Annotated in this window: 109 protein-coding genes, 1 tRNA gene, 2 pseudogenes and 1 riboswitch (1 of these 113 cut by a window edge); of the genes and pseudogenes, 67 read left to right on the top strand and 45 right to left on the bottom strand. The window is 48.4% G+C overall.

Translation table 11 applies throughout. The features are described from left to right. Together E2566_RS07965 and E2566_RS07970 are read left to right on the top strand one after the other, a co-directional pair. Positions 1-451, top strand: the 3' portion of a protein-coding gene (locus E2566_RS07965; RefSeq protein ID WP_107169398.1) for a hypothetical protein. Its footprint begins 8 nt before the window's first position; the window shows 451 of its 459 coding nt (coding positions 9-459); its start codon lies beyond the left edge, outside the window; its stop codon occupies positions 449-451. A gap of 189 nt (positions 452-640) precedes the next feature. Next, the gene (locus tag E2566_RS07970) at positions 641-925 is read left to right on the top strand and encodes a hypothetical protein (protein WP_107169399.1); all 285 of its coding nucleotides are present in this window, start codon (positions 641-643) and stop codon (positions 923-925) included. A 21-nt stretch (positions 926-946) separates the two neighbouring features. Here the strand turns inward: E2566_RS07970 and E2566_RS07975 are convergent, their stop codons facing one another. The 4 genes from E2566_RS07975 to E2566_RS07990 all read right to left on the bottom strand — a co-directional run bounded on the left by E2566_RS07975 (position 947) and on the right by E2566_RS07990 (position 4,531). Further along, positions 947-1,252: a hypothetical protein gene (locus E2566_RS07975; RefSeq protein WP_107169400.1), complete on the bottom strand. Its 306-nt coding sequence runs from the start codon at positions 1,250-1,252 to the stop codon at positions 947-949. Beyond that, the gene (locus tag E2566_RS07980; protein ID WP_107169401.1) at positions 1,240-1,503 is read right to left on the bottom strand and encodes a CopG family ribbon-helix-helix protein; all 264 of its coding nucleotides are present in this window, start codon (positions 1,501-1,503) and stop codon (positions 1,240-1,242) included. The genes E2566_RS07975 and E2566_RS07980 overlap by 13 nt, the downstream gene beginning before the upstream one ends. A gap of 130 nt (positions 1,504-1,633) precedes the next feature. After that, positions 1,634-2,911, bottom strand: a complete 1,278-nt coding sequence (locus E2566_RS07985) for a tyrosine-type recombinase/integrase (protein ID WP_107169402.1) — start codon at positions 2,909-2,911, stop codon at positions 1,634-1,636. Positions 2,912-3,571: 660 nt separating this feature from the next. Further along, positions 3,572-4,531, bottom strand: a complete 960-nt coding sequence (locus E2566_RS07990) for a type II toxin-antitoxin system PemK/MazF family toxin (RefSeq protein WP_107169403.1) — start codon at positions 4,529-4,531, stop codon at positions 3,572-3,574. A 468-nt stretch (positions 4,532-4,999) separates the two neighbouring features. Here E2566_RS07990 and E2566_RS07995 point away from each other — a divergent pair, with 468 nt between their 5' ends. The 8 genes from E2566_RS07995 to E2566_RS08030 all read left to right on the top strand — a co-directional run bounded on the left by E2566_RS07995 (position 5,000) and on the right by E2566_RS08030 (position 13,264). After that, positions 5,000-5,866, top strand: a complete 867-nt coding sequence (locus E2566_RS07995) for a DUF6387 family protein (RefSeq protein ID WP_107169404.1) — start codon at positions 5,000-5,002, stop codon at positions 5,864-5,866. Between the two features lie 78 nt (positions 5,867-5,944). Further along, on the top strand, positions 5,945-6,151 hold the full coding sequence (locus E2566_RS08000; RefSeq protein ID WP_015730146.1) for a helix-turn-helix transcriptional regulator: 207 nt from the start codon (positions 5,945-5,947) through the stop codon (positions 6,149-6,151). A 368-nt stretch (positions 6,152-6,519) separates the two neighbouring features. Beyond that, positions 6,520-7,725: a tyrosine-type recombinase/integrase gene (locus E2566_RS08005; protein WP_107169405.1), complete on the top strand. Its 1,206-nt coding sequence runs from the start codon at positions 6,520-6,522 to the stop codon at positions 7,723-7,725. 1 nt (position 7,726) lies between these two features. Then, a complete protein-coding gene (locus E2566_RS08010) occupies positions 7,727-9,037 on the top strand; it encodes a tyrosine-type recombinase/integrase (protein ID WP_107169406.1) in 1,311 nt (436 codons plus the stop codon). Then, positions 9,037-10,656, top strand: coding sequence for a DNA-binding protein (locus E2566_RS08015; protein WP_107169407.1), 1,620 nt, complete (start codon positions 9,037-9,039; stop codon positions 10,654-10,656). Before E2566_RS08010 ends, E2566_RS08015 begins: the two co-directional genes overlap by 1 nt. After that, positions 10,657-11,055, top strand: a complete 399-nt coding sequence (locus tag E2566_RS08020) for a hypothetical protein (RefSeq protein ID WP_107169408.1) — start codon at positions 10,657-10,659, stop codon at positions 11,053-11,055. It begins immediately after the preceding gene. Between the two features lie 97 nt (positions 11,056-11,152). Further along, positions 11,153-11,563 (top strand): hypothetical protein, encoded by a 411-nt coding sequence (locus E2566_RS08025; RefSeq protein WP_107169409.1) that lies wholly within the window; start codon positions 11,153-11,155, stop codon positions 11,561-11,563. Positions 11,564-11,740: 177 nt separating this feature from the next. After that, positions 11,741-13,264 (top strand): HNH endonuclease signature motif containing protein, encoded by a 1,524-nt coding sequence (locus tag E2566_RS08030; protein WP_107169410.1) that lies wholly within the window; start codon positions 11,741-11,743, stop codon positions 13,262-13,264. Positions 13,265-13,582: 318 nt separating this feature from the next. On the opposite strand, the gene E2566_RS08035 is transcribed toward E2566_RS08030, so the two are convergent. The 5 genes from E2566_RS08035 to E2566_RS08055 all read right to left on the bottom strand — a co-directional run bounded on the left by E2566_RS08035 (position 13,583) and on the right by E2566_RS08055 (position 17,156). Continuing rightward, positions 13,583-13,906: a hypothetical protein gene (locus E2566_RS08035; RefSeq protein WP_240618629.1), complete on the bottom strand. Its 324-nt coding sequence runs from the start codon at positions 13,904-13,906 to the stop codon at positions 13,583-13,585. A 26-nt stretch (positions 13,907-13,932) separates the two neighbouring features. Then, on the bottom strand, positions 13,933-14,307 hold the full coding sequence (locus E2566_RS08040; protein WP_107169412.1) for an META domain-containing protein: 375 nt from the start codon (positions 14,305-14,307) through the stop codon (positions 13,933-13,935). 35 nt (positions 14,308-14,342) lie between these two features. Then, positions 14,343-15,140 carry a hypothetical protein gene (locus tag E2566_RS08045; RefSeq protein ID WP_107169413.1) on the bottom strand — a complete coding sequence of 266 codons (798 nt, stop codon included), beginning with the start codon at positions 15,138-15,140 and terminating at the stop codon, positions 14,343-14,345. Between the two features lie 317 nt (positions 15,141-15,457). After that, positions 15,458-16,810, bottom strand: a complete 1,353-nt coding sequence (locus tag E2566_RS08050; protein ID WP_107169414.1) for a relaxase/mobilization nuclease domain-containing protein — start codon at positions 16,808-16,810, stop codon at positions 15,458-15,460. Beyond that, positions 16,779-17,156: a hypothetical protein gene (locus E2566_RS08055; protein ID WP_107169415.1), complete on the bottom strand. Its 378-nt coding sequence runs from the start codon at positions 17,154-17,156 to the stop codon at positions 16,779-16,781. Before E2566_RS08055 ends, E2566_RS08050 begins: the two co-directional genes overlap by 32 nt. 294 nt (positions 17,157-17,450) lie before the next feature. Here E2566_RS08055 and E2566_RS08060 point away from each other — a divergent pair, with 294 nt between their 5' ends. Then, complete coding sequence (locus E2566_RS08060) at positions 17,451-17,741, top strand: hypothetical protein (protein WP_168444497.1); 291 nt, start codon at positions 17,451-17,453, stop codon at positions 17,739-17,741. Positions 17,742-17,775: 34 nt separating this feature from the next. Here the strand turns inward: E2566_RS08060 and E2566_RS08065 are convergent, their stop codons facing one another. Further along, a complete protein-coding gene (locus tag E2566_RS08065) occupies positions 17,776-18,225 on the bottom strand; it encodes a hypothetical protein (protein WP_107169416.1) in 450 nt (149 codons plus the stop codon). A gap of 359 nt (positions 18,226-18,584) precedes the next feature. Here E2566_RS08065 and E2566_RS21700 point away from each other — a divergent pair. The 4 genes and pseudogenes from E2566_RS21700 (at position 18,585) to E2566_RS08085 (ending at position 23,383) form a co-directional block, all read left to right on the top strand. Further along, a pseudogene (locus E2566_RS21700) lies at positions 18,585-19,429 on the top strand (IS5 family transposase). 348 nt (positions 19,430-19,777) lie between these two features. Next, a complete protein-coding gene (locus E2566_RS08075; RefSeq protein WP_107169419.1) occupies positions 19,778-21,229 on the top strand; it encodes a ParB/Srx family N-terminal domain-containing protein in 1,452 nt (483 codons plus the stop codon). A 60-nt stretch (positions 21,230-21,289) separates the two neighbouring features. Next, positions 21,290-22,153 carry a DNA adenine methylase gene (locus tag E2566_RS08080; protein WP_107169420.1) on the top strand — a complete coding sequence of 288 codons (864 nt, stop codon included), beginning with the start codon at positions 21,290-21,292 and terminating at the stop codon, positions 22,151-22,153. 96 nt (positions 22,154-22,249) lie between these two features. Beyond that, positions 22,250-23,383, top strand: coding sequence for a hypothetical protein (locus E2566_RS08085; RefSeq protein WP_107169421.1), 1,134 nt, complete (start codon positions 22,250-22,252; stop codon positions 23,381-23,383). 51 nt (positions 23,384-23,434) lie between these two features. Here the strand turns inward: E2566_RS08085 and E2566_RS08090 are convergent, their stop codons facing one another. Continuing rightward, entirely contained in the window at positions 23,435-23,608 is a 174-nt protein-coding gene (locus tag E2566_RS08090; protein ID WP_165800651.1) for a hypothetical protein, read from the bottom strand. Between the two features lie 247 nt (positions 23,609-23,855). On the opposite strand from E2566_RS08090, the gene E2566_RS08095 reads away from it, so the two are divergent. Further along, complete coding sequence (locus E2566_RS08095) at positions 23,856-24,050, top strand: hypothetical protein (RefSeq protein WP_039554759.1); 195 nt, start codon at positions 23,856-23,858, stop codon at positions 24,048-24,050. Between the two features lie 62 nt (positions 24,051-24,112). Continuing rightward, entirely contained in the window at positions 24,113-24,511 is a 399-nt protein-coding gene (locus E2566_RS08100; RefSeq protein WP_168444498.1) for a DUF6998 domain-containing protein, read from the top strand. Between the two features lie 177 nt (positions 24,512-24,688). On the opposite strand, the gene E2566_RS08105 is transcribed toward E2566_RS08100, so the two are convergent. The 7 genes and pseudogenes from E2566_RS08105 to E2566_RS08130 form a co-directional block, all read right to left on the bottom strand. Next, positions 24,689-25,717, bottom strand: a complete 1,029-nt coding sequence (locus E2566_RS08105; protein ID WP_107171090.1) for a hypothetical protein — start codon at positions 25,715-25,717, stop codon at positions 24,689-24,691. Positions 25,718-26,196: 479 nt separating this feature from the next. Then, positions 26,197-27,477 carry a tyrosine-type recombinase/integrase gene (locus E2566_RS08110; RefSeq protein ID WP_107171091.1) on the bottom strand — a complete coding sequence of 427 codons (1,281 nt, stop codon included), beginning with the start codon at positions 27,475-27,477 and terminating at the stop codon, positions 26,197-26,199. Positions 27,478-27,656: 179 nt separating this feature from the next. Further along, positions 27,657-27,732 (bottom strand) — tRNA-Asn (locus E2566_RS08115). Between the two features lie 110 nt (positions 27,733-27,842). After that, complete coding sequence (gene mtfA, locus E2566_RS08120; protein WP_107171092.1) at positions 27,843-28,640, bottom strand: DgsA anti-repressor MtfA; 798 nt, start codon at positions 28,638-28,640, stop codon at positions 27,843-27,845. A gap of 253 nt (positions 28,641-28,893) precedes the next feature. Next, positions 28,894-29,280, bottom strand: coding sequence for a lysozyme inhibitor LprI family protein (locus E2566_RS08125; RefSeq protein ID WP_107171093.1), 387 nt, complete (start codon positions 29,278-29,280; stop codon positions 28,894-28,896). 68 nt (positions 29,281-29,348) lie between these two features. After that, positions 29,349-29,490: pseudogene (locus E2566_RS22035) on the bottom strand (IS5/IS1182 family transposase); the annotation flags it as partial. A gap of 174 nt (positions 29,491-29,664) precedes the next feature. Continuing rightward, complete coding sequence (locus E2566_RS08130; RefSeq protein WP_107171094.1) at positions 29,665-31,086, bottom strand: hypothetical protein; 1,422 nt, start codon at positions 31,084-31,086, stop codon at positions 29,665-29,667. 359 nt (positions 31,087-31,445) lie between these two features. On the opposite strand from E2566_RS08130, the gene E2566_RS08135 reads away from it, so the two are divergent. Together E2566_RS08135 and E2566_RS08140 are read left to right on the top strand one after the other, a co-directional pair. After that, positions 31,446-31,925 carry a hypothetical protein gene (locus E2566_RS08135; RefSeq protein ID WP_107171095.1) on the top strand — a complete coding sequence of 160 codons (480 nt, stop codon included), beginning with the start codon at positions 31,446-31,448 and terminating at the stop codon, positions 31,923-31,925. A 520-nt stretch (positions 31,926-32,445) separates the two neighbouring features. Beyond that, positions 32,446-32,613 (top strand): YqaE/Pmp3 family membrane protein, encoded by a 168-nt coding sequence (locus tag E2566_RS08140; RefSeq protein ID WP_010280855.1) that lies wholly within the window; start codon positions 32,446-32,448, stop codon positions 32,611-32,613. Positions 32,614-32,710: 97 nt separating this feature from the next. Here E2566_RS08140 and E2566_RS08145 read toward each other — a convergent pair whose 3' ends face one another. From E2566_RS08145 to moeA, 4 genes are all read right to left on the bottom strand, one after another. Further along, positions 32,711-34,183 carry a sensor domain-containing diguanylate cyclase gene (locus E2566_RS08145; protein WP_107167892.1) on the bottom strand — a complete coding sequence of 491 codons (1,473 nt, stop codon included), beginning with the start codon at positions 34,181-34,183 and terminating at the stop codon, positions 32,711-32,713. Between the two features lie 311 nt (positions 34,184-34,494). Further along, on the bottom strand, positions 34,495-35,094 hold the full coding sequence (locus tag E2566_RS08150) for a nitroreductase family protein (protein WP_107167893.1): 600 nt from the start codon (positions 35,092-35,094) through the stop codon (positions 34,495-34,497). 106 nt (positions 35,095-35,200) lie between these two features. Continuing rightward, the gene (gene moeB / locus E2566_RS08155; RefSeq protein ID WP_107167894.1) at positions 35,201-35,953 is read right to left on the bottom strand and encodes a molybdopterin-synthase adenylyltransferase MoeB; all 753 of its coding nucleotides are present in this window, start codon (positions 35,951-35,953) and stop codon (positions 35,201-35,203) included. 2 nt (positions 35,954-35,955) lie between these two features. Next, positions 35,956-37,191, bottom strand: a complete 1,236-nt coding sequence (gene moeA, locus E2566_RS08160) for a molybdopterin molybdotransferase MoeA (protein WP_107167895.1) — start codon at positions 37,189-37,191, stop codon at positions 35,956-35,958. A gap of 473 nt (positions 37,192-37,664) precedes the next feature. On the opposite strand from moeA, the gene E2566_RS08165 reads away from it, so the two are divergent. From E2566_RS08165 to gsiD, 4 genes are all read left to right on the top strand, one after another. Beyond that, entirely contained in the window at positions 37,665-39,566 is a 1,902-nt protein-coding gene (locus tag E2566_RS08165; protein ID WP_107167896.1) for a dipeptide ABC transporter ATP-binding protein, read from the top strand. Positions 39,567-39,591: 25 nt separating this feature from the next. Further along, positions 39,592-41,136 carry a glutathione ABC transporter substrate-binding protein GsiB gene (gsiB, locus tag E2566_RS08170; protein WP_205942448.1) on the top strand — a complete coding sequence of 515 codons (1,545 nt, stop codon included), beginning with the start codon at positions 39,592-39,594 and terminating at the stop codon, positions 41,134-41,136. Between the two features lie 109 nt (positions 41,137-41,245). Next, a complete protein-coding gene (gene gsiC / locus E2566_RS08175) occupies positions 41,246-42,166 on the top strand; it encodes a glutathione ABC transporter permease GsiC (protein WP_107167897.1) in 921 nt (306 codons plus the stop codon). A gap of 9 nt (positions 42,167-42,175) precedes the next feature. Next, positions 42,176-43,081: a glutathione ABC transporter permease GsiD gene (gene gsiD, locus E2566_RS08180; protein ID WP_107167898.1), complete on the top strand. Its 906-nt coding sequence runs from the start codon at positions 42,176-42,178 to the stop codon at positions 43,079-43,081. A 55-nt stretch (positions 43,082-43,136) separates the two neighbouring features. Here gsiD and E2566_RS08185 read toward each other — a convergent pair whose 3' ends face one another. From E2566_RS08185 to bioA, 6 genes are all read right to left on the bottom strand, one after another. Continuing rightward, on the bottom strand, positions 43,137-44,834 hold the full coding sequence (locus E2566_RS08185) for an NAD-dependent malic enzyme (RefSeq protein ID WP_107167899.1): 1,698 nt from the start codon (positions 44,832-44,834) through the stop codon (positions 43,137-43,139). A gap of 209 nt (positions 44,835-45,043) precedes the next feature. Beyond that, positions 45,044-45,934: a cytidine deaminase gene (gene cdd / locus E2566_RS08190; protein ID WP_107167900.1), complete on the bottom strand. Its 891-nt coding sequence runs from the start codon at positions 45,932-45,934 to the stop codon at positions 45,044-45,046. Between the two features lie 173 nt (positions 45,935-46,107). After that, a complete protein-coding gene (locus E2566_RS08195) occupies positions 46,108-46,803 on the bottom strand; it encodes a CidB/LrgB family autolysis modulator (RefSeq protein WP_107167901.1) in 696 nt (231 codons plus the stop codon). After that, entirely contained in the window at positions 46,803-47,210 is a 408-nt protein-coding gene (locus tag E2566_RS08200) for a CidA/LrgA family protein (protein ID WP_107167902.1), read from the bottom strand. The genes E2566_RS08195 and E2566_RS08200 overlap by 1 nt, the downstream gene beginning before the upstream one ends. Before the next feature lie 207 nt (positions 47,211-47,417). Then, complete coding sequence (locus tag E2566_RS08205) at positions 47,418-48,212, bottom strand: GH12 family glycosyl hydrolase domain-containing protein (protein ID WP_107167903.1); 795 nt, start codon at positions 48,210-48,212, stop codon at positions 47,418-47,420. Positions 48,213-48,487: 275 nt separating this feature from the next. Beyond that, positions 48,488-49,792: an adenosylmethionine--8-amino-7-oxononanoate transaminase gene (gene bioA / locus E2566_RS08210; protein WP_107167904.1), complete on the bottom strand. Its 1,305-nt coding sequence runs from the start codon at positions 49,790-49,792 to the stop codon at positions 48,488-48,490. 95 nt (positions 49,793-49,887) lie between these two features. Between bioA and bioB the strand changes: the two genes are divergently transcribed. From bioB to bioD, 4 genes are read left to right on the top strand one after another with little or no spacing between them, the layout of a single operon-like run. Next, a complete protein-coding gene (gene bioB / locus E2566_RS08215; protein ID WP_107167905.1) occupies positions 49,888-50,925 on the top strand; it encodes a biotin synthase BioB in 1,038 nt (345 codons plus the stop codon). Between the two features lie 39 nt (positions 50,926-50,964). Beyond that, positions 50,965-52,122, top strand: coding sequence for an 8-amino-7-oxononanoate synthase (gene bioF / locus E2566_RS08220; protein ID WP_107167906.1), 1,158 nt, complete (start codon positions 50,965-50,967; stop codon positions 52,120-52,122). Next, the gene (gene bioC / locus E2566_RS08225; RefSeq protein WP_107167907.1) at positions 52,103-52,864 is read left to right on the top strand and encodes a malonyl-ACP O-methyltransferase BioC; all 762 of its coding nucleotides are present in this window, start codon (positions 52,103-52,105) and stop codon (positions 52,862-52,864) included. The genes bioF and bioC overlap by 20 nt, the downstream gene beginning before the upstream one ends. After that, the gene (bioD, locus tag E2566_RS08230; RefSeq protein WP_107167908.1) at positions 52,857-53,555 is read left to right on the top strand and encodes a dethiobiotin synthase; all 699 of its coding nucleotides are present in this window, start codon (positions 52,857-52,859) and stop codon (positions 53,553-53,555) included. Before bioC ends, bioD begins: the two co-directional genes overlap by 8 nt. 66 nt (positions 53,556-53,621) lie before the next feature. Here the strand turns inward: bioD and E2566_RS08235 are convergent, their stop codons facing one another. Continuing rightward, a complete protein-coding gene (locus tag E2566_RS08235) occupies positions 53,622-54,389 on the bottom strand; it encodes a hypothetical protein (protein ID WP_133169843.1) in 768 nt (255 codons plus the stop codon). A 1,538-nt stretch (positions 54,390-55,927) separates the two neighbouring features. Here E2566_RS08235 and uvrB point away from each other — a divergent pair. From uvrB to E2566_RS08250, 3 genes are all read left to right on the top strand, one after another. Then, a complete protein-coding gene (uvrB, locus tag E2566_RS08240; RefSeq protein ID WP_107167910.1) occupies positions 55,928-57,940 on the top strand; it encodes an excinuclease ABC subunit UvrB in 2,013 nt (670 codons plus the stop codon). A gap of 62 nt (positions 57,941-58,002) precedes the next feature. Beyond that, positions 58,003-58,434: a VOC family protein gene (locus tag E2566_RS08245; protein ID WP_107167911.1), complete on the top strand. Its 432-nt coding sequence runs from the start codon at positions 58,003-58,005 to the stop codon at positions 58,432-58,434. 80 nt (positions 58,435-58,514) lie between these two features. Continuing rightward, the gene (locus tag E2566_RS08250) at positions 58,515-59,090 is read left to right on the top strand and encodes a hypothetical protein (protein ID WP_107167912.1); all 576 of its coding nucleotides are present in this window, start codon (positions 58,515-58,517) and stop codon (positions 59,088-59,090) included. A 5-nt stretch (positions 59,091-59,095) separates the two neighbouring features. Here the strand turns inward: E2566_RS08250 and yvcK are convergent, their stop codons facing one another. After that, complete coding sequence (yvcK, locus tag E2566_RS08255) at positions 59,096-60,004, bottom strand: uridine diphosphate-N-acetylglucosamine-binding protein YvcK (RefSeq protein ID WP_107167913.1); 909 nt, start codon at positions 60,002-60,004, stop codon at positions 59,096-59,098. Between the two features lie 285 nt (positions 60,005-60,289). Then, positions 60,290-60,438, top strand: a riboswitch (molybdenum cofactor riboswitch). Between yvcK and moaA the strand changes: the two genes are divergently transcribed. The 6 genes from moaA (at position 60,426) to E2566_RS08285 (ending at position 63,997) form a co-directional block, all read left to right on the top strand. Then, positions 60,426-61,415 (top strand): GTP 3',8-cyclase MoaA, encoded by a 990-nt coding sequence (moaA, locus tag E2566_RS08260; protein WP_107167914.1) that lies wholly within the window; start codon positions 60,426-60,428, stop codon positions 61,413-61,415. Its footprint overlaps the riboswitch before it by 13 nt. 34 nt (positions 61,416-61,449) lie before the next feature. Then, positions 61,450-61,968, top strand: a complete 519-nt coding sequence (gene moaB, locus E2566_RS08265) for a molybdenum cofactor biosynthesis protein B (RefSeq protein WP_107167915.1) — start codon at positions 61,450-61,452, stop codon at positions 61,966-61,968. Positions 61,969-61,986: 18 nt separating this feature from the next. Next, the gene (gene moaC, locus E2566_RS08270; protein WP_010280924.1) at positions 61,987-62,481 is read left to right on the top strand and encodes a cyclic pyranopterin monophosphate synthase MoaC; all 495 of its coding nucleotides are present in this window, start codon (positions 61,987-61,989) and stop codon (positions 62,479-62,481) included. Further along, positions 62,478-62,723, top strand: coding sequence for a molybdopterin synthase sulfur carrier subunit (gene moaD / locus E2566_RS08275; RefSeq protein ID WP_095699093.1), 246 nt, complete (start codon positions 62,478-62,480; stop codon positions 62,721-62,723). Before moaC ends, moaD begins: the two co-directional genes overlap by 4 nt. A gap of 2 nt (positions 62,724-62,725) precedes the next feature. After that, positions 62,726-63,178, top strand: a complete 453-nt coding sequence (gene moaE, locus E2566_RS08280; RefSeq protein WP_039287286.1) for a molybdopterin synthase catalytic subunit MoaE — start codon at positions 62,726-62,728, stop codon at positions 63,176-63,178. Positions 63,179-63,289: 111 nt separating this feature from the next. After that, on the top strand, positions 63,290-63,997 hold the full coding sequence (locus tag E2566_RS08285) for a Bax inhibitor-1/YccA family protein (RefSeq protein WP_107167916.1): 708 nt from the start codon (positions 63,290-63,292) through the stop codon (positions 63,995-63,997). 67 nt (positions 63,998-64,064) lie between these two features. Here the strand turns inward: E2566_RS08285 and E2566_RS08290 are convergent, their stop codons facing one another. From E2566_RS08290 to hlyD, 4 genes are read right to left on the bottom strand one after another with little or no spacing between them, the layout of a single operon-like run. After that, positions 64,065-65,201: an ABC transporter permease gene (locus E2566_RS08290; RefSeq protein WP_107167917.1), complete on the bottom strand. Its 1,137-nt coding sequence runs from the start codon at positions 65,199-65,201 to the stop codon at positions 64,065-64,067. 9 nt (positions 65,202-65,210) lie between these two features. Then, the gene (locus tag E2566_RS08295; RefSeq protein ID WP_107167918.1) at positions 65,211-66,389 is read right to left on the bottom strand and encodes an ABC transporter permease; all 1,179 of its coding nucleotides are present in this window, start codon (positions 66,387-66,389) and stop codon (positions 65,211-65,213) included. Further along, entirely contained in the window at positions 66,382-68,124 is a 1,743-nt protein-coding gene (locus E2566_RS08300; RefSeq protein ID WP_107167919.1) for an ATP-binding cassette domain-containing protein, read from the bottom strand. The genes E2566_RS08295 and E2566_RS08300 overlap by 8 nt, the downstream gene beginning before the upstream one ends. Beyond that, positions 68,117-69,145, bottom strand: coding sequence for a secretion protein HlyD (gene hlyD, locus E2566_RS08305; protein WP_107167920.1), 1,029 nt, complete (start codon positions 69,143-69,145; stop codon positions 68,117-68,119). The genes E2566_RS08300 and hlyD overlap by 8 nt, the downstream gene beginning before the upstream one ends. A 519-nt stretch (positions 69,146-69,664) precedes the next feature. On the opposite strand from hlyD, the gene E2566_RS08310 reads away from it, so the two are divergent. From E2566_RS08310 to rhlE, 7 genes are all read left to right on the top strand, one after another. Then, a complete protein-coding gene (locus E2566_RS08310; protein WP_107167984.1) occupies positions 69,665-71,773 on the top strand; it encodes a TonB-dependent receptor in 2,109 nt (702 codons plus the stop codon). Beyond that, positions 71,763-72,773: an ABC transporter substrate-binding protein gene (locus E2566_RS08315; RefSeq protein ID WP_107167921.1), complete on the top strand. Its 1,011-nt coding sequence runs from the start codon at positions 71,763-71,765 to the stop codon at positions 72,771-72,773. Before E2566_RS08310 ends, E2566_RS08315 begins: the two co-directional genes overlap by 11 nt. Before the next feature lie 10 nt (positions 72,774-72,783). After that, entirely contained in the window at positions 72,784-73,773 is a 990-nt protein-coding gene (locus E2566_RS08320) for a FecCD family ABC transporter permease (protein ID WP_107167922.1), read from the top strand. After that, complete coding sequence (locus tag E2566_RS08325; RefSeq protein WP_107167923.1) at positions 73,766-74,797, top strand: FecCD family ABC transporter permease; 1,032 nt, start codon at positions 73,766-73,768, stop codon at positions 74,795-74,797. Before E2566_RS08320 ends, E2566_RS08325 begins: the two co-directional genes overlap by 8 nt. Positions 74,798-74,809: 12 nt before the next feature. Continuing rightward, a complete protein-coding gene (locus tag E2566_RS08330) occupies positions 74,810-75,661 on the top strand; it encodes an ABC transporter ATP-binding protein (protein ID WP_107167985.1) in 852 nt (283 codons plus the stop codon). Beyond that, positions 75,651-76,463 (top strand): IucA/IucC family C-terminal-domain containing protein, encoded by an 813-nt coding sequence (locus E2566_RS08335; protein WP_107167924.1) that lies wholly within the window; start codon positions 75,651-75,653, stop codon positions 76,461-76,463. Before E2566_RS08330 ends, E2566_RS08335 begins: the two co-directional genes overlap by 11 nt. A 362-nt stretch (positions 76,464-76,825) precedes the next feature. Continuing rightward, positions 76,826-78,262: an ATP-dependent RNA helicase RhlE gene (gene rhlE / locus E2566_RS08340; RefSeq protein ID WP_107167925.1), complete on the top strand. Its 1,437-nt coding sequence runs from the start codon at positions 76,826-76,828 to the stop codon at positions 78,260-78,262. A gap of 30 nt (positions 78,263-78,292) precedes the next feature. On the opposite strand, the gene E2566_RS08345 is transcribed toward rhlE, so the two are convergent. Further along, positions 78,293-79,201 (bottom strand): DMT family transporter, encoded by a 909-nt coding sequence (locus tag E2566_RS08345; protein ID WP_107167926.1) that lies wholly within the window; start codon positions 79,199-79,201, stop codon positions 78,293-78,295. Positions 79,202-79,316: 115 nt separating this feature from the next. On the opposite strand from E2566_RS08345, the gene E2566_RS08350 reads away from it, so the two are divergent. Further along, on the top strand, positions 79,317-80,189 hold the full coding sequence (locus E2566_RS08350; RefSeq protein ID WP_107167927.1) for a helix-turn-helix domain-containing protein: 873 nt from the start codon (positions 79,317-79,319) through the stop codon (positions 80,187-80,189). Between the two features lie 86 nt (positions 80,190-80,275). Here the strand turns inward: E2566_RS08350 and pepT are convergent, their stop codons facing one another. Beyond that, positions 80,276-81,505 (bottom strand): peptidase T, encoded by a 1,230-nt coding sequence (pepT, locus tag E2566_RS08355; RefSeq protein ID WP_107167928.1) that lies wholly within the window; start codon positions 81,503-81,505, stop codon positions 80,276-80,278. A gap of 140 nt (positions 81,506-81,645) precedes the next feature. Between pepT and E2566_RS08360 the strand changes: the two genes are divergently transcribed. Beyond that, a complete protein-coding gene (locus E2566_RS08360; RefSeq protein WP_107167929.1) occupies positions 81,646-83,241 on the top strand; it encodes an ABC transporter substrate-binding protein in 1,596 nt (531 codons plus the stop codon). Between the two features lie 46 nt (positions 83,242-83,287). On the opposite strand, the gene E2566_RS08365 is transcribed toward E2566_RS08360, so the two are convergent. Then, positions 83,288-83,959: an epoxyqueuosine reductase QueH gene (locus E2566_RS08365; RefSeq protein WP_039287249.1), complete on the bottom strand. Its 672-nt coding sequence runs from the start codon at positions 83,957-83,959 to the stop codon at positions 83,288-83,290. A 209-nt stretch (positions 83,960-84,168) separates the two neighbouring features. On the opposite strand from E2566_RS08365, the gene dusC reads away from it, so the two are divergent. The 8 genes from dusC (at position 84,169) to pbpG (ending at position 91,151) form a co-directional block, all read left to right on the top strand. Continuing rightward, positions 84,169-85,101, top strand: a complete 933-nt coding sequence (dusC, locus tag E2566_RS08370; RefSeq protein WP_107167930.1) for a tRNA dihydrouridine(16) synthase DusC — start codon at positions 84,169-84,171, stop codon at positions 85,099-85,101. A gap of 142 nt (positions 85,102-85,243) precedes the next feature. After that, positions 85,244-86,656, top strand: a complete 1,413-nt coding sequence (gene mmuP / locus E2566_RS08375; RefSeq protein ID WP_107167931.1) for an S-methylmethionine permease — start codon at positions 85,244-85,246, stop codon at positions 86,654-86,656. Then, a complete protein-coding gene (gene mmuM / locus E2566_RS08380) occupies positions 86,649-87,584 on the top strand; it encodes a homocysteine S-methyltransferase (protein WP_107167932.1) in 936 nt (311 codons plus the stop codon). The genes mmuP and mmuM overlap by 8 nt, the downstream gene beginning before the upstream one ends. 16 nt (positions 87,585-87,600) lie before the next feature. After that, positions 87,601-88,149 carry a hypothetical protein gene (locus E2566_RS08385; protein ID WP_107167933.1) on the top strand — a complete coding sequence of 183 codons (549 nt, stop codon included), beginning with the start codon at positions 87,601-87,603 and terminating at the stop codon, positions 88,147-88,149. Between the two features lie 373 nt (positions 88,150-88,522). After that, a complete protein-coding gene (gene cyaB, locus E2566_RS08390; RefSeq protein ID WP_107167934.1) occupies positions 88,523-89,065 on the top strand; it encodes a class IV adenylate cyclase in 543 nt (180 codons plus the stop codon). A gap of 60 nt (positions 89,066-89,125) precedes the next feature. Continuing rightward, positions 89,126-89,482 (top strand): FMN-binding protein, encoded by a 357-nt coding sequence (locus E2566_RS08395; RefSeq protein WP_107167935.1) that lies wholly within the window; start codon positions 89,126-89,128, stop codon positions 89,480-89,482. Positions 89,483-89,543: 61 nt separating this feature from the next. After that, the gene (locus tag E2566_RS08400) at positions 89,544-90,053 is read left to right on the top strand and encodes a DUF6622 family protein (RefSeq protein ID WP_107167936.1); all 510 of its coding nucleotides are present in this window, start codon (positions 89,544-89,546) and stop codon (positions 90,051-90,053) included. 150 nt (positions 90,054-90,203) lie between these two features. Beyond that, complete coding sequence (gene pbpG, locus E2566_RS08405) at positions 90,204-91,151, top strand: D-alanyl-D-alanine endopeptidase (protein WP_107167937.1); 948 nt, start codon at positions 90,204-90,206, stop codon at positions 91,149-91,151. Between the two features lie 66 nt (positions 91,152-91,217). On the opposite strand, the gene E2566_RS08410 is transcribed toward pbpG, so the two are convergent. The 5 genes from E2566_RS08410 to E2566_RS08430 all read right to left on the bottom strand — a co-directional run bounded on the left by E2566_RS08410 (position 91,218) and on the right by E2566_RS08430 (position 96,610). Next, positions 91,218-91,904, bottom strand: a complete 687-nt coding sequence (locus tag E2566_RS08410; RefSeq protein WP_107167938.1) for a glutathione S-transferase family protein — start codon at positions 91,902-91,904, stop codon at positions 91,218-91,220. A 147-nt stretch (positions 91,905-92,051) separates the two neighbouring features. Further along, positions 92,052-92,822, bottom strand: a complete 771-nt coding sequence (locus E2566_RS08415; RefSeq protein WP_107167939.1) for a DeoR/GlpR family DNA-binding transcription regulator — start codon at positions 92,820-92,822, stop codon at positions 92,052-92,054. 31 nt (positions 92,823-92,853) lie between these two features. Continuing rightward, entirely contained in the window at positions 92,854-94,506 is a 1,653-nt protein-coding gene (locus E2566_RS08420) for an ABC transporter permease subunit (RefSeq protein ID WP_107167940.1), read from the bottom strand. After that, the gene (locus E2566_RS08425) at positions 94,503-95,513 is read right to left on the bottom strand and encodes an ABC transporter ATP-binding protein (protein ID WP_107167941.1); all 1,011 of its coding nucleotides are present in this window, start codon (positions 95,511-95,513) and stop codon (positions 94,503-94,505) included. The genes E2566_RS08420 and E2566_RS08425 overlap by 4 nt, the downstream gene beginning before the upstream one ends. A 77-nt stretch (positions 95,514-95,590) precedes the next feature. Next, on the bottom strand, positions 95,591-96,610 hold the full coding sequence (locus tag E2566_RS08430) for an ABC transporter substrate-binding protein (RefSeq protein ID WP_107167942.1): 1,020 nt from the start codon (positions 96,608-96,610) through the stop codon (positions 95,591-95,593). Between the two features lie 414 nt (positions 96,611-97,024). Between E2566_RS08430 and E2566_RS08435 the strand changes: the two genes are divergently transcribed. From E2566_RS08435 to idi, 3 genes are all read left to right on the top strand, one after another. Beyond that, positions 97,025-98,371, top strand: coding sequence for an aspartate aminotransferase family protein (locus E2566_RS08435; protein ID WP_107167943.1), 1,347 nt, complete (start codon positions 97,025-97,027; stop codon positions 98,369-98,371). Between the two features lie 362 nt (positions 98,372-98,733). Next, on the top strand, positions 98,734-101,040 hold the full coding sequence (gene bglX / locus E2566_RS08440; protein ID WP_107167944.1) for a beta-glucosidase BglX: 2,307 nt from the start codon (positions 98,734-98,736) through the stop codon (positions 101,038-101,040). Between the two features lie 121 nt (positions 101,041-101,161). Beyond that, positions 101,162-101,701, top strand: a complete 540-nt coding sequence (gene idi / locus E2566_RS08445) for an isopentenyl-diphosphate Delta-isomerase (RefSeq protein WP_107167945.1) — start codon at positions 101,162-101,164, stop codon at positions 101,699-101,701. Positions 101,702-101,784: 83 nt separating this feature from the next. Here idi and E2566_RS22080 read toward each other — a convergent pair whose 3' ends face one another. The 3 genes from E2566_RS22080 to E2566_RS08455 all read right to left on the bottom strand — a co-directional run bounded on the left by E2566_RS22080 (position 101,785) and on the right by E2566_RS08455 (position 103,517). Further along, entirely contained in the window at positions 101,785-101,892 is a 108-nt protein-coding gene (locus E2566_RS22080; RefSeq protein WP_005972753.1) for a hypothetical protein, read from the bottom strand. Positions 101,893-101,983: 91 nt separating this feature from the next. Then, complete coding sequence (locus E2566_RS08450; RefSeq protein ID WP_107167946.1) at positions 101,984-102,631, bottom strand: LysE family translocator; 648 nt, start codon at positions 102,629-102,631, stop codon at positions 101,984-101,986. 52 nt (positions 102,632-102,683) lie between these two features. Next, on the bottom strand, positions 102,684-103,517 hold the full coding sequence (locus E2566_RS08455) for a helix-turn-helix transcriptional regulator (protein WP_107167947.1): 834 nt from the start codon (positions 103,515-103,517) through the stop codon (positions 102,684-102,686). Between the two features lie 181 nt (positions 103,518-103,698). Between E2566_RS08455 and dinG the strand changes: the two genes are divergently transcribed. The 11 genes from dinG to E2566_RS08510 all read left to right on the top strand — a co-directional run bounded on the left by dinG (position 103,699) and on the right by E2566_RS08510 (position 115,192). Next, entirely contained in the window at positions 103,699-105,798 is a 2,100-nt protein-coding gene (gene dinG, locus E2566_RS08460; protein WP_107167948.1) for an ATP-dependent DNA helicase DinG, read from the top strand. Positions 105,799-106,426: 628 nt separating this feature from the next. Next, on the top strand, positions 106,427-107,857 hold the full coding sequence (locus E2566_RS08465) for a serralysin family metalloprotease (protein ID WP_107167949.1): 1,431 nt from the start codon (positions 106,427-106,429) through the stop codon (positions 107,855-107,857). 105 nt (positions 107,858-107,962) lie between these two features. Beyond that, the gene (locus E2566_RS08470) at positions 107,963-108,274 is read left to right on the top strand and encodes a protease inhibitor Inh/omp19 family protein (RefSeq protein WP_107167950.1); all 312 of its coding nucleotides are present in this window, start codon (positions 107,963-107,965) and stop codon (positions 108,272-108,274) included. A 17-nt stretch (positions 108,275-108,291) separates the two neighbouring features. Beyond that, positions 108,292-110,019, top strand: a complete 1,728-nt coding sequence (locus E2566_RS08475) for a type I secretion system permease/ATPase (RefSeq protein WP_107167951.1) — start codon at positions 108,292-108,294, stop codon at positions 110,017-110,019. Positions 110,020-110,047: 28 nt separating this feature from the next. Then, entirely contained in the window at positions 110,048-111,376 is a 1,329-nt protein-coding gene (locus E2566_RS08480; protein WP_107167952.1) for an HlyD family type I secretion periplasmic adaptor subunit, read from the top strand. 2 nt (positions 111,377-111,378) lie between these two features. Next, positions 111,379-112,746 (top strand): TolC family outer membrane protein, encoded by a 1,368-nt coding sequence (locus E2566_RS08485; RefSeq protein ID WP_107167953.1) that lies wholly within the window; start codon positions 111,379-111,381, stop codon positions 112,744-112,746. Between the two features lie 216 nt (positions 112,747-112,962). Further along, on the top strand, positions 112,963-113,292 hold the full coding sequence (locus tag E2566_RS08490) for a putative holin (RefSeq protein ID WP_010281025.1): 330 nt from the start codon (positions 112,963-112,965) through the stop codon (positions 113,290-113,292). Position 113,293: 1 nt separating this feature from the next. Further along, complete coding sequence (locus tag E2566_RS08495; protein WP_100017071.1) at positions 113,294-113,905, top strand: transglycosylase SLT domain-containing protein; 612 nt, start codon at positions 113,294-113,296, stop codon at positions 113,903-113,905. Further along, positions 113,895-114,569, top strand: coding sequence for a hypothetical protein (locus tag E2566_RS08500; RefSeq protein ID WP_107167954.1), 675 nt, complete (start codon positions 113,895-113,897; stop codon positions 114,567-114,569). Before E2566_RS08495 ends, E2566_RS08500 begins: the two co-directional genes overlap by 11 nt. Beyond that, positions 114,559-114,888 (top strand): hypothetical protein, encoded by a 330-nt coding sequence (locus tag E2566_RS08505; protein WP_010281034.1) that lies wholly within the window; start codon positions 114,559-114,561, stop codon positions 114,886-114,888. Before E2566_RS08500 ends, E2566_RS08505 begins: the two co-directional genes overlap by 11 nt. Next, positions 114,881-115,192, top strand: a complete 312-nt coding sequence (locus E2566_RS08510; RefSeq protein WP_107167955.1) for a hypothetical protein — start codon at positions 114,881-114,883, stop codon at positions 115,190-115,192. The genes E2566_RS08505 and E2566_RS08510 overlap by 8 nt, the downstream gene beginning before the upstream one ends. Positions 115,193-115,343 lie beyond the last annotated feature (151 nt).

A 115,343-nucleotide genomic window follows, 5' to 3' on the forward strand; every position in this document is an offset into this window, starting at 1 on the left:
TTCTAATATCGGGAATTGGGTTGCTATTGTTAGTGTCGTTGCTTCTGCATTTACTGCGATCTATTCAACTTGGGATAAAAGCAAAACAGAACTCGCGCTAGAAGAAATAAAATCAAAATATGAAATTCAAAAGAGTGATAAAGTTCGGGTTTGGTCTGAAAAAAAAGAGCGCTGTAATCTTATTGTTGATGCGGCTCGCAAACTTGCTCAGGCTCATGGAAAGGTGTATAGAGAACTGAAGTTAGAACATCAGGCAAATATGGAAGAAAATTTGTGGGCAGCAGCGACAGTCCTCACAATTAAGAATCAGGAAAGATTTCTATCTGAATATCAAAAAGGTCCTGCGAAAGAAGATGAGGGTGGTTTCACTTACAGGGGAAAACTTGTCTCAATAACGCTACAAGGTTTAGCTGATGACGGACAAAAATGCTTCCAAGAATTATCACAGTAATAATTTCCATAAGATATATATTGGTTTTTTCTCTATACAAAAACCGATGCCTATTGTTAACATGATATGTACAATAGGTATCGAAAATAAATATAATAAAAAATCAGTGCAGTTTTTACTGTAATAAATTTGATTTTTTACGAATTGATATGGTAATTATTTATTGTTGATTTTATAGGGGGAATGCCAATGTGTAAAAAAATAAGGAGGGTGAAAATATTTAGTTTTCTGTGTGCTTTTTTTGTTTTGGGTGGGGTTGTTAATTATTTTTATTTGAAGATGGCTATTAATGAACTTGAGTGTGGAGTTGTTTTCAATGTTATAATAAATAATGATGTTTCGACAAAGATTAACGATGCCCGCCAATTAATTAAATCTGATTATTATGGTTCAAGTCAAGCTGTTAATGATTATCTTAATTATGCTCAAAAACTGAAAATGGATGAACTGTATAAAAAAACGATGACTAACTGACTATGCTTTATCAGTTATAACTTAATAATAATCATTTTCCTTTTGGTGCTTAAAACCGACTACAATATAACGCCCCTGAGCGTCAATGAAATAACAATATTCGTAGCCAGAATCACCATAAGGGACAATTACTTCATATAAAAAATCATCATAGCCTTCTTCATCGGAGAAGAAACCAGTGCTCAGCCCTTTTTCAAGATTATCCAAACTGTCTGCGATGGTGCGTTTAACGTCGTTAATGACGTAGCCTGCGGAATTATTTTCGAGGAAGGCCAGACAGCGATTAATTCCTTTCCGAGCCTTTTCCGTCACGATCACTTGTGGCATTCAGGAAGATCCCCGTTTTTACCACTACGCAGAAAATCAACGACTTCTTTGCCCGTTAAATGATCACCGGTGTTGAGGTAGTTCGCGTATGAAGACTGTGCTTGCTGGCGTAAACGCTCTTTCTGTTCTTCCGCATCAACATAGGAAACGATAGCTTGCTTCATCAGGTAGTGCTTTGTTCTCTTGCGATTAGCCGCCAGACGGGCAAGCCTTTCCTCAAGTTGCATATCAAGCTTTACGGAAACTGCCATGTTAACCTCCCAGAGTTTAGGTAATAAAAGGTATTACCTTTTATTACTCTGCTTTGAATGAAAAGTCAAACAATCTCAGGCCATATGGCGACTAAAGGCTTATCTATTTATGCTCCCCGCATTTGATGTATCATTCCTTCTGCCCAAACTCAAACGGCCTAACCATCGCGTTGCTGTTAGCATCCAGAAAATCAGCCCACCATTGCAACATGAGGCGGCGTTGCTCAAGGTGTTTGGCCTTGTGAGTGTAGGCAGCGCGAACGTTGTTCTTTTCCATGTGGCTCATCTGAAGTTCAACCACGTCTTCAGGCCAAATACCCGATTCAATCAACGCACTACACGCCAGCGTGCGGAAACCATGACCACACAGATCGGTTGTGGTGTCATAGCCCATTTTGCGCAGTGCTTTGTTGATGGTGTTTTCACTCATAGGCTTCATCGCATCATAACAGCCAGTCAGGATAAAGCCGTCATCACCGTTAACGTCATAGGTGAGGTCTTTAAGCTCTTCTAAAATTGCCAGTGCTTGATCGCATAGAGGAACATAATGTTTCCTGCGCATTTTTGCACCACGGCCTGAATGCTTGATCCCTTTTATGGCTTCACGCTGTTCAGGGATAACCCACAAAGCGCTTTTGAAATCGATCTCTGACCAACGGGCAAAGCGGAGTTCGCTTGAACGGACAAAAATCAGTAGATTGAGTTTGATCGCAAGTTGCGTCAATCTGCTACGGCCTTTATAGCCTTCAATGCGTTCCAGTAGGGTAGGAATCTCTTCCAGTTCGATAGCGGGGCGGTGTTCCGTCTGTGGCTTCTGAACTGCCCCTTCCAAATCATAGGCAGGATTGAAACGGATCATCTTTTGCTGGACGGCATAACGCATGATGGCGGTAGCATACTGTTTTACTCGCATAGCGATTTCCAGATAACCCAGCTTCTCTATCTTTTTGATGGGAACCAGCAGATCGCCTGTATCCAGTTCAGCAATATCTTTGTTGCCAATATCAGGGAACAGGTAGGTTTCCAGTCGTGTCCATACCGAACGCTGATAATCTTCTGACCATGTGGTTTTGGTGGCAAACCAGCTTTTAGCGACGGTTTTGAAAGCGCGGGTGTTGTTACGTCGCTCTTGAACGATTTTGTTGTCAGCCTGTTTTTTGGCGCTGGGGTCTAATCCAGCCGCTAACAACTTTTTTGCTTCATCTCTGCGTTGTCTTGCATCAGCTAGAGAAACTGCAGGGTAGACGCCGATGGAGAACACCTTCTGTTTCCCTTCGAAGCGATAACCCAACTGCCAGTATTTGGAACCGTTGGGATGTACCAGCAAGTAGAGGCCAAACCCGTCAGTGAGCTTCACCACCTTTTCTGACGGCTTGGCATTTTTTACTTTAGTATCAGTCAGTGACATGACGGCTCCCTCCGATTGCTGGTAAAAACGAAATCGAACCAGCTTTACCAGTATTTTTACCAGCAAAAGGGTATGGCTTCGAGTGTTTTTGGGTGAACGAGGGCGAACCTGAAGAAGGGGATAACCAATTGATTAAAAGCAAAAAAGCAGACGTCAGTGAACGTCTGCTTTCTTTAATTTGGCTCCTCTGACTGGACTTTAACATGCACCTATCTGGTTGTTTTTTCATGTTAAAAATGATTTGCTGGGAAGCGTCTACCAACAAATCTACCAATAACACTATCTGTTTTTAGAAACCAATGTCAATAAGAACCTAAGCTAACTTTTGTGGTGGTAGGGTAGTAAGTGGTTTATCTGGTAATATAATCAGAATAGAAAAAATGGTGTATACCTATCCAAGATTGGTAGGTGGAGGTGAACTGTTTTACTTATAACTTATTGATTGTTATAAAAAAACCACCTTGCGGTGGTTTTTTGTTTTTTCTTTGTGTTCGTCGGTATCGCAATTTTTCAGCGTAGCGGGGAAGATTACCGTCTCTTTGCTCCCCACCTTTGATATCAATCATACGTAGATGAACTATGCTTGTCAAGTCTACTTGCATCTTTTTTACTGTGTATAGTCGAAAGTTGTTCATAGATAAATTTTATGACAAAAAATACTTATTTTTCTTGTCGCTCTTGGTATTTTTTTATTTCAATATCAACATCATCTATATTATTAGCGTTGGAATCATTCGTGTACATGTACATTTCTTTTAATAGTTGAAGTTTTTTTATTGTATCATTTAATTTGTCATTAAGTTTTATATTATCTTCCTTTGTTTTTTTTAGCTCACTATATATATTAGGTTTAGATATGGAAGACAATAATCCTTTATCCAAAAGTTTCATGTCTTTTTTGCTTAATTTCGCTCGGTATTCATCATGCCGGAAAAAAGTATTCCTATTTTTTACTCTAAATAGTGGTGGTAATATTCTTGTTACACATACAGTCTGTATCATATTACAAAGTGCATATGTTTCTTTTTTTATAAAATCGCCGATATCTTTTTTAGAGTCTTCTGATAATTCAAATGTTAAGTTGTTATCATCTAGATTAGATGGTTTTTTGGATGTTAATGGAATTACTTTTACGCCTCTTTCATCAACTTTGACAACAATTGCTGGACGCCTTTTGTGCATTTCACCATGTTGAATATTATCTGGGTAACGTTTGTTGGAACTTACTTCTGCACTTTTTTTTATACACTTATTTATATGGCCAAATTCAACGATTACTATTTTACCTTTATGCAGTAATGAAGCTGCACTTCTTAATCCCTTTCTTTTTAAAGTTTGTGATAAATAAATATCGTTGGAAACATCAATTGGAGAAAGCCACATATGTATTAATAAATCATCTTTTTCTGATGATTCAATTTCAGTATTCTTTATTTCCCATCGATGTTGAATTTTCTTATTAAAGAACTTAGTGATGAATAGTGGATATCTTTTTGTATCCCCTATTGGGAAGGTAAAAAATGGCGTCATTACTTGGTCAATGCCGTCAAATGATGTTCTGCCTAGTTCTACGTCTGACGTTTTATTTTCTTTTGATAAAAAATAAATGATTGTTATCATTTCTAACCTAGATTAATAATTGTGAATGATTATCATATACATGAACTAAATAGCTTCTCATAATAACGTAACTCTTGCGAGATAACATCTTTTCACATATGGGATCTCATGATAGTAGGTGAGGCATCAATGTGAGAAACTATTTAAGCTGCGTAACTTAATATCTTGAGCTAAGATAACTACCTCTTACACAATACATTGAATTATGGCTTGATACAATCTTCCTGATGAAGCATATTCCCAATCTTACTTTCTGTTGAATCCACGGCTGGAATCGAACGTATGAGTATTTATATGATTCAAAAGATAATTTTCTTTTTCTCTCATAAATGTCCCAACACTTATACCAACAGATGAATTTGAGTTTTAAATCATCATTTTAGGCGCATTAAATCCAGTAGAAAAAAAGCCTAAAAGCGGATAGCGACTATACTACCACAAAGGGCTTGTTCACTGCGGAGTGTGGTGATGAAAAACTTGTCGGACAAAGGCATTAAAGAAATCGAAAAATGGCTGAATATCGATACATATCGTCAGTTTGAAAACATACCTCTTGAGCGGCTTTATCATGAGTTAGTGATGAGATCGTTATTTTTTAAATCTGATAATGCGAATACTGAATTCATGTTGGCAGAAATTTATGCAGGCAGTCTCTTTAGCGGAAAACCCTTCCTCATTACGGACAGCCATATGGCTCGCCTTGCAGCAGACGATATGCTTTCCCCATCCCCTCACTTCTCTATAACAACGACCGGAAGGCTGGCAGATCTTTGCATTTATGGGATGGAGAAGTCGCTGTTTGGCCTGCATGACGATGAATATTGGGTAGATAAAAAAATCTATAACATCCCTATTGCAGAGACTATGCCGGTATTATTTCAACACAGTGTGATGATCGAGATAGATCTCACTGCTGGCACTGACGAAGAAATTGCTGAATCATTGAAAGCTCTGCTTCCTCAGTGGCGTAAAATCCGGGGGATTGAGCCAGAACCATCAGACTCTGTTCGCTTTGGCTATGGAACGATTAAGAAAATTATCAATTACAGGCTGCTCGCGATACTTGACATACTTATCTGGGCAAAGCGCAATGATATCCGGGTGTCAGATTATCGCCTTTCCACTCTGCTCCACAGCGATACTGATGAGGAAGATAAAACAAGATCGGGTAGTCGCATAAAGGATACCGACAAACCCCTTGCGATTAAAACAGTCAGTAAGTCATTCATTCTTCAGTTTCATCATTTCCTCAACAAGAATCCCCACTTGAGAGATATGAAAGTGTCTGGTGTCATGAAACTCGGAGATAAGGAGGCAGATAAGGAGAAAGATTAGGGAAGTCTGGAGGTGCTGAAGTTCGCTTGTTTCCCTGATTTTTTCATATAGTCTCTTCTAAAACCAATAGGAGAGACTATGAATACCCAGAATCGCCTTATTCGTTTCCCCGAAGTAATGAGAAAAACCGGCTTTGGAAAAGCCTGGCTCTATCGTCTTATTAGTGAAGAGCGTTTCCCCCAACCTGTAAAAATCGGTATCCGTGCTGTCGCATTTGTTGAACATGAAATTGATGAATGGATATTGTCCGCTATCGAAAAAAGAAAATGTAAAGAATTCCAGTGAGTGAAATTTATATTCTACAGGGAGTTTTACAGGTTATAAGAATAATTTTATTTAATGGTTTTTTAGAGGGTTATTAATTTTCAGGCGAGCTTAATGATAAAAGTGTAAAGTTTATCTATGATGATTGATGTATTTTTTACAAAATACTTTACATTTTATCAAAGAGTCCTTTATTTAAAGGCTTCGCTCAATATCGGTATGGATATTAATAACTAGCCGTACTTGTTTATTATTCGTCAAATAAATTTTTTAAAGTATTAATAAGTAAATGAATTAGCCCCTTTTATTTGTAAAAAATTTGATTTATTTAATTCATGAATATATTAGATAAGTTGGAGCGATATTAAAACGTAAAGTTTGAGGGAACAATGGGATACAAGATAAAAAAATTCATTACGAGTGGTGGAGAGCGAGGATATCTAATCCTTGATAAAAACACTGAACTGCCAGTTTACTATCAAAATCTTTTTCTTACTACAAATGTCAGGAATAAAAGTGCAACCGCTTCAACGATAGAGATAGTTGCAACTAATCTGCTGATTTTCAGTAGGTTCTTATATAGCAGAAAAATAAATATAGTAGAAAGAATTGAGAATAAAGAATATCTTAGTCTTGCTGAAATAGATGATCTTATAAGATATGCAAGGCAAAGGTTCGACAAACAGAAAATAATAAATATAAAATTGATGAATAACACGTTTATTGCTAAGAGAACTTTTAGTTATAGGATACATGTTTTTTCACGTTATCTTAATTGGTTATGCGGATTAGTTCATTCGGCAAAGGGGATTAATGCAAAGTATGAAGTAGATTCATTTATTGACAGTATCAGAGCATATATACCAAAACACAGTTCATTGAATATGAATGAAAGATCTGAAAAATCTTTAAATGAGGAAGAGATCAAAATACTTTTCCATCTATTGGAAATTGGCGGGATTGAAAATCCTTTTCATAAGGAAGTTCAGATAAGGAACAGACTGATATTCACCTTGCTCTTGAGTTTAGGTTTAAGGGCTGGAGAGTTACTCAATCTCAAAGTAGATGATTTTGATCTCAGAGACAACACGCTGAGCATTATTAGAAGGCATGACTCAAAGGAGGACAGAAGACCTTATCAGCCATTAGTTAAGACTGGTGAGAGAGTTATTCCATTATCTGATGAGTTAGCTAATGAAGTTCTTGATTATATAATCAATAGTAGGGAAAAGATGACTAAGAGAAAAAAACATAGTTTCTTATTAGTTACACACTGCACCGGAAAAACTGCTGGAGAACCTTTAAGTATTTCAGCTTATGAGAAAATCATATCAACCTTGAAGAGAGCAAGTCCAAAATTATCCAGTCTATCAGGTCATAGATTAAGGCACTCTTGGAATTATGTTTATTCAAAAGAAATTGAAGGGTCTCAATTGGAATATAGCAAAAGGAAAGACTTAAGAAATTATCTTATGGGTTGGTCGAAAGAATCAACAATGTCTGAGAATTATAATTTCAAATACATAGTGCAAAAAGAAAAAGATGCCGTCTTAAGAGTTTATGATTCAGTTAACAAAATAATTAATGAGGCATAGCATGGAAATAAAATATATTGAAAATGAGACTGTCTTTTTAGCCAGAATGTCTGGCTATAGTTTCAAACTTTCCGATAGGAAATGGCAATTAGGCAAAGAAACCTGTGTATACCCTTATAAAGTGGTAGAAAAAATGCCCGAACGAATGAAGCTTAGCTACCTAAAGACACTGGCCTACTATGCTTCTGAATATAGTCCAAGTTATATTGAAAGTATTAATTACCTGTTCAATGAGTGGTTTGGGATCATGACCATCAAGACGATTGATGATAAGGCAGTATATCAATTGAATGTTCACTTAGGCTCAACGAAAAACTACAAGCTAAACACCATTAAGGCTTTTATTGCCAAATGGAAAGCGTTCAATTATCCAGGGGTAGAGGCAAGTGCTCTCAGAATGATGGAGAGAATAAAAATCATTCCGAAAAAAACTGGAGAAGCAGTCAAAAGACGAGATCCGAATGCAGGTCCATTAACTGAAACAGAATTCAATACCATTCTTAAAATCGTGGGAAAAAATTATAGAGAAAATAAAATTGATTGTTATTTATATTGCTATATTGTTTTGTTGGCAAAAACAGGAAGAAGACCAGTGCAGTTAATATCTCTTAAAGCCAAAGATCTCATCAAAGACGAGAAAGGACACTTTCTTAATATACCAAGAGTAAAGCAACGAAAAAATTTCAGAACAGAATTCAGTTTGAAAATGATAGATAGTCAATTGTATGAAAATTTATTAATTCTGATTAATGAAAATCAGTCTTTTGTTGAAGCTCAATTAGGTGCTGAGGTTTCTTACCTGAGAGATGAGTTGCCAATTTTTCTGGATGTTAAAAAAATGGCTGAAATAAAAGGTGTGGACAATTTTTCATCTTATTTTAAAACGGATTTTCTTCACATGAGAAATTCATTTATCTCAAGGAAGTTAAAAGAGTTTTCTGTTGAATTTGATATTAGATCCGAAAGAACTGATAGTTATTTAAAACTCAATGCAAGAAGATTCAGGTATACATTAGGAAGTCGTTTGGCTAATGAAGGTGCATCAATTGAGGTCATTGCTAAAGCATTAGACCATAAATCAGTAAATTCATCTGGAGTATATGTAAAAAATAGTCCTGACAATGTTCATGATATCGATAACAGGCTAAGTCCTTTTTTTAATCCCTTAGCTAATATATTCATGGGGGAGAAAAGTGAAGAAAACAAGGATCTGTTTATTAAGCATGTTTTAGATTCCTTTTTACTCATTGATGATGGGAAAGAGAAAGTTAAATGTTTAACTTGTAAAAACTGCCAACTCTGGAGTGCATAATGAGCAATATTTTTATATTTGAGCCAATTAATACTAATGATCCACACAAGAATACTGCTAAATTTATCGAGTTTTGCAAGACTACTATTTTTAATAGCACTTTAGTAACTTCATGGGAGAGTAATATATGGAAAAAATTTTACAGATTTAATAAGTTTGACATGAAAAGCAATTCAAACAGCCGGGAGCCTTTAGATGACTGTTTTATTGATTTTGCCAAAGCATACATGTTGCATGTGCATTCATTCAATAAAGCTAAGTCGAAACCCACAACATTAGCAATGTTGAAGATTGTTGAATTTGTTTTATTAAAATTAACCATGAAAGCTAATATAACTAATTGTAATAATTTGGTTTTTGATGAATGCGTAAGATTAGCCTCTGAAAAGTATTCAAAAGCACATGCATGTTTTATTGGAAAGGAGCTTGAAAATTTAAGCATGTTTTTAAGTGAAAATAGAATGACTAATTCATCTTACTTATTTTGGGTAAATCCATTAAGGCATAAGGTCACTCAAACCTGGAGTGGTTATGAGCCTTCACTGGAAGGCCATTCTAGATTGCCTGATATCAAGTCTGTTATAGCAATTGCGGAGATTTTTTCAAAGGATGATAAACAATTATCTCCCAAGGATATATTTACTACTTCTGTGCTTGCGTTACTAATGTGCGCTCCAGGCAGAATTTCAGAAATTTTAGGTCTACCAGAGGATTGTGAAATCACCGAAAATGATAGTAAGGGGATTCAACGATACGGTTTGAGATTCTTTTCAGCAAAGGGATATGAGGGAGATATAAAGTGGATACCTACTGCGATGATACCAGTAGCTAAAAAAGCTATTAGTAGATTAAGAAAGTTATCCAGTCAGGCAAGACTTTTGGCAATAAAAATTGAAAGTAATCAATCTGAATCATTGGAAAACACACTCAGAGAAAATATACCAGAAGATTTTCCCTGGTATGATGCTGAGAAGAATATTAAATATTCAAATGCACTTTGTTTATTAAATGAAGGGCAGTTATGTAAAAGAAAATCCGTAAAATTAGAACGTTTGTTCAGGCCTACAACTCATTTTTTTATTGATTCAGCGAATGTCAAAGGAGAGCTTAATATATTTAAGAAATATCATTATTTGAATGAAGATGGTAGCCCATATTTATTGAGAACACATCAATTGAGACATCTACTCAATACATTTTCTCAAATAAATGGTATGGATGAATTTAGCATTGCTCGTTGGTCTGGAAGGAAACTTATTTCACAGAATGTGTCTTATGATCATCGGTCGCATCTTCAAATGTCTAAACTGATAAGAGATGAAAGATCGTCAGTGATCACGAATACTCACAGAGTGAAACAAATACCCGTTGTTGCTCTAAATGAGTTCGATTCATTGAGTAGCGGGGCAATCCTCATTACCAAGTATGGGTATTGTAAGCATTCATATGCATTTAAGCCTTGTGATGCTTACCCTTTTAAAGAGTCTGGTATGAATAATGAGAGCTTATCTAAAATACACAATAAAATTATAGAAAGAACACTTTATGATAAAAATGATGGAAATATCCATGCTGAGAAATGGTATGAGTTTCAAAATAAAATAATAAAAGGAGAGTAAATGGCTAAGCATATAAATGGTTGTCATGAAAAGAAGATAGTAGATTTAATTAATACATGGCCCATAGATAACAAACTAACCTGGGATATTTTATGTGACAAGTTAATTGGAGTCATTGGAAAAAGACCATCGAGACAATCTTTAAGTAGTCATGTAAAGATCGCCGAAAGCTTCAATGTAAAAAAAACCATTATCAAATCTGGTGAAGTCCACACTGTAAAACCCGCTAATTTAAAAGTAGCATCGCAAAGAATTAGAAGGCTTGAAGCAGAGAATGAAGCGTTGAAGGCACTGAATTCCCGATATTTAGAACGGTTTGAAATATGGATATACAATGCTCATCTTAAAAAAATAACGCTTGAAGAACTCAATAATCCCTTACCTGCAAAATATCTTTAGTTGATAGTTTTTAGCTATTGACATGGTTAAATATTATGGTATTTCTTTATTTGTCAGGATGACAATATTAATCATTTGAATGCAAGGATGCATAGTTATGAAAAAAATAAATATGAGTTTGATGGAAAGGTATCTGCTGTTGCTCGACAGGTTCGTTGATAAACTCGATGAATCTGGTTTCTCAGAGGCAGAAATCACCGAGCAGTCCTACCTTTTTTGTGCAGGGTTCTATATTAAATACCAGCAAGACATAGAAAATCTGACGTTTTCAAACAGAGAAGTGGTATTGAGCTTTTTGCTTCTCTCCTACTATAGCCATATCGAAAAAATCAGTGATGATTTGATAGATAAAGTCCGTCTGAACAAAGTCTTCCTCTCTATCATCAGTTTCATTATCGATAATGGTGGAAGAACAGAACGGATCTACGTGCATGAGAAAAAGAAGTATGATGCCAACAAGCTGATAAGGGCTTCAGCGAGCCCCAGGAAGAGTGGTTGTCGGTTGTGATGAAGTGTATTAGCTAAGACCTGATCTGGCAGTGTTGCGGCGCAGAGCAGAGCTAAACGTAATCTGACAGGCTGCTCTGTGCCAGGAGCGGAACTTGCTTACATCGTGCTATGTTAGTTTGCTGGGAGCAGGTCAATTGTGTCATCTCTCCAATGAATTAGATTAAAGGCTTGCAAAATGAACTACATCAGAAAAAAATCTTTGAGCAAGAAAACAGCCAAGAAAGCCAAACAGAAGTTGCTTACCCCAGAACAAAGAGCATTGCAAGCAGCCAAACAAGACCAACTAAGGGAAATCAAATTCGCTATCGCTGTTCATGCTATTAACCTTTTTCAGCAATATAAAGCACTCCGTAAAAATGGATTAGATAGTCCCACTGCTACTTTGCAAGCTCATGCTGGTTATAAAAAAGTACACGGGCATAAATTCTCTAGTTCCATGTGGACAAAAATCAAAACTAAAGCAGGAATTCAGATCCATAATCACGAAAGACAAAATAGCCGTAAATCGCTTAATCTTGCTAAGCTCCGTACCCGCTTAGAGGCTAAACGTAGTGTACTTACACAGAATCAAAAGAAAGTACATAACCAGAATGCAAGTACATTACGTTTAATCGGTGGCAAGAAGCTACCTGTAACATCTATGGGGCTTGTTGTATGTCCTGTCTGCCAGATTCATGTAAAAGATGATGCTATAGAGTGGCATTTACGACACAACCACGTAGGCCATGTCGCTAACCCACTTACTATGCCTGTAGTAACTCCTGTTGATGCTGTCGAAGATGCAGATAGTAGAGTGAATAGATCCACTGGTGAAAGATACATTTCTTTTTGGACTGATAAACCAGAAGGCACTAAACGTTATTTATTACAAGTTTATCCTAATGCAATCCGTGTAACTCTTCCCTTCATGGGGTTAGATCTAAACAGCAAATGTGTTACTAAATGGTTTGATAATTTAGAAGAAGCTGTAGAAATACGTGATCTATTAATTGGTGACAAAACACTTCCTATTGAAGCTCCTACTATTGATGTGGAAATTGATAAGGAAGATAAACGCTATTTCAATAAACAAGTTTATCAAACTGCATTACGAACAATGACACAATCAGAAGCCTGGAAACTCGCCACTGATGAAGATGCTAGTATGATATTTTTAAGCTATCAATACATAAGCCCATTAACACCACCGGAACCTAATATTGAAACATCTTTTGTCATAGGTACAGGGGCTATAGCTATTAATGAAGAGCTAACTAAGCCTATAGAAGCTGCACATGATGCCTGTGCTACAGGGCGTACAGTTGAAGTTACGCACAAAGCCCGTCATGCAGGAGATCAAGCTGATTTCAAACGCCGTGTTTGGGATAACTTCAATGGTAGATGTGCTATCACTGGCTATAAACTGCCAGAAGGGATATTAGAAGCTGCACACATTGAAGCAATAACAGAAGCTGCGAACAACAACACCTCTAACGGTCTATTACTTGAAGTAAGTCTACACCGTATGTTTGATAAAGGATTGATGGGGATTAATCCAGATGATTTAACGGTTCATTTTGCTATTGATTGTATCCACAAAACTATCTTTGAGGGTAAAACCATACAACCGCATCATGTAGACCTTGATGCTGATAAGTTGACGGGAAAATGGAAAAAGTTCAATGATAAGAGTGAACATGACTTGTCTGAGTACGCTTGAAATAAAGCGTGTAGTGGAGAGCTAAATTCGGTCACTTAAACTGTATTACTCGATCTGACACACGGTCTTAAAAGGTTCATAGTTACCGGTTTTGATATGGATGCCGAAGCCTTTTACAAAATGTAAGTATCCCAGCAAAATGAACCATTCACTTTAACAGATATGTCAATTTCCGCATTTCGCTCAATGCCGCCTGTCAGATTTGTTTGTTGTCCGCGAAAACTGTCAGCTCAAGTCTAAGGTAAAGCCGATGAAAAAAGCCCATAGTGGTGAAACTACGGGCTAATGCTTTCCCTAATGCTGTTTATGGCGTATCAATTATTTGGAGGGTGAAACCTTCCACTTGCCTTCAAATTTAAAGAACTTAAACTCCATAGTGGAGGTTTTTTCACCCAGAAACGGGAGTTTTGCACTGTATTCGACCGTGCATTTGTAACCCCCGTCGCTGTCTTTTTCTTTGCAAGCAATTTTCTTGGCGGAGTTAAAGACCACTCTCGCTGATTCAGACGGTGCGCCCTTATTCATATCTTCAGTAAAAGACTGCATCGCTTTTGTAATGTCGGCATCAGCCGGTTCGCTATCGCAGCCGGTAAGAAAAAATGACAGCACCAGTAAACCTAAGGATAATTTTTTATTCATCATAGCTCTCGTTAGCTGATTACTGCTTGTTAAAAGGCTCCGCGTTTAATCTCACTTGCACCAGCACTGAACTCATAAGAACTGACTTTTTCACCTTTAAACGTAATGAGGATAGATTTTTCTTCAATATCCGTTCCTCCAATCAGCACCCCGACAAGAGGAATGTATGATGTAGGTTTACTGCGGTAGTTATGCATCGAATAAGACCACTTTTCCTCATTATCTGAGGCGATGCGTTTATCCGGCTCACCAAATGCGGTTAATACTTCTGACTTAGTGGTTTTTCCTTTTACGATTTTCGCTTTTACATCTTCCTGCGTTACATTTTTCAGTGTCTGATTACCGAAGGAATAACATCCAGAGAGAGCGAATGATACCAATACTGCGGTGATGATTTTTTTCATTACTATATGCCTTGGGATTTATTATTAATTAATTTTTAACGTGTTAATGATTTAACAAGATGTCTGAATTCGATATCAAACTTGTCAACCCTGATGTTTAATAACCGGATCAGAGCATGGCAGACTAATGTTGATAGCAAATAGGTATGCCAGAGTTCGACGTTGTCGAAATTGAAAAGAAAAATGCAAAGTGAAGCGTTAGCAATAATATTAAGGATGATGAAAGTAGCAGCAAAAAAAGGTGGGACAGGCATAGCAGAACTATAGCTTGCAGCAGTAAATTGAAATCTGGGCCCCAGAAACAGCGTAATCGCACTTGGCCCAGATACAACAAAACATCTTCTGGGGAGGTTAATTTGTCGCTCTTTGGTGGTTTTATTAACAATCACTGCATCTTCAAATGATGTATAAGCGTTATGATCGCTGTAGCAGTGAAATGCGTATTTTTTAATACGATGCGATTCTCTGAACGCTAACCCGTGCGCAGAGATTTGTGTTTCTGCTCCGTCATCTTTTTTTACCCACAGGGTATCGTTGTTCGGGTCATAGCTGATGACCGTGCCTGAGAACGTTTCCTGAAATGTATATGCCCGACCGCAAAATTCAAATTTCTCAGTAGTGATTTGTTCTTTCCATTGTTGACGCACCCAGTCTCTGGAATCAGCGTCTTCTTTCCGGTTTTTCCTGTAGGTAAAAAAAGTCCAGATCAACAGGGGAGCAGTGACGGGCAGCCAGAGCCACCAAACCCCGATAGCATTTCCTCTGGAAAACCAGTCAATAAATAAAGGCAGCAATAATGCAATCCAAAAACGTCTCATGAGTAAAATGCTCATACAAATTCCTTAATAGCTGAAGGTGAAAGTCATATTCGATGTATGAAGAAGTCAGGAACTATGCATGAGACGAGTTGTGTCATTTCATAACCTTTCGTTAGTTGAATAAGTAAATAGAACAGTTAAATCAGTGTTTTATAAGATATCGTAAAGCTACATTTTGAACAGTTGTGATTAAACAAAGCAAATCGCTTGTAACGATCGATGGTTCACTTATGATAGTTTAAATCTATCATAATCGTAATATAGATCGTTTATACCGATCGTTTGTTTTGTGTTTTTTGTATGAAGAAGAACTTGCAGAAGCCTTATCAGCCTTACATTGAGAATGATGATGGGGATGATTTTGGGGTAGTTTGAATGGTGTTTTTTGGTGTTAACGCCGTAATTTCTATTATTTTCCCGCCAGTAATAGTGTTGTGTTTTCCTGGGCGTTTGAGTGTTGGGATTTTGAGTTTTTTCAACATGCCAATGATGATGTTGAGGTAGGGGATGGTTTCCAACCATCTGAAACTCGTAAGCATATGAGATACCGGTTTTCTGCGGGGAGCTTCTTTTACCGCTTCGGTTACATACACTTCTTTGTTACTTACAACAGCTTCGTTGCGAAGCGCTGTGGGATAAGTGATAGCGTATTCGTCCTGACCAGCGTCTTTATTAAGGGTAAGCGTTTCGGTAGGGCTGTTAACGTCTTCTGTTGTGATTTCAGGGGTATCTATAGCAATGGTCATATCAAGAGCTTCGCTAACAGATGCTTCACTAACAGGTGTTTCACTGACAGAGGCTTTCAGAGAGAACAGAAAGTCATTATCGCGTTCCGGTTGGTAATCGATCTTGTTTTGTAATTCAGCCCAGGAATAGTTTTTGCCAAGCTGCGAAGCTTTGAAAGCAATCCCTTGGTATTCGAATGAAAAACCATTCATCTTTCCGGTAGAAGCGATGTTCGGAACTACCCTGATGTTTCGTGCCACAAGCTGCGTCACAAACTCAGTCGTTGATGGTTTACCGGCAAGCAATGCTTCAAGAGCTTCCTGGATGACTGTTTTTGGGGATGGCTCTTCCTTATACTTCTCCATCATCGCTTCGTTACGCGACAGCTTTTTAGGTTTTGGTATTGCGCCCATAGGCTTTTGTGTCGGGGATTCTCTAGATAGCGAAGGAGGGTAGGGCGAAGCTGGGGATTGGGATGCTCCCGATTCTGGTCCTTTGGTTCTTGTCAGGTGGTGATCTATTTCTAACTGCTGAATGATACGGGTGCTGATGAGGTTTTCATTTTTGCCAAGGTAAAGTTTCCCAGCATTCAGGTCGATACGACTGGCAATAACGTGGATGTGCTGGCCGTCAATATCGTCATGCAGCACATAGCATCTGAGATGCGTTTCAGAGAACCCCATACGCTTCATATAGTCATCAGCAATCTCTAACCATTGAGCCTCTGTCAGCGCTTCGTTTTTCGGCAGGCGAAGCGAATTGTGCCAGACAGGTTTAGCGACATCCGGGCGAAGCGTTTTTGTGGTATTAAATTCAGCGATCAGATCTCCGGCTGCATCCCCCATCATGTTCCCACCAATCACTACTGGATCTTTTTTATGGTGAGAACCTGGCCTTAATGCATAGAGAACTACACCAGCGAAACCCTTACCTCGGCGGATTTTTTGCATTCCCTTCACAGGGGCTGCTCCATATATTGGTCTGTATCAGGTTCTGGCGAAGCTCTGATATCTGACGTTTCACAGCGAAGAGTTCTGTCTGTGTTAGAGAGCTTCCAACACTTTTATCATCGAGATGGACAACCAGCTTATTCAGATTCTGCGAAATCTCACCAAGGGTTTTCCAGGCTTTGAGATTAACAGGGGGAATAACGGAGGGAAGGTTATGCTGAAATGCCATACGCAGCCATTCAGCTTTGCGGTGATGGCCACGCCTTTCATTCAGAAGCGACAACTCTTCATTATTTAATCTGACACTGACGCAATGGCAGCGAAGGATATTATTAAAATTATTACCAGTGCTCATATGAACTCCTTTTCATATAATAAAATAAAAGCATATTCCGTATGCTTAGAATTACTTATATTGCAGAAGCCAACAATGTCAATGCATGATGTTGATTTTGCTTTTAATTTTTTTTCAACCGAAGGGCGAAAAAACAAGGGAAAACTCGGAGAAGCCAGCGTAGCGCTTCGGAGAGTTAGCCCTTGCTTAATTATTTTGATTTCAATATTGACATTTTATTTTTCTTTGTTATTTATTTGTTATGGTTGTTAGTTTTCAGAGAATATGCGTGATAATTTAAAGTTAGGGGGAGGTATGGTAAATAATTTTATTGGTGTATTTAAAAACTCAAAAGAATCAAGATATAGCGTATGTTTATTATTGTTGATGTTAATGATCGATATACCAATATATTACTATTTTGTTGGTGTATCATCTTTGATGAACACACATGGGCTGGATTTATTTATAACAAATGATTTTTTTCGGTTTATGTTTCCTGCATCAAGTTATTTTCTGATGATTCAGTTTGTTTTGACAACATTATTAATTGCTGGAATTTTTTATGATTTAAAATCAGGGAGGTATATAAATAAAAAGCCCTAATGTTTTTTAAATGTAACACTAGAGCTATTTTATATTAAACAATTGTTTCTTTATAATATTTAATTAATGAACGGACTGAAAGTAGTGTTTTTATAGTTGCAAAGGCTGCAATGGCTGATAATAAATACAGAGAGAAAATAATTATATATTTTTTTGAGTTTTCAATATCCCCATAAGATATGAATTCGATTACATCTTGGAAAGATATTTTTATATTTGATATAGACAGTATTGTTAATAATAAACTTATTAGACCAAATAAATATAGAATAGCATCTGATAATTTTTCTAAGATATTGATGTTTCTCTCTGTACTATTCATAAAAATGAAAAAAAACACTGTTCCAGTGGCTGTTGGAATTGTTACCAATAGAGCAATATGAAATTTAAAGTAGTATAACATTGGGATTATAAGATACGGAAGAATTAAAAAAGTAAAACCTTGAAACCAAATTATTTTCTTTGGTTTTTCTATGTTGGACATTGATTTTTCCTTTGTCAAAGTGAATGAGTAATATGTGTTTCTATATCTAATCAATATGGTCATATGATAGACGTTTTATTGAAAAAATTAGCTATAAATAATTTCATGAAATAATTAGGCTGATATGTGATTTTCTGATCAATAAAAACATTTTTACACAGATAAGTGTAAATAAAAATAGATAATAATAATATTAATCACTGAAATGATTTTTTTTGATGGTTTTTCGGATTTTTAAATAAATTGAACTTTCAGGAGATTGGCGGATCTGATCGCTATAGTCGTTTCAGCATAGGGTCCCCATGGCAAAGCAAATGTTTAAGGCCACCAGCTGGTCAGCCTAAAATAAATCGCTCGGGCTGCGCGGTTCGCTGACAGTCTGGCCTGATGAGTCTGCCATTGCTGCATGGACTGAGTGTGCACAGCCTGAAGGTCGTGGCCTACCGCTTCACTACACCGATATGATTATTACCACGGTCTTAATGATGAAGCGCGTGTTCAACCTGCCGCTCCGGGTTTTACAGAATTTCGTTGACTCAATTTTTAATGATGGAGCTGCCGCTGTGCTGCCCGAATTACTTTCTGGTCAGCAAACGAGCAAAGAGTGTCAACATCAGCATAAAAACGCCAACCCATAGTGAAATCCCACATCTGGTCATCGACGCTACTGATCTGAAGGTCTTTGGTGAAGGCTAATGGAAAGTCAGACAGTATGGGTCTGACAGACTCAGAGGGGCGCAAGCTTCATCTGGTTGCAGACAGTGCGGAACACGAGATTATCTGTCTCGATTTATCGCTCAGCAGTACGACAGATGGCAGGCACTGCCAAGGCTGATTAACCAGACTAACAGAAGAATCAGGGAAGCCATCTGCAGATGGCACTTATGACGCAAGCTACTGCCATCATGCATTACGGAGGAAAAAGATCAGGTTGCTTATCCTTCCACGAAGCGGAGTACAATACTGGCCTGACAAGTAACATGCTCGTAACCACGCTGTGGCGAATCAGCATCGTAGCAGCAGTAATGGCGTCTGGAAAAAGAAAGTGGCTATCATCGTCGCTCAGTGCCGGAAACAGAGATGTTCCGAATCAAAACGTTGCTGGGTGACGCCTGAGCATGCGGGATTATGATGCTCAGTGGGTGAAGCGATGGCGATAGTCAAAGCGCTAAACCGGATGCCGCACTGCATCTGGATCGCATAACAGGTGTTCCTGCGGGATCGATCCTGCTGGCTAACTCTGATTTATTCAACAAAACCGATTTTTCTATCGATTATCGGTAAATTTTTCACAATGGTTTTTACCATGTTAAAAATCTTTACGGACTACGTTTTTTATAATTCATCTCCGCCATTAGTATTCAAACTGTCCATATAAAAAACTCCTATTAAAGTAACTTGAAATTATTTAATTTATTGATTTTTAATATTTTTATTTCGTTGTGCATGAGGTGGAAAACGTGGGCGATATACTCTAAAATATAGAGCCATTTCAATTTTCAGGTTAAGATGTAAGCTAATAATTAAAATTTTATTCTTCTGGGAGATATAAATGAGTAGGAGCGATTTTACTTTTCAACCTAACGTATCTATTGATGATATTCTGTTAGATCCACAGAACCCAAGAATTCGAGCAGGAGAGGATCAAAATGATTGTATTTCTCGTGTATTGCGTAAGGAAGAGCAAATATTACGATTAATGAATTCTATTGCACTTGATGGGCTATCCACTATGCCAATACTTCTTATGCCAAATGGAAATGGTAAATGGGTCGTCAAGGATGGAAATAGGCGTATAACTTCTTTAAAACTTCTTAACAATCCAGATCTATGTCCATTGGAAACATTGAGAAGTAAAATTAGATTAATATCAAAATCAAATAAAGAAAATATACCTAAACATATAGATTGTTTATCTAGTAGTGATAGCGATGCTATTGCAAAGGAAGTTATCAGTAGGCATTCAGGAGCATTAGGTGGCGCTGGACAATTAGACTGGTCTGCATACTTAAGAACCGTATATCTTTTGAATACCGGTCATCCATCTGAATATAAAAGGGCTGGTCAGTATTTGTTTTGGGCTGAAAATAATAAAATACCTGTAGAGGATGATTTCCCTATAACTAATATTAGTCGTTTTTTCAATGAGGATAATTTGAAATTATTAGGTTTTGACATTTCAGATGATCAATTGGAACCTATTCTTCCTGAAGATAAATTAATAAGAATGGCCTATAAAGTTATCAATGATTTTTATTCAAAGAGAAAAACCGTAAATGACGTTTATACTCCAGAGCAGGCAAAGAGTTATTTAAATGAAGTTCGTTCTAGTGCTGGTGTTGTAAGCGATGAAACAGAAATGGAAGAGGAAAGTAACGCGAATCGACCATTTAGCACAAACTCTTCTGATAACAGTGGTAATGAGTCTTCTTCTACTACCGGAAGTGAAGATAATTCTGATGAGACAGATAATTCATCCTCAAATAACTCTAATTCAAATAAAGGAGAGGATTCTAATGGTTCAGAGAAAAAATCGAAAAGAGTAAGTCCACCAAGAAAACCTAATTGGGATAGAAAAAAATTATTCTGGAAAGGAGCTAGTTGTCCTGTTATACCAAGTTCAGAACTTAAGGCAAGAAATATTGTTAGAGAAATAGGAAAAATAAATTCTGAAGATGCAACTTTAGCGGTAACAATGCTCTTACGTGGACTTGTTGAACTAAGTGTTGGATATCATAGAAAGAATAATAATATGAAAGATTTAACTAAATTAGCAGACAACATGCAATCATCTGCTGATTCTATGTATCAGGCTAATAAAATTGATCGATCACAACTCGATTTGATTAAAGCCTACACAAATACATCAAGAACTGATGTCGGCATATTAAATATAGATACATTGCAGAAATATCTACATAGAGAGACTCATATGCCTAATAAACAAACAATTCATACGTTCTGGGATGAGATTTGCTTCTTTGTTAAGCTATGTTGGCAATAAATTTTGTTAAATTTATACTGAGATGTTAATCTCATATTATAAAAACTAGGAGAAAGTCTAATGAGATTTGGCACACCGTTGAGATATCCTGGCGGAAAAGGAAAACTTACAGAATATCTGAAGCTTGTACTGATTCAGAATGAATTAGTTTCTGGACATTATGTAGAACCATATGCTGGTGGCTCAGGTATTGCAATAAACTTGTTATTACAAGGCTATGTTAGTCACATTCATCTTAATGATATCAATTATTCAGTTTATGCTTTCTGGCATAGTGTACTGAATGACACTGATAAATTATGTGAAATGATTATTAGCACTAAAGTAACAATAGATGAGTGGCACAATCAAAAAATGATACAAAAAAACGTATCTAATTTTAGCTTGCTTGAGGTCGGTTTTTCAACTTTCTTCTTGAACAGAACCAACAGATCAGGGATCTTGACTGCTGGTGTTATTGGTGGGAAAAACCAAGAAGGGAACTGGAAGCTTGATGCTCGATATAATAAAGAAGATCTTGTTTCTAGAATTGAACGAATTTATTTAAATAAAGAAAAGATTAGTTTGTATAATATTGATGCAAAATTTTTTATAAAAGATATTTTGCCAAACTTTCCCGATGAAACTCTTATTTATCTTGATCCACCTTATTATGTTAAAGGTCAAGGGCTTTATGAAAATCATTATACTCATGATGATCATCTTGAAATAGCTAAAATCGTTCAAAATGATATAAATCACCCTTGGGTTGTTTCATATGACAATGTTTCAGAAATAGCGGATATGTATAATTCTTCTGAAAGCATCATTTATGGTATAAATTATAGTGCTCAGAATAGGTATGAAGGCTCAGAAATTATGTTTTTCAGTGATAAAATACAAATTCCAGATGTCAAAAACCCATCGAATCTAAGGGCCTCTTAATCGCTTTTAGTAGATATTTAACTATTTTTCTTGTATGAAATCGTTCTATCAAACTTATATGGTTTATAATGATCTTTTTAGATTAATGGATTAACGATGGAAAATAATATTGTTTTATCTGGTTTTTTTATATTTCTTATTGTGTCTATTTATTTTGGCAGTTGGTCCGTTTTTTTTTATAATAAAAAATTTAGATTGGATGAACGAAGTCTTGATCAACAGCCTATTTTTTGGTACGCAGTTGCTTCTCCTTTAATAGTTTTTTTTATACTTGGAATTTTTGTTTGGAAAGATTCTATACCCGATTTTAGTCGTCATGGTTTTGATGAATTTTACAGCATAAGCAAATTCCCATTATCTATTTTAGCACTATCTCCGATATTAGGGGCCTTTGTCGCTAGTGTGCATAGAACAATTCAGACTGAGCGACAAATAGAAAAAACTAACGAACAATTAAAATTAGTAAAAGTTAAAAATAATGCGGATTTGTTTTATAGCCACTATAAATATACTTTAGATGAAATGAAAAATGTTGAAGTTATTAATTTTTTTGAAAATCCGCTTTCATTTAGAGATAAATTGAAAAAAAACATTTCGACTGATGACGGAAATAAAATTGAGATTAAATTAAATATTAAATATCCGGGTAAACTTTATAAAAAAATATTTAACTCAATGGATAAGAATTTAAAGGATGGGTTTGAAGTCAATGTTAATGGCGGTTTTTTTATTAAAGTAATTGAAGAGCTTGATTTATTAACTGAGGTTTTAAATAGATATGATTTTGAGATTAGCCTAGATAATGATTGCTATCATATTGATTCAAAGGTAACTTTTGATTTTTTTAAGTGTGAATTTCTCAGTGAGATGAAGTCTATAGTAGATAGGCTAATAGATGAATTTTGTCTTGAAAAAAAACATTTCGAATGGAAGGTTATTGATGATTTAATTGATGTTAATAAATTTGATGTGCTGTTTAATAATCCTGAGTCATATTTGGAAAGTAGTGATTCTAAAATAGTTAACCATTACATTGGCTTTGTTAAAATCTTACAGGAGTATATATTACTATTTTGTGATTGTATTCAGGAAGTTATAAGTATAATAGAAAGCGATCCTTTCTATGATTATTATCTTGATTTTAGGAATAAAGAAATAGACTTTGACATCAATTCTTATTGTGTGGAGTTGATAACAACAAAGTTTTTTAGAAATAATATACAATTTTAAAATTAAAACCTGAAAGGATAATTTTAAATCGAATCAGGTTTTATAAAATTTTTAATTAATATTATTGTCTGAATGTAAATCCTGATACAACCAGTCGAGCCTTTCCCATAAGATGAACGTCAAAATCTCTTTGGCTTGAGGGTTCTTGGTTTCGATCACGGCGTAGATCAACGCTCGGCACTGATCGATGATTTCTTCCTGCTCTAGAGGTGTGTTATCGAACATGACTCACCTCTGCTGTCTGTTGCCGGAACTGATTAAAATAGCGCTTAGTGAATTGCTTAAAGTGCTGATCTTCCAATAGGGAATTGCTAGACTTGCTGATAGCCATATCGTTACTTTCCTTAACGTTGTGGTTAGTCTCTGTCTGATATGTCCGTATCAGGCAGGGACGAAACTGGTGATGAGTGTAATGTGCTTTTGTGATAGTGTACGTACCTATGGAATTTATCATATTGAAAAAGGTACGTACATGTCAACGATAAAACGAGATACGAAAAAATCTTCATCAGTGGGGAAATCACCTACCTTCCAGATACGGATCTCTCCTGAGCTACGTGAGCAGTTAGATGAAGTTGTAGCAACAGAAGGTGTCAGCTTAGGTAATTGGTTCAAGGAACTTGCACGTAAAGAGCTTCGCAAGAAGGGGATTGAGCCGAAGGGATGAATGGACCTTCCTTTCCTGGCCTTGCCCAAAAACTAGCAAGACCTATCTCACAGGATATGTAAGTGAACGACGAAGTCGAAGAGCTACTGGTAGCTGCAATAGACTTGGCGGCGAAATACAAAAAACTTACAGGTAAGCCGCTCGGAATAACCGGTGAAGTGGCAGAGTTCTATGCCGCTAAGCTATTAGGTTTGAAACTAATGGAAGCCCGTAGTGCTGGATATGATGCTACTGGTTCTGATGCTCGTAAAATTCAAATTAAAGGTCGTTCTCTTGCTAATAGTTCAAAGCCGGGGCAAAGGGTAGGGTCAATCAGGTTAGAGCATGAATGGGATTCTGTGATTTTGGTATTAATGGATGACGTATTCACTGTCAAAGAGATGTGCGAAGCTTACCATTGTGTAGGATTTAACTTTGCTGTTTATGAAGATGCTCTCAGCAGTATGGGAGCATCTTCATAAACAGCAAGCGTCGTTACAGAGCTGCGTTTAGAGTCGCGCCATATAAAATGTGGGTAAGTGTATGAATGATAATTTCTTTCACAAAAAACGAATTTATTAAATGTCAAGTATATATTTAACTGAAAGAATTGAAATTTTAATCTATGTGGATGTGGTAAGTATCTTGCCTCGACATTTTCATTTATCTAATTGATAAAGTGGAAATTCAGATAAAGAATAAATAATTGATGGTTTGAAAATGGAATTTTCACTGGATTGATTATATGTAACGTCAGAACTAAAACTGTAACCTATGAATGACTCTAGTTTTATAATTGTTTCATTAAGAGGCTTTGACCATCCATCTGAAATGAATTTAAATATTTTAGCATGAGATTCATCGCTGTGTGATATATTTGAGAAATGACCGTTTAGGCATAATTCTATATTACTTAACGCCAATTTGAAATCTTTTACAAATTGGTTTGCATTAGAAAAATGCAAAATCTCTCTCCCCTCAAAATCCTCACTAATTAATATGTTGTTTTTAACCTCTATATCCTCTATTTTTTTCTTACGCTCGGATGCACCAATTGCAAATGATGAGTATTTGGCTTTAGTACCCGCCCAATACTTGGGAGTGAATAAATTTTCCCCGTGTAATCCTTCAACTTCACCAACAAAACCGTAAGTATGTTTTTTTCCGTCAGAAATTAACATTAGTAAATCTGAGTGAATGAAAGTTTTTCCAATATTGCCAATATTGTATGTAAACCCAGCTTCATTTTTTTTTGTAAAGGCTTTATAATTGTTGTGCGGGACAAATATTTTTACTGAAATGTCGTCATATTTTTCAATTATATCCTGAAGTTTAGAGTCGGAACCAACTTTATAGATGTTCATAAATAAATATTCGAAGTTAGTTATTCCTCTTTTATTAAGGAGCCTATCCAGTAGTTTTTTAGTAATATCAATCCCATCGATTGATCTTAAGTAATCAATCATTAAATATTCAAAGCCATGGTTGCTAACTGCGCTTTTCATTTGATTGAAGAAATTAGATGGGTGCTTAAGTTTTCCTCTGTAGCTTTCTAATGAACCGTTATCAAAATTAAATTTAAGATTTTTTTGGTTATAAATTGTCTTTAAAACTGCACAATAAAACATCGCCCAGTATGATATTGCTTCATTTATAACTCGGGGTTTAACTATAATTGTATCTTTCATTGAAATCACTTTTGATTAAATATTAAAAATCATTAGTATTTAAAACCATCTGTAATAAATATTAATTTAAGACAAATTAGTGTGTATGTAAATAAAAAAATCACTTTACGTAAATTAAGATAAATCACAGTCGATGAATTTCTTCATGACATATAGAGGACTTCTAACTGTTTAAGGTAAATTACCAATTCATTTCTGAAAATGTTTGCACTAGGCTGCGTCTCGTAACTATTTTTTGTACAGATTTAGTCTTTACGGAACGAAAGGGAAATTACCTAAAGAGATAATTTTCGACTAAAAAATAAACAAAATGGGTGTGTTTTGACAGATTAACAACCTCCTATCTGCATCTTTTTAGCAGTGCAATGAGGTTAAGGGACACACCCTAGATGGGATGGACTACCCTACCTTAAAAAGGTAGCCCTCTTATGTTGAAGCGTGTTGCTCGAAAAGCCCCAGCGACTATGAAAGGACAGTGATTATTGCTTTCTGTTGGCAAACTCAAACGGGCTAACTACTCCATTGCGGTTCGCATCCAGAAAATCAGCCCACCATTGCAGCATCAACTTACGCTGGTCAAGATGGCTAACTTTATGGGTATAAGCAGATCTAACGGTATTTTTTTCTTTATGGCTCATTTGAAGCTCGACCGTGTCTTCCGACCATAATCCAGATTCCGTTAATGCACTACAGGCTAACGTGCGAAAGCCATGCCCACATAGATCGGTTTTGGTGTCATATCCCATGCGCTGAAGGGCTTTATTGATAGTGCCTGAACTCATCGCAGAATCACTGTCGTAAAACCCGGTGAAAATAAAGCCGTCGCCAGCTTTTTCACCATAAGTGATCTGTTTAACCTCTTTTAAGATCTCCACGGCTTGCCTGGAGAGTGGAACAAAATGCTTTCTCTTCATTTTTGCCCCACGGCCAGAGTATTTTACCCCTTTAACTTCCTTTCGCTGTTCAGGAATAACCCAGAGGGATTTTTTGAAGTCGATCTCATGCCATCGGGCAAAACGCAACTCACTCGACCTGACAAAAACCAATAATGTGAGTCTGATAGCCAATTCGGTTAAAAGACCCCGACCATGGTAGTCGTCGATCTTTTGTAAGAGGTCTGGAATTTCATAAATCTCGATAGAAGGGCGGTGCGCTGTCTCACCTTTTTCGACGGTGCCTGCCAAATCATAAGCGGGGTTGTAACTGATGATCTTCTGCTGGACGGCGTATCGCATGATCGACGTTGTATACTGCTTCAGGCGCATGGCGATGTCGAGATAGCCTAATTTCTCAACTTTTCTGAGTGGGGTTAGCAGATCACTGGTATCAAGCTCTGATACATCACGTTTTCCCAGATCAGGCAGAAGATAATTTTCAATGCGTCTCCAGACCTTAACTTTGTAGTCTTCTGACCACTTGGTTTTGGTCTCTGCCCATGCACGAGCCATCACAGCAAAGGAACGGGATTCATCCTGTGCTCCTGGTTGATCCCTGATACTTGCCTTTTTCTTAGCGCCGGGATCAATCCCATTAGCAATCAGCTTACGCGCTTCATCACGACGCTCCCTTGCGTCAGTCAAAGAAATGGCAGGGTAAACGCCCAACGCTAAAAGTTTTTGCTTCTGCGCAAAGCGGTAGGAAAGTCGCCAGTATTTAGAGCCGTTCGGGTGGACAAGCAGGTGCATACCAAAACCGTCAGTAAGCTTGTATTCTTTCTCAAGAGGTTTAGCTTTTTTTACTTTGGTGTCAGTAAGTGACATAGATTCTCTTTCCTTTTTGTTGGTATAAGGAAAATCAAACCAGGACTACCAAGAAATCTACCAACAAAATTGTTGGATTCAGGTATTTTTCAGTGGATGTTAGTAGACAAGAGAAGAGGGGCAAGTAATTGATTAAATGCAAAAATGTAGACGCCCGTAGGCATCTACATTCTTTAAATTGGCTCCTCTGACTGGACTCGAACCAGTGACATACGGATTAACAGTCCGCCGTTCTACCGACTGAACTACAGAGGAATCGTGTGAACGGGGCGCATGATATCCGCCACCTGCGGTGCTGTCAACGGCAAAATCAGCTTTATCGTTTGACTGTTTAGGCTATGTACAATTCGCCGTTTTTTTATGAGTTAGTAAATCGATGGGGCATGATAATTGGTGCTGTTTTGCCAGTTTTTTAGCCGAACGAGTGGATCTTGGCGATAGAATTTTTGGAAGCAGCGGTACAGATCTGGGAAGCGTTCTTCAAGAAGTTCGGGAGCGCTGAAGAAATATTCTGATAGTACGGCAAAACACTCTGCCGGATCGTGGACGGCGTAGGGGTCCATACTGGCGGCGTCTTCCCCAACCAGATCGATTTCTTCCTGTAAGGCATCCATTGCGCCGTGCAGATGTTGTTCCCAGGCAGCAATATCGCGCAGTGGAATCAGGGGAACGCCCGTTGCTTCACCGCTACTGCGAATATCCAGCTTGTGGGCGACTTCATGAATGATGAGGTTGAAACCGGAAAGATCGAAAGAGTCTTGTACTTCCTGCCAGTTGAGGACAATCGGTCCCTGATCCCAGCTTTGCCCAGACTGTACCATTTTCCCCGTATGCACGAGTCCGATGTCGTCCTGCCACTCTTCTTCAACAATAAACGGGCCGGGGTAAACCAGAATTTCGTGGAAGCCATCCAGCGCATCCATTCCCAGTGACAACACCGGTAGGGAAAATAACAGGGCGATACGCTGCTGCATGATTTCCGTTAACGCCAGTTCCTGCAACGGAATCAAGCGCTTTTGCTTCAGAAACTGCTCGGCAAGAGTAACCAGTTGCCGAAGTTCTTCATCGCTTAAGGGCGCGAGAAGTGGGATGGAAATCGCAGCTTGCCAGTGTTCAAGCGTCTGCACCTGAGGTTGAGTGTTTTTCCACGGCCATTTAATCATTGTTATTGCTCGTTAAGTCGTCACTTGAATTTAAAGGCGAGGGCGTGTGTTGTTAAAATAACATCGCTGTAAAATGCCGTAAAAGCGGGCATCATGGCAACTATTTAAACGGAGAGATGCTGGAGCGGCTGAACGAACCCGTCTCGAAAACTGGAGTAGGGCAACGCTACCGGGGAGAATCCCCCTCTCTCCACCACTATTCAAACACTTAGCACGCGTTTAGTCTGTGACGCTTTCCACACTTGGTAGCGGCTTAAAGCGGGCAGCTCAAATCCCCTTCTTTACAACGTAGCATGCTTTTGAATTCTTTTACGCGTGCGGCGGTTTTCTGCGTCAGGCACTGGGAATACAGCATGCCATGCACCGATCCCCCTGTTGTCGGGAAGGTCTGAAACTCACAGTCAGCATCGCGATAGGTAATCCATTTTCTCTGGGCTGACTTGAGCAGTGTCTTGTGTTCTTCAATAATTGTCCGTTTTACGACATCTTGATAAAGCTTATTAAGCTCATCATCCACTTTTTTATACGCCCGATCCGCGCATTGATTCATATCGAGCTGCGTGTTGGCGCTATTACAGTCCAAAGCCGCAGCTTGTACCGTGGGCAGTAAAAAAAAACATACAATGGCTAATTTTTTCATTATTTATCCTCTGTAAGCAGATGCTACGTGGTTTTTTTAGACAAACGCGCTTATCGAAAGAGCGCCTCTCAGCTCATGTGTATACTTTCCGGCATACCGCGTCGTCATTTTTTTTCTGGGAGCGTACCCTCGTCAGGGCCTTGCAACCTGATCATCGTAGTCCCGTAGCGTCACTGAACCACCGAATAACTGTTTCATCCTGTACATCGCTGCGTATTATACGATCCATCTGCTGCCGTAGAGTATAAGCACAAATATCATGGCGATTTTGAAGGAGAACGGTGGCTTAAATTGAGTTTTTTGGATTTGTTAAAGTCAGATTCACATTGTTAAATCTGACTTTAGTCATCCTTATCAGGAGGTAAATACTCTCACTTTTGAGCGTTATTTCACAATAACATTGCGGAAAGTAAAGCGCTGTTTCTTACCTGATTCTTGGTAACCGATACGCACGAATATGCCTAAATCTTCGATATAGGCATAATCACTGCTCATTGGTACGCCATCTCCACGGTTATCTGTACAAATGATTTCAAGATAGCGTCCTGTGAACGCTGAACTAATATCTTTAGCATCGGACCATTTTTTATCAGCTCGACACTGCTGACTAGTGGTTTTTTTGTCGCTACCCATGCTTTCCCATTGATATTCAGCCCCTTCTTTTGGGGGAATGGAAAATGTATTTTTGAGCGTTTTACTGATAGTCGGTGATGTAGAAATGGAGTCCCATTTTTTAAATTCTACTATATTAAATAAACGCTGATGCTGTGAATAAAATTGAACATCACCAAGCGTTAATTTATCCAGAGTCAATGTTGTCCCATCAGGTTGACGATCGATCACCGTTACTGAATGCATGCTGACACTCATTTCTTTTTCATTGGGTGATTCCTGACTATAAACCAACTGCTGGAAAGTAGGGAGCTGGTGTGTGTTGACTAACGCTTCCTCAACCACATTCGCTACTTCTTTGGTAAGGGGGGAGCTTTGCAGGTATGAAGGGTCATTCTGTTCAAAATTGGGTAAAATTAGCTGATCATCGGCAGGTTTTTTTTCGCGAAGTAGTAAGGCTTCAGAGCTTTTAAATTGATTAATATCGCGAATGGCACAAAGTTTTTTTGCTATTTCAACCTTTTCTGGAACGAGGTCGGTGAAATTAGCATCTGTCGTAGCCATGTGATCTGTAATATTTCCTTGGTTATCTATGGAATAACTACTTATCTCTTTACCTTGATTGTTTTTACAGTTCAGAATCATATCCTGAATCTTTATAGAATATGGCGCGGCATATTCTTTGTCTTTATAGGTTAAGGCATAATCGGTTGCCAAACGTATTTTAAGTATTTCACCTTCGCGCTTACTCTTATTAACGTCAAAAAAATATTGATCTTTTTGGTCATTTTTAAGGGGAAGCGCGGCCCATTTCGGGGCTGAAATAGCTTGCTGGCAGGCATCCAATTCGGGCTTTGTCTTGAGCAAACTGTCTTCATCGGGTTCAAAAGGTACGCCTGGAATGTAACGGAGGATTGAGTTTGCGCCATAGACTCGAATATCAGATCTGGTAGACGCTTTAATTGTAGAGAATAACAGCGTCTTTTTATCCGTCGCGCAGTCCACATTTAACCATAATTCGTTCACTTCCCCCGTGTACATTGCCATGCGGTAAAGCACATTAATGCTCTTTCCGACCTGAACAGTGCTATCGGGAATCCAGTCTATGCTTTTGAACATCTCTTGTGGTGAGGGGAGGGAGAAAGCTGAGGAAGATAGCATCAGCCCTACTGAAAATAGGGTTAACTTATTCATTTTCAATTCCTTTTCAATAGTACATAAACGCAAAGATGTTACCTGAAGAGTAAATTTAAAAGCCAGTTATTCATCTACTTCACAGTAATATGTCCAATTTCAGGGGGACATACGTTGAGTAAGGAAGGCACTTTTGCGAAGGCTCGTTTCATTTGCCCAAACAAGTACAATAAAAGGTACGAGCAGGGTCCATTTCCTTTTTTTTATCGCTTAAAACTTGAGCAAATTGAGGTTTGCCGCACTATTCCACCAATCGGATAGGGATATCTTTATCGAAAGTCTTATACTGGGCGTGTTGATATACCGTTTGCTCGGATGAATTGAATATTTACAACGACTGAAAGGGAATAAGGAAAAAGATGAAAATTGGAACGGGAGAACACGGCCTTTTGGCTCATCGTGCTTCGAGCGCTAACTCGGCAGTTCAGACTGGTAATCAAACCTCGTTTGCAGCCATTTTAGCGGGAAAAACGCAGGAAGCGAGTATAAACCGCACTTCTGGCTCTATTTCTGAGGTTAAGAAATACGATTTTACGAATATGACGCCACAAGAGTTGAATGAAACTGTAAACAGCCTGATTCGAAACGGGCAAATGGACCTCGATGAATCGTCATCACTGTTGGGTTTCATGGCTCCTACCGCGTTGTCTAAAGTCGTTTATGACGGCACCGCACCCGCTTCACCACGTCAGCCTATGAACGTGTTCTCCAAAATTCAGGAAGGTATTGATGGGGCATTATCGCGTAATGAAAAGGCGAGTGCAGAAGGTTTGCAACGAGCTGCCGATGCCTTGCTTCGTTTTCAGGATAAAGTTGTAAAGGTGACTAGCTTCGCGTAATGAAAAGGCCAAGCGTATCCTGTTGATTCTGTTTGTTATACCCGTCATACTTCAAGTTGCATGTGCGTTAGCCGCATTACTCGGCACACTTGCGTGTACCTCGCCCCGTTGGGGCCGCTGCAAGCAGCGTTCAAACCTGCCTCTGGCAGGTTTGTCAGTCACCCGAATCACATACCTGAGTAAGCTCATCGGGATGAAATGAGAGACATCCTGTCTCTCACCTGAGGCCAGCCGTTGGCTGGTCAAATTCGTTCCCGACGAATTTGTCCTTCTCTTGCCGCGTTACGATGCTCATGGCTGAGCATCGCCCTAACGGGCTAACGCTTCGCGTTGTTCAAAACGTTAACGTTTTGTCCTGAAACTAGAATTATTTAGGGTATATACAGAATGCCGTGTTGCTGCGTGAAATACGCCCTTTCCTTTTCTCTGCGAAGATTAGTCTCAATTATTTCGACAAGTGCTGACAAATCCCGAATGCTGAACTATTTTCATAAGTAATTATCACGTTACGGAGGTTGATATGGGATTTTGGCGCATTGTTCTGACTATTCTTCTACCACCGTTGGGCGTGTTATTGGGGAAAGGGATTGGTGGGGCGTTCATTCTGAATATTATTCTGACGTTGCTGGGCTATTTTCCTGGCTTGGTGCATGCGTTTTGGGTGCAGACAAAAGACGATGGAATTTAATGGCTAAAAAAGCCTAACGACGATCGTAATGAAATAATGGGGAGGCAAGGTGCCTCCCCATTATTTTTTAAAACAGTAAATCGATAATCGAGTCATGTTACTCTGCGCGCACTACCTGATTACGCCCTTGCTGTTTGGCTTGATAAAGCGCGATATCGGCGCGGTTTATCAGCATACTGAGCGTCTCGCCTGCCCGATATTCCGCGACACCGCAGCTGACCGTCACCTGAATGGCTCCTTCACGGTAGGGAAGGTGCGTTATTTCTATATTCTGGCGTAGTGCCTCGGCGCGTTGTTGTGCGGCGTTGATATCGCAATCGTCGAGTAGAATGACGAACTCTTCACCTCCCCAACGGCAGGGCTGATCGCTGGAGCGGGTATTCGCTGACAAGAGTGCAGAAATTTCTTGTAAAACCAAATCCCCAACGTTGTGGCCGTACTTGTCATTGATTTTCTTGAAGTGGTCAATATCAATGAGAAGAATGGAAAGTGATTTGTGTTGTAAGGCATTTTTCGTTCCGAGACGACGGAATAAATAATCAAATGCCTGACGGTTCATGAGGCCCGTTAATTTATCCGTGGTCGCCATTTGTTCCAGACGACGTTGATAGCCACCAATGGTCAGCCACAGCAGAAATAAGAAAAGGACGCTGACGAACGTACTGATACCCAGGTTTTTTAGCAGCGTGGCGAATAGTCGCTTTTCACTGGGGTGGCTAGTTTGTTCTACCATCAAATACCAACCGAATTCAGGGATGAGCCGGGTATTAAGGAAAATATGCTTCCCGTCTGATTGATACTCATAAGCGCCACCGGGAGCCGTTAGGATCGTGGTAGCAATATTGCCTAGCCCCGGCTGCTGCTGAATCTTTAGCGGTCGACTATAGCTTTCTCCATGTAAGGTAATGTTGCCTTCCTTATCAATGAAATAGATTGTGCGGTTATAGCGTTGCTCATATTTTTCAAGGAGGTGTTTAACGCGTTCAACGGGAATACCTACGCCGGTAATACCGATGAAATTGCCTTCATAGTCCACGACTTTGTGATTAATAAGAATATCCAGGCGTGTGTGATTCTCAGGATCGAATGAGATATCGATGGCATAAGGCATCTCGTCCGATAGCGTTCGGTGCTGGAAATACCATTGATCGTCTGGCGAATTCTCTGAAACGGTTTTCAGGATGCGCTGCTGATCGTAGTAACGTTTGGTTTTATCCGAAATGAAGAACGAAAATACGGTATCGAAGCGACGATCGATTTCTCGCAGGTAGCGAAACATGGCCTGCGGATCGCTTTCATCCTTCAGCACCCAGTCGCGTAAAAAGGTATCGTGTGCCATCAGCGACGAAATAAAGATAGGTTTTAGCAAATCTTGTTGGATTTCCGAATAGACGTTATCACTGGTTAGCGGCAGGGTATTTTCTTCGATTTCTTCTTCCAGCGATTCCTTAGCCACTTCATAACTGGTCCAACTGATAACGAGAAAGGCGGCGAGCAGCATGGAGCCGAGTATTATGATTGCGCGTGTTTTGTCCAGCCAGCGTGCATTATTAATGAATCCAGTCTGCAAAATAATCTCCCCAGAGAATCATTTATGAGGTAGGTTAATAAACCTCTATTTTCACCTAAAAATTGTGGTGCAACATTTTACTGGAATGACGGTGTAGCACAATTGGACGAGTGAATCGCTGACGCATAGCGTTCAGTATAGTGGTTACATTATGGAAGTATTAGAGCAGATTGCTGGAACGCAATGTTTTGTATTAAGAACGTGTGAACGTCTTCCTGTCGGCTTACTTATTCCTTTCGCGTTTTCAAAACGCGTAAACAAACAGGACACCATGCGGTGCCCTGTTTGTTTATAAGCGGTGATTCAGCGGATTACTTAAATACGCGAAAACGCTCTTCAAAGGCGATATAGGTTTTCTCACCAGCGGGTTGCTCAACGGAACCGAATGGCATTTGGGCACGCAGCTTCCAGCTGGCGGGCAGGCTCCACTGCGCCTTGACGTCATTGTCGATCAACGGGTTGTAGTGTTGGAGTGAGGCACCGATTTTTTCCTGCGCCAGCGTGGACCACACGGCGAACTGAGCGATACCGGTTGAATGTTCAGACCAGACCGGGAAGTTGTCGGCATAAAGCGCAAATTTTTCCTGTAGCGCTTCAATCACTGCGGTGTCTTCAAAGAACAGGACGGTTCCCGCACCGGCAGCAAAGGAGGCCAGTTTGCTTTCTGTTGGGGCAAACGCATCCGCAGGCACAATTTTTTTCAGTTGCTGTTTAACAATATCCCACAGCTTGTGGTGTTGCTCACCAAACAGAATGACAACGCGAGAGCTTTGTGAATTAAAAGAGGAGGGGCTTTCATTAACGGCTTCGGTAATGAGCGCGGTAACCTGATCTTCTGATATCGGTAGTTTATTGCCGATGGCATAGATTGAACGACGGGCCTTGATTGACTGCAAAAAAGCATTACTCATGGTGTGTTCCTCAGTTTACGTGATGACTAACCTTTACACTGTGTCACTGATCTTTCCTGTGTTCAATGGCTTATCGTGCCGGATAAGCATCTTTTCCGGCTTCGCGTTAGCCACCGCAGACTTCACAGTGTGGGTTTTTCGGCAGCGTTATTTCACGAAATTGCAGCGTCATTGCATCGAACATCAGCAAACGCCCGGTAGTCAGCTTGCCATAGCCTGTGAGCAACTTAATGGCCTCCAGCGCCTGCAAACTTCCGATAGTGCCCACCAGCGGCGACATCACACCGGCTTCGACACACGTTAGCGCATTGGCACCGAACAGACGACTGAGGCAATGGTAGCAAGGTTCATCGGGCTGGTAGGTAAAGACGCTGATTTGGCCTTCCATCCGAATCGCGGCACCGGAGATCAGCGGTTTTTTGAGCTGAAAGCCAATGCGGTTTAGGCGATCGCGGATGGTGACATTGTCGGTACAGTCCAACACGGCATCATGCTTGTTGATCAGTTCTTTCAAGGCCTCGTCATTGAGATCGCCATCAACGGCATCAAGTGAAAGATGCGGATTCATGTCGGATAACGTCAGACGCGCTGATTCGACTTTTGCCATCCCGATACGGGTATCGCGGTGCAGAACCTGACGTTGCAGGTTAGACAGTGAGACGGTATCAAAATCCAGCAGCGTCAAATGACCGACGCCCGCCGCAGCCAGGTACTGCGTGGCGGCACAGCCCAATCCACCCAAACCGACAATCAACAGGCGTGAAGCCTTGAGCTTTTCCTGTCCGTCAAAATCAAAGCCGCGCAGTACAATCTGTCGATTGTAGCGCAGCATTTCTTCATCGCTCAGTTCCGGCAACATACTCAATGTCCCAGCAGGGCGTTGAAGGGCTCGATTTCTACCCATTCGCCAGCAGCGACGTGACCACGATCCTGCTCAAGCACGATGAAACAGTTACCGAGGCTGAACGAGCTGAAAACGTGTGAACCCTGATGCCCGGTGGTTCTCACTTCCAGTTCACCCTGCGCGTTGCGGCTAAAAATGCCTCGCTGGAAATCGGTGCGCCCCGGCGTCTTTTTCAACGCGCTGGTGGTTTTGACGCGCACTCGCGGCGGCTGGTGCCACTGTGTATAGCCAGACAGGCGAGCTAGCAGCGGTTGCACCAACTGATAGAATGTCAGCGCGGCGGATACTGGATTCCCCGGCAGGCCGCAGAACCAGGCGTGTTGTAACTTGCCGAAGGCGAAGGGTTTACCGGGTTTGATCGCCAGCTTCCAGAAATGGATATCGCCCAGTTCATCCAGCATTTGCTTGGTATAATCCGCTTCGCCAACGGAAACGCCGCCGCTACTAATCACCAGATCGGCAAACTGGTCTGCCTCATGGAATGCGGCACGCAGCGCGTCTGGATCATCGCGGATGATGCCCAGGTCTTGCACGTCGCAGCCTAGCTGTTCAAGCATCAAACGGACGGCAAAACGGTTGGTGTCATAAATCTGGCCGTCTTCCAGTGGTTTACCGACGGGTTGCAGTTCATCACCGGTTGAAAACACCGCGACTTTCAGGCGACGTACTACGTCAATCTGCGCAATCCCCAACGAAGCCAGCAGCGGCAATTCCGCCACGCCCAGTTTGCAGCCCGCAGGTAGCACGCTGGCACCCGCCTGAATATCTTCTCCTGCCAGACGAATATTTTGACCGGGTTTGACTTCATGTGGGAAACGGATGCCGTCTTCACTCACGTCAGCCTGTTCCTGCATGATCACGGCGTCTGCTCCTGCGGGAATTGGCGCACCGGTCATGATACGAATGCAGGTTCCGGCAGGCCATTCACCGGTGAAAGGCGCGCCAGCGAAGGCTTTTCCTGCCAGCGGCAGCAGTGTGGCAATCGACAAATCGGCGCAGCGCACTGCATAGCCATCCATCGCGGAATTAGCAAAAGGCGGGACGTTAATCGGGGAAGCAATGGCACGGGCGGTGATCCGTCCAGCGGCGTCGAACAGGGATACGCGCTCTGTTTCGGTAAGTGAAGGAACCTGAGAAAACATGTTTTCCAGAGCTTGTTCAAGAGTCAGTAAACCTGCGTTAACGCTTTCCATCTTTACTCCACCGTTTTTCATCAATACAGTCTGTTTCATTCATATGGCTTTTTTCAGTAGCACGGAATGTTCCGCCAGCATGCCGTTCATGAGCGAAAACCCGTTTCTTATGCCACTATTAATTATGTCAGAGTTCGTAACGTGGGTGAATGTATGCAGGTCAAGGAATCCGGCTTTTGGCGTGTGAATCCTCGTTAGAGGTTAGGCAACATAGGCAGGATTCAGCGCAGATGTTTTTTCTTCAATTCGCACTATTTCGGGAAAAAATGAGTGCATCTGCCGGAGATATCGTGCTTTATTACGTCGCTTTATGATAATTAACTTAATGTTATAAAAAGAAATTTCTCACTGTCCTGATTTCAGTTTCCGCTTTACATCATACCTTGCGCTAAATATAGTCGAAAACCGCTGATAATTTGTTCCTGACCGCGTTGCGCTGATTCCAGCCGCATTTATAGGGAGATTCGCCGTTCATGTCGCTCACACAGGATCATTATGCCTCGCTGTCTTCCCCTGTTCCAGGGCTGGTTTTGCCTGAAAAACGGGTGGTGGACGTGCGCAATCTGAGTGTCTATTTCGAACAACAGGGACAGCGGACGGATGCGGTACGCAATTTGACGTTCTCTGTCGATCGCGGCGAAACGCTGGCTATCGTCGGGGAGTCGGGCTCGGGTAAATCGGTGACGTCTCTGGCGCTGATGCGTTTGGTCGAACACGCAGGTGGGGTGATTCACCAGGGGGATATGCTCTTTCGTCGTCGCGATGGTGATGTGCTGGATCTCCGTGGTGCTCGTCAGCGGGTGATGCGGACGTTACGCGGAGCGGATTTAGCGATGATTTTCCAGGAACCGATGACGTCGCTCAATCCCGTCTTCCCGGTCGGCGAACAGATAGCCGAGTCGATTCGTTTGCATCAGGGCATGAACCGGCAGGCTGCGCGTGCAGAAACCTTGCGCATGCTGGATCTGGTCAGAATACCGGAAGCGCGTAATGTGCTGGATCGCTACCCTCACCAACTCTCTGGCGGAATGCGTCAGCGGGTCATGATTGCGATGGCGCTCTCCTGTAAGCCGTCGCTGCTCATTGCCGATGAACCGACGACCGCGCTGGATGTCACCATTCAGGCGCAAATCCTGCAACTTATCCGTGTGCTACAGCGTGAAATGGACATGGCCGTGATTTTTATCACCCACGACATGGGGGTGGTGGCGGAAGTCGCGGAGCGCGTATTGGTGATGCACCGTGGGGAAAGCGTTGAAGCGGGAAGCGTAGGGCAGATTTTTACCGCGCCGCAGCACCCGTATACGCAGGGATTGTTGGCGGCAGTACCCGCATTAGGGTCAATGCGCGGGCAACCCTTCCCAGCAAAATTTCCGCTACTGGATCGACGCGCGATGCCAATCACAGACAACGCGCCGCAGGATACGGTTCCTGCGCATGCGGAGCCGATCTTACAGGTGAGCCATCTGGTGACGCGTTTTCCAATTCGCAGCGGGTTATTAAACCGTGTGACGCGTCAGGTGCATGCGGTGGAAAACGTCAGCTTCGATCTCTGGCCGGGGGAAACGCTTTCGCTGGTTGGCGAATCGGGGTGCGGCAAGTCCACAACCGGCCGGGCGTTGCTCCAACTGGTTGAAAGTCAGAAGGGTGAGATTACCTTTAATGGCCAGCGCATCCATCAGTTAAAAGGTGCCGCATTACAGCGTTTGCGGCGTGATATTCAATTGATTTTTCAGGACCCCTATGCGTCTCTGGACCCTCGTCTAACCGTCGGGTTCTCGATTATGGAACCGCTGCTGGTACACAACATTTGCCGTCGGCAGGAGGCGGAGAAACGCGTTGAATGGCTATTGTCGCGTGTAGGATTGGAGCCGGAACACGCCCGACGCTATCCGCATGAATTTTCCGGTGGTCAGCGTCAGCGCGTTTGTATCGCCAGAGCGTTGGCGCTGAACCCTAAAGTGGTGATTGCGGATGAGGCCGTATCTGCGCTGGACGTGTCGATTCAGGCGCAAATCATCAATCTGATGCTGGAGTTGCAACGTGAGTTTGGCATCGCATTTTTGTTTATTTCACATGATATGGCGGTGGTTGAACGCATTAGCCATCGTGTAGCGGTGATGTACATGGGGCAAATTGTCGAGATCGGTCCACGGCAAGACGTGTTTGAACGTCCTCGGCATCCTTATACCCGCAAACTGATGTCGGCAGTGCCGATTGCCGATCCCTCACGCCGTAAGCGTGAGCAGGTGTTGCTGGTTGATGAAATACCCAGTCCGATCCGAGGGATGGGTGATGAACCGATCACGGCGCCTTTGGTTCAGGTTGGTGAGCGACACTTTGTTGCGCACCATCCGATTGCCGGTGCTTATTAACAGGGATTCACAAGGAGAACGTAGCATGAGCGTAATGACGATAAAACGGCGCTGGTTAGTCGCCGCAGGGGTAACCGCAGCGATGGCAGCCTCACCCGTCTGGGCAGCTAAAGATGCGGTTATCGCCGTGGGTTCCACGTTTACCAGCCTGGACCCCTATGATGCCAACGATTCGCTATCGCAGACGGTGGCGAAGTCATTCTATCAGGGGCTTTTTGGCTTCGATAAAGAGATGAAGCTGGTAAACGTCCTGGCGGACAGCTACGACGTCAGCCCGGATGGCCTGGCGTATACCGTCAAGCTGCACCCTGGCGTCAAATTTCACGATGGGTCAGCGTTTAATGCCGCGGCTGTCAAAGTGAATCTGGATCGTGCCAGTAACCCAGAGAGTCGTCTGAAGCGGTATAACCTGTTCAAAATGATCGACAAAACCGAGGTGGTGGACGATCTGACAGTGAAAATTATGCTGAAGACGCCGTTCTCGGCGTTTGTTAACAATCTGGCGCACCCGGCGGCAGTCATGATCTCTCCAGCGGCATTAAAGCAGTACGGCAAGGAGATCGGTTTTCACCCGGTTGGCACCGGCCCATATCGCTTTGTGGCCTGGAATCAGACCGATTTTGTCAAAGTGGAGAAATTCAGCGGCTACTGGAAAGCTGGGTTGCCTAAGCTGGACAGCATTACCTGGCGTCCGGTAGTGGATAACAACACGCGTGCTGCACTGCTGCAAACGGGCGAAGCGCAGTTTGCTTATCCAATACCGTTCGAGCAGGCCAAGGTGTTGGAGAAAAATGACAAGCTGGCGCTGGTGGCGTCACCGTCGATCCTGCATCGCTACATCAGCATGAATGTCACGCAGAAACCGTTTGATAACCCGAAAGTACGACAGGCGCTGAACTACGCAATTAACAAAGAGGCACTGATTAAAGTGGCGTTCTCCGGCTACGCGACGCCAGCCGAAGGGCCACTGCCGGGCAGCATTGATTATTCAGTAAACTATCAGCCGTGGCCTTACGATCCAGCGAAGGCACGCGAGCTACTAAAAGAAGCAGGCTACCCGGACGGTTTTACCACCACGCTATGGTCGTCGCATAACCACAGTACGGCGCAGAAAGTCTTGCAGTTCACGCAACAACAGCTTGCACAGGTTGGCGTGAAAGTGCAGGTGACCGCGATGGATGCGGGGCAACGCGCCGCGGAAGTCGAAGGCAAGGGCGTGAAAGAAACGGGCGTTCGCCTGTTCTATACCGGCTGGTCGGCATCGACGGGAGAAGCGGACTGGGCGCTGTCGCCACTGTTTGCGACCGCTTCCTGGCCACCCGCGCAGTTCAACACGGCTTTTTACAGCAACCCGCAGGTTGACGTAGATCTGGCCAATGCGCTGAAAACGACGGATCGAGCGGAAAAACAGAAACTGTATAAGGATGCGCAGGACAAAATCTGGGCCGATGCACCGTGGATTTTTCTGGCGACAGAGCGCTTAGTGTCGGCTAATAGCAAGAAGCTGACCGGGTTCTATGTGATGCCGGATACCTTGTTTAGCTTTGATGATGCCGATCTGACGGAGTAATCCAGCACGAAAATATGACCAGGGAGTCGGGTGGCCATGGAGCTACCCGCAGTGGTCAACACTCGTCCACTCATAGGAGAGTCTGACGCATGTCTGTGGAAAACTGTTCATGCTGAATTATTTTATTAAACGGCTACTAGGGCTGATCCCCACGCTCCTGATTGTGATGGTGCTGGTGTTCCTGTTCGTTCATCTGTTACCCGGCGATCCGGCGCGTTTAGCCGCCGGGCGGGAAGCGGATGCTGTCGTTATCGAGATGGTGCGGCAGGATTTGGGCTTGGATAAACCGCTGCCGCACCAGTTCTGGCACTTCTTCACTAATATCCTGCAAGGGGATCTGGGTACGTCGATCGTGTCGAAGCGGCCTGTCACGGAAGAGATCGCTATGCGCTTTATGCCGACCTTTTGGTTGACGGTGTCTAGCATGGCGTGGGCGGTGATTTTTGGCATGGCGATTGGCATCGTCTCTGCCGTATGGCGCAATGGCTGGCCAGATAGGATTGGCATGACGTTGGCGGTATCTGGTCTCTCTTTCCCGGCGTTTGCACTTGGCATGCTGTTAATGCAGATTTTTTCCGTCGAATTAGGCTGGCTACCAACGGTGGGGGCGGATACCTGGCTGCACTACATCTTGCCTTCCCTGACGTTAGGTGCGGCAGTCGCGGCGGTGATGGCGCGTTTTACCCGAGCGTCATTTGTTGATGTGTTGCAGGAAGATTACATGCGCACGGCGCGGGCAAAAGGCGTGCGAGAATCGCTGGTGGTCGTGAAGCACGGGCTGCGTAATGCGCTGATTCCGGTGGTCACCATGATGGGGTTGCAATTTGGCTTTTTGCTCGGTGGCTCCATCGTCGTGGAAAAAGTGTTCAACTGGCCGGGTTTGGGACGGCTGTTGGTGGATGCGGTGGAGATGCGCGACTATCCGGTGATTCAGGCTGAAGTGTTGCTGTTTTCACTGGAGTTTATTCTGATCAATCTGCTGGTTGACATGCTGTATGCCGCGATTAATCCAGCCATTCGTTATAAATAAGGAAAGGGAATGAGACACTGGCGACGTAAAGCTATGCTGGCGACGCTCCCTGTCATTAGGGATAAACCGGTTCGTACGCCATGGCGTGAATTCTGGCGGCGCTTTCTTCGGCAACGCGTAGCGGTTGCCGCTGGTCTGTTTGTGCTGCTGCTGGTTGTGGCTGCGTTTCTGGCTCCGTATCTGGTGCCCTATGATGCCGAGAACTATTTTGATTATGAACGCCTGAACGAAGGCCCCTCTGCGGCACATTGGTTGGGGGTCGATTCATTAGGGCGTGATATTTTCAGCCGAATCCTGATGGGGACGCGTATTTCGCTGGCGGCGGGTATTCTCTCGGTGCTGGTGGGGATGATTATCGGCACGACACTGGGGCTGTTGGCGGGCTACTACGAAGGATGGACGGACAGAATCATCATGCGCATAGGCGATGTGCTGTTTGCCTTCCCTGGAATATTGCTGGCGATTGCCGTAGTGGCGATGATGGGCAGTGGGATGGCGAATGTGATTGTCGCTGTGGCGATTTTCAGCATTCCAGCCTTCGCCCGTCTGGTGCGAGGCAACACGCTGGTGCTGAAACAGCTCACCTATATCGAATCGGCTCGCAGTATTGGTGCCAGCGACGGGACGCTCATCTTCCGGCATATCTTGCCCGGTTCGGTGTCTTCCATCGTGGTGTTTTTCTCGATGCGAATTGGGATGTCGATCATCACTGCGGCTAGCCTGTCATTTCTGGGGCTTGGTGCCCAGCCGCCGATGCCTGAGTGGGGGGCGATGCTGAATGAAGCGCGGTCGGATATGGTGATTGCACCACATGTCGCCATCTTCCCGAGTCTGGCGATATTTCTGACGGTCTTGGCGTTTAATTTATTAGGCGACGGTCTGCGCGACGCGCTCGACCCGAAATTGAAAAGCTGAATAAAAAAAGCGCGACAATGAGTGCCGCGCTTTTCAGCAGTAAAACCGTCAGCGCTTAGAACGACGTGCGTTTATAGCTGCGGTACTGTGGTTGCCAGAAGTTATGGTCAATCGCTTTCTGTAAGGCATCAGCAGAGGTGACGACGGCCACGCCTTGCAGCTGTGCGGCTTTACCCACTTCCAGTGCGATGCGCTTGGACACCTGCTGGATATCGGACAGATCCGGCAGCAGAGCGCCTTCGCCGTTATTCGCCAGTGGCGAGCAGTCAGCTAACGCGCGGCTGGCAGCCATCAACATACCGTCAGTGATACGCTTGGCGCCCGATGCCAGTACACCTAATCCGATACCTGGGAAAATATAGGAGTTGTTGCACTGCGCGATAGGGAAGACTTTATCCTGATAGTTAACCGGAGAGAACGGGCTACCGGTTGCGACCAGCGCTGAGCCTTCTGTCCAGCGAATAATATCTTCTGGACGCGCTTCCACGCGAGATGTTGGGTTAGACAGCGGCATCACGATAGGGCGAGCGCAGTGCTTGTACATCTCACGAATGATTTCTTCCGTGAACAGGCCAGGCTGACCGGAGACACCGATCAGGATGGTTGGTTTGGCATTGCGTACCACTTCCAGTAGTGAAATCGCGTCGCTGTTGCAATCCCAGTCAGCCAGCAGTTCACTTTTCTGCACCAGCTTGCTCTGGAAATCGAGCAGGTTTGGCAGTTTGTCCGTCAGCAGACCAAAGCGGTCAACCATAAAGACGCGTGCACGTGCTTCTTCTTCGCTCAGCCCTTCGGATTTCATCTGTGCGACGATTTGCTCAGCGATACCACAGCCCGCGGAGCCCGCACCCAAGAAGGTGACCGTTTGATCGCGCAACTGCGTACCTGCCGCGCGGCTAGCGGCAATCAGGCTGCCGATAGCGACGGCGGCGGTGCCTTGAATGTCATCGTTAAAGCTACAGATCTCATCACGATAGCGGTTCAGCAACGGTGTGGCATTTTTCTGTGCGAAGTCTTCAAACTGCAACAGCACGTTCGGCCAGCGGCGTTTCACGGCCTGAATGAACTCGTCAACGAAGGCATAGTATTCGTCGTCGGTAATGCGCGGATGGCGCCAGCCCATATACAGCGGATCGTTCAAGCGCTGTGGGTTGTTGGTGCCGACATCCAGAACGACTGGCAGGGTGTAGGCTGGGCTGATACCACCACAGGCGGTGTACAGCGACAGCTTACCGATTGGAATCCCCATCCCGCCGATACCCTGATCGCCCAGACCAAGAATACGCTCACCGTCGGTGACAACGATGACTTTTACGTTCTGCTTGGTGGCGTTTTGCAGCATATCGTCGATATGTGCGCGGTTAGGGTAGGAGATAAACAGGCCGCGGGCGCGACGATAGATATCAGAGAAGTGCTCACAGGCTTCACCAACGGTCGGGGTGTAGATGATAGGCATCATCTCACTGAGGTGACCGTCCAACAGACGGTAGAACAGCGTTTCGTTGGTGTCCTGAATGTTGCGCAGGTAAACGTGTTTTTCAATATCGTGTTTAAATTCCTGATACTGGCGCCAGGCGCGTTCTGCCTGTTCTTCGATAGTTTCAACGGCTTCTGGCAATAGACCTGCAAGGTTAAAATCAGCACGCTCTTCTTCGGTAAACGCGCTGCCTTTATTCAGCAAGGGGAATTCAAGCAAGATTGGACCAGCGTAGGGGATATAGAGAGGGCGTTTGCTTTCGTATTCTAATTCCATGGCTTTTTACTCTTCGGATAGCAAAAAAGAAACTCAGGTGGTGTCGATGCGAAACTGCTGCGAATCTTAAATTACCCAGAAAATATGTACAGAAAATGTTAATTAAAATAGTTACAGATGGCTTGCATATTAGTCAAAATACAGGCTTTATCGATTCACCTCTCTTTTTTCACCTTTGCGTCGCTGATTTTTTGCGCTTCTCGCAACCCTTATTCCTCAATAAAGTGGTGCTCAACGTCGGTGCAACCCAGTTCGGCTAGCATGATTTGTGAGATCGCCCAGTGGCTGACAGCAGCATTACGGCGTTCAACGACGGCGGCATGTGCAATGGTGCAAGGCGCTTCGCCTGCCAGGTTCATCAGATTTAACGCGGCCTGTAAGGGCGGCAGGCTGGGGTTGAACGCCGCATTTTCTGCATAGCGACCGGTATAGAGGTTGCCATTCGTCGTTTCTAGCGCAATGCCGCTGATCGCTTTGCTGTAAGGTGCGTGGCTACGGTTAGCGGCATCCAGTGCATGACGCGCCAGCGCATTCACATTCTGCAATGTCGCGCCGTGGTTGATGTCATCCATCAGTAGGGTATCGATGTTCAGATCGACGGGGCCAAAGGCATCGGGCAGATAGTGGCTAAGCACCGCAGGCTGGCGACCCGGCAGTTGAATACGCAGCGACGCCGCATTGCGCAATTCATTCATAAACTGGCGGCAGTGGCCACATGGCGTGTAGTTCACCGTCACGGCTCGCAATCCACGCTCATTGCGTAGCCAGGCGTGGCTGATGGCACTTTGTTCGGCGTGAACCGTTTGTTGAAGCTGAACGGCGGTGAACTCCATGTTCGCGCCAAAGTAGAAATTCCCGCTGAGTCCTTGTGCAATCGCACCAACCTGAAAATGCGAGATGGAGGCTTGTGCGCAGGCGGCTGCCAGAGGTAATAGCGCAAAGGCTAACGCATCGGTGTCTAACTGACTGGCCTTGCAGACCGCCTCTACGTCATCAGCGGTTAGCATCGCGGCGAAATCCGGTTTATCGATCAATGGGCGGATCGCAGCTTGCAGGTTGGCAGGTAATTGCTGGAAGGCGTTTTCGAATCGTGGATGCATATCGGCTTACTCTTTTTACCCGTCAATGACGTCATGTTAGAAAGCAGAGTAGCAATAAATTGTGATCAAAATCTCTTTATTGAATGAAATGACTGCAACTTAATCCTTAAATGCGAGATGTATCTCAATTTTATAGTGAGGACGCTGCGTGATAGGCACCGTCCCCGCTAAATTCAGCCAATGAGGTTCAAGAGTACGGGGAACACCAGCGGTGCAATCAGCGAGGTAATGATCCCACATATAACCAGTGCCAGTGAACTGAATGCCCCTTCCTGATAATCCACTTCGGCGCAGCGCGCCGTACCGAGTGCGTGCGAGGCGGTGCCCATCGACAACCCGCGTGCCGCTTTGGTTTTGATACCCACACGCTCGAACAGGCTGTGGCCTAAGACCGCACCAAGGATGCCGACAAAAATTACGCAGACGGCGCTGATAGCGGGAATGCCACCGATGGAGCTGGCTACCGCCATCGCAATAGGTGTAGTGACGGATTTTGGCAGTATTGAGGCGGCTATTTCCGGCGATGCGCCCATCCACAGCGCCACCAGCGTACCAGAGATAATTGCTGTCAGGCTACCGATGAAGCATACGCTGATGATCGACTTCCAGCGGGCGCGAATTTGGTGCAACTGTTCATAAAGTGGAAACGCCAGCGCGACTACGGCAGGTTGCAGCAAATCGTTAAGCACTTTGCTGCCTTGAAAGTAATGCTCGTAGGGGATCTTCAACACCAGCAGTAGCGGAATAATAATCGCCATTGACACTAACAGCGGATTTAACAGGGAAAGCTTGGTCAGCACGGCCAGCTTACGTGCGGCGAAAAAAACCAGCAGAGTAAGCGGCAATGACCACCATAAGTAGCTGAACATTATTCGTTATCCTTCGGGGGCGTGCGATCGCTGGCTAGGGCTCGTTCACGCTGCATAATCTGGGTACTAAAACCGACAACCAACATCACTATAAAGGTACTGATCAGACAGGAAACGACGATGGGGCCAAACTGTTGGCTGACCAGATCGTAATAATTCATAACGCCGACCCCAATGGGGACGAATAACAATGCCATATGGCGAATAAGAAGATGGCAGCCCGGTTTCACCCACTGTGCGGGTAGGATCTGCGAACAGAGCAGGGTGAACAAAACCAGCATACCGATGATACTGCCGGGGATAGTGAACGGAAGTAACGCGGATACCGCATTGCCTGCCAACAGGCAGAGATAAATCAATGCGAAAGCGCGTAAATACTGCCAGCAAATGATGAACGTATTACGCATGGGAAATTCCTGATTAGCCGAGGGGATTATCATAACGCTAATGAAATTTACGTGCCACAGCTCACGAATTATGTCAGGCAAGGCGAGCAGGCCTGAAAAATGAGTGGCGCGAGTTCAGGCTGAACATGAAACGAGAAGCGGATAAGATAAATTTGGTTCAACCCCCGCGTGTATGGATTGGGGGGGAACCAGAAGGATATAGACGCGTTATTTTACGTCTACGCCCCACTTGGTGATGTCAATCTGTCCATCACCGCCAAAGATCTCTGTACCGAACTGAACGCTGCTGATATATTTTGTATTACTCATCCATTTCTTGGTTCCCACTAGATAGTTGGTGAAATGGCGAATATTGAGTGATGCGCTGTTGGTATTAGAGGTACGGACAAAGGAAAATACGTTCCACCCTTTGCCATTACCCGCATTGATCCAACCTTTGAATACATTCCAGCTACTGCCTCCAAGGAAAACTGTTTCAATATAATCACCGGCTGGGCCTGCATTGGTATTATTTAGCCAGATCATTAATTCATCGGTAGGCGTAGAATCCCAATTGGCTTTATCGGTGGTGTGGAACCATATGTCATAAGCGGCATTATACGTGCCGGTAGATTTGATGGAATAAGTGACGTTGCTGGTAATGCTTTTATTACTGGATAATTTTATCGGCAATCCACTATTTTCCGTATAACCCGCTGTCCAGTGCCAGCCGCTCACCAGTGATGGATAGGCTTTAACGCTGTGGCTACTGCTTGGCCAGTGCCAGTTCCACCCCATGCTGGTTGGGCTATTATAGAAAACAGTTTGCCGCCATCCTTTTACTTCATCTTTTCCCCAGACGTTATTGAATACATAATATTTATTATTTTCAAAATAGAGTTTGTCAGCATCCTTTGAAGAGCTGGCAGCAGAAACTGTTAATGGTGAGAGTAATAAGGCAGATAAGAGTACGGGTAGCAATGTGCGGAAATTTCGCTGTGATTGGGTATTCGTAATAAGCATAATAAATCTCCTTTTACTATATGCTTGGGATATTTCACTCTGAAATCTAGCATGTGCTCAGTCAGTGTACATATCTAATTAAATATAAATCGTGGTGTGCTTAACAGTTATTGTTTTTTATGTGCTATCAGCATAATTCAATTCATCACTCATGGATAAAATGAAAATCTTATTCATGGAATAATTATAAGAACGGTAATGAATAGTGATAATACGAAGTAAAATCAAGAGCCGTGGTTTTGAGGCACACAGGATCGTGCGCCTTAGGTTGCCGATTATTTAAATAGCTGTTCGTCACGAATAGCGGCGCAGACAGCGTCGGTCAGTTTACGCAGTTCATCAGGCTGAATGATAAACGGCGGCATCAGATAAATGAGTCGACCAAACGGTCGAATCCAGACACCTCGCTCGACGAAGAAGCGCTGTAATCGCGCCATATTGACCGGGCGCTGTGTTTCCACCACGCCGATAGCACCCAGTACGCGAACGTTCGCTACCTGCGGAGATTCCGCACAGGGATGCAGTGCTTCTCGCAGTTGCCGCTCAATATATTGTACCTGACTTTGCCAATGATTTTCCGCCAGCAGCGATAAACTGGCGCTGGCTGCTGCGCAGGCTAGCGGATTGCCCATAAATGTAGGGCCGTGCATAAAACAGCCTGCCGCACCATTGCTGATCGTTTCGGCCACGCTCCGGGTAGTCAGCGTGGCTGAGAGGGTCATGTAGCCGCCAGTCAGCGCTTTTCCCAGACACATAATGTCGGGTGAAATTCCCGCGTGTTCGCAGGCAAACAGTTTGCCGGTGCGGCCAAATCCGGTAGCGATTTCATCGGCAATCAGCAGCACGCCGAAGCGATCGCATAGCTCCCGAACCCGACGCAGATAGGCCGGGTGGTAAAAACGCATTCCACCTGCGCCCTGCACGATGGGCTCCAGAATGACGGCTGCGATCTCAAGAGCGTGCGTCGACAGCATCGCCTGTAATGGTGCGATATCGGCTTCCTGCCAGTCATCGGCAAAACCGCTTTCGTTGATAGAGGCACAGGGTGGCGCATCAACAAACAGGTGAGCAGGCAAATAGCCCTGATACAGGCTGTGCATCGAATTCTGTGGATCGCATACGGACATCGCCCCGAAAGTGTCACCGTGGTAGCCATGACGCAGAGTGAGGAAGCGTTGGCGGGTTTCACCGCGTGCTTGCCAATACTGTAGCGCCATTTTCATCGCCACTTCGACGGCTACCGAACCGGAGTCCGCCAGAAACACGCATTCCAACGCATCCGGTGTGATGTCCACCAGTTGGCGGCACAACGCCACCGCCGCCGGATGGGTGATCCCGCCAAACATCACGTGCGACATCTGTCTGAGCTGAGCCTCCACTGCCTGATTGATCGCTGGATGGTTGTAACCGTGAATGGCTGCCCACCACGATGACATGCCATCAATCAGGCGACGTCCGTCATCCAGTTGCAGCTCGACGCCGCTGGCCGATACCACCGGATAGCACGGCAGAGGCGTAGTCATCGACGTGTAGGGATGCCAAATGTGGCGCTGGTCAAAAGCAATGTCGTCCGGGCTCATGATGATCTTTCGTAAACTAAAATGGATTCTATTTGGTTGACAGTATATCGGGTTAATTTACACTGGCGAAACGTTTTTAGTTTGGAGATGCCGAAGTGGCTGACCGCATGTACTGGACGCTTGAGCAAGCGCAAGACTTATTTAATAAACCTTTTCTGGAACTGATGTTTGAAGCGCAGCAGATCCACCGTCAGCATTTTGATCCCCGCCAGGTGCAGGTTAGTACGCTGCTGTCGATCAAAACCGGTTCCTGTCCTGAGGACTGTAAGTATTGTCCGCAAAGTTCCCGCTACCGTACCGGGATTGATACTGAACGCCTGATGCAGGTTGAACAGGTGCTGGAGTCGGCTCGTCAGGCGAAAGCCGCAGGATCGACGCGCTTTTGTATGGGAGCCGCGTGGAAAAATCCGCACGAGCGTGACATGCCGTATCTGGAACAGATGGTGCAAGGCGTGAAAGCGATGGGGATGGAAACCTGCATGACGCTGGGGACACTGCACAACGATCAGGCCGAGCGTTTGGCTTCTGCCGGGCTGGATTTCTATAACCATAACCTTGATACCTCGCCGGAGTTTTACGGCAGCATCATCACGACCCGCACGTATCAGGAACGTCTGGACACACTGGATAAAGTGCGCGGTGCGGGCATTAAAGTCTGCTCGGGCGGCATTGTTGGGTTGGGGGAAACCGTGCGCGACCGCGCCGGGCTGCTGGTGCAACTGGCTAACCTGCCGACGCCGCCGGAAAGCGTGCCGATCAACATGCTGGTGAAGGTCAAAGGCACGCCGCTGGCGGATAACGATGATGTCGATCCGTTTGATTTTATTCGGACTATTGCCGTCGCGCGCATCATGATGCCGGCCTCCTATGTGCGCCTGTCTGCCGGACGCGAGCAGATGAGTGAGCAAACGCAGGCAATGTGCTTTATGGCGGGGGCGAACTCCATTTTCTACGGCTGCAAACTGCTTACCACGCCAAACCCGAAAGAAGACAAAGATCTGGCGCTGTTCCTCAAATTAGGTCTGAATCCGCAGCAGACGGGTACCGAGTACGGGGATAACCAACAGCAGCAGCGCTTGACGGAGCAGCTGATTAACGCGGATAGCGAGCAGTTTTATAATGCTGCGGTATAACGCGTGGGACGCAAACCGCAGAATAAGGCGTGCTGAATCATGAGCTGGCAGCAACGTATTGAAACCGCGTTGGTACAGCGTCAGAAGGATGATGCTTACCGCGTGCGGCTGGCTAATCAAGGCGGTAGTGGACGCTGGCTGATGCAGGGCGATCGCTGCTATCTGAATTTTTCCAGCAACGATTATCTGGGGTTGAGCCATCATCCCGAGATTGTGCGTGCCTGGCAGCAGGGCGCAGAGCAATACGGTATTGGCAGCGGCGGCTCCGGGCATGTGACGGGGTATACCGATGCGCATGCCGCGCTGGAAAATCAGCTTGCCGACTGGTTGGGTTACCCGCGTGCGCTGCTGTTTATTTCAGGTTATGCCGCGAATCAGGCCGTGGTGGCCGCGCTGGCACAGGCGGAAGATAGGATTTTTGCCGATAAACTTAGCCATGCTTCATTGCTGGAGGCTGCCGCACAGTCACCGGCGACGCTGCGGCGCTTTAAACATAATCAGGCCGATAGCCTGCAAGCGCTGCTGGAAAAGCCTACGGATGGCCAGACGCTGGTGGTGACCGAAGGCGTGTTCAGTATGGATGGCGACACTGCACCGCTGTCGGCATTGCAAACCCAATGCCGGGCGCATCATGCCTGGCTAATGGTGGACGATGCACATGGGATTGGCGTGCTGGGCGATGAAGGTCGCGGGAGCTGCTGGCAGCAAGGCGTTAAACCAGAGCTGCTCATCGTCACGTTCGGTAAGGCATTTGGCGTCAGCGGTGCGGCGGTGCTGTGTGCAGAACCATTGGCTGAGTACTTCCTGCAATTTGCCCGTCATTTGATTTACAGCACGTCGATGCCAGCGGCACAGGCCTGTGCGCTGAGCGCGGCAGTCAATTGCGTCCGGCAGGGCGATGCGCGGCGTGATGCGCTACAGCGTAATATCGCGCAGTTTCGCGCGGGTTTTTCCAACTCGTCATACCAACTGATGGATTCACAGAGTGCGATTCAACCGCTGATTGTTGGTGAGAATGCGCGGGCGCTGGCACTGATGAGCCATCTGCGTGAACAGGGCGTGTGGGTTAGCGCGATGCGGCCGCCGACGGTGCCGCCTGGCAGTGCGCGTCTGCGGATTACGCTGACGGCGGAACACCAGCCGGAAGATATCAGCCGCTTGCTTACGGTATTGCACCATGCTGACAGAAAACTATAACAAACAGGCCATTGCGCTGGCGTTTGGGCGTGCAGCGGGGGGCTATGACCAGTTTGCCGAACTGCAACGCACCAGCGGAGAACGCCTGCTGGCGCTGATGCCGCCGCACAGCGGTTTACAGGTATTGGATGCAGGGTGTGGAACAGGACACTTCAGCCGTTACTGGCGTCAGGCTGGTAAAAATGTGACTGCGCTGGATTTGTCGGCGGCGATGCTCGCACAGGCGCGCGAGCGGCACGCTGCGGATCGTTACCAGGAAGGGGATATCGAAAACTTGCCGCTGGCTGATCGCTGTGTGGATATCAGTTACAGCAATCTGGCTGTGCAGTGGTGCAACTCGTTACCGCGTGCGTTGGCAGAACTGTACCGAGTGACGCGGCCGGGAGGCATTATTGCGTTTGCCACGCTGGTAGACGGTTCCTTAAGCGAGCTGTCGCAGGCGTGGCAGCGGCTGGACGGTACGCGGCGGACGAATCGCTTTCTGCCGCTCTCCACGATTGACGCGGCCTGTCAGCCTTATCGACATTATTTGGTGCAGGAGCGTGAGGTATGCCTTTTTCCCGATGTGCTAGCGCTGATGAAATCGCTCAAGGGAATTGGTGCAACCTGGCTGCATGAAGGGCGCACGCCGGGGCTATTGAGCCGGGCACGTTTGGCTTCGCTGGCGGCTTGCTATCCGCAAGAACAGGGCGGTTATCCGCTCAGCTATCAACTGGTTTATGGAGTGATTTATCGTGATTGAACGCTGGTTTGTGACGGGCACAGATACTGAAGTGGGGAAAACCGTTGCAAGTACGGCGCTGCTTCAGGCGGCGGGGCGCGCCGGATACCGCACCGCTGGCTATAAGCCTGTGGCGTCCGGCTGTGAGATGACGGCGGATGGTATTCGCAACAGCGACGCGCTGGTGCTTCAGGCCAATAGCCGTATCCATCTTGATTACCCGATGGTGAACCCGCTGGCGTTTATGGAACCGACGTCACCGCATATTATCAGTGCGGCGGAGCAGCGGCCGATTCATCTTTCGGCGTTGTCGGCAGGGTTACGTGCATTAGAAGCTCAGGCTGATTGGGTGCTGGTCGAGGGCGCTGGTGGGTGGTTTACGCCGCTGTCGGAACAGGATACGTTTGCCGACTGGGTGGGGCAGGAACAGCTTCCTGTGATTTTGGTCGTTGGTATCAAATTGGGCTGCATTAACCATGCGATGCTCACCGCCCATGCTATTCAACATGCAGGTTTGCACCTTGGTGGCTGGATCGCTAACGACATCATGCCGCCTGGGAAATGGCACCAGCCGTATCTACAAACGTTGCAACAGCGCTTGCCTGCACCGATGCTGGGTGAAATTCCTTATTTATCGACTCTCCATCAACATGATCTGGGGCAGTATATTGATATTGGATTATTAAAAAATAGACCGGACTTTGGAGAGTGAAAAAACTCGTCATGCTTCGAGCCACCCGAGTTATGTAAATATATACGGTAAATCATTCGGGTGGTGTTATTTATTAGCGATGGGTTTGACAAAAAGATTAAAGGCATTCACTTTAGCGAGCCTGTTATTACAATGTATAGCCTTGATACTTGATAGGTAATGTATTCTTGACATAATCACCAGATCTCCGACGCCTTCATATCCATCATTCAGTAATCGGCTAATAACATTTGCTGTGAGTGACAATATCGACTCATGGTTTTTATGTAGTGAGAGTAATACGTAATTGTCGATAATGTTGATAGGTGTTGATATGAGTTTGTTTTCATGGTGGATGACAATGTTTCCATTGCTATACAGACTGTTTATTGATGGAGTTATTTCGATGAGGTGCTCGTTAGAAATATTTTCCCTTCTTAATACCTCCAGATTGAGGTATGCCTCTCTATAATGTAAATATGTGCGTTGATAGGTTGGTTTGTGCGTTAAATCATTTATATTAATGATTGGTAAGGTTTTTTTTAAGTCATTTTTTTTATAAAAAAGGCATATTTCATATGCCAACAATTTTTGTTGAGATGAGTTTGAGTTGAAAACAACAGCAAGGTTTTCATCTATATCATGAATATTCGATATTTTATGTAAGGTATCAGCCAATTTTTTCCTTTCGGCTGACAAACTTATGTAGGGAATGATATTCAATCCGCTGAATTGACTGTCGGGAGTCGCATAGGTGAAACAATAACTAATGTGATATATTTTTTTTTCTTTTACATATTTAGACAGTGAAATGTATAAATGATAGTCCAATACAATGTACTTTGCTGTTGGCATGTGATAAAGACCCATTAAAACTCACTGGACATATATTACACTAAAATGAGTTGGCGTATTTAAATACATGCCGGAGGCCAATAGCCATAAGTATTACAATAGCCTAAACAATCTGCACATTGACTTGTTCCATATACACGCCCCGGAACTTGTCCTTGACCCTGAATACATTCGACGTATTTGCCTGTGCAATATGGGTTGGCTGCGATATTTTTTATATTCTTATCTGGCCATTTCTTATCCATTAAAAGATTCTGGATGTAATTCTTTTTCGTGGTAGGAGATTTTATCTCATCGATGACAGTGTAATGAGTGCTGTTGTTAGCATAAGAATTTGATAGCACTAATAGATTTAAAAAAAATAATCCGATTATGATATGAAGACAACGTCGCATATGTAAGTTCTCCTTTGCTTATTTTACGCTTTAATCCTATCCATTTATTTATAGATAAAATAATTAGGTGGTTAAGTAAAGTGCGATATTTTCATATGGTTATTGAGTTTCAGCATAAAAGAATAATCAATCGCTCTAAACGTTTTTAGAAATCCTACTGCCGAAGATTGCTAAAAACAGCGCTCATTCAGAAATAAAGCGGGTGTTTTTGCGTGGACCGTACTAGGGTGAAACAGGTTTTCCTCTTCATAGTTAATGGTGCTGTGGAAGAGCGGGAAAGCGGAAGTTAAGCAAAAAAGGTTGATGGATTTTCTTGGTTTTAGGAATAACAACGAATTTGGCTGTTTTTTACCTTAACTTATCCTATGAATGTAAATTCTGGGTTTTTATTAAAATCAATAGGTAAAACCTTCATTTTTTGCCTCTCCTTCCCCGCTATGTCTGAATGGTGACATGTGAATCCTCGACTATTTTTAGTCTTTTTCCGTCTAATACTTATGCGATAAATCACAGAAAGAGTGTGAAGAAAATCCATATCAGGAGGGATCGCGAATGAAGCGGGTGTTTCTCTAACTCAGGGCTGATGCGGGGTTGTGGGAGTTATCCACCATTTCTGTGGATAACTATGTGTATTATGGATAGACAACGCGTCCTAAGCGAGAGCTGGCGCGGGTTCTCGCTGGGTTGACGCTATTCTCCACGGTTTTGTTAATCTATTTATTATCATATGGTTAAGTAAAATCAAGCGTCTTGGACATCAACGACGTGTAGTTGCATAAATTAACGTCACTGGTCATCCCAGTATGTTACATCTTTACCTAATCTGGGGATAAATCATGATGATTTTATCTGGTAGATTAAAGATGAATGTGCTAGCAAATTAATTTGTCGATTAATCATCCAATCCAGCGATAATTTCCTTGATGCTGTTTTTATATCCAGTATCATGGCAGTGGCAAATTTCATCATTGGCATTCAGAATAAAGCATCGTGCGTCACAGGTAGTGAGCGTGTCGCTGCATTTCTGACGACATCATTGCCGTGCGTGAAAGCGTCAGTCCGTGTCTTTTACCTGCCTTTGTGCGTCCATCCACGAACATCGTATTTAGCGATGAGCAATAACGATAAGTAGCGTGCTTAACGATGAGTAAAGTATTTACACTGAATTCCGACTTTAAACCGGCAGGCGATCAGCCCGAAGCCATTCGTCGTTTAAAGGAGGGCCTGGAAGACGGCCTGGCGCACCAAACGCTGCTCGGGGTAACGGGTTCAGGTAAGACGTTCACAATAGCGAATGTGATTGCCGACCTTAATCGACCAACGATGATGCTGGCGCCGAATAAAACGCTGGCAGCGCAGCTGTACGGCGAAATGAAAGAATTCTTCCCTGATAATGCCGTCGAGTATTTCGTTTCTTACTATGACTACTATCAGCCCGAAGCCTACGTCCCAAGCTCAGACACCTTTATTGAGAAAGATGCGTCGGTTAACGAACATATCGAACAGATGCGCCTTTCCGCGACAAAAGCGCTGCTGGAACGGCGTGATGTGATCGTCGTAGCCTCGGTCTCCGCGATCTATGGTCTGGGCGATCCTGACTTATATCTGAAAATGATGCTGCATTTGACGCAGGGGATGCTGATTGACCAGCGCGCTATTTTGCGGCGTCTGGCTGAGTTGCAGTATTCCCGCAACGATCAGGCGTTTCAGCGCGGTACGTTTCGCGTACGTGGCGAAGTGATCGATATCTTCCCTGCGGAGTCTGATGAAATCGCGCTGCGCGTTGAATTATTCGATGAAGAGGTGGAACGACTGTCGCTGTTTGATCCGCTGACAGGGCATGTCCTTCAAACGGTGCCGCGCTATACCATCTACCCCAAAACGCACTATGTCACGCCGCGTGAGCGTATTTTGCAGGCGATGGAAGACATCAAAGTTGAACTTGCCGATCGCAGAAAGGTGCTACTGGCGAACGATAAGCTGGTGGAAGAACAGCGACTGAGCCAGCGCACGCAGTTTGATCTGGAGATGATGAACGAACTGGGATACTGCTCCGGTATCGAAAACTACTCACGTTATCTTTCAGGTCGTGGCCCCGGTGAGCCGCCACCGACGCTGTTTGACTACCTTCCTGCGGATGGGCTGCTGGTTATTGATGAATCCCACGTTACCGTACCCCAGATCGGCGGTATGTATCGCGGTGACCGTGCGCGTAAAGAGACGTTGGTCGAATATGGTTTCCGGCTGCCTTCGGCGCTGGATAACCGACCGATGAAGTTTGAAGAATTTGAAGCGCTGGCACCGCAGACGATCTATGTGTCTGCGACGCCGGGTAACTATGAGCTGGAAAAATCGGGCGGTGAAGTGATCGATCAGGTCGTTCGCCCCACAGGATTACTCGATCCGCTCATCGAGGTACGGCCTGTTGCAACACAGGTGGACGACCTGCTTTCCGAGATTCGCCTGCGCGCGGCGATTAACGAACGCGTGCTGGTAACGACGCTGACCAAGCGGATGGCGGAAGACCTGACGGAATATCTGGAAGAGCACGGCGAGCGGGTGCGTTATCTGCACTCGGATATTGATACCGTCGAACGTGTGGAAATCATCCGTGATTTGCGCCTTGGCGAGTTTGACGTACTGGTCGGTATCAACCTGTTGCGTGAAGGGTTAGACATGCCAGAAGTGTCGCTGGTGGCGATTCTGGATGCTGATAAAGAGGGTTTCTTGCGCTCTGAACGCTCTCTGATCCAGACGATTGGCCGCGCGGCGCGTAATCTGCGTGGCAAGGCGATTCTTTACGGCGACAGAATTACAGCGTCAATGGCGAAAGCGATTGGCGAAACGGAGCGGCGTCGTGAGAAGCAGGAAGCGTACAACACAGAACACGGTATTGTACCGCAGGGAATTAATAAGAAAATTTCCGATATTCTGCAACTGGGCCAGTCGGCGAGCAAAGGCAAAGGACGAGGCAATCGTAAAGCCGCGGAACCCGCAGCGCGTTATGAACTCATGACGCCGAAGGCGCTGGAGCTGAAAATCCGCGAGTTGGAAAGTAAGATGTTAACGCACGCGCAGAACCTTGAATTTGAAGAGGCTGCCGCCCTGCGCGATGAAGTGCAGGCATTACGTGCACAATTTATTGCCGTCTCTTAGTGCCCGCTGCCTCCTCGCGATCGCAGCATGATAACGACGTAGCACACTGCTAAGGAATCATGATGACCCCTATTATACCGGGCGTAGAGGTATTGTTTGTGGCAGGTTTCGGGCCGATTGTGAAATCACTATCGGCCAGCCACGCACTCTATGTCGATACGCTGAAGTTACCGCTGAAACCCGTCGCGGAAGGAAGCGACTATCTGGTGAGCGATGTGCTGGATGGCGTGAAGCATTTTGCCCTGTGGCCGCTGTCACAGGCCAGTGAATCCTGTTTCGGGCAGGAGAGTTGGCCTGCAAATCTTCCTGAGCCGCAAAGCTGGCTGGAGTTTGAAGTCGCGGATATGGCGGAGGCGACAGCGGCATTGAAAGTGCAGGGTTATGCGCTGCTGGTAGATAACCGTCTTGAACCTTGGGGACAGCAGGTTACTCGCTTTCTGAGCCCCGAGGGAATGCTGATTGGCGTGACTTATACGCCGTGGTTGCGGGATTGAAGGGGGGCACGAGAAAATACGGCGGTCGCTAACGATATCTGGGAACGGCTGACTCCTGAAACAAGGCGAGGTTTTAAGGGATGATTGATAGGGAATTAATCAAAAATAACGCCAAAACATTTCTGATTGTTGTTGCGGCGCTGTCTGGTTGGACGATATACAACTATCAGCAAAAAATGCTGTTTGAGGATTATCGCAATGAGCAACTTAATCAAATTCGCGAAAGGGAACTCGCGTTGGTGAAGCAAACCTCGGTTGTGGATTTTCGTGAACAGCAGTTAGCAATGCGCGAAGAGGCGCTTAATGGCCAGATTCGACAACTTGCTGAGCGTGAAGGGCAGCTTGACTTGCGTGAGCAGAACGTCGCACTTTCGGTTAAGTCTCTGGAGCCTGAATTAAGAATCAACAAGGTACGCGATGAGCTTTCTACTTTGATGAGCAAGTTCTCCGATTTAGGCGTAAACCTTGCCCATCTTCCACCGTGCAATGACGCTGATATGTTGAAACGCTATTTTCAGGCTGAGGCAATCCTGCATGAGATTGGCAGCCGTGCTCAGGCTGCGAAAATATACGAGGAATACCGCCCGTTCATCAGTATGAATACTCCAACGTGGGTGAACATGGAACGCTGTGAAAGCCCAAAAATCCTGAAGTAGTCAGCCTATCCCAGTCTTTGCAGTACGACATCTATGGCTTGACGCAGCAGTTCGCGGTCGTGATGGTGTGGCACATCATCTGCGGCCAGTGCCTGCTGTATAACCAGACGGTCATGAATCTGGCTGACATCGACTTTCGGACCGACGATGACGGCATCCACCACCGGTTTTCCCACTTTGTGTTCGATCCAGGACAACTTCTCCGCCAGCGTCAAGCGGGCTGCTGGGTTGCTTTGTTCACTACCTAGGTTGCCAATGTACACCATGGGCGCAGGTGTGCGGCGGAGCGCTTGTGTCAGATCCTCCAACAACAGTAGCGGCATGAGGCTAGTCAGGAAACTGCCGGGGCCGATCAAAATGAGGTCGGCTTGTGCGATAGCATCAATGGCTTCACGCGTTGCCGGTACGGTCGGGTAGAGTTGCAAATCTTGCGGTAAGGCTGACAGCTGATCGATCTCAACTTCGCCATAAACAGGGTTGCCCTGTTCATCAATCGCCATTAAATCGACAGGATGCTCGGACATCGGAATTAAAAAAGCATCCACCTTGAGCAGATTGCGAATCAGGTTGATGGCTTCCAACGGACGTACGCTCAGGTGATCGAGCGCTTTTAGCATCAGGTTACCCAGATTATGCCCGGCCAGTTCGCCGTTGCCATTAAACCGATACTCGAACATCGCAGAGGCTACGCTGGGTGTAGTGATCAGTTGGTTGAGACAATTGCGGGTATCGCCCCAGGCAATGCCGCCTTCAGAGCGGCGGATGCGGCCAGTCGAACCACCGTTATCCGTGGTCGTGACAATACCAGTCAGCCGTGAACCCAGAGGAGAGAGCGAAGACATAACACGACCTAAACCGTGTCCGCCTCCTAGTGCAACAACCCTATCAAGGTCGGCCAACGTGCGATTGCGCATAGAAACCTTATGAATAAGCCAGAGGAATATGAATAACGTGTGAGAATTGTCGCTAAGGTAGCTGATTTCACCTTAAAACGCGAAGAATCCTCACTCAGGCATGACCTAAGACAATTTCTGTCGTGTATTTTTCCGTATGCTGTGCAACATAAGATATTGAAAATACGCTATATATTTATTTATATACCGATTTTGAGAGTGGTTAGCTGTGCTTTTTCGCAGTAGACTGCTCAATGAAATCACGGTTCTTTGTCGATTATTTCGCTGCGGTTTAACGGATAAACGATGAGAATCAAACTCCTAGCCTTGGTGCCTAAGTGATGCGCGTAGTGCGCGTGATACGGTGCTTTGGCCGTGGCCTTCGCGGTCACCAGGGTGCGAGGTAGAAATGCCTGCATCTCCCGTATTTGGAAAGGTGTTTATGGTGAGTCAACTGACTGATGCGTTTGCGCGCAAGTTTTACTATTTGCGTCTGTCTATCACAGACGTCTGCAATTTTCGCTGTACCTACTGTCTGCCGGATGGTTATCAGGCCAATGGCACTAATCCACATCGCTTTTTATCACTCGATGAGATTCGTCGCGTCAGTCGTGCTTTTGCCGAATTAGGGACGGAAAAAGTCCGTCTTACTGGCGGTGAACCGTCTCTGCGTCGCGATTTCGTCGATATCATTGCTGCGATCCGTGAAAATCCTGCAATTCGTACGCTGGCGGTGACGACTAACGGTTACCGTTTGGCTCGTGACGTTGCTCAATGGCGTGATGCCGGGCTAACGGCGCTGAACGTGAGCGTCGACAGCCTTGATGCACGCCAGTTTCATGCGATTACCGGGCAGGATAAATTCCGGCAGGTGATGGACGGCATCGACGCGGCATTTGATTGCGGTTTTGCCAAGGTAAAGGTCAATACTGTGTTGATGCGCGATGTGAACGCGGGCAGCCTGCAAACTTTTCTCGACTGGATTAAACACCGTCCGATTCAACTCCGCTTTATTGAGCTGATGGAAACCGGAGAAGGAGGCGATCTGTTTCGCCGCCACCATGTTTCCGGCGAGGTAATTCGCCAGCAGCTATTGCAGCAGGGGTGGCAACAGCAACAACGCGCCCGCAGCGACGGACCTGCTCAGGTATTCTGTCATCCTGATTATCAGGGTGAAATCGGGCTGATTATGCCGTATGAGAAAGATTTCTGCCTGAGCTGCAACCGCCTGCGCGTATCCGCTGTGGGCAATCTGCATCTATGCCTCTTTGGCGAACAGGGTATCCCACTACGCGATTTGCTGGCTGACGATCGTCATCTTGATGATTTGAAAATGCGCATTTCGGGCGGGTTGTCGACGAAGAAGCAGACCCACTTCCTGCATGAAGGCAATAGTGGCATGACGCAAAATCTGTCATTTATCGGCGGTTAGTCCGCGACATCACTGATTCTTAAAGGAACCTGACATGAGCAAAGTCAGCAGCGAATTCGTTTCTCTCAATCTTGCGGTACTGACCGTCTCCGAACGTCGTACGGCAGAAGACGATACCTCCGGCGACTATCTGCGCGAAGCGGCACAGTCTACAGGGCACCGCATTGTCGCCAGCGCCATCGTGAAAGAGAACCTGTACCAGATTCGAGCACAGATCTCGGCGTGGATTGCCAGCGATGAGGTGCAGGGCATTCTGATTAATGGCGGGACTGGTTTTACGGCGGGGGATGTGGTGCCGGAAGCCATTAGCGTCTTGTTCGATCGGGAAATTGAAGGTTTCGGCGAACTGTTTCGCATGGTGTCGTATGAAGATATTGGTACGGCAACACTGCAATCCCGTGCGCTTGCCGGTCTGGCTAACCAGACGGTGATTTTTGCGATGCCGGGTTCGACACGCGCCTGTCGCACAGCATGGGAACGCATCATTCAGGAACAGCTGGATGCGCGCCAGAAGCCGTGTAATTTCTACCCACACGTGAAAAAATTCTCTTAACGGTAAGCCTTATTCACTATGTCATCATCTAAGCCACAATTGACCCACATTAACGCCGCTGGCGAAGCCGCAATGGTGGATGTTTCCGCCAAAGTTGAAACCGTGCGCGAAGCGCGTGCGGAAGCCTTCGTTGAAATGGCGCCGCAGACGCTGGCAATGATTATTGCCGGCAGCCACCATAAAGGGGATGTGTTCGCTACCGCACGCATCGCCGGGATTCAGGCCGCAAAACGCACATGGGAACTGATTCCACTCTGCCACCCGCTGCTGTTGAGCAAAGTTGCTGTCGAGTTGGAAGCGCAGCCGGAGCACAACCGGGTTCGCATTGAATCTGTGTGTCGCCTGACGGGGAAAACCGGCGTGGAGATGGAAGCGCTGACGGCGGCCTCTGTGGCCGCATTGACCATCTATGACATGTGCAAGGCCGTACAGAAGGATATGGTGATTGGTCCGGTGCGCCTGTTGGCGAAAAGTGGCGGCAAATCCGGCGACTTTACGGCGGAGGGAGCATGATTACGATTCTGTTTTTTGCACAAGTCCGTGAACTGATAGAGACAGACAGCCTGTCGCTGCCTGCTGAGTATGCCACTGTAGAAGATGTGCGACAGGCGTTATGCCAACGCGGCGCGCGCTGGGCGCTGGCGCTGGAATCCGGCAAGCTACTGGCTGCGGTGAATCAATCACTGGTTGAACTGTCGCATCCGCTACAGGACGGCGATGAAGTGGCGTTTTTCCCACCGGTGACGGGAGGTTGATCGTGGCAGAAACGCGTATTTTGGTCGGTGAAGAGAACTTCAACGTAGGTGATGAATATCAGTGGCTGGCGCAGTGTGATGAAGACGGCGCGGTGGTGACGTTCACCGGTAAGGTGCGTAACCACAATCTGGCGAAAGATGTCAGTGCGTTGACGCTGGAACATTACCCCGGTATGACGGAAAAGGCGCTGGCGGAAATTGTCGAGCTGGCACGCGAACGTTGGGAACTGCCGCGTGTGAGCGTGATTCATCGGGTAGGCGCACTCTATCCGGGTGATGAAATTGTATTTGTTGGCGTCAGCGCCGCCCACCGCAGCGCGGCGTTCGATGCAGCCCAGTTCATTATGGATTATCTGAAAACCCGGGCGCCGTTCTGGAAGCGGGAAGCGACGCCGGAAGGTGAACGCTGGGTTGAATCACGCGACAGTGATAAACAGGCTGCTCAGCGCTGGTAGTCGGTTTCTGTGTTAGGATAAAAGGATGGCGGGGAGAGTATTTTCATCCTCAATCCCCCAACAGGCGGTTCGCGCCGCGTTAATCAGATAACTTTATGCAAAGGTAACATCATGGACAGATATCCACGCTCGGGTTCAATCGTTGAACGCTCGCAGTCTGGTCTCCAGGCCTATATGGCACAGGTTTATGGCTGGATGGGTTGCGGCCTGCTGCTGACGGCGTTCGTATCCTGGTATGCGGCGAATACGCCCGCCGTGTTTAATTTTATTTTCTCCAGCCAGATCACGTTCTTCGGGCTGATCATTGTTCAACTGGGGCTGGTTTTCGTCATTTCCGGCATGGTACAGCGTCTGAGCGGTGGGGTTGCCACGTCACTGTTTATGCTCTATTCCGCGCTGACGGGGCTAACGCTCTCCAGCATTTTCGCCGTTTATTCGACTGAATCTATTGCCAGCACCTTTGTGATTACGGCGGGGATGTTCGGCGCGATGAGTCTGTACGGCTACACCACGAAGCGTGATTTAAGTGGCTTTGGCAGCATGCTGTTCATGGCGCTGATCGGGATTATCCTGGCCTCGCTGGTGAATCTGTGGCTGAAAAGTGAAGCGCTGATGTGGGCAGTGACCTATATCGGTGTGGTGGTGTTTGTCGGTCTGACCGCGTATGACACCCAGAAGCTGAAAAACATCGGCGAGCAGTTGTCCGTTGATGATAAAGATAGCTTCCGCAAATACGCCATCGTCGGCGCGTTGACCTTGTATCTCGATTTCATCAACCTGTTCCTGATGCTGTTGCGTATTTTTGGTAATCGTCGTTAATTCTTGCCTACCTCTGGCGCGGTTCCTCGCGCCAGATATTTCCCACACCTAGTATGCGCGTTACCTTCTACGCGATATTCCGTCGAAAAATCGCGTAGGCTGCCGAGCCTGTGGTCAGCGTGATGATAAACAGCGGCCATAGACTGCCCCAGATAATGCTGAAGTCCGCATCCTTCAGGTAAATTTGCTTCGTTATATCGGTGAAGTGACGGATGGGGTTAATCCAGGTGATGTGCTGCAACCAGATTGGCATGTTCTCAACCGGTGAGACATAGCCGGAAAGCAGGATCGCGGGCATCAGGAAGACGAACACGCCGATAAATGCCTGCTGCTGTGTGGCACAGAGTGAGGATATCAGCAGGCCAAAGCCCACCAGCGATAGGCCGTAGATCAGCATCGTGGTGTAAAACAGCAGTAGCGATCCGGCGAAGGGAATATGGAAAATCAGGATGCCCGCCAGCAGCACGATCGTGGCCTGAAATGTGGCGACGATCAGCGCAGGCACAGCTTTGCCAATGAATATCTGGCTAGTAGAGAGCGGTGAAACCAGTAGTTGCTCTAATGTGCCTTGTTCCCGCTCGCGTGCTACAGAAAGCGCCGTAACAATCAACACGCCGATAGTGGCGATCATGGCAATCAGCGACGGCACCACAAACCATTTGTAGTCCAGATTTGGGTTATACCAGTGGCGTACCACCAGTTCACTGTTGTTATGAAATGCATTGTTCTGCTTGGTAGCGCTTTGAGCTGGTCTGGCTGCCAGCAATGCCAACTGATAATCACGCACGATGTGCTGCACGTCATTGGCGGCGATCTGGGCGCTGTTGGAACGTCTGCCGTCGAGAATCAGTTGAAGCGGTGCGCTGTTCCCGTTGGTGATGTCACGCGAGAACTGCGGCGGGAAACGTAGAATCAGTAGCGCTCGCTGATTATCCAGCGTCGGCGCAACGTCCTGTGGGCTATGCAACATCAGCACGTGAGAAAAGGATTTTGCCTTGGCAAAGCGTTGCGTCAACTCTACTGCGTGAGGGCCGCTATCTTCGCTGTAAATTGCAATGGTTGCATTGGTTACGTCGAGCGTCGCGGCGAACGGAAACAGGGAAACCTGAAGGATAACGGGCAGCACCAGAATGGAGCGCGTTTGTGGATCGCGCAGCAGTGATTGCAGTTCCTTGATAATCAACGTCCACAGACGATGCAGCATAGTCGCGCCCTAATCCAGCCTGCGCCGGGTTTGCCAGGCCGTCAGACCAATAAAGACGATTGCGGAGAGGATGAGAAACAGCAGGTTAGTCATCAGTACCGTACCGATATTCCCCGCGAGAAACAGCGTTTGCAGCGTGCTGACAAAATAGCGCGCTGGGATGAGGTACGACACGCCGCGGACAAACTCTGGCATGCTGTCGATTTCAAAAATAAAGCCGGACAGCATGATGGCAGGCAGAAATGCTGCATTCAGTGCGACCATGGCGGCATTGAACTGATTGCGGGTAAGGGTAGAAATCAGCAACCCCATGCCCAGCGTGCTGGCAAGAAACAGGCTGCTAATAACAAACAGCAAAATCAGCGAGCCACGATAAGGCACCTGCATGACGAAGGTGGAAACCAGAATGCACAGCGTCATGGCGATCATCCCAAGAAAGTAATACGGGATGAGTTTGGACAGCAGCAGCTCGGCACGGGTGACCTGCGTAGAGAGTAGCGCTTCCATCGTCCCGCGCTCCCATTCGCGGGCGATCACCAGCGAGGTGAGAATGGCGCCAATCACCGTCATGATGATGGTAATCGCACCGGGAATAATGAAATGCTGGCTGATGGCGGCTGGATTAAACCAATAGCGTGATTGCACCTCAATGAGCTGCTCGAACGTGTAGCCGCGATCTTCCGCCCGCTGCTGTTGCCACAGTAGCCAGATCCCTTCCGCGTATCCCTGAACGAAGTTTGCCGTGTTGGGTTCGCTGCCGTCGGTAATGACCTGAATTGGCGCACGATCGCCCGGCCGTGCCAGCCGTTCGGCAAAATCGGTGGGGATCACGATCAGACCGCGAATACGGCCAGCCTGCATGTGTTGAATCAACTGCTGGCGGTTATTACTGATGGTCGGTGTGATAAACGGTGAGGCTGCAAAGGTATTCGCCAGATCGCGCGCGTCTTCGCTCTGTTGTTCCAGTAGAATACCAACGTGCAGGCGGCTGGAATCGAGATTGATGCCGTAGCCAAAAATAAAGAGCAACAGCAATGGGATCACGAACGCAATCAATCCGCTGCTGGGGTCGCGCAAGATTTGGCGTGTCTCTTTCAGACACAGCGCCCGCAGGCGACGTCCAGAAAAATGCGTGCTGCCGTGCTGGCTTGCGTTGTCCTGTTCAACGCTATTCTTCTGTTCAACCATATGCGGCCTCCCCGTCGTACGCCTGAATCAGCGCAATAAACGCCTCTTCCATCGTCGGCGATGGCGTTTGTTGACTGGCGGCCTGATGCTTCAGCTCGTCCGGCGTACCGCTGGCGATCAGCTTGCCACGATACACCAGCCCGATGCGGTCACAGTATTCGGCTTCGTCCATGAAATGGGTGGTGACCATGACGGTGACGCCGCGATTGACCATGCCGTTGATGTGTATCCAGAATTCGCGTCGGGTTAGCGGATCGACGCCGGAGGTTGGTTCGTCGAGAAACAGAATATCGGGTTCATGCATCAGCGCACAGGCCAGTGCCAGCCGCTGTTTGAACCCTAACGGCAGGGCATCCGGCGTTTGACGGTAAATGGGGTGGAAATTGAAGGCCTCGGTCATTCCGGCCATTTTATCGCGCTGCGCTTTGCCCTTGAGTCCATAGACGCCGGAGAAAAACCGTAGATTCTGTTCGACGGTCAGATTGCCGTAGAGTGAGAATTTTTGCGCCATGTAACCCAAATGCTGGCGCGCTTTGCCGGAGCTGGTTTTCAAATCCATATCGAGCACCAGCGCTTTGCCGTCAGTTGGCACCAGCAGGCCGCACATCATCTTAAAGGTGGTTGATTTACCTGCGCCGTTCGGGCCGAGCAGACCGAAAATCTCACCTCGTTTTACTTGAAAGCTGACGTGATCGGTTGCGGCGAAATCGCCAAATTTCTTCGTCAGCGCCTGGGCTTCGATCACGGTTTCACCGCCGCTGATGTCAATTTGCGGCATGATACTTGCCAGCGATGAATCGCTGGCTGGGCCACCGCCCAGCAAATCAATAAACGCATCTTCAAAGCGCGGATCGGTATCGTGCAGGCTGTTGGTTTCCAGATGTAAGGCGGAGAGCAACGCTGCCCGATCGGCGTCGGGTTTTAGCATCAGCCTGACGTATTGCCCCTGGATCACGCCGTCGCTGACTTGCGGAAGACGCAGTGCCTCTTGTAACACATCCCGATGTCGGCGAGTTCCGGTATCAACCAGAATACAGCGTCCTACCATGCGAGCGGTCAGATCGCGCGGCGCACCGCGATACAGCAGTTCGCCTTCGTTCAGCAGTAGTACATCCCGACACTGTTCCGCCTCATCAAGGTAAGACGTACTCCACAAGATCAACATGCCATCGTCAGCCAACTCATGCACCATGTGCCACAGCTCACGGCGAGAGATGGGGTCGACGCCGACACCAGGTTCATCCAGCAGAAGTACCTTGGGTTGTCCCAACAACGTACAGGCCAGCCCCAACTTTTGTTTCATACCGCCGGACAGTTTGCCTGCCAGTCTGTCGGTAAAGCGGGTTAAGTCGGTAAATGACAGCAGGCGGTCAAAAGTGCCTTTGCGCACATCACCGGTGATGCCGCGCAAATCGGCATATAGCGTCAGGTTTTCCATCACCGTCAGATCTTCATATAGACCGAATTTCTGCGGCATGTAGCCCAAAATGGCATGGAGCTGACGATCCTCGTTGATGGGATCAAGGTTGGTGACGCGTAACGTGCCGTGACTGGGGGTCAATAATCCCGCCAGCATACGCAGCAGGGTGGTTTTCCCCGCGCCGTCGGGGCCAACCAGCCCGGTCACGGCACCGCTGTATATTTCAGCGGTGAGGCTGGCAAGGGCGGGCTTTTCCTGTCCGGCAAAGCGTTTTTCCAGTCCGTTCAGCGAGATATGTGCGGGAGCGTCAGTCATGGCGAACGGACTCGGTAGCGCGATTGGCCTCTTCATCGCGTACGCTTTCAAAACGCAGCGTGACTGGCATACCTTGTCGTAAACCGTCATCGGGATCGTTAACCACAATGCGCAGGCGATAAACCAGATCGGTGCGAAGATCTTCGGTTTCGACGCTCTTTGGTGTGAATTCGGCGCTTGGTGAGACAAAACCGATTTTGCCACGGTAAGGCTGGTTTGGACGGCTATCGGTGTAAATCAGCATTTGGCTACCGGGCACAACGTGACCAAGATCCTTCTCGCTCACATAGGCGCGCACCCAAACGGGACGAGTCAGGGAAAGGGTGAAAACGGTGCTGCCCGTCGCCAGCATACTGCCTTTTTCGGCGGCACGGGTGAGGATCACACCGGGAGAAGGGGCAAGCAGTTCAGTATCCTGCCTATCCAATTCCGCTTGTGCCAGCCCGGCTTCGGCCTGCGCTACCGTCGCCTGTGCCGCGGCGATTTCCTGTGGCCGATTACCGCGCTCAAACTGGGTTAATTTGTCTTTCGCTGCTTGTAGTGTTGCAAGCGCCTGACTACGTGCTGTTTTGGCGTCGTCCAGCATGTTGGCGGAAATGGCACGTTTGTCCCACAGTCCCTGCTGGCGCTGGTAGAAACTATTAGCATAGTCATAGGCAGCCTGACTTTGGACGACCTGAGATCGCACCTGCGCGATCTCTTCCTGACGGTAGCCTTCCTGTGCCAGTTGAAGCTGCGCCTGCGCACTGGCGAGATTCGCCTGTGCCTGATGTTGTGCATTCACGTAAGGCGCGGCGTCGAGCGTTGCCAGCGGCTGGCCTGCTTGTACGGTATCGCCCTCGTCAACGTTCAATTCAGCGATTCTGCCGCCGACGCGGAAGGCCAGATTGACGGTACGGATATCTACATTGCCGTAGAGCGTGAGCGGTTTTTCCTGCTGCTGGTGGTGGTGATAAAAACCGTAACCTGCACCGAGCAGGACAAGAACCAGGGCTGCGAACGCCAGTTTTCTCTTGTTCATCACGCATAATTCCTTGTTTATCAGCGGTGGGCTTGTCAACGGTAGCGATCCCGCAGGCCGTTCAGAGAACGAGTCGTCTCTTATTTCTGTAAGTTCTTAATCATATGACGGGTTACAGAGGTTTATGGCGATTTATAGCGATCTGTCTCACAAAAATACATGTCCCCCAATCGATGGTGCCCACGTATTACCGTTCATATCCGATATAACACCGTGTTTTTGTTAATGAATTGAAAATTAACTGTAGCTATTGTAATTAATCTGATTGAATGATAATAATTGTTATTAGCAATTACATTTTTATTGGTCCTGACATAAGGGTTTGGCTGTCTTGAGGTTATGCCACAGGGGATACCTCCGGCGTTCACTGTCAGAACCGATAGCAATCCGCCAAAGTGTTTCGCGTAAGGCGAAGCATTTTGGCATTTTTTTGTCTGTGCTGCGGTGAGTGGTCTGCCACAGGCGATGGCTTTTATTGACGGTTGGATACTTAACCAAAGGGGAAGGACAGTGAACCAGATGCGCACTTTACTCGCATTGATGCCATGCGTGCTGATTGCTCCGACGTATGCACAGGATGACACGACGAAAAAGGGTGAGGCGAATGGCGATGAGATGGTGATAACCGCCTCGCGCTCGAATATCCAGCAGCAGAAAGCGCCGCAGGTAGTCACCGTCATTACTAAGGAGCAAATCGAGCAGCAGATGCAGGTCACCTCTGACTCGTCGCAAATTCTGAGCAATCTGTTGCCTTCGTTTTCCCCCAGCCGTCAGAAGATGAGTGGCAGCGGTGAAACTTTCCGCGGTCGTGCCGCTTTGGTGATGATTGACGGTATTCCTCAATCCAATCCTTTGCGTCCCACCGGACGTGAGATGCATACCGTCGACTACTCGATGGTTGAACGTATTGAAGTGATTCATGGTGCCAATGCGACTAACGGGATGGGGGCAACGGGTGGGGTGATCAATATCATCACCCGTCGACCGGAAAATGGTTCGTTTAATCAGCACGTCAACGTACAGACTACGATCCCGACAGAGAAGATTCGCGGTGAAACCGCCAGCTATAAAACCACCTATCGGGTTGATGGGCGTGAAGACTATCTCGATTACCTGTTCTCGATTGGCTATGAGAATCAGGGGCTGTATCTGGACGGCAACAATCGTCCCGTCGGCGTCGATAATACGCAGGGCGATACCATGGACTCCCGCGCTTACGATCTGCTAGCGAAAGTTGGCTACTGGCTGGATGACTATCAGCGTATTCAACTAAGCGTGAACCGCTATAACATCAAAGGTGAAAATAACTATCTGAGCGTGGATGGCGTGCGCAGGCTCGGTATTCCTACCACGTCGGTACGCGGTACGCCACCGGGTGAAGCACCGAATAACAGCATTTGGACAACGGGCTTAACGTATGAACACCACGATCTGGCAGGGATGAAGCTGTCAGCATTGGTGTTTAATCAGCGCTATGAGGCGCTGTTTGGTGCAACCCTGTCGGATACTTTCCAGGATACCTCTATTGCTCCTTTCCGTACGCTTTACGATCAGTCCCGCTCGGTTGCTAATAAGTACGGTACCAAGCTGGCGCTGACGAAAGACGACTTGCTGGATGACACGCTGAAAGTGACGGTGGGTTTCGATACGCTATACGATAAGGGTAAACAGGATCTCTACCTGACCAAACGTACCTATGTGCCGGAGATGGAATACACCAACTATTCGCCGTTTATTCAGGCCGAATATCAACTGCTGGATAACGTCACGCTGCACGCGGGTGTACGCCATGAAATTGCCAAGCTTCAGGTTAATGATTACCAAACACTGGCGTCTAATAATAGCGTGACGGTACAAGGCGGCAGCCCGAAATTTAATGAGACGCTGTATAACGCCGGTATCGTTTATGCCGCGACGGATTCGCTGAGTCTGTTTGCCAACTACTCGGAAGGATTCGGTATGCCGGATGTAGGGCGTGCGCTGCGTTCCATTGATCAGTCAGGCATTAGCCTGAATAATTTTGACGGCTTTAAACCGATTGTCACGGATAACGTAGAAACGGGATTCCGGTTTAAGAAAGATCGTTTCGATCTTGAAGCCAGCTACTATCAATCCAACGCAAAACTGGGTGAACGTGTGGTGCAAAGTGGGGATGTCTTTACTTCCCAGCGCCAGCGTACACGTATTCAAGGCGTTGAGGTCACCGCGGGCTATCAGATCAACGAACAGCATAAAGTCAACGCATCTTACGCTCATATGGAAGGAAAATTTGACAGCAATAGTGACGGTAAGCTGGATAAAAAACTTAACGGTTTGAATAATGTTGCGCCGGATCGGGTTATCGCCAGTTGGTCTGCAAACTGGAACGATAAGTGGAGCTCGTTCGTACAGGCGAATTATGCCTTCAGCCGCAGTTTTGATGATGCGGGATTGGCGTTTGACGGCTATCTGCTGATGGATGCTGCGGTAGGGTACAAGCTGCCGTATGGTCGTCTCAACGTTGCGGTGGCGAACCTGTTGGATAAGCAGTACATCACCTACTATTCCCAGGCGGCACAGGCAAATGATACACGCTATTTCTCCGGGCGTGGTCGCACGGTAACGCTGGGTTATTCGATTGATTTCTAAGCTTAACCGATTTAACCGCGTCCTTAATTCAGTAGCACGGCAGCGTTTTACGCTGGCCGTGTTGTTGTCTTTTCTGCTGGTGACGCTGGTACAGGCGGCAGAACCGCCGCGTCAGATTCGGCATGCGCTGGGTGTGGCCACTGTGAAGGGGACGCCACTACGTGTCGTGACGCTGTTTCAGGGCGCGACTGACTCTGCCGTGGCGCTGGGAATCAAACCGGTTGGCGTGGTGGAATCGTGGACGGAGAAGCCGATTTATCGCTACCTCCGCCCCGCATTACAAGGTGTGACGCTGGTTGGACTGGAAACACAGCCCAGCCTGGAAACCATCGCGCTACTCAAGCCCGATCTCATCGTGGCATCGACTTTTCGGCATGAAAAAATCTACGGTCTGCTGTCGCAGATCGCACCAACGATTGCGCTGGATAGGGTGTCGGAATTTAAGGATACGATCCAGATGATGGGCATCGCGCTAAACAGGGAAGATAAGGCGAACGAAATTTTATCCCACTGGGATCGGCGTGTGGATTCGCTGCGCGATCGGTTGAAAGCCCGATTCGGCGCGCGCTGGCCGCTCAGCGTGTCCATTCTCGAATTCCGTGAAGATCACATGCGCACTTATCTGCCCGCCAGCTTTGCCGGATCGGTGCTGGAGGAAATCGGCTTTGTCTGGTCGCGTCCGGAAAGCTACACCGCAGGCGTGATGCAAAAACTCACCAGCAAGGAGAGCATTCCGGTGGTGGATGCCGATCTGTTCTTTGTTTTGCTCCGTTCAGACAAGCCAGCAGTGGCGCAGAACTATCGCGATTGGCAGACTCATCCGCTCTGGCAGCGGCTTCGTGCGCCTCAGAACCAGCAGGTCTATCCGGTGGATAATGTAGCCTGGAGCCTGTCCGGCGGTATTGTGGGGGCGAATCATATGCTGGACGATATTGAACGACAGTTTGCCGATCCTGCGGGTAAAAAAAGCAATATTGCAAGGGAGAGCACTACACGATGAGTACTACACGATGAGACAGAGCATCGTGACGGCAGTGGGCATCACATTGCTGCTGTTCAGTATCGTCGCCAGCCTGATGTTGGGGCAGACCACGATTTCGTTTGGTGCGGTGTTCAACGCGCTATTCCATTACGATCCGCAGCAGATCGATCAGATTCTGGTGTTGACGACACGTCTGTCGCGGACGGTAATTGCTCTCGTTGTCGGTGCCAGTCTTGCCGTCGCCGGAGCCTTAATGCAGGCGCTGACGCGTAACCCGCTGGCTTCGCCGGGGATATTCGGCATTAACGCGGGGGCTATGTTTGCCATCGTACTGCTGTCTTCGCTGTTGACCTTTTCCTCACAGACCGCACTGGCCTGGACGGCCTATCTGGGTGCCGCTGTTGCGGGCGTCATGGTGTATGTGCTGGGAACGCTGGGTAATGCTCGCTCAAGCCATTTACGTATTGTGCTGGCTGGTGCCGCGATTAGCGCGCTGTTTATCTCGTTTACGCAGGCGTTGCTGGTGATCAATCAGGACGGGTTGGACAGCATGCTGTTCTGGCTGGCCGGTTCGGTGTCTGGCCGCAGTCTGTCGATGCTGTTGCCGCTGCTGCCGTATTTTGTCATGGCGCTATTCCTTACGCTGCTGTTAGCGCGTCACCTGAATATTCTGGTGGCGGGCGACGAGATCGCCAAAGGGTTGGGACAGCGAACCACTCTGGTCCGTGCGTTATCCGGGCTGTGTGTGATCGGGTTGGCGGGCGGCGCCGTGGCGATAGCTGGAAATATCGGTTTTATTGGGCTGATTGTGCCGCATATGGTGCGCCGTCTACTGTCTGCCGATCATCGCTGGCTGTTGCCCGGCTGCGCGATTTTTGGTGCCACGTTGTTACTGCTGGCGGATGTCGTTGCACGCTTGCTGATTGTGCCGCAGGAGGTACCGGTTGGGGCAATGACCGCGCTGCTAGGTGCGCCTTTCTTCATTTATCTGGCGAGAAAAGGGATGCGGCATGGGTAAGGTGTTTACCGTGCGGATGGGGAGCGTTTCACGTCAGATTGATCTACGTACCTCTGTGGTGGCGCTCTTGCTCCTGCTGGTGCTGTTAGCCGTCGTGTTTCTCTCTCTGTCGCTGGGGGAAGTGGTGCTGTCGCCTGTGCAGGTGATGTCGGCGCTGCTGGGAAAGGCAGGCAGCGGTGTGTATTTTATCGTCAACGACCTGCGTTTACCGCGAGCGCTGTTGGCGCTATTGGTCGGCGGTGCGCTGGCGATATCCGGCTTGATTCTGCAAAGCATTGTGCGTAATCCATTAGCCTCGCCGGATATTCTGGGGATTACCAGCGGTGCATCGGCGGCAGCGGTCTTCTTCCTCTCGTTTCTGGCGACGGCGATAAGCCAGCGCTGGCTCCCGCTGGCGGCGATGGGCGGGGCGTGGATAACGGCGCTCGCGATTTATCTGCTGGCCTGGAAGCAGGGCGCATCGCCGCTGCGGTTGGTGCTGGTTGGCGTTGGGCTGTCTGCCATCATGGGCGCGGCAGTCACGATGATGCTGGTATTTAGCCCGATAGGCACCACGCTGACAGCCTATGTGTGGCTGACGGGCAGTATTTACGGCGCACAGTGGCAGCATGTGTCAGAGCTGACGGGCTGGTTGTTGCTTGGTGCACCGTTTTTAGTGGGGCTGGCGAGACACGTTAACGTGCATGAGTTGGATGATGCGTTGGCCTGCGGTGTTGGCCAGTCTGTTGGGCGTATCCGGCTTGCGCTGTTAACGCTGAGCGTCGCGCTGGCAGGGGCTGCCATTGCCTATGCAGGCGCGATGGCGTTTGTTGGCCTGCTGGCACCGCATATCGCGAAAAAGCTGGCGAGCCGTTCATTTCCCGGTCTGGCGCTGGTGTCAGCGCTGACGGGCGGTTTATTGGTGATGGTGGCCGATTTGATTGGCCGCACTGCGTTCCTGCCGTTGGATCTGCCTGCTGGTATTTTTATCTCTGTGCTCGGAACGCCTTTCTTTATCTATTTATTGCTTCGGCAACGTTACTGAGATTGTAAGATGATGCGAGAGAATGTGCTGCCAACACACGTATATCCAACTCACGGCGAAGCGATTGCCAGCCAGTCGCTGACGCTGAGTTATGAAAAACAGGTTGTGATTGATGCGTTGGATATCGCGCTGCCAGCCCAGAAAATTTCGGTGCTGGTGGGGAGTAACGGCTGCGGTAAGAGCACGTTGTTGAAGTCGTTCGCCCGTCTGCTGAAACCGACAAGTGGGACGATTATTGTCAACGGGGCGGATATCCATCGGCAATCTACCGTTGAGGTGGCGAAGTCACTGGCGATTCTTCCACAAACGCCAACTGCGCCGGAAGGGCTGACGGTGTATCAATTGGTGAAGATGGGGCGTTATCCGCACCAGTCGTGGCTCAAGCAGTGGTCGACAACGGACGAAGAAAAAGTGATTCAGGCGTTGCACAGCACTGGCGTATTGGCATTAAAGGATCGCGCAGTAGATTCGCTATCCGGCGGGCAGCGCCAGCGTGTATGGATCGCTATGACGCTGGCGCAGGATACCGATATTGTTCTGTTGGATGAGCCGACGACGTATCTCGATCTGGCGCATCAGATGGAGGTGCTGGATTTGCTGCGGGAACTGAACCTTCAGCAGCAGAAAACTATTGTCATGGTGTTACATGATTTGAATCTGGCGTGTCGCTACGCACACCACATGGTAGCCGTGCATAACCGGACGGTGTTTGCACAGGGGAATCCGCGCGACATTCTTACCGAAGCTACGGTAAAAACGGTGTTTAACCTGAACTGTCGCATCATTGACGATCCGTTCTTCGGCACGCCGTTGTGCATTCCATTTGGGCGCGACGCGGTGGAGACGGCGACTGATGTCGGCTAACCGTCTGACGGCACCGCAGTGGGCGATGCTCTCCGGTACGCTGCAACTCACGGATGCCTCGCTGCGGGTCGGTTCTGACCGTTGCCCAAGCCGTAAGATGCTGGAACCAGACTATTGCCATTGGCTGCTGAACACCCTGACACCACCGTTGCTGTCGCCATCGATCAAGATTACGGCGTCACTGCTGGCGAAGCGGATAGGATTTTTAACCACGGCTGCCAGCCTGTATGCGATGTCGGTGTATAACAAAGGGCTGAACATGACGCTGGATAACAGCGTGTTGGAATTCGGACACAGCCGTCTATGGACATCGACCATGCCACTTTACGATCTCACGGTGTCTCAACCAGAAGCAGGGCGGCGAGAGGCGTGGCGCGATAGCCTGTTCGATACGCTGTTTGCTCAACACCTATCGCCGGTGTTACATACGCTGTCTGCGGTGTCGGGCACGCCGTTGCGCATCCTGTGGGAAAACGTCGCGGTGCGGGTGTTTTCGTTATACGAACAGCGTATTGAGTGGGACGATCCGGCAGCGGAGTGTTCACCAGGAATGACGTTGGCACAGCAGGTACAACAGGATTTTGACGCTTTGCTGGCTGCGCCCGGCGAACGTTTTGGCTGTGATGATAACCCGCTAAGACCGTTCTTTCGGGCGAAAACGCGAGTGCCTGCGGTGGGGAGTTCGGTGAACTTTCGCAGCGTACGCTTCCGCCGCACCTGCTGTTTTTATTACAAGGCATCGCAGCCGCAGGAATACTGCCAAAATTGCCCATTACTGCGCCCCACCAGAAAAACGGGCTGACACAGGTAAAAATCCTCTCGTAGTTATGCCCTAAATAATTCGAGTTGCATGACAAAACGTTAGCGTTTTGAACAACGCAGAGCGTTGGCCCTTTAGGGCGAGGCCCGCGACGGGCCGAGTATTTAAGGGCAGCCAACGCACATGCAGCTTGAAGTATGACGGGGATAGAATCTCTGCTACAATCGTCGGCAGTCATGCACCGTAGTTGTGCTCGTTCACCGTGGTTGTTGCGTATGTCGTTGTTACGTGAAGTGTTACGTGAGTTGTTACGTAAATAGTGGCCCAGCAAACCCGTCTTATTGACCCTCTGAAAACTACACCGGCTACTGTCCGGTCAGAGCGGATCTGGAGTTGTTCTTTTTATGTCATTTGATTCTCTCGGCCTGAGTGCCGATATTCTGCGCGCGATTGAAGAGCAGGGTTATCGCGATCCTACCCCCGTTCAGCGTCAGGCGATTCCTGTCGTGTTGGAAGGACGCGATTTAATGGCCAGCGCGCAAACGGGTACGGGTAAAACGGCGGGTTTTACGCTGCCACTCTTGCAACTGCTCACCAGCCGCGAAGCGCAGAATAAAGGGAAAGGACGCCGTCCAGTACGGGCGCTGATCCTCACGCCAACTCGCGAGCTGGCGGCACAGATTGATGAGAACGTGAAGGCGTATAGCAAGTATTTGCGCCTGCGCTCACTGGTCGTATTTGGCGGTGTGAGCATTAACCCGCAGATGATGAAGTTGCGCGGCGGCGTGGATATTCTGGTGGCGACGCCGGGGCGTCTGCTCGATCTGGAACACCAGAACGCCGTTGACCTGTCACAGATTGAAATTCTGGTTCTGGATGAAGCGGATCGGATGCTGGATATGGGCTTCATTCACGATATTCGTCGTGTACTGGCGAAGCTGCCGACCAAACGCCAAAACCTGCTGTTCTCCGCGACTTTCTCGGATGAGATCAAAGCGTTGGCGAACAAACTGCTGACTAATCCCGCCTCGGTTGAAGTCGTGCGTCGTAATACGCCGTCTGAACTGGTTACGCAGCACGTACATTTTGTCGATAAGCGCCGCAAACGTGAACTGTTGTCTCAGTTGATTGGTGAAAATAACTGGCAGCAGGTGCTGGTCTTTACCCGCACCAAACACGGCGCTAACCATCTGGCTGAACTGCTGGAGAAAGACGGTATTACCGCCGCCGCTATCCACGGTAATAAAAGCCAGGGCGCGCGTACGCGTGCGCTGGCAAACTTCAAAGATGGCAGCATCCGCGTGCTGGTCGCGACGGATATCGCCGCACGTGGTTTGGATATCGACCAACTGCCGCACGTGGTGAACTATGAGTTGCCAAACGTGCCGGAAGATTACGTTCACCGTATCGGCCGTACCGGTCGTGCAGAAGCAACGGGAGAAGCGCTGTCGCTGGTGTGCGTAGATGAACACAAACTGCTGCGTGATATCGAGCGTTTGTTGAAGCGTGAGATTCCGCGTATTGCTATCGAAGGCTATGAGCCAGATCCGTCCATCAAGGCAGAACCGATTGTGAATGGCCGCCAGGGTAACCGTGGCGGCGGCGGTGCGCGTAGTTCAGCACCTCGTGCGCAGTCTGGCGCACCGCGCGGTCAGTCCGAGCGCAGCGAACGTAGTCAAGGTCAGGGCGAACGCCGTTCAGCCGAGGGTAATCGCCAACCGCGCAAATCGGGCGGTAATAGCGATAGTCCATGGGGCACTGGCGGAAAAGGCAAGGGTGGTGGTGAAGGCCAGCGCCGCGCACCGCGCCCGCAAAACCGCAGTAAGCCAGCGGACAAGTAACAGCGAAAGGGAGCCATCTGGCTCCCTTTTTTATCGCGTTATTTTTGCCGTAACAGGCTGTGCAGTTGGATTGCGTGGGCGGTAGAACATCACCGCGTTGCCCGCCAGAATCAGCAACAGGCCGATAAGCGCGTTGGGTCGCCACTGGTAGCCTTCAAATAGCGTCGAAATCGACAGCGCCACCAGCGGAAAGAGCAGCGTGGTGTAAGCCGCCTGGCTGGCACCGATGCGGCCGATCAGGCTGAAGTAAGCACCGAAGCCGATGACTGAACCAAAGATAGCCAGATAGAACAGTGACCCCAGATAGCTGGTGCTGTATTCCGGTGCGAAGCTATATCCCTGAATCAGGCTGAACAATCCCATCCAGAGCGCCCCATATCCCATGCCCCAGCCGTTGGTTGTCAGTACATCGCGACCCTGTCGCTGGTGCTGGGCGCTAATCATATTACCGAGTGAGAAGCAGTAGGTACCCAGAACGCTCAATCCCACGCCCCATAGCAAATAGGGCTGCGCATCGATTTGTGTCAGATCGTGCCAGAATAGCGCGATGATGCCGGTAAGCCCGAGCGGTGTGGCGATCGCCACGTTGCGTGTTAACGGCTGCCCGAAGAAAAGACGGCTGTTAAAGGCGTTAAACAGCACCGCCATCGAGAAAATGATGGATTCCAATCCGCTCGAAATCCAGGCGATGGCGTGGTAAAAACAGAGAAAGTTGACGCCGAATACGCATAGCCCTTGTACCATACACAGCAGGTGGGCACGCGGGGAAAGCGGGCGCAGGCGACGCGTCAGGGTCAGAAATGCCAGTAAGATGGCCGATGCCAGCGCAAAGCGCCAGAAAACGGAGACTTCAGCAGCGACGTTGCCCTGTTGCAGGCTAATGGCGATCCACGTCGTGCCCCAAATCAGGACGACAGAAAAGTAAAGTAGGGTATTCATTGAGTGATTCCGCATGAGTTAATGTTGGCAGTATGGCGAATGCGTTTGTCGCAGGCTTTCAGCCCCTTGCGGTGAATAACAGAATCTTGCGGTTAAATGAAAAACGGAGGCAGCAATGCATCGTTATAAAGCGTTCGATACCATGCTGCATCATAAAACCGAGCTGCGCGGCACCGTCGAACTGACGTCCGGCGTGCGTCTGGCCGCATGGTTTAACCGCCATGACCGCGTTACGATGGAAAACACCGAGCACCATACGCTTAGCCTTTATATCGCCGGTGGCTATGAGAGCTATCACCAAACGGCGGACGGCTGGCATAACGGCGGCGGGCCGGATCGTTTCTGCCTGATGCCGCAACAGAGCGCATCGACCTGGGATATCCGTGGCGACCTCGATTTTGTGCATCTGTATTTTGACGATGCACACCTGCGACAGCTGGCTGAGCAAATCTGGGATCGCAGCCCGGCATCGATCTGCACGGAAGAGCGGATATTTGGTGACGATCCGCTGATTACGTCGCTGTATCGGCAATTTTTGCTCAGCAACCGCTGGGACGATCCGGCAAATCAGCTTGTCCTTAGCAGTGCTGCGACGCTGTTGATGATTCAGGTACTGCGTGGTTACACCCAATTGCAATGGGAACTGCCGATGGTGCGCGGCGGGCTGGCGCCAGCAGTACTGCGGCGCAGCAAGATGCAAATTGAGGCACATCTCGATCAGCCGCTGACGCTACAGGCGCTGGCGGCGGAAGCGGGGCTCAGCGAGTTTCACTTTGCGCGCATGTTTCGCCAGAGTGTGGGAATGGCACCGCATCAGTATGTCCTGAAGCAGCGACTGGTTCGCGCTGAAGCGCTCGTGCGACAGGGTACGCTGCCGATCACGGATATTGCGCTGGCCTGCGGGTTCAGCTCCGCCAGCCACCTCAGTCATCAATTCAAAAAGGAATATGGCCTGACGCCATCGGCGCTGCGTCTGGCGCAGAAATAGACCGGAAAAAAGCAGACGGGCAAAAAATCAGCGAAACGTTGTCGAGGCGGATGTTCATCATCCGCCTCACGCTTTTCTGATCGTTATTATTTCGCCGCCAGCAGGCATAAATTCAATGCCACTTCATACGATTTTACAAACGACGGCACAGGAAGAAACTCAAAACGCGAGTGGAAATTGTGTGCACCAGTGAAGAAATTTGGCGTCAGCAATCCTTTGGCGGACAGTGCCGCGCCGTCTGTGCCGCCACGCATTGGTGTCACTTTGGGTTCAATGCCCAGCGTGTCCAGTGCGGCAAACAGCAGATCGATGGCTCGGCGATCGTTGGTAATCGCATTGCTGATATTGCTGTAGATATCAGTGAGGTTGAATGCCACGCTGCCAGTCGGGTACTGTGCGGCAATCTTCTCGGCGATGGCGGCGATCTGCTGCTTCCGTTGTTCAAACGTCGCTAAATCGAAATCGCGGATAGACGCTTTGAGCTTCGCTTCATTGGCGTTCGCCGTCAGATCGTTAAACCAGACATAGCCCTCGCGTCCTTCCGTATGCTCCGGTGTCTGTTGGCGATCGAACTGGCTGATAAAGTCATGCGCCATCAGCAGCGGGTTGACCAGCACGCCTTTTGCCGACATCGGGTGCGCGGGCACGCCAGTAAAGCGAATTTCCGCTGAGGCCGCATTGAAGTTTTCATACACTACTTCACCCAGTTCGCAGCAGTCGATAGTGTAGGCGAAATCAACATCGAAGCGTTTGAGATCGAGCGCTTTTGCGCCGCGCAGCCCAATTTCCTCATCTGGCACGAAGGCCACCACGATATCGCCGTGTGGGGTAGCGTGGGTCAGGTTCTCCATGAGCGTCATCACTACGGTAACGGCGGCTTTGTTGTCCGCACCGAGTACGCTGGTGCCGTCGCTGAAAATAATGTCCTGCCCGACATACGGTAGAATTTCCGGGTGTTCCGCCGTGCGCAGCCAAATGTCCTGTTCGGCGTTCAGACAGAGGTCTTCACCGGTAAAACGCAGCGTTTGTGGGTGAATATGCGGCGACAGGCCGACGTCAACCGTATCGATATGAGTAATAAAACCGATGCGTGGTGCGGACGGACAGTTACCCGGCTTCACGGCTGTCACAGTGGCGTGCTCATCAATGACGACATCTTGCAAACCCAGTGCTCGTAGCTCGTCCGCCAGCAGACGTGCCATTTCATGCTGTTCCGGGGTGCTGGGTAACGTTGTCGAGCGGGCATCGCTTTGGCTGGTGACGGCGAGATAACGGTAAAAACGGTTGCTGAGTTGATGAGCCAGACTGTCTGTCATAACGAATCCTTTTTATTCTGCAATACCTATGATGGCTATCCTAACGTAGAAATTATTTCATTTGAGGGTTTTATTTGTCATTTTATCGTCATGATTTTTATAGCGGTGTGGTGGAACATCAATAACAAGCGAGGACTGGGATGAAAAAAGCAGGAATACGATTCACATTGGCTGCGTTGACGCTGGCGGTCGCCTCCGCGGCATCGGCGAATACCCTGGTGTATTGCTCTGAAGGATCGCCGGAAAACTTTAACCCGCAGCTTTATACTTCCGGCACCAGCGTGGATGCCAGCGCCGTGCCGATTTATAACCGCCTGGTGGATTTCAAGGTGGGTACCACGGAGCTGGTGCCGAGTCTGGCGGAGCGTTGGGACATCAGCGGCGATGGCCGCGTCTATACCTTCCATTTGCGCAAAGGTGTGAAATTCCAGAGCAATAAATACTTCAAACCTTCGCGTGATTTTACCGCCGACGACGTTATTTTCTCCTTCATGCGGCAAAAAGATCCGCAGCACCCTTACCACAGCGTCTCGAAAGGGACGTATGCCAATTTTGAAAGCTTGTCCTTTGGCTCGTTGATTCAGAATATCGAGAAAGTGGATGACCACACGGTGCGCTTCACGCTTTCCCATGCGGAAGCCCCATTTCTGGCCGATTTAGCCTGGTACTTCGCTTCCATTCTTTCTGCGGAATATGCCGATGCCATGCTCAAAGCCGGCACGCCGGAACGCGTGGATATGGACCCGATTGGCACTGGGCCTTTCGAGTTAGCACAGTATCAGAAAGATTCGCGCATTCTGTTTAAGGCATTTCCCGCCTATTGGGAAGGCAAGGCTAAACTGGATCGGTTGATTTTCACTATTACGCCAGACGCCTCCGTGCGTTACGCCAAGCTAGAGAAGAATGAGTGTCAGGTGATGCCGTTCCCTAATCCTGCCGATCTGCCGCGCATGAAAGAGAACAAAGATATCGTGTTGATGCAGAAGGCGGGATTGAATACCGGCTTCCTGTCGTTCAATACTCAAAAAGCGCCGACGGATAATGTGAAAGTGCGGCAGGCATTGACGATGGCGATTAACAAATCGGCGATTATTGACGCCGTTTTTCAAGGCACTGGCACCGTAGCGAAAAACCTGCTGCCGCCTGGCGTCTGGAGTGCTGACAGTGAGCTAAAGGATTACGACTACGATCCCGAGAAGGCGAAGGCATTGCTGAAAGAAGCCGGTTTGGCGGAAGGCACCACTATCGAACTGTGGGCGATGCCGGTGCAGCGTCCGTATAACCCGAATGCCCGCCGGATGTCGGAGATGATTCAGGCCGACTGGGCGAAAGTCGGCGTGCAGGCGAAAATTGTCACCTTTGAGTGGGGCGAATACCTGAAGCGGGTGAAAAGTGGTGAGCATCAGGCGGCGTTGATGGGCTGGACAACGGCGACGGGTGACCCTGATAACTTCTTCGGCCCGCTGTTTACCTGTACGGCGGCCAACGGCGGTTCCAACTCGGCAAAGTGGTGCTACGCACCGTTTGATAAAATTATCACCGAAGCACGTGCTTCACAGGATCACCAGCAGCGAATTGCGTTATACAAGCAGGCGCAGCAGATGATGCACGATCAGGCACCCGCCGTCATGATTGCGCATTCCACGCTCTCTATTCCGGTACGAAAGGAAGTGATCGGGTATGAAGTTGACCCGTTCGATAAGCATATTTTTTATCAGGTTGATATTAAGAAGTAAGCAGCAGACAGTCCGGCACGCGGTGCCGGACTCAAATGTGGCGTAACTATTCGGTTTCATCGCCGTAATACAGCTTACCGATGCGGATAATATCGCGCCCCTGTGATTTGCGATGTTTATTGGAATCGCGCAGGGAATAAATGCAGCCGCAATACTCCTGTTGATAGAAACGTTCGCGTTTGCTGATTTCGATCATGCGCGACGAGCCGCCGCCTTTGCGCCAGTTGTAATCCCAATAGGTGATGCCGGGATATTTCTGCGCCGCGTTCTGTCCGCATTCGGTAATCTGCTGCATGTTTTTCCAGCGTGAAATCCCCAGCGAACTGGAAATGACGCTAAACCCGTTTTCTGCGGCGTACAGCGCTGTGCGCTCAAAGCGCATATCAAAACACATGGTGCAGCGAATACCGCGTTCCGGTTCCCATTCCATGCCTTTAGCGCGCTCGAACCAGTTATCCGAATCGTAATCTGCATCAATGAAAGGCACGTTATGCTGTTCGGCGAAGCGGATGTTTTCCTCTTTTCGGATCAGATATTCACGCTGCGGGTGGATATTGGGGTTATAAAAGAAAATGGTGTAGTCGATGCCAGAAGCGGTGATGGCTTCCATAACTTCACCAGAGCAGGGCGCACAGCAGGAATGCAGCAGCAGTTTGTCTGCGCTGTTGGGTAGTGAAAGCTGCGGGCGTTTAAATTCTGCGGTTTTGACATTCGACATAAAAAATAGCCACTTCGTTGTGGTCCGTAAGGACGGTGTCGGTACAAATTCGTCACGAATTATTGATGATATGTTCACAAGAGGCAACCTCATGGCCTGCCCAGCGTTATCTTTCCCGTTGCGTTCCCCGTACAATACCCCCTAAGATTGCCTGCTTTTTTTGGCCTGAATGGCTGTGATTAACGATCGAATGGTTACCGAGTAGCGTTATGCGTGTTCTGCTTGCCCCGATGGAAGGGGTTCTCGACTCATTAGTGCGAGAACTGCTGACTGAAGTAAATGATTATGACCTGTGCATCACCGAATTTTTACGCGTGGTGGATCAGTGCCTGCCAGTGAAATCCTTTTATCGCCTGTGCCCGGAGCTACAGCATGCCAGCCGCACGCCGTCCGGCACGCTGGTGCGCGTACAGTTACTGGGGCAATACCCACAGTGGCTGGCGGAGAATGCGGCACGGGCGGTGGAGCTGGGCTCGTATGGTGTCGATCTTAACTGCGGCTGTCCGTCGAAGCTGGTAAACGGTAGCGGGGGCGGCGCGACGCTGTTAAAAGATCCCGAACTGATTTATCAGGGTGCAAAAGCCATGCGTGAGGCGGTGCCTGCGCATTTGCCTGTCACGGTGAAAATACGTCTGGGATGGGATTCCGGCGCTCGTCAGTTTGAAATCGCCGATGCGGTGCAGCAGGCGGGCGCGAGCGAACTGGTCGTGCATGGTCGCACGAAGGAAGACGGTTATAAGGCTGAATGTATTAACTGGCAGGCGATAGGGGAGATTCGCCAGCGCCTGCGGATTCCGGTGATTGCCAACGGTGAAATCTGGGACTGGCAGAGTGCACAGGATTGTATGGCAACAACGGGCTGCGATGCGGTGATGATCGGGCGCGGTGCGCTGAATGTACCGAACCTGAGCCGCGTGATTAAGTATAACGAGCCGCGTATGCCGTGGCCTGAGGTCATGCTGCTGCTACAAAAATATGTGCAGTTGGAAAAGCAGGGCGACACGGGAATGTATCACGTCGCGCGCATCAAACAGTGGCTCGGCTATTTGCGTAAAGAGTACGACGACGCCACCGAGTTATTCAGCGAGATTCGCACGTTGAAGACCTCAACGGATATCGCCCGTGTGATTGGTGAGCCATAAGTGCTCACCGTTTTTCGTCCTTCTGCTCAATTTTAACCCACCTCATCACTCTCCCGCTGGCCTGTACTTTACTTTACGAATCGGTTGGCGGTATAACACCCCATCTATCTGGAAGTTTAGACGTCTATAATGAAAGGTCATCATGGAACAACACGCACCAGTCACGGAAGGGCAGTTTAAGCGCACCATGAAAGCTCGCCATTTGGTGATGCTTTCGCTCGGCGGTGTCATCGGTACTGGCCTGTTTTTCAATACGGGCTACATTATTTCCACGACGGGCGCGGCTGGGACGCTATTGGCGTATCTGATCGGCGCGCTGGTGGTGTATCTGGTCATGCTGAGTCTGGGGGAGTTGTCTGTCGCCATGCCAGAGACTGGGGCATTCCATGTGTATGCGTCCCGCTATCTCAGCCCGGCAACAGGCTATACCGTGGCGTGGCTATATTGGCTGACGTGGACGGTCGCGCTCGGTTCCAGCCTGACCGCTGCTGGTTTTTGTATGCAGTATTGGTTTCCACAGGTACCAGTCTGGACCTGGTGCCTGCTGTTTTGTGTGTTGATCTATTTGCTGAACGTTGTGTCGTCTCGCTTCTTTGCCGAAGGGGAGTTCTGGTTCTCCATCGTTAAAGTGGTCACGATTCTCGCCTTTATCGTGCTCGGTGCGGGTGCGATGTTTGGCTTTATTCCGATGCAGGATGGTTCTCCCGCCCCGTTCTTCCAGAATATTACGGCGTCCGGCTGGTTCCCCTACGGCGGCTTGCCGATCTTGATGACGATGGTAGCGGTCAACTTTGCTTTCTCCGGTACGGAACTGATCGGTATCGCGGCGGGAGAGACTGAGAATCCGCACAAGGTTGTGCCGATGGCGATTCGTACGACCGTTGCGCGACTGGTGATCTTCTTTCTGGGGACGGTATTGGTTCTGGCGGCGCTCATTCCGATGGAAGAGGCCGGTATCGCCAAAAGCCCATTTGTGCTGGTGTTTGAAAAAATAGGTATTCCCTACGCCGCTGACATTTTTAATTTCGTGATTTTGACGGCGATCCTGTCCGCGGCTAACTCAGGGCTATATGCCTCGGGGCGTATGCTGTGGTCGTTGTCCAACGAAGGCACGTTACCGCGCCGTTTTTCTCGCCTGACGCGTCGTGGTATTCCGCTTTTTGCCATTTCCGTCAGTATGCTGGGCGGGCTGCTGGCGCTATTTTCCAGCGTGATCGCGCCGGATACCGTCTATGTGGCACTGTCCGCGATTTCCGGTTTTGCCGTGGTGGCGGTGTGGTTGAGTATTTGTGCCTCGCACTATATGTTTCGCCGCCATCATGTCCGTGCCGGGAAATCCCTTTCCGACCTGCAATATCGCGCACCCTGGTTCCCGATAACACCGATTTTGGGATTCCTGCTCTGTCTGCTGGCCTGCGTCGGGCTGGCGTTTGACCCAAGCCAGCGGATTGCACTGTGGTGTGGAATTCCATTTGTCGCGCTGTGCTACGGTGCTTATTATTTCACGCAGTCAATGAAGAAGCGTGGATTAACGGGAGTGGAAGACATTGCGTAAAAATACGGTGACCGACATGCTGGCGACGGCATCAACGATTGTGCTGGACGGTGCGCTGGCGACCGAACTGGAAGCGCGCGGCTGTGATTTAACGGACCCTCTGTGGTCGGCGAAAGTGCTGGTGGAAAATCCGGCACTGATTTATCAGGTACACCTCGACTATTTCAAAGCCGGGGCGCAGTGCGCGATTACCGCCAGTTATCAGGCGACGCCGCAAGGATTTAAGGCGCGTGGGTATAGCGAAGCGGAATCGTTGATGCTGATTGCCAAAAGCGTACAGTTGGCGGCGCAGGCACGGGATGATTATCGCCGTGACAACCCGCAGGCTGGAACGCTGCTGGTGGCTGGATCAGTCGGGCCGTACGGTGCCTATCTGGCGGATGGTTCAGAATATCGTGGCGACTATCAGTTACCGCAGGCTGACATGATGGCGTTTCATCGCCCGCGTCTAGCGGCGCTGCATGACGCGGGGGCGGATTTGTTGGCCTGCGAGACGCTGCCGTCTTTTGCGGAAATAGAGGCGCTGATTGCGTTGTTGGCCGAATTCCCTCAGGCGCAAGCCTGGTTTTCTTTCACGCTGCGTGACAGTGAACACCTCAGCGACGGTACGCCATTACGCACCGTGCTGGAACGCGTTAACGCCTGTTCGCAGGTGGTTGCCGTGGGCATCAACTGTATTGCGCTGGAGAATGTGACGCCAGCGCTGACGCACCTGTCTTCGCTGACGAATTTGCCTTTGGTGGTTTATCCCAATTCCGGCGAGCAGTATGATGCGGTAACCAAAACCTGGAGCAGCACTCATGATGCCGCATGCTCGCTGACGGCGTATCTACCCGAGTGGCAAGCGGCAGGGGCACGTCTGATTGGCGGCTGTTGCCGAACCACGCCTGCTGATATCACCGATATTGCACGCTGCTGTCAGCACTAAATAGGGGGATGTCGTGATGGACAATGAGGTGAACCTACAGCATGTGTATGCGCTTGCCAGACAGCGTGTCGCACCGGATATTCCGGTGACGGTGCTCTGTATTGGTGAACAGCAGACGACTGTCATTTGCGGGGCGGCATCACAACCGTCGGCAATTCTGCAACTGACCATCGGTTTTGACAAAACAGCGGCGACGTTTTTCAAGCATCTTCCCCCGACGCCAGATGAGATGGAATTAGCGATCATGGCGGTAGAAGATGAGGTGACGCGTATTCGGCACGACATCCCTGCGAATTCCGCTTTGTTCTCTTTCGACCCTGCATTGGAGACAATCGCACAGATTTCTGGAGCAGAAGAAGAGGATGGCGGATGGCGGCTGCCGCAGGATGATATGGAACGAACATTTAAACGTCTGGAACGTGTCATGCTAGGGAGCCCGGCTAGCTGGGAAGGCATTCCGCTAGAAAACGCTTTTTCCGCCCGGTTGCTTATTTTGCGTGAGTTTATGCACCATCACGGCTTCGATTCTGCACTGATCTTGCTGTTACCTGCGGTTGCTGCGTGAAGAACTAGCGGTTTTTTCTTTCTCAGCTACTATTAACGGCGGTCAGCGTCCAGTGCGATTCTGACCGCATTTTTTTCTGGAAAATTATCGGTGGATAGTCGCGCTTCTGCATGTCTTGGTAGGGATGGTGCGTGGGTCTCCGGCGTTGTAAGGTAATAACACGATAATATTATCGCGGTGATAGGGACGTAGGGTGTTAATCCAAGGAGGGTGAGAGGACGGCCATTTGGCCATATTATGTTACCTGTATGATCTATTTTACGGATGACTGAATCATTATTTTCTTGAATTTCCGCATGGCAGCGTAATAACGCGCTGAACGATGTGGCGGAGAGTCAATGTTATTTCAGGGAATCCAGTGAGGGGAAAGAACATGGTTGAACATTTCACAGGGAAATATGAAGTTGAACTTAAATTTCGTATCGACGATATAGCCGTTTTTAGAAATACGCTTTTTAGTCTTCACCCAGAAGCTTTCGTCTTTGAAAATAAAGAACATGATATTTATTACGATGACTCAGAGAAGCGACTACGGCAGCAAAATATCAAAATGCTGGTGCGCCGCATGGAGCCATCGGGGATAAAACTTTGGATTGTTAAAGGGCCGGGAGCCGATCGTTGCGAAGCGGTTAACGTCGAAGCCTTTGAAAAAACTGACAGTATGTTACAGACGTTAGGGTATCAGCCCTTGTTTGAAATTCATAAAATCCGCAGCATCTATTTTTTAAACGCCTTCCATATTACCCTCGATTATATTGAATCACTTGGGTATTTTGTCGAAATATCCGTGATGACCGATGATGAAACTCAGTTGAAAGCACTCAGAGATCGGTGTATAGAGTGTGCATTACGGCTTCAGTTGTCATTGGATAATATTGAAACGAAATCTTATTACCAATTATTAGGTTTTAACTGATTGTTCTTTTTTGGTTATTGAATTGTTGCTTTTATTGTTTTATTTACATAGGGAAAAATGATGAAAAAATCTATTCCGGCGGTGCTGGCCACGGTGGTGATGGCTTTTTCTTTGTCCGTTCATGGCAGTAATGTGGCGCAATATAAAGACGGCACCTACATCGGTAAAGCACAGGGTAAGGCGGCAGAGGTTGAAGTGACGGTCAGCATCAAAGATGGGAAGATCGCCAATGCTGAAGTGCTCAAGCATGGCGATACCGAGGCGATGATGCTGAGCGCGACCGATCAAATTGTGCCGGAGCTTCTTGAGAAGCAGGATATTAACAAAGTGGATGCGGTAACGGGTGCCACATTATCAAGCCAGGGCGTAATTAATGCGGTGAAACAGGCGCTAGAACAGGCAAAAGTCACACCGTGATTGAACACAACGTGACTATCATCACTCATAAAGGCATCGTTGATAAAGGAATCGCATTGCCGTGGAAAACCTGCTGATTATTCTGCGCCACACGCCTTATTGGGTGTGGGCTATTTTGGGTTACCTGATTTATGTTGGTGTAAAAGCCAGCCAGCCGAGGCGACAATCCCTGGCGCAGATGTTAGTCGTGCCAGTGGTGTTTATAGTGTGGGGTATTAGCTCGATTTTTCACACGCTAATGCTCCCGCTTGCGGCGGCGAGCGGGTTTCTACTGATGCTGATGGGTGGACTGGGTATGGGGTGGATGTGGGGGAAGACCTCTGGAATCTACTTGCCGGAATCACGCTGTTTTCAACGCACGGGTTCGTGGTGGCCGTTGATCTTGATGCTAATGACGTTTTTCTCTCGCTTCTATTTTGCCGTCCAATTGGCGTACTTTCCGACATTGGCTCACGATCTTGCGTTCTGCCTGTTTTCCGGCGCGGCGAGCGGGATGACTGCCGGGATATTCAGCGGTGTCAGCCTGCGTTTGCTTAGCCAGATGCGCAAAATAAGACCGTCTCTGACATAATGCTATAAAAAACAGTATGTTGATGAAATCGTTTGTCAAAATTTGTCACAAAGCTTTTTCTGCTGCATGAGTGCGTGGGGAGAGGCGGTAAATTATAATGCCGATGCCTATCCCTTTCATTTAACAGAATTCTGTTTAAGTTATTGAAGAATGACTAAAAATTTTAAGCTTTCTCTTTTTGGCCTGTTGGTACTGTCAACCCATGCTGTGATGTTGCCTCAGGCTGTGGCGAAAGCGCCGACGTATTCCGCAGGCAGCGCGCATCAGGAAATTGCTTCTGGTAGCGCGATGGTGGTGGATTTGAGTGATAACCATATTCTTTATTCCAGCAATCCTGACGTCGTTGTGCCGATCGCGTCGGTGACGAAGCTGATGACAGCGCTGGTGGTGCTGGATGCCAATCTGCCGCTGGATGAAATTATCTCTGTCGATATCAGCCAGACGAAAGAAATGAAAGGGGTGTACTCGCGCGTTCGTCTGAACAGTGAGATCAGCCGCCGTGATATGTTGCTACTGGCGCTGATGTCATCCGAAAACCGCGCGGCGGCCAGTCTGGCGCACCACTATCCGGGCGGCTATCAGGCGTTTATCCGTGCGATGAATGCCAAAGCCCGTGCACTCGGTATGGCACACACGCGTTATGTCGAGCCAACTGGCTTGTCTATTAATAATGTGTCGACCGCCCGCGATCTTACCAAGCTCCTGATTGCCAGCAAGCAATATCCATTACTGAGCCAGCTCAGCACGACACAGGAAAAAACGGCGACGTTCACCCATCCGGCGTACAGCCTGCCATTCAGAAATACTAATCATCTGGTCTATAAAGCGGATTGGAGCATTCAGCTCACCAAAACGGGCTTTACGAATCAGGCCGGGCATTGTCTGGTGATGCGTACGGTCATTAATCAACGACCTGTTGCGCTGGTGGTGTTGGATGCATTCGGTAAATACACGCACTTTGCGGATGCTAACCGCCTGCGTAAGTGGATTGAAACCGGTAAGGTTAGCGAGGTGCCCGCCGCCGCGTTGAGCTATAAGAAACAAAAATCGCTGGCTTCTCGCCAACCGCAGAGCATGGCGAATATCGATACCGAATAAGAGACTGATCCCTTCCCGTGTCCGGGAGGGGCGTTTTGACGGTGGCCGAAAGGGTCACCGATTGCGTTAGGCGCGCGCGCGAAAATCCTCTACCACTTCACCTGCATTTGTTACCTCTTCCTCGTGTGCGGCTTCGCGCCAGGTTTCAGCTAGGGCGTCTTGTAGCCATTGCTGCATCGCGGGCAATGCCAACAAGTGCTCGCAGTAAGCGGCGGCTTCCGGTGAGACGGTAAGCTGATAGGTTTTGATACGGAAAACGACGGGGGCAAAAAACGCGTCTACCGCTGAAAATTGTTTCCCCGCTAAAAACGGCCCGCCAAATCGTGTTAATCCTTCCTGCCATAGCTCAGAGATACGCGTAATGTCGCTGCTGAGAGCAGGAGATATCTCGTTCAGCTTGACGCGCACGCCGCAGCTCATGGCGCAGGTATTGCGCAGTGTGGTAAAGCCGGAATGCATTTCGGCGGCGGCACAGCGAGCCCAGGCACGGGTTTTGGCATCAGCAGGCCAGATGTCGGGGTGCTGTTCAGCCAGATACTCGGTAATCGCCAATGAATCCCAGACGGTGGTTTCGCCATCGATCAGGCAGGGGACTTTTGCCGTCGGTGAAAAAGCCTTAAACGCTGGCTGTGCCATGCCCGGCGCAAAAACAACCTGCTTCTCCTCGAAAGGAACCGACAGCGTTTTCAACAGTACCCACGGGCGTAACGACCAGGATGAATAGTTCTTATTGGCGATGTACAACTGATACATGTCTGAGGCTCCTTGCATTAGCGAAGCCTTAGCATTAGCACGAAAGACGGTAGAAATCACCCTGCATTTACCCACCCGTGTAGCGAGTAGAACAATCCGGTTTGAGGCCAGCGATGAACTACAGGAAAGGTGTTTCATCGCGGTTCATCAGGCGATGATAACCTGCTGGCAATGCCTCTGGAGTAACGAGAGTTCGGGTTTGTCTGCGCTAAGCGTATCAGTCACGATCATGTCGATTTCCTGCATGGTGGCATAGACCACGCGGCTCGTGATGCCAATCTTGCTGTGATCTGCGAGGATAATTCGCGTTCTGGCATGTTGCACCATCGATCGGGCAATTGCCGCTTCGTGGTGAGCAAAACTGGTCGCGCCAGAGGTCGCATCCACTCCAACAGGAGAGAGGATCGCCACGTCGGCGCGGTAGCGTTCCAGTTCATTGATTGTGATATCGCCGCTGGTTGCCTGTGCTGAGGCTCCCATGTATCCACCGAGTAGTATCACGCTATGTTGTGCGACAGACTCCGTGGCGGTAAGTTTCTGCGCGACGGTGAGACTGTTGGTAATCACCGTCATTCCCGGCATGGAAAGCAGTTCGTCGGCGAACAGAGAGGTGGTGCTACCTGCGTCGATAAACAGCGTTTGCCCGGCCTGTAGCTGTTGTACCGCCGCACGGGCAATCGCCTGTTTTTCTTTTTCACGCACGGTATTGCGAATGGACAACGGTGGTTCCGGCTCTTCCGTTGTGGCTACGATCCCACCATGAACGCGGCGTAACGCCCCTGCCGCTTCCAGCTTGAGAATATCGCGTCGTACGGTTTCGCGCGAAACACCAAGATGTTGAATAATCTTCTCGGTGCTCACCCGGTTTAATGTTGAGAGCAGGGCCTGTATGCGATGTAACCGCGTTTCTTCTAACATAGCTGTCCATTCGTTAATGTTGTGACACCGGTTACCATGATTGCCGCTTTTCTGTTACCAGGTGCAGAAGCAGTGCGGTCACCGCCACGATGCCCATAATACAGGTCGAAAAAGCGGCAGCCTGTGACGTAAAGCCGGCTTCATCCAGTCGCATCACGGTGACGGCACCTAAAGGCAACGACGGCGTGACCAAAAAAATCACGGCTGATAGTGTAACCATTGAGCGCATGAATAAAAACATAGCGACCGAAATCAGCGTGACGCGCATAGCTGGCAGGTAGACATCACGTAAAATACGCACTACGCCGCCGCCTAAAACAGTTGTGGCGTCCTCCATCGCATGCGGCACGTTGCGTATTCCCATCATCATCGTGGTGTAGCCTTGTGTGTGATAATGGTAATAATTACATAGTGCCACCAGCAGCGCCGAACCATACAGCATTCCCCACGGGAGATCGGCCGTATTGAACGTGAACACATAAGATAACCCCAACACCAGGCCGGGAACAGCAACAGGCAATGCACTAAGCAGTACGGCGGTGTTGGCAACTTTGCCCGGCTGGCGGTGAATGCCGAAGGTGAGCAGGAACAGTAGCGCGGTGCCGACCACTGCCGCCAGCGCCGAGATCCAAACTGACGTCCATAGTGGCGTGTAGCCTCCCGCGAGATCAATATCGTAATGTTTTAGCGTCAGATCCAGACGATACGGCCATAGGCGTATCATGCTGGCAATAATGACGGTGCCGATAACGGTGACAATCATGAGTGCGATAGTCATGGTTGCCAGATAGAACGACATATCGCGTGTGCGCAGCGGTTGCGGAACGTGCGGGATAGCGGCATGTGAACCGATGGCTTTCTGCCGCCTTGTCGTGGCGCGCTCTATCCAGATTGAGGCAGCCGCAGGCAGCAGGAGTAGAATCCCGACAACAGCTCCCATGCCGAATTTCATTTGACCACTAACCTGGCTATAGATCTCGGTTGCCAGTACCGAGAAGTTACCACCGATGACAATCGCGTTGCCGAAATCGGTGATCGTGATGGTAAAGATGACAAAGGCCGCACTCAGCAAGCCATATTTCAGGCCGGGGAGGGTGATGTCCAGAAACTGCCGCCAGTCAGAGGCACCCAGAACGTTAGCGGCTTCATACTGGCGTGTATCGCTATGGCGCAGCGTGGTGCGAATGATCAGAATCGCCTGTGGCAGCGCGTACAGGACGTTGGCGATCAACAGCCCCCAGAAACCATAAATATCCAATCGCACGCCAATAATGTTGCCGATGATGCCGTTTCTTCCCAGCAGAAAAATCAGTCCCAATCCCAACACCAGCGAGGGGGCAAGGATAGGCAGTGAGGTCGAAAATGCGATAAAACGCTTTGCAGGCATCGCCGTACATTCCAACCCATAGGCGACAATAAACCCCAGCAAAAGCGTGACCAGCGTGGTGACGATGCCAAGTAACAGGCTGTTTGCGGTCGCCCGCCAGATACCGGGTGAGTCCATCAACGCCAAATAGTTTGATAACCCAACAGTCCCGTTTTGATCGTTCAACAGGCTGTGCCAGACGATACTTAGCATCGGTATGCCGAAAAACATGAGTAGCGCCAGCAGCGGAACCCACAGACACAGACGAGAAAGCCAGCGATCGCTGACCGTTTGCGGAGGAAGATGTGTCTGATTCATGCTTGTACCCAGGCGCAGTCTTCTGCGCGAATCGAGAGATGAATGGGGTCGCCAGGATTCCAGTTCACGGCACTACTGGTCTCGACTAATAGCGGCTGCGATTTCCATATCACCTGTATGCGTTGGATACTGCCGAGGAAACTGGTGTTGATGACGCGTCCTTCTGCACCTTCCGCTTTATGTAGGGCAATCCTTTCCGGGCGGATAAACAACTCAGCGCCTTCCGGTAGCGCAGGCTCTTGCGCGGAAGGGAGGAGTTCTGGCATCCATGTGTTGACGACATCGCGTGACAGAAAATTACTGTGCCCCATGAACTCGGCAACGAAACGCGTGCGTGGACTGGTATAGAGTTCGTGCGGCGTCCCTTCTTGCACAATGCGTCCACCGTGCATACAAATGATTTTATCCGCCATACTCATCGCTTCTTCCTGATCGTGCGTGACCATCAGGGTCGGAATGCCGAGCCGCTGCTGCACATCGCGTAATTCCTGACGTAATCCGGCGCGTACGCGTGCATCTAGTGCCGAGAGCGGTTCATCCAGTAATAGTAGGGAAGGGTTGACGGCCAGCGCACGTGCAATAGCGACACGCTGCTGCTGCCCTCCTGAAAGCTGGGCAGGATAACGATCGCCGAATCCGCTGAGGCGCACGGTATCCAACAGATCGCTGACGCGTGCGGCAATTTCCTCAGCAGGCGTCTGGCGAATTTTGAGACCATAACCAATATTTTGCGCAATCGTCATGTGGGGGAAAAGTGAGTAGGACTGAAAGACGATGCCAAAGCCTCTTTCCCTTGCCGGTACGTTAACCAGATCGCGATCGTCCAGCGTGATTTTCCCCCCATCGCAGCTTAGTAGCCCGGCAATAATGCGCAGCAACGTCGTTTTACCACAGCCGCTAGGCCCAAGGAGGCAGACAAATTCGGCATTTTCGATCGACAAATTGATGCGATCGAGAGCGACATAACCATCAAAGCTTTTATGAAGATTTTGAATAACCAGTGCCATAAATGCGACCTCTTAATTACGGTTGCCGCGAAGCTAAACAGATTTTTCGCGGCAGCCTTTACTGCGAATACAGGCCGTTATCGGCCGATGGATTTTTGCCAGGTTGCCAGTGTGGCATCACGATCGTTGGCGCTTTTGGTAAAGTCCACGGGGTAGAGGACGTGTGTGAGATCGGCCGGTAGCCCGGCCATTTGCGCGGCTTTGGACTGTTCAACGCCAGGAATAGTCACGATCTCTTTGTATTTGGTGTACAGCGCGGCGGCATGGCTGGAAAGTGTCCAGTCAAGGAACCGTTTGGCGTCGGGTTTATTTTTGGCTGCGGTCATCAGGGCGGAGGCTTCTAACTCATAGCCAGCACCATCGTTGGGGATCACCATTTTGACGGGGTAACCTTCTTCAATTGACTGCATTGCGGCGAAAGCCAGTGACACGCCGATGGCATATTCCCCCGTGCGTGCGGCTTTACACGGACGTGAGCCTGACTTGGTGTATTGGGCGATATTGCCATCCAGTGACTTCAGAAATGCCCAGCCGTTTTGTTCACCTTTAGCTTGCAGTAGTGCGGCAATTTGCAGGTAGCCGGTGCCGGACGAGACGGGATTTGGCATCACAATCTCCCCCTTATAGATCGGGTTTGTCAGATCTTGCCAGGATGCAGGCACCGGAAGATTCTTGGCTTTTAGCGCTTCGGTATTGACGCAAAAGGCGGCCATATAACCTGTTGCTGCGAACCACTTGTGATCCGGCGCGCGATAGGTGGCTGCGAGACGGTCACTGCCTTTGGCATCGTAAGGTTCCAATAATGCAGAGAGCCGTGGGTCCATCACGCTGGTCACCGCCCAGCCCCAAATGACGTCATGCTGCGGATTTTTGGATTCGGCCAGAATCCGTGGGCCAAGGTCGCCAGTGGACAAACGTAGTACGTTAATGGTCAGGTCGGGCAAGTCTTTCTTGGCCTGTGCGACGTAATCTTTGATCTCATCTTCTTCTAGCGAGGTATAGACCGTGATGGTGCCCGCGTGTGCCGCAGCATTAACCAGCGTGGCACAGGTGAACGCAGTAAGCAGACTAACGCGACGAAATAAAGATCGGTTCATAAATGTTCCCCTACGGTTGTGGAAAATGTTGGCATCGGTGTTCCCCTCGTCTCGAATGGTGTATCGCCATTTTGTGTATTTTTGTGTTTATGACGAGGGGTATGAGGTTTTAGCACTAATCGTGCCATCTTCTGCGTTGATGATGTTTTCTGTTTTAATGATTAATTTAATCAATGCATTACTGATTTATTCGGTGTGTGGAGTGACGTGATTAACGAATGGACTGAATAGTGTGTCTTTTTTTGTGATGAGTTTATTGCACTTTTTTGGCATTTTTGTGCATCAAAAAAGTGCATTTTTTTGTATTTGTGTATTTTATTGCTTTTGGTGTAGGGTGAGTGTTATCTGAACATGCGCGATGCGTTTTATCTACGTGATACGCAGTCGGGCCACAACCTTGATACAGGAGTCATTATGGCGACACGCTCAACCATTATGGATACCAACAGTTTTCGCACTGAGCATGCGGATGCGCTGGATGAGTCTACGCGTAGGCTGACGAATAGGCGCACCGAGGTGTTAGGGGATTCTTATCGTTTGTTCTACCGTAATCCGGTGCATCTGGTGCGTGGTGAGGGGCAATATCTGTGGGATGCTGCTGGGCATAAATATCTGGATGTTTATAACAATGTCGCCAGTATCGGGCACTGTCACCCTGCGGTCATTGAGGCCGTTCACGAGCAAATGCGTCAGCTCAATACCCATACCCGCTATTTACACGAACGAATTCTGGATTACTCAGCGGATATTCTCAGCACGGTGCCAGCCGCTATCAATAAGGCGATGTACATGTGTACCGGATCGGAGGCTAACGATCTGGCGATCCGTGTAGCTCGAGCCTACAGCGGCGGAACCGGTATTATTGTGAGTCGAGAAGCCTATCACGGGACCAGCGAGTTGACGTCCGGTGCGTCGCCTGCGCTCGGAAGCGGGCAACCTCTGGCGGCGACTACGCGTCTTGTGCCAGCTCCCGATCGTTATCGCGTGAAGGCGGCGGATCTGGGCGTCTGGTTCGCGCAACAAATTCAATTGCAAATTGATGATATGGCCGCGAACGGCATCAAATTCGCTGGTTTTCTGGCTGACTCCATTTTTTCTTCGGATGGCGTATTGCCGGGGCCGGCTGGCTACCTGCAACCGGCGATAGAGGTGGTGCATGCCAACGGTGGGATTTTCATTGCCGATGAGGTCCAGCCCGGTTTTGCCCGCACGGGTGAGCATTTTTGGGGATTTGGTCGGCATGGTATTGTGCCGGACGTCGTGACATTGGGTAAACCGATGGGCAACGGTATACCGGTTTCGGCGCTATTGGCAAAAGCCGATGTGCTGGCGGCCTTTAGCGATGAAATTCCCTATTTTAATACGTTTGGTGGGAATCCGGTGTCGATGGCGGCAGCGCAGGCGGTATTAAACGTTATTCGTGCGGAGGGTTTACAGGAACATAGCCGCATTGTCGGGGAAAAATTGCAGCGGGAGCTGACGCTGCTTGCCGACCGTCATGCATGTATCGGTGATGTGCGCGGGGCGGGGTTGTTTATCGGCTTTGAGCTGGTCAGCGATCGAGAAACAAAAGCGCCGGATAAAGCACTGGCGCTGGACGTGGTTGAACAGCTTCGTGCTGAACGTGTCCTCACATCGGTTGCAGGCCCGCATGGTAATGTATTGAAGCTACGCCCGCCGTTAGCATTTCAAGAGCATGATATTGACTGGCTGGTTGGATCGCTCGATCGGGCCTTAAGTTTGCAGTCTCATCGGCGTTAATTCCCCCAGATACACATGCGTCGGTAGCCGCCCGCCGCATGTGGCTTCCTACTGTACGTTTTTTCCTCGTTATTGCCCAGCTTGCTTAGGTTGAATGTGAATTATGCGTATCGTTTAGCATTATTCTTGCAGTTTTTATTAAATGAAATCTCAACAAATGCACTATATTACGCGCTGTGCATTTGAGTGCGTCGGTGCGGCAACCTCTATCGGGAAACCTTATTCGCTTAAGGCAGGAGAAGGTGTTTTTTGCCTTGTCAGAGAAGGGATGTGACCGTCGGAATCTTCAACCTGTCTTGTGCTTCAGCGCCTCGTTTTGATCTGACGCTCTGACGCCTGGATTGACTGGGTCTTTATAACGAATGAAATGGCTTACTTCACTGACTATAGCAATTGGACTTGCCTGTAATCCGGTGTTTGCGCAGGAATTGACGTCTGTGCCGGCATCAATATCGCCTTCACATCAGCAGCGTGATGCGTTTGTCACGGATTTACTGAAGAAAATGACGCTGGAAGAGAAAATCGGCCAGCTCCGCTTGATCAGCGTCGGAACGGATAACCCGAAAGAAGCCATCCGTGAAATGATTAGAAATGGCCAGGTTGGCGCGATTTTTAATACAGTGACCCGTCAGGATATTCGTGCAATGCAGGATCAGGTCATGCAGCTTAGCCGCCTGAAGATCCCCCTGTTTTTCGCCTATGATGTGGTGCACGGTCAACGCACTATTTTCCCTATTGCTTTGGGATTAGCCTCCAGTTGGGATATGGACGCGATTGCGAAAAGTGCGCGCGTGGCGGCTTATGAAGCGACGGAAGATGGCCTGAACATGACCTGGGCACCGATGGTGGATATCACCCGCGATCCACGTTGGGGCCGCGTATCAGAAGGCTTCGGCGAAGACACTTGGCTGACCAGTAAAATCGCGGGTGTGGTAGTCAAATCCTTTCAGGGCGATGACGTAACCGGACGCCACTCGCTGATGACTAGCGTCAAACACTACGCGCTTTATGGTGCGGTTGAAGGTGGACGTGATTATAACACCGTGGACATGAGCCCTCAGCGCATGTTCCAGGACTATATGCCGCCATACAAAGCGGCGATTGACGCGGGCAGCAGCGGCGTGATGGTTGCACTGAACTCCATCAACGGTACACCGGCCACCTCAAACAGCTGGTTGCTGAAGGATGTGCTACGCGATCAGTGGAATTTCAAAGGCATTACCATTACCGATCACGGTGCGATTAAAGAGCTGATTAAGCATGGCGTTGCCAGCGATCCGCGTGATGCATCGCGTCTGGCAGTAAAATCCGGTATTGGCATGAGTATGAGTGACGAATATTTCGTACGCTATTTGCCAGAGCTGGTGAAAAGTGGGGCGGTGAGCAGGCAGGAGATCGACGATGCCTGTCGCCAGGTCTTGAACGTGAAATATGATATGGGGCTGTTTGAAGATCCGTATCGTCATTTGGGCGTCGCGAGTTCCGATCCGGTGGATACCAATGCGGAAAGCCGTTTACACCGTCTGGATGCGCGTGATGTGGCGCGTAAAAGTCTGGTGCTGTTGAAAAACCGTCTGCAAACGCTGCCGCTGAAAAAACAGGGCACGATCGCCGTCGTTGGGCCATTGGCTGACAGCCAGCGCGATACGATGGGAAGCTGGTCCGCGGCGGGCGTCTCGAAACAGACGATCACTGTTTATCAGGGCCTGAAGAATGCGGTCGGCGATAAAGCCACGATTCTCTATGCTAAAGGTGCCAATGTCAGTAATCACAAAGGCATCATCGATTTCCTGAACCAGTATGAAGATGCTGTGCAGGTGGATAAACGTCCACCGCAGGTGATGATCGATGAAGCCGTAGAAGCCGCGAAGAAAGCGGATGTGGTGGTCGCAGTCGTTGGTGAGGCCGCTGGGATGGCGCATGAAGCGTCCAGCCGCTCGAATATCGATCTGCCACAAGGCCAGCGAGATCTGATCGCAGCACTGAAAGCCACGGGTAAACCGCTGGTGCTGGTGCTGATGAACGGCCGTCCTCTGGCATTGGTGCGTGAAGATCAGCAGGCTGATGCGTTACTGGAAACCTGGTTCAGCGGTACGGAAGGGGGTAATGCCATCGCCGATGTGCTGTTTGGTGACTATAACCCATCAGGCAAGCTCCCGATGTCCTTCCCACGCTCTGTCGGGCAGATTCCGATTTATTACAATCACCTGCCGTCAGGCCGTCCTTACACGCCGGAAAATCCAGGTAAATATACCTCTCACTATTACGATGAAGCCAACGGGCCACTCTATCCGTTTGGCTATGGCCTGAGCTATACCACGTTCAGCGTGTCTGACGTGCGTTTGTCCAGCCAGACGATGAAGCGCAATGGGACGATTAACGCTAGCATCACGGTGAAAAACACCGGCAATCGTGCCGGGGAAACGGTAGTACAACTGTATCTCCACGATGTAGTGGCTTCCATCAGTCGCCCACTGAAAGAGCTGCGTGGCTTTGAGAAGGTGATGCTACAGCCGGGAGAATCCCGCACGGTTACTTTCACGCTCGATCAGGATGCGCTGAAGTTCTACAATGCCCGCATGCAGCAGGTCGTTGAGCCCGGTAAATTTGATGTGATGATCGGTCTGGATTCGCAGCGGGTGAAGAGCGACAGCTTCACACTGCTATAATAAAGCCCGCCTCGCCGCCGGTGCTTCCGGCGGCGAATACACGAATGGTTTGACCGAAATACAGTGTGATTTTCGAAATAAAGCGTGATTACCGGAGAATAAGGTTTTGCAGGAAAAAGGTATGCCGTTGACTGAAGTCGTGCTGGTTGATGAAAATGACAAGCCAACTGGCGTCATGGAAAAGCAGGAAGCGCACGTAAAAGGCGCGTTACACCGTGCGATTACCGTCTATATTTTCAACTCTCGTCAGCAGTTGTTATTACAGCAGCGGGCAGAAGAGAAATATCACAGCGGTGGTTTATGGAGTAATACCTGTTGCAGCCACCCTGCACCCGGTGAAGAAACGTTACAGGCGGCACACCGCCGTTTGTATGAAGAAATGGGGTTACGCTGTGCGTTGACGCCGGTGTTTACGCTGACCTATCGCCTGCCGCTGGATAACGGGTTGATTGAGCATGAACTAGGGCATGTGTACTTTGGCGTGACGGATGATGTTCCGCAGATCAATCCCGATGAAGTGTCGAGCTATGAATATCAGTCTCTAGATGAGATAGCAGGGCGGATGGTGGCAACACCTGAGCAGTTTACGGCCTGGTTCCAACTGACTTTCGCGCGTATTCCTGAGTATTGGCAGACGTTTCAGTCTGAACAACCCGGTTAATTAAGGCGAGGTTAATTGCCGCGTTTCCGTGCGGCACTGTTCGTGCACCCGTGCCGTAGAGGCAGCGTTGTGGATCGAAAGCCTTAGCCCGCGTGCTCGATAATAATGTAGCCCACCAGCATCATGCCGGACATACCGCCTAAGGCAAGAAAGGCAAAAAGACCGATAATGCCGATTTTTTGAAGAGTCATCAGGTTATCCTTTTGTTAACTGCTCCGAATTATAATGCCTTCAGCCCATGAAACAAGGCCGAAACGCTTCTCACTTTTTAAGTACACCTGATTACCGAAATAAAAGCAGCAGGCCGAAAAACAATAAAATGATGCCAGCACCGCGCTCAATTGGGTTAAGCCAGCGCGTTAAACACTGCTGAACTCGTGGACGAGCGATCAGCGTCGCGATGAGCAGATCCCACGCCAGCACAACAGAAAACATCCAACTTCCGCTGACGAATTGCTGCACTGGTGTCACATACGGCCCAAGAATACTGGTCATCAGGCTGATGTAGAACAGCATATTTTTAGGATTCAGCAGTGATGAACCGAGTCCCAGTAGAATTTGTTTGCGCAGTGTTGGGCAACAGTTGGACTGCTGTTCTGCCTGTAGCAACGGGACAGAACGACTTTTCAGTAGCTGGTAGCCAATCCAGATTAGATAAGCCGCACCGCCCAATTCGATGGCGGTAAAAAGTGTCGGCGAATGCTGGATGCCTGCCCAGCCGATCGCCGCCAGCAGGATATAAATGCCATTTCCCAGTGCGATGCCCAGACAGATTCCCGCACTACCACGCAGCCGGTAGCGAATGGCGTAGGCCGTCAACAGAAAGAAATCCGGGCCAGGACTCAATAGCGCCACAAAATGCGCCAGTGCCAGTGCAGGAAAATGGGCAGGAAAAAGGAAATCGGCGGAAAAAAGGAGATTGATAAACATGATATTTCTGACCTCGATAAATAATCGAAGCCAGTCTAGACAAGGTTTTCGGCTATTTATTGTCAAATATTGATCGCGCGTACTGCCCCGGCGTGGCTGCTGTATATTGCACAAACGTTTTGTGAAAATGGCTTTGATCGCAGAAGCCGCTTTGATAGCTGGCATCAACGAGCGGCGTACCTTGTTTCATCAGCGATTTGGCATACTCAATACGCGCATTATTAAGGAATGCCATTGGTGTAATGCCGGTATCGTGACGAAACTGCCGTACGATGGTTTCGCGGCGTAGATTCAGCTCATCTGCCAGCGTTTCCAGTGACGGGGATGCTTGCAAATTATTCAGCAGACGCTCGCGTACGTGCAGCGTTGTGGTTTGCAATGAGCGATGGGCTAATACGGGGTCTGGCAGGCAATATTGTCGCCAAATGGGCTCCAGCATCGTTTTTAGCTGGTTATCAGCTGACGTAATGTCTCCCCGGTACAGCAGAGCAATGATGCGCTGATAATGTATAAACAGCGCTGGATCGCGCAGTACGATACAGTTGCAACGCACGCTATCTGCCCGATAGCCACAATGCGTGGCGATCTGGTCGAGGCACCACTCAGCATCCAGATAAAGCATGTGGTAGCTGCGCGTTTTCCCTGGAAGCGGGTTACAGCTGTGCGGCTGCTGGGGATCGATAAAGATCAGATCGCCAATCTGTAGGTGATGTGTTTCGTTGCGGTAATGGCAAAGCGTTTCGCCGTGCTCGATCGCTCCAATCGAAAATTGTGCATGACTGTGTGTTTTATAGGCTTGGCGACTGTTGCGCGTGGTGCGGCTTTCAACATGGGGTAATCGTGAAGAAAACCAGTACGACTGGTTGATAGCATGAACTAAAGACATAATTTACCGAAGCTATTGTTTACCGGAGATAGCGTTTACTGCTCATGGCAAGGACAGGGTTTTACCCTAATCGCTGGACGAAAGATTGTCGAGACCGGAATCATTGCGAACGTGATATCGGCTGACGCCGTCGGGCGTCTGTGGGACAATAGCGACCAGATTACACAAATATAGAGTATGCATGACGCTGTCCCCCGCAATAAAATTGCAGATTGGTCAATGGTATAAGGCCCTGCAAGAGCAAATCCCGGATTTTATTTCCCGCGTTCCCCAGCGACAGATGATTGCCGAAGTGGCGAAAACGTTGGCGGGTGATTACCCGCGCCATCTGGCTATTGAAGCACCCACTGGCGTCGGGAAAACGCTTTCTTACCTTATTCCAGGGATTGCTGTCGGGCGTGCGGAAGATAAAACGCTGGTGGTCAGCACCGCGAATGTGGCATTGCAGGATCAGATTTACAGCAAAGATTTGCCGTTGTTGCAGAAATTTATTCCTGAACTGAAATTTACCGCTGCATTTGGCCGTCGTCGGTATATTTGCCCGCGTAATTTGGCAATGCTGGCGACCGATCCTGACGCGCAGGGGGATTTACCGCTCTTTCTGGATGATGAACGGCTGTCTGCCAGTAAGGAAGAAGAACGCGTCTGTGTAAAGCTTGAAAAAGCACTGCAAGGCCATGTCTGGGACGGGCTGCGTGATCATTATCAGGACTCGATTGATGATAGCCTGTGGCAGAAACTGTGTACGGACAAAGCGAACTGCCTTGCGCACAACTGTCATTATTACCGCGAGTGTCCGTTCTTCATCGCACGGCGTGAGATCGAACAGGCGGATGTCGTTGTCACCAACCATGCACTGGTGATGGCGGCGATGGAAAGTGAGTCGGTACTTCCTCCCCCTAAGAATTTACTGCTGGTGCTTGATGAAGGGCACCATATTCCCGACGTTGCCCGCGATACGCTGGAGATGTCCGGCGATATTCATCCTGCCTATATGATGGCGCAAATGGAACAATTGGTGCAGCTTATCGGGCAGTGTATGGCGCAATTCGCGCCAAAATCGCCACCGCGCCTCGCTAACAGTGAACGGCTAATCAGCCACTGTGAGGAGATCCGCGAATGTGTACTGTCTTTCTCGCAAATGTGCGCGCTGTTTTTGCCGCATGACGGGCAGGAAACAGAATACCGCTTTGCGATGGGCAAAATGCCCGATGAAATGCGTGAGCTCTGTGTGCGATTGTTCAAGCTGACCGATACGCTACGAGCGTTGGTGGAGTATATGCTCAACGACCTCAGCGAAAAAACCGGCAAGCATGATGTGGTGCGGGTCTATCACGCGTTGCTGAAAATGAGCCGCCAGCAAGGCTACTTTGAGTCGATGAGCAAGCTATGGCGGCTGGCGGCGATGGAAAAATCGTCAAACGCACCGGTTTCTAAATGGATTACGCGGGAAATGCGTGATAACCAGCCACATCTTCACCTGCACTGCGCGGGAATTCGCGTCTGCGATCAGCTTGAAAGACTGCTGTGGAGTAAGGTGTCGCATGTGGTGGTGACATCGGCCACGTTGCGTTCGCTGAACAGCTTTGCGCGCATACAGGAACTTTCCGGTTTGGGCGAACAGGAAGGGGATACGTTTATTGCGCTGGATTCACCGTTCAATCACCGTGAACAAGGGCGTCTGGTCATTCCCAGGATGCGTTATGAACCACTAATGGAATCAGAAGCGCAGCATATTGCTGAAATGGCACAATTTTTCCGAGCGGAGTTAAAACAGGATAAGCATAAAGGTATGTTGATGCTGTTTGCCAGCCAACGTGCTATGCAACTCTTTCTGACGCAGGTCACCGATTTACGCCTGATGCTGCTGGTTCAGGGAGATAAGCCGCGTTACAGGCTGGTTGAGCTACACCGTCAGCGGGTACAAGAAGGCCAGACCAGTGTGCTGATTGGCTTACAGTCGTTTGCGGAAGGGTTGGATCTGAAAGGGGAGCTACTTTCTCAGGTGCATATCCATAAAATCGCGTTTCCGCCCATCGACAGCCCGGTGATTTTGACGGAAGGCGAATGGCTAAAAAGCCTCAAGCGGCACCCGTTTATCGTACAGAGTTTGCCCAGCGCGTCGTTTAATCTTATCCAACAAGTTGGGCGTCTTATTCGTAGCCATGATTGCTTTGGTGAAATTGTCATTTATGACAGGCGATTGCTGACGAAAGGTTATGGTGCACAGCTGCTGGCGGCGCTGCCTGTCTTCCCGATTGAACAGCGGGATATGCCATAACAAATTCCGCTATACCCTAAATAATTCGAGTTTCAGGCAGGCGGCAAGCGAAGGAGTCCCGATGAGCTTACTCAAGTAAGTGATTCGGGCGACTGAACGCGGCCAACGCACAGGTAACTTGAAGTATGACGGGTATATCCGTCCTCCGAATAAGGGGGTAATTAGCCCCTATTTAGCGCTATATTTTTTTATTCTTATTTGTTAGATTTGTCTCAGAACAGCAAGGATGCCGTTAATACGTGTGACAAACTATGTCATTGCTAAGTGCGGTTTTTATCAACCAAGGATAGGTATGATGATGAGAATTAACGCAGTTAATAAAAATTCCTTCCTTGTCGAAAACGAATGCTGCCTGGCTCAGCCCTCTTTGCTTTTTCTATCTATTTCAATAATAAAAATTAATCATTAGTCCCTTATTATTTTTCATTTGATAATAACGAAGATAATTATCTCGTGTTCTTAATTATTTCCTTATGGGAATAACTTTTATTTATATGAGTTTTTTATATAAATAATTTTTGATCAATTTTATCTCACCAGAAGCCATTAGTTCGTGGCGTATGTCATTCATATGCCTGAAGGGATTTAGGATTCTGATCATCCCGATCAGACTTATGGAGAAGAAAAGATGGCTTTACGAGATCAAGATAAGGATACCGCTGAATCAGCATTGCATGCCGCAGGTACGGGGTATAGCGATGTATACGATCTGTATAATTACCACTCCCGTGGCGAAGGACAGCTTAATGGCAAACCCTCGTTCACCAGCGATCTGGCCGCGAAGGAAATTGTCCGTGACGGCCTGACCTGGAATGGAACGAACGTATTCGGTAAATCCGCTAATTTGACCTATTCGTTCTTACAGAACGTGCGGTCTATCCCTTCTGGCGATCAGGGCTTTGTGAAATTCAGCGCCGCCCAGGAACAACAAGCCAAACTGTCTCTGCAATCGTGGTCAGATGTCGCCAATATCACGTTTACTCAGGTTAGCCCTACCCAAAAGGCTACCATCACGTTTGGTAACTACACCCGTGATTCAAGTGGTCGGATGGACTACGATACTCAGGCTTATGCTTATATGCCAGGTAACCACTCTGCGGCGGGCAGCGCTTGGTTTAACTACAATTCCGACACGGTACGTAACCCAGCAACAGAGTATGGCAAACAGACGTTGACGCACGAAATCGGTCATGCGCTGGGCCTGAACCACCCAGGTTCTTACAATGCGGGTGAGGGTAACCCGACCTACCGTGATGTGACCTATGCGGAAGATACGCGCCAGTTCAGCCTGATGAGCTATTGGAGTGAGCAGAATACCGGAGGCGATTTCCAGGGGCACTATGCTGCTGGTCCGCTGATTGATGACATCACAGCGATCCAATATCTTTATGGCGCAAACATGAACACGCGTACCGGTGATACGGTATACGGTTTTAACTCCAATACCGGTCGTGATTTCTATTCAGCTAACAGCAGCAGTGACAAACTGATCTTCTCTGTTTGGGATGCGGGCGGCACTGATACGTTTGATTTCTCTGGCTACCGAAACGATCAGCGCATCAACCTGAATGAAGGTGGCTTCTCTGACGTTGGCGGCCTGAAAGGTAACGTTTCTATCGCTCACGGCGTAACGATCGAAAACGCGATTGGCGGCTCCGGCAACGATATTATTATCGGTAACAACGCGAATAATATTTTGAATGGTGGCGCGGGTGATGACGTCATTTACGGCGGCGGCGGTGCAGATACGCTGACGGGCGGTGCGGGCAAAGATATTTTCGTCTATGCCAGCGCGAGCGACTCTTCCTATAAGACAGGCTATGACACCATCACGGATTTCCAACGCGGCATCGACAAAATCGATCTGTCAGCGCTGAATCAAAATAAAGATTTGCAGTTTGTTGATGCTTTCACCGGACGTGGCAATGAGGCATTGCTTGACTGGGATGCGGGCAGCAACACCACCAATCTGTGGCTGAATTTTGCGGGTCAGACCACGCCAGACTTTGTTGTGCATATTGTTGGTCAGCCTTCTGCGGCAACCGATTTTATCGTGTGATGTAGCAAGGACGGGGATTTCCCCGTCCTTTTCTGTTATCGAGTTGGGGCCACTATGAAAAAGTTAATCATCGCGGCGCTGTTAAGTGCAATAAGCGGAGGATGTATGGCGAGTAGTTTGAAGTTGCCTTCAGCAAGTGAGCTAAGCGGCGTATGGCAATTGCGTGGCGGGGAACAGCAGTGCGAAGTCGTGCTGCACAATACGCCGTTACTGGATAACACCTGGCGCTTTGAGGGCGACGCGCCGTGTTTAAAAGCGCTGTTATCCGATGTACCCGTAGGCTGGCGGCCGACGCCGGATGGTATCACGCTGACGAAAGAGCAGGGACAGTCCGTCGTGTTCTTTAGCAAGGAAAAAGAGGGTTATACGCTGACATTGCCTGATGGCAGTACACGGACGATGCACAAACAGCCCTGACAGGAGAGGCAAACGCAGTGAGTCAACTATCAAATAAGGAACGTTCGTTGTTGAGCATATTGCGTCCTTTCCGGCGCAGCTTTTGGAGCATTGGGATTTTCAGCGCCATCGTTAATCTACTGATGCTGTCGCCTTCTCTCTATATGCTTCAGGTTTACGATCGTGTACTGGCTTCAGGGAATGGTACGACCTTGCTGATGCTCACCCTGCTGATTGCTGGTCTGGGTATATTCATGGCGGCGCTCGAATGGGTGCGGAGTCTGGTTGTCGTTCGGCTCGGTACGCGGATCGATCTACAGTTGAATCAACAGGTCTTCAACGCCGCGTTTGAACGCAATCTCGAGGCTGGCGAGGCAAAAGCGGGTCAGGCACTGAACGATCTCACGCTATTACGGCAGTTTATTACGGGCAATTCACTGTTTGCTTTCTTCGATATTCCCTGGTTTCCCTTCTTTTTACTCGTGCTGTTCCTGATCCATCCGGTTCTCGGCTTTCTGGCGTTAGGGGGAACGGTAGTTCTGCTGCTGCTGGCATGGCTAAATCAGTCTCTCACCACGTCGCCGTTGGAAGAAGCAAACCATGAAGCGCTACAGGCGACCCATCTTGCGGATACGCAGTTGCGTAATGCCGAAGTCATTGAATCAATGGGGATGCTGCCTAACTTACGTCGGCGCTGGTTGGGACAACATTATCGCTTTATTACCCTGCAAAATCTGGCGAGCGAACGAGCCGCAGTTGTTGGTGCTGCGTCAAAACATGCGCGCATTTTTCTGCAATCGCTGATGCTCGGCGTGGGGGCGATGTTAGCGATTAAGGGTGAAATCACACCGGGCATGATGATTGCTGGGTCAATTCTTGTCGGACGTGTGCTGAGCCCTATCGATCAGTTTATCGGTATCTGGAAGCCGTTGAGCAGCGCGCGGCAGGCTTGGCATCGCTTGAATCGAATTATGACGGCGTATCCGCCCAAAGCGGAGGCGATGGCGCTGCCCGCACCAGTGGGCCAGCTTAGCGTCGAAAATGTTTTATTACAGACGCCGCAAGGGGCATCAAGATTGCAGGATATCCATTTCTCGCTTCAGGCAGGCGAAACGCTGGCGATTTTGGGCGCATCGGGTTCAGGTAAATCTACGCTGGCGCGTCTGCTGGTTGCGACGCAAACACCGACGCGTGGCAAGGTTCGACTGGATGGTGCCGATCTCAGTCAGGTAGATAAAACGGCGTTTGGCCCGGCAATGGGCTATCTGCCACAGGATGTGCGGCTGTTTAAAGGCACGCTAGCGGAGAATATTTCCCGCTTTGGCGAGCATGACGCGGAAAAGATTGTCGCAGCGGCGAAGCTGGCTGGCGTCCACGAAATGATTCTTAGCCAGCCACAGGGATATGACACGCCTCTTGGGGCTGACGGCAACGGGCTGTCGGGCGGGCAACGACAGCGTATCGCGCTGGCACGTGCGATATATGGCGATCCCTGCCTGCTGGTACTCGATGAGCCAAACTCCAGCCTTGACAACGAAGGTGAAGTTGCGCTGGCACAGGCGATATCGCACCTTCAGAAGCGAGGAGCGACGGTGGTGTTGATTACGCATCGTCCTGCATTAACCACGCTGGCGCATAAAATCCTGGTTCTTAACCAAGGCAGACAGCAGCGTTTTGGGCCTGCGCGCGACATTCTAAGCGAATTGCAGCCGCGTCGTGCCGCCAACCAAGCACAAATGACACCTTCTGCCGCTGTCCAGCAGTAACAGGGAATGAGAGAAAACAGGGAATGACATGTCCGCATCTGAAATAAGCGAAGAGAATATGAACCAGATGGCGCGGCGCGATGAAAAACGTGCCGTGCGTTTGGGATGGTTGCTAGTGCTTGCCGGGTTCGGCGGCTTTCTCCTGTGGGCGCTATTTGCTCCGTTGGATAAGGGGGTTATGGTAAATGGCAGCGTCGTGATCTCCGGCAATCGCAAAGTTGTTCAGCACAATCAGGGCGGTATCGTCGATAAAATTCAGGTTAAAGATGGCGACAAGGTGGAGGTCGGTCAGATTTTGTTAACGCTGAATGAGGTTGATGCACGTTCGGCAAGTGAGGGTCTGGATGGTCAGTATTTACAGTTAGTCGCGCGGGAAGGTCGGCTGCTTGCTGAACAGCAGCGTCTGAATGACATGGTGTTGACGCCCCGTCTGCAACCGCTAGCGGAAAGGCCAGAGATGAACGCGATTACGGCATTGCAGCGCGATTTACTGCACAGCCGCCAGCAGTCGCTCAAGCTTGAAGCGGAAGGAATGCGCACAAGTATTGCGGGTATGGAGGCATCGCTAAGCGCCCAGCATCAGGTGATAGCCAGCAAGCAGAAGCAGCGGGAAACGCTGGAACAACAGCTACAAGGGTTACGTTCACTGGCGGCGGAAAATTATGTGCCGCGCAACAAAATGCTGGAGAACGAACGTCTGCTGGCGCAGCTTAACGGTGATATCGCACAGTTGGCGGGAGATATTAATCGCACCCGACGTGACATTGAGCAACAGACGCTGCTGATTGCACAACGCCAACAAGAATATGACAAAGAAGTAAACGGTGAGCTGGCGGAAGTCCAGGCACTGCTGAGCGATGTGGGTAGCAAGAAGGAAAAAGCCGACTTCAATCTGGCGAATATCCAGATGAGAGCGCCTGTTTCCGGGACGGTGGTCGGGTTGAAAGTCTTTACTGAAGGCGGTGTTATTGCGCCGGGACAGACGCTTCTGGAGATCGTACCGGACGATCAGCCTCTACAGGTTGATGCTCGCCTGCCCGTTGAATTAGTCGATAAAGTCTGGCCAGGGTTAGCCGTTGAGCTTCAGTTCGTTGCGTTTAACCAAAGCACCACGCCGCGCGTAGCGGGAACCGTTGAACTGCTGTCCGCCGATCGCCTGCTGGATGAACGAGACGGCTCTCCCTATTACAGCCTGCGCGTGATGGTGGATGATGCAGGGAAACGTGCTCTGGAGGGGCTGGAAGTCAAACCCGGCATGCCGGTACAGGGGTTTGTCCGTACCGGAGAACGGTCATTCGTCAATTATCTATTTAAGCCTTTAATGGATCGCCTGCATCTGGCACTAACGGAAGAGTAATCATGCAAAGGATCGCGATAATCGTGCTGTTTGGGTTCCTTTCCTCAGGCGCTGACGCATTAGGGCTGCTTGATGCCTGGGAGTTGGCGCTGCGCAATGACGCCCAGTTTCGTGCGGCGGGGTTTGAGCGAGCAGCCGGTCAGGAAGAGGAAACAATCGGGCGTGCTAATCTGCTCCCGAATCTCCAATATGGCTATAGTGCCAACAGTAGCCACTCCAAAGTCACCCAAACGGATAGCTTCACCGACAACACGTTAAAACGCGATTATAACAGCTACACGTCGACGCTCTCGCTGCGTCAGCCGCTGCTGGACTATGCGGCCTGGGCACGTTATCAGCAAGGCGTTGCCCGTACGTTGATGGCCGATCAGCGTTTTCGCGATCGCAGTCAGGATCTGATGGTACGGCTTTATAAAGCCTGGAGTAGTGCGCTGCTAGCGCAGGAAAAACTGCAATTGCTGGATGCACAGCAGCGAGCGTATCACGAACAACTGGCGCTGAATAAACGCCTCTTGCTGGCGGGCGAAGGGACCTTAACGGACGTGCGAGAAACGGAAGCGCGTTTTACGCTGATTGAGGCACAGCGCATTGAGCAGCAGGATAATCTGGATGCCGCGATTACCGATCTGGAAAATATGACAGGCACAACGCTGGATATTACAGCGCTACACCCTCTGACGCTCACGCAACTGCCGTCTGCGGAGTCAGGTAAGCAGACGTTAGCGCAATGGCGCGATCTTGCCGTGCAGCACAACGCAAAACTAGCAACACAGCGCGAAGGGCTGACCGTCAGCCGTTATGAAATCGAACGCAGTCGAGCTGGCCATTTACCGACGCTGTCGCTGGTGGCATCGTCGCGCAATAGCCGTTCGGAAAGTGAATATAACTACAATCAGAAATACGACACACAGAGCGTTGGTTTGCAGTTGAATGTCCCGCTTTATTCCGGTGGCTCCGTCTCGGCATCGATGCGGCAGGCGGCGGCGGAATATCAGCAAAGCCAGGCAGAGTTGGACGATCAAACCAAGCAAACATTGGCGGAGTTGAAAAAATATTACAATCTGTACAATAACGGTTCGGCGAAAATCAAAGCCTGGCAAATGACGACCTCGTCGGCGCAAGAAGCGGTCAACGCCACGCGGTTGAGTGTTGCAGGCGGAGAACGTATCAATCTGGATATTCTGCTGGCCGAACAGGATTGGTATAACGCCCGACGAGAGCTGGCGGAAGCGAAATACAGCTGGCTTCAGGCATGGCTATTACTGCGCTATACGGCGGGTACGCTGAACGAGAAAGATATTCTGGAACTGGCGGCCCGGTTTCAGCCCGCGACAAATTCCTTAGGCAATAGCAAGGTAATGAGAAACTAAAATAGAAATGAAAACCATATTCGGCTAAAGAGGTATGATTTTTATGTTGCCGTAAAAGCAGCACAAGTTTGATATGAAGCCTGATGTGTATGTATGACGAATATAAATGGTTCAATTTTGTGGGATCTTGCGCCTCAATAATACTTAAACTCCTTTAAAATCATAAAACATCCTCATTTTGCATAATGGCCTCCATTCTTATCAGGAGGCTTTATTGTGAAAAAAATCAAAAAACCGCGTCTTACCGGCTGGATTGTGACATCGGCTTTTCTCTTTGCTGTTATCGGACTGATTTCACCGCAGCAGCTTCCCGTAACCGTCTATAAGCTCTCGCTTATCTCACTCGCCGCCGTATTAGGCTATTGGTTGGATCGCTCGCTGTTTCCTAAAGCGCGTCCCGGTTTGTTCCTTGAACAAGGTGATGAGCCTGTGCCACGTGGACGTTTTCCTGTTCGGGATGGCCACCATACCGTATTTGCCGCTGCAATGTTACGACGAGCGTTGATTGTGTCAGCTGTGTGCATCGGCGTAGCGATGGGGTTGTGATATGCGACATCTTCTCATCACGCTGCTTGTTAGCCCGATGCTTTTTAGCGCAACGGTCTGCGCTGACACAATCCCTCGCGCCGCGCAGGCGTATCGCAGTGATGTGATCCGCAGCGCACGGCTGGATTGGGGCATGAATGCCCCGATTGCTGACTTTGCGGCACAGTTGCATCAGGAAAGCGGTTGGAATCCACGGGCGGTTTCTCCCGTTGGTGCGCAAGGGCTGGCGCAGTTTATGCCGACCACTGCCGACTGGTTTAGCGGTATCGTTCCTGAGCTTCGTGCAAATCAACCGTTTAATCCTGCCTGGGCGATCCGTGCGCTGACGGGCTACGATCGCTGGCTGTGGACGCGAATCAGCGCCAGCAACGACTGCGAACGCATGGCAATGACCCTGTCGTCCTACAATGGCGGGCTTGGCTGGTTACAGCGTGATAAGCAACGCGCGAAGATCGCCGATAAGGACATACTTCGTTGGTTCGATCATGTAGAAACTGTCAATGCAGGACGTAGCGCCGCCAACTGGCGTGAGAACCGTCATTATCCCGACCGCATTTTGCATCAGTTGGCACCACGCTATCTGAGCTGGGGGAGGGCGAGTTGTGTGGAATAATTTGTTTCTTAATAGTCTGAAATCCTTTCTTTCGCCACGCGTGGTTACCCTTTTGCTTGTCGTTATGCTGTTAATTGCGGTCTATCTGACTGGCCGTAATCAGGGTTATCAACTCGCACAAGCACTGGGAGATACTGCGCTGGCGAAACAGCAGGCAGCATTCAATTTGCTACAGCAGCAGCAGGCCGAAACCCAGAATCAGCTATTACGTGCGGCAGCGGAACAATACCAGCAGCAGGTCGAACGTGGGAATCAACTCGAACAGCGCTATGTCGCTGCGCGCCAAAAACTGGCGGCGGATAACGCTGCTCTGCAACGGAGAATCGATCATGTTACTCAGCAATATATTGACGAAAAAGGCAAAATTCATCCTGTGCAGTGTGTGTTTACTCGTGGCTTCGTGCAGCACTACAACGCCGCTTTCGGTCTGCCCGCCGATGGTGCGAAAGATATTACCGCCGCTGCCCGCCGCGCTGGCGCAGCGTCCGATCTCGGCGCAACCGCTGGTGCCGAATTACAACCTTCAGGCGTCTCCCAGCGCGATATCCTCGCCAACATCAGTGACAACGGAGAGCGCTACCAGGCGCTGAGTGCGCAGGTTAATGCGCTGCTGGATTATATCGAAGCGTTACAACGGACAGGGGAGGTAATACGTGAAGATTGAAGTGGAGTTCTGGTCGCTGGTTGGCCTGTTGCTGTCGTTTATGAGCTTCCTGTTTGCCGCAGGGCGGATTCTGCTTACTCAGATTGAAAAGCGGTTGAACGAGCGTTTTGCCGCTTTGGAAAACGCACGACAGAAGAGTGAACAGGGGTGGACACGACTGGAGCGCGAGTTTCTGGAATTTCGCGCTGATTTACCGCTTATCTACGTGCGACGTGAGGACTACATCCGTGGTCAAACGGTAATTGAAGCCAAGCTGGATGCACTTTACAACAAGCTGGAGTTAGTACAGCAGCGGTATTCGGGGGGAAATCATGGCTGATATGCAGTGTATCCGACAGGAATCGATGCGTTGGCATTTGCTCATCGCATTAAATAAAACTCGTCCTTATACCGCGAATGAAATGTTTTTATTGGCCGTGATGCAGCGACTATATGCCGATGCCTCTGAACCGGAGCTGCGTCAGGCGCTGGATTACTTGGCCGATCGCAAGATGGCGGTACTGACCAAGGAGAAGGGGGGGATCTGGCTGGCGAATCTCACTCGCCTTGGTGTGGACGTCGTGGAGTATGCGGTTGACTGTATGGTTGGTATCGCTCGACCGGAAAAATACTGGGATCGGTAATCTCTTAACGTTGGTTTATCTTCTGTATTTTCTCTTTATCCGTGTCGTTATATTCCTTTGCGCCAGCACGGTTGTGCTGGCGTTTTTTATCGAAAGAATTTTTATTTCTCAGCGTATTAGACGTTTTTTTCAAGTAAATCACTTCGCTGTT

The organism is Pectobacterium punjabense (assembly GCF_012427845.1).
In the GTDB taxonomy this organism is placed as follows: domain Bacteria; phylum Pseudomonadota; class Gammaproteobacteria; order Enterobacterales; family Enterobacteriaceae; genus Pectobacterium; species Pectobacterium punjabense.

What these genes read in the sequence shown, in the direction of transcription:
- E2566_RS08465 (WP_107167949.1), top strand. Translation starts at nt 106,427, where the DNA reads ATGGCTTTACGAGATCAAGATAAGGATACCGCTGAATCAGCATTGCAT.
- E2566_RS08080 (WP_107169420.1), top strand. Translation starts at nt 21,290, where the DNA reads ATGAGATTTGGCACACCGTTGAGATATCCTGGCGGAAAAGGAAAACTT.
- pbpG (WP_107167937.1), top strand. Translation starts at nt 90,204, where the DNA reads ATGACTAAAAATTTTAAGCTTTCTCTTTTTGGCCTGTTGGTACTGTCA.
- idi (WP_107167945.1), top strand. Translation starts at nt 101,162, where the DNA reads ATGCCGTTGACTGAAGTCGTGCTGGTTGATGAAAATGACAAGCCAACT.
- E2566_RS08195 (WP_107167901.1), bottom strand. Translation starts at nt 46,803, where the DNA reads ATGTTCAGCTACTTATGGTGGTCATTGCCGCTTACTCTGCTGGTTTTT.
- E2566_RS08395 (WP_107167935.1), top strand. Translation starts at nt 89,126, where the DNA reads ATGAAAAAATCTATTCCGGCGGTGCTGGCCACGGTGGTGATGGCTTTT.
- E2566_RS08510 (WP_107167955.1), top strand. Translation starts at nt 114,881, where the DNA reads ATGGCTGATATGCAGTGTATCCGACAGGAATCGATGCGTTGGCATTTG.
- E2566_RS08295 (WP_107167918.1), bottom strand. Translation starts at nt 66,389, where the DNA reads ATGGTTGAACAGAAGAATAGCGTTGAACAGGACAACGCAAGCCAGCAC.
- E2566_RS08035 (WP_240618629.1), bottom strand. Translation starts at nt 13,906, where the DNA reads ATGATGAATAAAAAATTATCCTTAGGTTTACTGGTGCTGTCATTTTTT.
- moaB (WP_107167915.1), top strand. Translation starts at nt 61,450, where the DNA reads ATGAGCAAAGTCAGCAGCGAATTCGTTTCTCTCAATCTTGCGGTACTG.
- gsiB (WP_205942448.1), top strand. Translation starts at nt 39,592, where the DNA reads ATGAGCGTAATGACGATAAAACGGCGCTGGTTAGTCGCCGCAGGGGTA.
- bglX (WP_107167944.1), top strand. Translation starts at nt 98,734, where the DNA reads ATGAAATGGCTTACTTCACTGACTATAGCAATTGGACTTGCCTGTAAT.
- E2566_RS08470 (WP_107167950.1), top strand. Translation starts at nt 107,963, where the DNA reads ATGGCGAGTAGTTTGAAGTTGCCTTCAGCAAGTGAGCTAAGCGGCGTA.
- E2566_RS08110 (WP_107171091.1), bottom strand. Translation starts at nt 27,477, where the DNA reads ATGTCACTTACTGACACCAAAGTAAAAAAAGCTAAACCTCTTGAGAAA.
- E2566_RS08330 (WP_107167985.1), top strand. Translation starts at nt 74,810, where the DNA reads ATGCGAGAGAATGTGCTGCCAACACACGTATATCCAACTCACGGCGAA.
- E2566_RS08415 (WP_107167939.1), bottom strand. Translation starts at nt 92,822, where the DNA reads ATGTTAGAAGAAACGCGGTTACATCGCATACAGGCCCTGCTCTCAACA.
- E2566_RS08185 (WP_107167899.1), bottom strand. Translation starts at nt 44,834, where the DNA reads ATGGAATTAGAATACGAAAGCAAACGCCCTCTCTATATCCCCTACGCT.
- gsiC (WP_107167897.1), top strand. Translation starts at nt 41,246, where the DNA reads ATGCTGAATTATTTTATTAAACGGCTACTAGGGCTGATCCCCACGCTC.
- E2566_RS08385 (WP_107167933.1), top strand. Translation starts at nt 87,601, where the DNA reads ATGGACAATGAGGTGAACCTACAGCATGTGTATGCGCTTGCCAGACAG.
- E2566_RS08235 (WP_133169843.1), bottom strand. Translation starts at nt 54,389, where the DNA reads ATGCCAACAGCAAAGTACATTGTATTGGACTATCATTTATACATTTCA.
- hlyD (WP_107167920.1), bottom strand. Translation starts at nt 69,145, where the DNA reads ATGAACAAGAGAAAACTGGCGTTCGCAGCCCTGGTTCTTGTCCTGCTC.
- moaA (WP_107167914.1), top strand. Translation starts at nt 60,426, where the DNA reads ATGGTGAGTCAACTGACTGATGCGTTTGCGCGCAAGTTTTACTATTTG.
- E2566_RS08075 (WP_107169419.1), top strand. Translation starts at nt 19,778, where the DNA reads ATGAGTAGGAGCGATTTTACTTTTCAACCTAACGTATCTATTGATGAT.
- E2566_RS08030 (WP_107169410.1), top strand. Translation starts at nt 11,741, where the DNA reads ATGAACTACATCAGAAAAAAATCTTTGAGCAAGAAAACAGCCAAGAAA.
- E2566_RS08150 (WP_107167893.1), bottom strand. Translation starts at nt 35,094, where the DNA reads ATGAGTAATGCTTTTTTGCAGTCAATCAAGGCCCGTCGTTCAATCTAT.
- E2566_RS08290 (WP_107167917.1), bottom strand. Translation starts at nt 65,201, where the DNA reads ATGCTGCATCGTCTGTGGACGTTGATTATCAAGGAACTGCAATCACTG.
- E2566_RS08085 (WP_107169421.1), top strand. Translation starts at nt 22,250, where the DNA reads ATGGAAAATAATATTGTTTTATCTGGTTTTTTTATATTTCTTATTGTG.
- E2566_RS08410 (WP_107167938.1), bottom strand. Translation starts at nt 91,904, where the DNA reads ATGTATCAGTTGTACATCGCCAATAAGAACTATTCATCCTGGTCGTTA.
- rhlE (WP_107167925.1), top strand. Translation starts at nt 76,826, where the DNA reads ATGTCATTTGATTCTCTCGGCCTGAGTGCCGATATTCTGCGCGCGATT.
- cdd (WP_107167900.1), bottom strand. Translation starts at nt 45,934, where the DNA reads ATGCATCCACGATTCGAAAACGCCTTCCAGCAATTACCTGCCAACCTG.
- E2566_RS08015 (WP_107169407.1), top strand. Translation starts at nt 9,037, where the DNA reads ATGAGCAATATTTTTATATTTGAGCCAATTAATACTAATGATCCACAC.
- E2566_RS08205 (WP_107167903.1), bottom strand. Translation starts at nt 48,212, where the DNA reads ATGCTTATTACGAATACCCAATCACAGCGAAATTTCCGCACATTGCTA.
- pepT (WP_107167928.1), bottom strand. Translation starts at nt 81,505, where the DNA reads ATGACAGACAGTCTGGCTCATCAACTCAGCAACCGTTTTTACCGTTAT.
- E2566_RS08320 (WP_107167922.1), top strand. Translation starts at nt 72,784, where the DNA reads ATGAGACAGAGCATCGTGACGGCAGTGGGCATCACATTGCTGCTGTTC.
- E2566_RS08245 (WP_107167911.1), top strand. Translation starts at nt 58,003, where the DNA reads ATGACCCCTATTATACCGGGCGTAGAGGTATTGTTTGTGGCAGGTTTC.
- E2566_RS08495 (WP_100017071.1), top strand. Translation starts at nt 113,294, where the DNA reads ATGCGACATCTTCTCATCACGCTGCTTGTTAGCCCGATGCTTTTTAGC.
- E2566_RS08165 (WP_107167896.1), top strand. Translation starts at nt 37,665, where the DNA reads ATGTCGCTCACACAGGATCATTATGCCTCGCTGTCTTCCCCTGTTCCA.
- E2566_RS08430 (WP_107167942.1), bottom strand. Translation starts at nt 96,610, where the DNA reads ATGAACCGATCTTTATTTCGTCGCGTTAGTCTGCTTACTGCGTTCACC.
- moeA (WP_107167895.1), bottom strand. Translation starts at nt 37,191, where the DNA reads ATGGAAAGCGTTAACGCAGGTTTACTGACTCTTGAACAAGCTCTGGAA.
- bioF (WP_107167906.1), top strand. Translation starts at nt 50,965, where the DNA reads ATGAGCTGGCAGCAACGTATTGAAACCGCGTTGGTACAGCGTCAGAAG.
- E2566_RS08345 (WP_107167926.1), bottom strand. Translation starts at nt 79,201, where the DNA reads ATGAATACCCTACTTTACTTTTCTGTCGTCCTGATTTGGGGCACGACG.
- E2566_RS08140 (WP_010280855.1), top strand. Translation starts at nt 32,446, where the DNA reads ATGGGATTTTGGCGCATTGTTCTGACTATTCTTCTACCACCGTTGGGC.
- E2566_RS08285 (WP_107167916.1), top strand. Translation starts at nt 63,290, where the DNA reads ATGGACAGATATCCACGCTCGGGTTCAATCGTTGAACGCTCGCAGTCT.
- mmuP (WP_107167931.1), top strand. Translation starts at nt 85,244, where the DNA reads ATGGAACAACACGCACCAGTCACGGAAGGGCAGTTTAAGCGCACCATG.
- E2566_RS08455 (WP_107167947.1), bottom strand. Translation starts at nt 103,517, where the DNA reads ATGTCTTTAGTTCATGCTATCAACCAGTCGTACTGGTTTTCTTCACGA.
- gsiD (WP_107167898.1), top strand. Translation starts at nt 42,176, where the DNA reads ATGAGACACTGGCGACGTAAAGCTATGCTGGCGACGCTCCCTGTCATT.
- dusC (WP_107167930.1), top strand. Translation starts at nt 84,169, where the DNA reads ATGCGTGTTCTGCTTGCCCCGATGGAAGGGGTTCTCGACTCATTAGTG.
- moaC (WP_010280924.1), top strand. Translation starts at nt 61,987, where the DNA reads ATGTCATCATCTAAGCCACAATTGACCCACATTAACGCCGCTGGCGAA.
- E2566_RS08325 (WP_107167923.1), top strand. Translation starts at nt 73,766, where the DNA reads ATGGGTAAGGTGTTTACCGTGCGGATGGGGAGCGTTTCACGTCAGATT.
- E2566_RS08040 (WP_107169412.1), bottom strand. Translation starts at nt 14,307, where the DNA reads ATGAAAAAAATCATCACCGCAGTATTGGTATCATTCGCTCTCTCTGGA.
- E2566_RS08485 (WP_107167953.1), top strand. Translation starts at nt 111,379, where the DNA reads ATGCAAAGGATCGCGATAATCGTGCTGTTTGGGTTCCTTTCCTCAGGC.
- E2566_RS08105 (WP_107171090.1), bottom strand. Translation starts at nt 25,717, where the DNA reads ATGAAAGATACAATTATAGTTAAACCCCGAGTTATAAATGAAGCAATA.
- E2566_RS08090 (WP_165800651.1), bottom strand. Translation starts at nt 23,608, where the DNA reads ATGTTCGATAACACACCTCTAGAGCAGGAAGAAATCATCGATCAGTGC.
- bioC (WP_107167907.1), top strand. Translation starts at nt 52,103, where the DNA reads ATGCTGACAGAAAACTATAACAAACAGGCCATTGCGCTGGCGTTTGGG.
- E2566_RS08480 (WP_107167952.1), top strand. Translation starts at nt 110,048, where the DNA reads ATGTCCGCATCTGAAATAAGCGAAGAGAATATGAACCAGATGGCGCGG.
- E2566_RS08125 (WP_107171093.1), bottom strand. Translation starts at nt 29,280, where the DNA reads ATGAAAAAATTAGCCATTGTATGTTTTTTTTTACTGCCCACGGTACAA.
- E2566_RS08130 (WP_107171094.1), bottom strand. Translation starts at nt 31,086, where the DNA reads ATGAATAAGTTAACCCTATTTTCAGTAGGGCTGATGCTATCTTCCTCA.
- E2566_RS08055 (WP_107169415.1), bottom strand. Translation starts at nt 17,156, where the DNA reads ATGAGCACTGGTAATAATTTTAATAATATCCTTCGCTGCCATTGCGTC.
- E2566_RS08135 (WP_107171095.1), top strand. Translation starts at nt 31,446, where the DNA reads ATGAAAATTGGAACGGGAGAACACGGCCTTTTGGCTCATCGTGCTTCG.
- E2566_RS08200 (WP_107167902.1), bottom strand. Translation starts at nt 47,210, where the DNA reads ATGCGTAATACGTTCATCATTTGCTGGCAGTATTTACGCGCTTTCGCA.
- bioA (WP_107167904.1), bottom strand. Translation starts at nt 49,792, where the DNA reads ATGAGCCCGGACGACATTGCTTTTGACCAGCGCCACATTTGGCATCCC.
- E2566_RS08310 (WP_107167984.1), top strand. Translation starts at nt 69,665, where the DNA reads ATGCGCACTTTACTCGCATTGATGCCATGCGTGCTGATTGCTCCGACG.
- E2566_RS07970 (WP_107169399.1), top strand. Translation starts at nt 641, where the DNA reads ATGTGTAAAAAAATAAGGAGGGTGAAAATATTTAGTTTTCTGTGTGCT.
- E2566_RS08300 (WP_107167919.1), bottom strand. Translation starts at nt 68,124, where the DNA reads ATGACTGACGCTCCCGCACATATCTCGCTGAACGGACTGGAAAAACGC.
- E2566_RS08425 (WP_107167941.1), bottom strand. Translation starts at nt 95,513, where the DNA reads ATGGCACTGGTTATTCAAAATCTTCATAAAAGCTTTGATGGTTATGTC.
- E2566_RS07985 (WP_107169402.1), bottom strand. Translation starts at nt 2,911, where the DNA reads ATGTCACTGACTGATACTAAAGTAAAAAATGCCAAGCCGTCAGAAAAG.
- yvcK (WP_107167913.1), bottom strand. Translation starts at nt 60,004, where the DNA reads ATGCGCAATCGCACGTTGGCCGACCTTGATAGGGTTGTTGCACTAGGA.
- E2566_RS08365 (WP_039287249.1), bottom strand. Translation starts at nt 83,959, where the DNA reads ATGTCGAATGTCAAAACCGCAGAATTTAAACGCCCGCAGCTTTCACTA.
- E2566_RS08025 (WP_107169409.1), top strand. Translation starts at nt 11,153, where the DNA reads ATGAAAAAAATAAATATGAGTTTGATGGAAAGGTATCTGCTGTTGCTC.
- E2566_RS07975 (WP_107169400.1), bottom strand. Translation starts at nt 1,252, where the DNA reads ATGCCACAAGTGATCGTGACGGAAAAGGCTCGGAAAGGAATTAATCGC.
- E2566_RS07990 (WP_107169403.1), bottom strand. Translation starts at nt 4,531, where the DNA reads ATGATAACAATCATTTATTTTTTATCAAAAGAAAATAAAACGTCAGAC.
- E2566_RS08435 (WP_107167943.1), top strand. Translation starts at nt 97,025, where the DNA reads ATGGCGACACGCTCAACCATTATGGATACCAACAGTTTTCGCACTGAG.
- E2566_RS22080 (WP_005972753.1), bottom strand. Translation starts at nt 101,892, where the DNA reads ATGACTCTTCAAAAAATCGGCATTATCGGTCTTTTTGCCTTTCTTGCC.
- moaD (WP_095699093.1), top strand. Translation starts at nt 62,478, where the DNA reads ATGATTACGATTCTGTTTTTTGCACAAGTCCGTGAACTGATAGAGACA.
- E2566_RS08250 (WP_107167912.1), top strand. Translation starts at nt 58,515, where the DNA reads ATGATTGATAGGGAATTAATCAAAAATAACGCCAAAACATTTCTGATT.
- moeB (WP_107167894.1), bottom strand. Translation starts at nt 35,953, where the DNA reads ATGTTGCCGGAACTGAGCGATGAAGAAATGCTGCGCTACAATCGACAG.
- dinG (WP_107167948.1), top strand. Translation starts at nt 103,699, where the DNA reads ATGACGCTGTCCCCCGCAATAAAATTGCAGATTGGTCAATGGTATAAG.
- E2566_RS08450 (WP_107167946.1), bottom strand. Translation starts at nt 102,631, where the DNA reads ATGTTTATCAATCTCCTTTTTTCCGCCGATTTCCTTTTTCCTGCCCAT.
- E2566_RS08335 (WP_107167924.1), top strand. Translation starts at nt 75,651, where the DNA reads ATGTCGGCTAACCGTCTGACGGCACCGCAGTGGGCGATGCTCTCCGGT.
- E2566_RS08350 (WP_107167927.1), top strand. Translation starts at nt 79,317, where the DNA reads ATGCATCGTTATAAAGCGTTCGATACCATGCTGCATCATAAAACCGAG.
- E2566_RS08005 (WP_107169405.1), top strand. Translation starts at nt 6,520, where the DNA reads ATGGGATACAAGATAAAAAAATTCATTACGAGTGGTGGAGAGCGAGGA.
- E2566_RS08060 (WP_168444497.1), top strand. Translation starts at nt 17,451, where the DNA reads ATGGTAAATAATTTTATTGGTGTATTTAAAAACTCAAAAGAATCAAGA.
- uvrB (WP_107167910.1), top strand. Translation starts at nt 55,928, where the DNA reads ATGAGTAAAGTATTTACACTGAATTCCGACTTTAAACCGGCAGGCGAT.
- E2566_RS08360 (WP_107167929.1), top strand. Translation starts at nt 81,646, where the DNA reads ATGAAAAAAGCAGGAATACGATTCACATTGGCTGCGTTGACGCTGGCG.
- mtfA (WP_107171092.1), bottom strand. Translation starts at nt 28,640, where the DNA reads ATGATTAAATGGCCGTGGAAAAACACTCAACCTCAGGTGCAGACGCTT.
- E2566_RS08020 (WP_107169408.1), top strand. Translation starts at nt 10,657, where the DNA reads ATGGCTAAGCATATAAATGGTTGTCATGAAAAGAAGATAGTAGATTTA.
- E2566_RS08000 (WP_015730146.1), top strand. Translation starts at nt 5,945, where the DNA reads ATGAATACCCAGAATCGCCTTATTCGTTTCCCCGAAGTAATGAGAAAA.
- E2566_RS08420 (WP_107167940.1), bottom strand. Translation starts at nt 94,506, where the DNA reads ATGAATCAGACACATCTTCCTCCGCAAACGGTCAGCGATCGCTGGCTT.
- E2566_RS08065 (WP_107169416.1), bottom strand. Translation starts at nt 18,225, where the DNA reads ATGTCCAACATAGAAAAACCAAAGAAAATAATTTGGTTTCAAGGTTTT.
- E2566_RS07995 (WP_107169404.1), top strand. Translation starts at nt 5,000, where the DNA reads ATGAAAAACTTGTCGGACAAAGGCATTAAAGAAATCGAAAAATGGCTG.
- E2566_RS08045 (WP_107169413.1), bottom strand. Translation starts at nt 15,140, where the DNA reads ATGAGCATTTTACTCATGAGACGTTTTTGGATTGCATTATTGCTGCCT.
- E2566_RS08095 (WP_039554759.1), top strand. Translation starts at nt 23,856, where the DNA reads ATGTCAACGATAAAACGAGATACGAAAAAATCTTCATCAGTGGGGAAA.
- E2566_RS08010 (WP_107169406.1), top strand. Translation starts at nt 7,727, where the DNA reads ATGGAAATAAAATATATTGAAAATGAGACTGTCTTTTTAGCCAGAATG.
- E2566_RS07980 (WP_107169401.1), bottom strand. Translation starts at nt 1,503, where the DNA reads ATGGCAGTTTCCGTAAAGCTTGATATGCAACTTGAGGAAAGGCTTGCC.
- cyaB (WP_107167934.1), top strand. Translation starts at nt 88,523, where the DNA reads ATGGTTGAACATTTCACAGGGAAATATGAAGTTGAACTTAAATTTCGT.